Raw genomic sequence first — 109,266 nt, forward strand, 5'->3', positions numbered from 1 at the left:
TTGTCAATACTTGGGCTGATGTGATCAACCGCGCTAATTTGGGTATGGAAGTAATGCACGAGCGTAATGCTCACAACTTCCCTCTGGATTTAGCTGCTGGTGAGTCTACTCCAGTTGCTTTGGTTGCTCCTGCTATCAATGGCTAATTCTTAGCTGGAGATAACAAGAAACGCTCTCATTCCTGAGGGCGTTTTTTGTTGGGGAAAAATATTTTGACCAACTTATAGATTAAGGGTTTGAGCATTTATTTTCTAACAGAATGCCTGAAATCAATATTTTTGCTAAAAGTCTTATGCTATAACCATCTCAGATTATTTTATGCCGAAACTGACAAGAAAGCGCTAGAGTGACAGAAGAGGGATAGATTCATTTAGGTAAATAACAGTTTGCTCTTAAATGAAGGAGAATTAATTATTAAATTGAGACGAAAAATCAAAAACAAGGCTAATGCTTGGATCGTAGTTTAAATCTACAACAGCTTGGCAGCGATCGCGCAGCGGACAATCTCCACAACGTGGCTTTTTAGCCGTGCAAACAGCCGCTCCGAAATCCAATAGCGTCAAGTTCCACTTTCCCACCTCTGTATCGGGGGCGACTTGTTCTGCTGCCTTCCAGAGCAGTTGACAGCGCGATTTAACTCGGTTGCCAAGCAAACCGAAAAAGCGCTCGAAAATGCGAGCGACGTTGGTATCGAGGACGGCTTTTGGCTGTCCAAAAGCATTGGCACAGATGGAACGCGCCGTGTACAAGCCAACTCCGGGGAGTTTGAGTAATTCGGCTTCTGATTCCGGGATTTTACCAGAGTACCGTTCGACGATTATCTGCACCGATTCGCAAAGCCTTTGAGCTCGAAAGTGCAAACCCAAAGGTTGCAACAGGCAAGCAACATCTTTAACTGGCGCTACGGCTAGAATCTCCAAGGTAGGATAGCAAGAGATAAAAGTTTCGTAAACGGGACTGGCTGTTAAGGCTCCGGTTTTTTGCAGTAAGAATTCAGCAACAAAGATGGAATACGGGTCGGTGGTGCGCCGCCAAGGGAAATCCCGCAAGTTATCCAAAGCCCAAGTTTGTAACTGATGGCGGAACCAAGCAATATTTGCTGCTTCGAGATGTTCCGTTTTCTCTGAATTAGAAAGTTTGCTTGTCATAGCTGCTTATAAGCTTTAATTCAAGATAAATCGATTAAACTTCGGCCGCTGTTGTTGCAAGAGGTGCGGAGCGATTCTAGAAATTCTCGGTTTAAAGTTTCGACTTCTTTCAAGCGCTGAATGTCTTCTTTCTCTTTAGCTATTTCTCGGAGCGAAAATGGATGTTTTGATATCTCTTCAACTTGCACTTTCCACGATTTTTGTAACCAATCTTGTTCGGTAATTTCTTTTTCAATATCAAGAAATTCAAAAATTGTGTCTTTTACAACTTTTACTACTTTAATAATTGCTTTTATATTGTCCGAATCAAGACAAGCTTTTAACGTGCTTGAAATCGCCACTACCGCTAAATGGGATTCGGCGGTATACCGTGATTCAAGAACATAATCACCAGGAACGATCGCTTCTTGACAATTTGTTATTAGTAACTCGATTATCTCGACCTCAACCGCTTTACCCTGTAAAATATGCCAGACTTCATCTAGAGAGGTTCTGAGAATGGAAGGATTTCCCTGACCTTCCTCTCTTGCAAAGGCATAATAATTTGGAAGCATTCTCTCGCAAATCGAAGCTGCGAAAGCAATCCTGTGTAAAGGCGGTAATTTTTCAAGTTCTTTTTCTAGTACGTCTAAGTTGTAAAAATCTAGATTCATTTAATCCATTACGACTTTGCTATTAAATTTACCTGCTCCAACTTTCGCTCGAAAAGCAGTAATAATCGCATTAGTTTTGCTCTCCAAACCTAGATAATAATTCTTCACGGGACGATTGCAATAGTAAAGGAGCCAATTCCTCTGGCGGTAAGGCTAACAATGGTGAGATCATTGCTGCTAATTGCCCATCTAAGGAACCAAAGCGCGACGTTAGTAGATTTTCTATGAGGCGGCGTTGTCCCTCTTGCATTCCCTGCTGTTGTGCTTCTTGTTTTGCCTGTTCTAATTGTTGATCGAAAAGTGGTGATAATCGCATAATTAACTCCTGATCTTCTACATCTTTATTTACCGTAACTTGTAACTCTGCCCTTAACCGATTGAGCATAGTTAAAGCATTTTTTCGGAATGGATGCGACACTGGAAGTGATTCTATTTCCGCGATCGCCTGCTTCTGAACATTACCTTTACCCAAAATCCTCAACCATAGGGTTTCTGGAGTACAAGGTAATTGGTGAATGACAACGATCGCACTCCTGAGTTCCGGTGCCATCAAGTAAACTCCCGGCAACCACTCCGGTTCTAATATAGCACGGAATCCCGACAACACTGCGACTGATGCAGTCGGTGTAAGTATCCACAATCTCGGTAAGACTAAATCGGCAACTTCTCTGGGATTGCGAGCAGCTTCACGGTAATATTTACGTCTAACTTCTAACTCTTTTGATAGGCAATCGCAAATTTCTTGGGGCGTGACGGGATTGCGAAATGGTTCTAAAATACAGGGAGTTTTTGCTAATCTTCCTAATAATCCTAAAAGTTCGGGATTCCCTTGGTTGATAGGTGCTGGCTCAAACCAAACATCTATTTCTCTGACTTCCGCACTAATACTACGGGGCGCTTGTACTGTGCCAAAAGGACTTAGTAACTCTTCTAAGTAATCTTTAGCAAATTTGTCGTGAATAAATCGAGTCATAATAAGAAGGAAGAGGGAAGAGGGAAAATTTTTTAGTTATCGCAGTTAATATTTAACCATGATTGGACTTACGCAAAGAAACAGAAACCAAGTTTCTTTGAAGATTGTTGGTTTATTAACAAGAGATTCACGAAGAAACCCAGTTTCTCACCTCGGTTCGGAGGTTCGAGTTTCTTTTAAGATTATTAGTTAATTAACGAGAAATTTACGAAGAAACCCGGTTTATCACCTCGGTTTGCGTAAGTTAAGTCATGTTTTAAACGCTTCATCCCTAAATCAAATTTTATCCGCTTGTTACACACAAACAGTAATTTGTCAACAGCCAAAACTAATAAAATTTTTCCCTATCTTTTACCTTGCCATCGACGATCGCGTTAACCCAGCGTAGGCTTAGCCAGCACTCGAAATCGCACCTTCTCCACCATTTCCTGAAAAAATGTAACAACTTGTAAACTATAATGAGACGGAATCAACCACAGAGGGCAAAGCGAAATCATGCGAGTTGCGATCGCGGGAGCAGGTTTAGCAGGACTTTCCTGCGCCAAATATCTCACAGACTCAGGGCACACCCCCATCCTCCTAGAACGGCGGGACGTGCTCGGCGGCAAAGTAGCGGCCTGGAAAGATGCCGACGGCGACTGGTACGAAACCGGCCTCCACATCTTTTTTGGTGCCTATCCCAATATGTTGCAGCTATTCAAAGAGCTCAACATCGAAGATAGACTCCAATGGAAAGATCACACCATGATCTTTAACCAACCAGAAACCCCCGGAACCTACTCGCGTTTCGACTTTCCCGACATCCCCGCACCCTTCAACGGCGTAGTAGCCATCCTGGGCAACAACGATATGCTCACCTGGCCCGAAAAAATCCGTTTTGGCATAGGCTTAATTCCTGCCATGCTCAAGGGTCAGAACTACGTCGAGGAAATGGACAAATACTCCTTCTCTGAGTGGCTAAAACTGCAAAACGTCCCTCCCAGAGTCGAAAAAGAAGTTTTTATTGCCATGTCCAAAGCTTTAAACTTCATTGACCCCGACGAAATCTCTTCAACAGTAATTCTCACAGCCCTCAATCGCTTTCTGCAAGAAAAAAATGGCTCAAAAATGGCCTTCTTAGACGGTTCTCCCACCGAGAGATTGTGCCAGCCAATGGTAGATTACATCTGCGATCGCGGCGGCGAAATTCGGCTCAACGCCCCCATCAAAGAATTTTTACTCAACAGTGACGGAACCGTTAGCGGCTTCCTAATTCGCGGCTTAGACGGAGCCCCCGACGAAATCCTCACCGCCGATGCCTACGTTTCCGCCATGCCAGTCGATCCTCTGAAAGTCATGCTCCCAGAACCTTGGCGGCAAATGGAATACTTCAAAAAGCTCGATGGCTTAGAAGGAGTACCCGTAATCAATGTACATTTATGGTTTGACCGTAAACTTACCGACATCGATCACTTGCTATTTTCGCGATCGCCCCTACTCAGCGTCTATGCCGACATGAGCAACACCTGCCGCGAGTACGCCAACCCCAACCGCTCAATGCTGGAGTTAGTCTTAGCACCAGCCAAAGATTGGATTAACAAATCCGATGCCGAAATTGTCGGCGCGACAATGGCCGAACTCGAAAAACTCTTCCCCGACCAAATCCCCCAACCCGCAAAACTGTTAAAATCCCACGTAGTCAAAACTCCCCGCTCAGTTTACAAAGCAACCCCCGGCCGCCAAGAGTGCCGTCCCAACCAAACCACACCCATAAGTAATTTCTATCTAACGGGGGATTATACGATGCAACGTTATCTTGCGAGTATGGAAGGGGCCGTACTTTCTGGTAAGCTGACAGCGCAGGCAATAGATAGCGATCGGCGCATCGAGGTAGGCGGTCAGCCCAAACCAGTGCTGAGTGAAACTCTTGCAAGCTGATAGCTAGACCCTGAGCCTGAGAGCTGAAAAAAGAATGCTGCAACTGTCAAAATCCCAGTGCATGAGAACTCTGGCCTCTGTGGAGGACTCCTACGAACTCTGTCGTCAGATCACGGAGAAATACTCCAAAACCTTTTATTTAGGCACTCAGCTAATGCCCGAAGCCAAGCGTCGGGCAATTTGGGCTATTTATGTCTGGTGTCGCCGCACCGATGAACTCGTGGACGGGCCGGGAGCTAGCGAAACTACGCCGGAAACCCTCGACCACTGGGAAGCACATCTAGAATCTCTATTTGCCGGTCACTGTCTAGACGACTTAGACGTTGCCTTCGTAGATACCATTTCCCGCTTCCCGCAGGATATCCAGCCATTTCGGGATATGATTGCAGGTCAGCGCATGGATCTGTACCGTTCCCGTTACGCAACCTTTGAGGAACTAGAACTTTACTGTTACCGCGTCGCGGGGACGGTAGGTTTGATGTCCACTGCGGTGATGGGAGTAGAGAAAACCAAATCGGCGGCTAGCTGGAATTGGCACTGGGATGCGAGAAGTCCCTCTGAAGAAGCGATCGCCCTGGGAATTGCCAACCAACTCACCAACATCCTCCGGGATGTGGGAGAAGATGCTCGTCGCGGTCGGATTTACATCCCCTTAGAAGAGTTAGCCCTGTTTAACTATACTGAGGAGGATTTATTTAACGGTGTCGTTGACGAACGCTGGCGGGAATTAATGCGTTTTCAAATCGGCCGCGCTCGCAAGTTTTATGCTAGTGCAGAACGGGGAATCAAGGTTCTTAGTCCAGATATCCGCTGGCCTGTGTGGGCGGCAATGATGCTATACAGCCAAATTCTGGACGCGATCGAGCGCAATAATTACGATGTTTTTCAGAAACGAGCTTTCGTTTCTAAACCCCGGAAAATGCTTTGTTTGCCCCTAGCTTTTCTAAGGTCAAAGGCGCTTTAGTTAGTGACACGACGTAATTGCTAATTGCTAATTGCTAATCGCTAAACTCGTTTATATTACGGCAGAAATTGAAACAAATTGATTCAGAAACAGTAGGGCTAGCCTACGGATTTCTTGGTGTCCTAATATTTAGTCTGACACTGCCGGCAACTCGTCTGGCAGTGGCTGAAATCGATTCAACTGTTGTCGGGTTAGGGCGTGCGATAGTAGCTTCTTCATTGTTGGCAATTATTTTACTCAAAATCACTCGGCAACCTTTACTATCCCGCAAACATCTATCCATTTTATGCGTGGTAGCGGCTGGTGTGATTGTCGGATTTCCCCTACTTTCAGCTTGGGCAATGCGTTGGTTGCCAGCTTCTCATGGCGCGATCGTGCTAGGGATTTTGCCCTTAGCTACCGCTTAGCAGGAGCCTTGAGAACGGGCGCGATCGCCCAACAACCCCATTCTGGCTGTGTAGTGGTATTGGTAGTGCTATTGTTGTCTTGTTTACGGTAATCACAGGAGATGGAACTTTACAGATAGCTGACCTCGCCTTACTGGGTGCAGTTGTTGCTGCTGCTGTGGGCTATGCCGAGAGGGGGACACTTATCCCGCCAGTTGGGGGGATGGCAGGTAATCTACTGGGCATTAGTTCTGTCTGCTCCATTTTTGGTCGTGCCTGTGGCGATCGCGATCCTCCAACACGGCCTTCACGCCTCATGGTCAGCATGGTTAGGCTTTAGCTATGTCAGTGTATTTAGTATGTTTCTGGGCTTTTTTGCTTGGTATCATGGACTAGCGATCGGCGGCGTAGCACGAGTTAGTCAAATGCAGCTTTTACAGCCGTTCTTGACTATTTTTGCTTCAGCATTATTTCTACAAGAACAGATTACAATGTTTACTATCGCTATAGCTTTGCTCGTTTTGATAATGGTTGCATTGGGCAAAAAAGCTACAATTAGATCTTCTATAAAATCAATTTAGTTGATTTTTATTATGAAAAAAATTGGTGTTTTTGGTTCGGCTATAGATACCGAAGATTCTGTCAATCAAAAAGCCAGAAAAGTTGGAGAGCAAATTGCTAGAACCGGCAATTGTATTATCACAGGAGCCTGTACTGGAATTCCCCTACAGGCTGTACTGGGAGCTAAGAGTTTAGGCGGTTATTCTATGGGATTCTCCGCCACATATAGTCCAGACAATCATCTCGCAGTGATGGAAACGCCTTTAGAATTATACGATGAGATAGTTTGGATACCCCCAGATTATAAGCACAAAGATAATGCAGCCGTTTGTCGCAAATATAGAAATGTTTCATCTGTCGCAGAATCTGATGCAGCTATCTTTATTAGTGGACGTTGGGGAACTCTCAATGAGTTATCAAATGCCTATGACATGGGTAAACTAATTGGAATTTTAAGTGATACTGGAGGCATGACAGAATATATTTTAATATTAATGGAAGCCTTGAAGAAGAAAACAAGTAGTCAAGTGATATTTGATAACGATCCTGAGAATTTGGTCAATCAGATTTGTCAAAAAATGACAGAATGATTTGCAATTCGTATGCTACACTAAAATCAAGATTCCAGTCACACAGAACAAAATTGTTTGAGCTATATAAAAATATGCAAGTGCAAGGCCAACTGAACGCTAAGAAAGTATGCTCCTCAGAAGAGAACCAGTTTGATGTTGGCATTGTGGGATCTGGGATTAGTGGCAGTATCCTAGCCGCAATTCTTGCTAAGCATAATGTTCGTGTGTTGCTTATTGATGCAGATAGTCATCCGAAATTTGCAATTGGGGAATCAACCGTACCCCATACCTCAAAGATGTTAGAATTGATGGGCGATCGCTATGGCGTTCCCGAACTCAAAAATCTTGCTACCTTTCAAGATATTCGTCAAAAGGTAACATCGTCTTGTGGTATTAAACTGGGTTTTGGATTTGTCTATCACCGCCAAGAGGAAGACCAAAATCCTCAACAAGTTACTCAAACTTTAATTCCCGGACAACCGGAGAACCACTGGTATCGGCAGGATATTGATTCCTATATGTTTCATACTGCCATACGTTATGGGACAGAATGCCGACAGAAAACAAAAATTATCGACATAAATATTGACGAGCAAGGTGTTGACTTAAAAACAGAACAAGGAGAAAAATTCAGAGTTAAATATTTAGTAGATGGCAGCGGTTATCGTTCTCCCTTAGCTCAAAAGTTTGATTTACGGGAAACACCAACTCGCATGAAAACTCACTCTCGTACTGTGTTTACTCACATGGTTGGTGTAAAACCTTACGAGGACTGCGTACACCCTAAAAATGTACTCGATCAGCCTGTATCCTGGTCTCAGTGTACGCTGCATCACATCTTTGATGGTGGCTGGATGTGGGTAATTCCTTTCAACAACCATAAAGATGCTACCAACCCTTTGTGCAGCGTTGGTTTGTGCTTGGATTCCCGACGCTTTCCTAAAAATGACACACCACCTGAAGCAGAATGGAAGCAGTTTCTGACCAGGTTTCCTTCGATCGCGAAACAATTTGAAGAAGCGAAACCAGTGCGGAGTTGGACTTCCACGTCTCGCCTGCAATATTCTGTCAAAAAATGCGTGGGCGATCGCTATTGCCTGACATCTCACGCTGCTGGTTTTATCGATGCGCTTTTTTCGAGAGGACTTGCTAATACCACCGCGATTATTGATGTCCTTGCTAATAGAATTCTGCAAGCTGTTGCCGACAACGATTTTTCAACAGAACACTTCGAGTATATAGAACAGTTGCAACAGAATACTATCAATTATAACGATCAATTGGTTAACTGCTCATATATCTCGTTTAGAGACTTCGATCTTTGGAATGCTTGGTTTCGGATGTGGTATCTCGCTGTAGGTTTGGGTGGTTTGAGGTTAGGAATGATGCACAAAAAATTCATTCAAACTGGCGATTATTCAGTCCTACCTGATGCCCATGAACCATTGGGTTTATTTAATATAGATCCGAAGAATGAAGAATTTAGAAAATTATGGGATGCTGCTGTTGCTATTGTGGAATCGGTAGATATAGGAGAGACTGCACCAAAAGATGCCGCACAAAAAATTATGATTATGCTCGATAGCGCTGACTTTTTACCTCCCGCTTTGAGGTTATCTGACCCAAGTAAGCGTTATATAGATTTCAAAAATGATGACATTAATCTGCACTTTCTTTCGTGGAAAACATTTTCTACCAGTCCGGAAATGGAAGCAATCTATAGCATTTGAAATAGTAGGGAGGACTTAGGCAAGTATTATGATTAAATCAAGCTTTATGGCTCGTCAGACTTCCGTTATGGATTGATATAACCAGGATTTTGGCATTAACACACTACTTTATGTGCCATTGTCTAACTCATATTAGGGTGCATAATCAGTAGATATTTTGTCAGATTTAGAGCGATTCTCTCAGGAAATTTAGCATGACTACATCGCCGACAATAGTGGATAAAGTTCTTGGTATATCATTATTATTTAAGGAGAAAGTTAACCTGTTAATGGGCGGTTATAAAATAAGAATGGATGGAGTTGAGGCAGAGCATGGAGTTATTTATAAAGGCAATATTGAAAATCCGGAAGAGCCAATTTTATTGCGAATTAATTCCGCTTGCTACACAAGCGACATTTTTGGCTGTCAAAGATGCGACTGTAACTGGCAACTCAGGCAAGCAATTGATACGATCGAGCGCTCAGAAAATGGTTTAATTATATATCACTTTAACCACGAAGGGAGAGGTGCTGGATGGACAAATAAATTAAAAACTTATGCGCTTATGGAACAAAGAAATTATACGACGTTTGAGGCTTTTTCACATTTAGGTATTCAAGTAGACCAGCGGAGTTATTATCCGGCTATTTTGATTTTGAAGGATTTGAATATCAAAGTGGTGAACCTGATGAGCAATAATCTTGACAAAGAGAATTTTTTAATCGCCAATGGTGTTAAAGTAAATCAAAGAATACCTTTGGTTAGTCACAAAAAAGAATGGCAAAAATATTTAATATCAAAAAAAATTCAATTTGGCCATGACATTCAATGATAGATTATTTGGTGAGAGTGTTTTTTAAAAAAATCAGGCATTTTTTGACCTAAAGTAGTTGGTGTTCAATCAAGATATTCTGGAAAGTAAACTATGCAATTTAGCGATCGCCTTGTAGAAAAAATCACCCAAACGAGTAATATAGTAGTTGGCATCGATCCGAATTTTGATTTAATGCCAAAGGCTATCCTTCCAGCTAGCGGCGATTCTCAAGCTGTTACAAATGCCTTAGTTAATTTTGCAAAACTGGCGATTGATACTGCCTACAATTTGATTCCAGCAGTCAAGTTTCAATCTGCCTATTTCGAGCAATTTGGTAGTGCAGGTATAAAGGCTCTAGCTCAATCTATTGAATATGCTAGAAATCAAAAACTTTTAGTGATTATGGATGCGAAAAGAGGAGATATCGGTTCCACCTCACTTGCCTATGCTCAAGCATATTTAGAAGGAAAGACAAAATTAACAAATGGATTGACAATCGAATCGGATCTAGAAGTAGATTGTATCACGATTAATCCATTTTTAGGAGACGACAGTTTAGAGCCATTTGTAGAAACGGCTATTAAATGTAATAAAGGTTTATTCATTTTGGTGAAAACCTCAAATCCTGGTTCCCAAATGATTCAAGATCGAGTTGTGAATGGAAAAACTATTTCTTACTATTTAGCAGAATTAGTTAATCAATTAGGCAAAGATAGTATTGGCAAAAGTGGTTACAGCTCTATCGGTGCTGTGGTAGGTGCTACATTTCCCGAACAAGCAAAACAGTTAAGGGAAATTATGCCGAATGCTATCTTTTTAGTGCCGGGAGTAGGAAGCCAAGGTGGTAAAATCGAAAATACATTCATCAATTTTAATCATGATGGTCAGGGTGCGATCGTACCAATTTCTAGGGGGATAACCTATTTCTCAAACCTAGATATGTCTTTAGAAGAATATCAATTATCAATGCGAAAAAAAGTTGAGTATTTTGTTGAAATCACGAAAAAATCTGGTAACTAATGAAAGATAATTTACTTGTAATATTGGGTGTGCAAGGAGCATTAGGTTCGGCTATTTCCTGTCGCGAAGATTTGAATGCCGATATTTTTGGCATAGATTTACCACAAGCAACTTGCCTTGAAAATTTAAGTTACTATCTTGCCTGTGATTTTAGCAACCGGAGTCAAATTCGAGCAACAATAGATACACTTCCTGTTTTTAACTATAAGAAAGTTATTTTTGTTAGTTGTATTGGTAAGTTTGGTGACGAAACATTTAACTCTTCCAGTTTTGAAGAAGATAGTTTATATGAAAATATTCAAGTTAATTTGGTAGGTATTGCTCATTTTATGATTGCGGCCATTAAAAGGTGTCTAACCCAAAATATTCCCACGCGAGTAATCATAGTTGGTTCGGCGGCGGCTTATGTTGGAAGTAGAGATATCGCCTATGGAATTGCTAAAGCCGGACTCAATGGATTAGTATTAAGTTTATCGAAGTCATTGGCTAGTCAGAATTCGGTGATTATTGGAGTCAATCCAGGAATATTTGAATCTACAATGTCCCAAGGGGTGTCTTCTGAGAGACAATCTCAGGCGATCGAAACTACGCATATTAAGCGAAAAGGAAGATTAGAAGAAATTGCAAACTTCGTGACTTATGTTGCCTTTGATGCACCTGATTATCTGACAGGCTCCATATTAAATATCAATGGAGGACAGTATACTTAAGATGTTGTAACAACAGGTTTCTCCACTTTCTCTAACACCCAGAAGACAGATGTTACAATTACTAAAGCTGCCATAACTATTGCAGCGGTGTGAAAAGTCGCCTGCACTCCAAAGACTAATGCCTCAACAGGTGCATCTGTGACATCTTTAACATCAAATCCAGATAGCTTAGCTGTAGCAATCGTAAAAGTTGAAAACAAAGCGCCCAAAATTGGCACGCCACTCATATGTCCGAATGTCCGCGACAAAGACAATAATGCAGAAGTGATACCTAAGTATTCCTTTGACACTGCTCCCATCACAGCACTATTATTGGGAGCGTAGAACATTCCCATCCCTACCCCTACAGGAATCATCCGCACAATATAACCCAATGAAGTCAACTCGCTATTAAAAGTGGCGATCGCTAAATACCCAAATGCCATTAAAATCAATCCAATTAAGCTGATAATTCGCTCTCCAAATCGGTCAGACATAATTCCACAAACTGGTGAAATTAGCCCATTTAGCATAGGCTGCACCGCCATTAACAAACCCACCTGACTAGCAGGATAATGCTTCACTAATTCCAAAAAGAAAGGGATGATAAAAATCACACCTGTGAGTGCAAGATAAACTATAAAATTCATTAATAGATTAAGCGATAACTCTAGCGATTCAAAAATTTTTAGGTTGAGTAGGGGTGCTTGAATGCGAGCTTCTATCGCCAAAAAACAGGCTAAGCTGATGGCAGCCAAAGTGAATAGAATCAGCACTTTGATACTACCGAAACCTTGGTTTTGAACTAAAGTTATGCCGAGTGCAAAGCAAGATAGGCTGATTGCCATCAACAACGCGCCAATCCAATCAAAGGGTTGTGACTCTTTAGTAATAATCTCTTTGGGTACAACTCTAAGTACAATCCAACTGGCAATTACACCAATAGGTACATTCACCCAAAATATTAAAGGCCAGTCCCATAAATTAATTAATAGTCCTCCTACCGTTGGGCCGAGGGCAATTGATATGGCAAAAATTCCGGCTATAATACCGAGTGCTTGTCCCCGTTGTTTTTCAGGAAATATTTCTGTAATAATTGCCGTACCTAATGCAGCAATAAACACAGATCCTATGCCTTGAACGACTCTAAAGCCAATCAAAAAACTAACATTAGGTGCTAGTCCGCATAGCAGGGAACCCAGTGTAAACAAGAGCATTCCAGTCAGGTACAACAGCTTTTTACTGTACATATCACCCAACCTACCCACAGCTAACACGAAAACGTTGAGCATCAGTAAATAACCGATCGCTACCCATTGAATGGTAATAAAGTTAGTGTGGAATGATTCAACTAATGTTGGTAGGGCGAGGGTAACGATGTGGATATCCAAACCAAACATAAACACACCAGTCCCAATCCCGAAGAGTGCCCACCATTTTTCAGAAGCTTTTGGTTCTGAGTGGATCTGTAAAGTTTGTTTTTCCTTATTTTGCATGGCACTAAAACTAATTATTTATCAGACTTTGTGCCATTTTTTCAGTCCACTACTAACTTAAGGCTGCACAGTTTAAGGCTTGCTAACCAGAAATAGGAGATGGAAAAAGGCTGCTACCTTGAACGCTGATTCAGGAATTACTCGCGATCGCATCTACCTAAGTTTACACAGGGTGCGATGTTCTTCTGTGCTTAGTTTTAGCCGTAAAGGAGTTGGTATTTTTTAATCTCTGTCAATTAAGAACCAAGATTTTTGTGGATTTATCCCAAAAATCTTGTCCTTAATAATCCCCGTGTCTGGAGACCGGGGAGTGTCAACCCAAGTCTAGAGCTGAAGTTCTCGCGCTATCCTCTGCGATCGCAGTTTTAGGAATTAGTTTGAGCAGCCGCCAGCCTTTGCTTGAGTTCTTCCAGAGCACTAGCCCAGCGAGGATCTGGCTGTACCGAACCAGAATCGGCAGTATAGCTAGTTGCTGCACCCGCACCCCGGCGTGACTTATTATCGCCACCCCGCCGACGACCGCCGCTTTTACCACCGCCACCACCGCCACCGCCACCGGGAGACGGCGCAGAACGCTGCTGTGGAGGTTGTTGTTGCGATTGAGGCTGAGACTGGGACTGCTGCTGAGGCTGATCTTCATCACCCTTTTCACCTTTGCCCCCCTTAGACCGAGGCAATGCCTTTTCAATCTTAAGGGGATTTTCCTTGAACATAAAGCCGTTGTATTTTTCAATTACTTGATCGGCTTGTTCGTCAGTAGCTACCGTCACAAACCCAAACCCCCGACATTTGCCAGTTTTGCGATCGGTGATCACCTTAGCAGAAACCGATTCGCCTTCCTCAGCAAAAACTGCTTGCAGTTCTTGGCGTTCGAGTTCTTTAGGGAGATTGCCTACATAGAGACGAATAGACATGAAATATTCCTCCAGACTTGGACTGTAATTAGTTTGCTAGAAAATCATTACCTGAAGTCAACTGAAAGTTAACTGCAAGGCAGCATGACCCAACCGCATAACCTGCGCGTTCATCTAACCAAGGTTGACACCGCACCTCACTTTGTAAAAAAAGATGATTAACTCTTCTTACCCCTGCACTTGGAAACCAAGGCAGAGAATTTTTAACTGTAAGGTTGTTGTGTAAACTTGTGGTCATCACTTAAAAACTGAGGCTAGATATTAGTTCTGCGTTATTTGCTTCCCGTGTTGATGCAGAATTTTTATAGCCAGGACTGTAGAAATTAATTTCCAACGATTTCAAGTTCAAGTAACCCGGATTTGACACTTCCACCCCTATAAGGAGATGGAATAATTAGGAAGTTTCGCTCCTAATACCCCTAAAGCTGCTGGTTCCTGGGCGCAATCCTTTTGCCAAAAATGGCGGTCTGCTATCCTTGCCTTGCAGCAAGCTCCTCAAGCGTGACTTCCTCTCAGTCCCAGGGCAGGTTTTTAAGACTAGACTTGTCTAATTGGATTTTAGCAAAATGGGATTGACGGCTACTAAAGTAACAGCGCCTACCCTACCCCAGTCGGGGCATTGCTCGCGGTGGTCAAGATTTGTCACTACTCAGTTTAGTACGATGAGGGACACAACGACTAAATTTTTTTAGAGTAAGTAACTTCATCTCTAACCAAATGCTAAATTCAATTTTTGAACTCTGGTATCCCTTGAGCTGGGTAGGACAGCGTTCAAGTATCCTATTAAAGGTATCACAGCCTTGAGGACACAGCTACCTGTAGCCAAGATTTCAATCTTAAGTTAAAGCTAGGTAGTTTTAAGTGCTTAGCAATTTAACTCTAAATGCGAGTAGCTAAAAAAACAGCCGACAGGTGCGGCTGGCTAAACTTACTGTGTTGGGAGGTTGACAATTTGTACGTGATACCTTAATGGCTCTAACCTATAGAGGGCATACCGTAGTCTGGGTCAATCAATTTCATGTAACTAAATGTAACAGTTAATCGATAAAATTGCAACTTTTCTTTACATAATGAAGAGGATAGAGGCAGGGGAGCACAGAGGACAGGGGAGAGAGGGAGCAAGGCTGATGAGGGAGAAATAAGGAAAAGGAAATAAGGAAGGGTTAATTTCTGACTGTTTTAACTCAAAACTCAAGGCTTAGGGCGGGTACGGGGGCACCGCCCCTACAAAACCAAACTCAAAACTCATATCCCCAATCTGCCAGTATTAAAGATAATGTAGGCTCCCCAGAGAGCCGCAGCAAAGGCTAAAATCGTAGACCAGATGGGATGACCGCTATAGCTGGTTCTGCCGCCTTCAGTCCGTAAGTTTTCCAGATCGATCGCCACAGTCGGCCCTCGCCTAAGCCATCCAGTAGCAATAACTGATTTTCCGATTAAATCCGAGGGACGGGTTGGTACTGGCCACAGATTGCCAATCGGGCCGAGTATGGACAGATGGTGTAATTTCACTAAGCCAGTGGCAGTTTCCAGAATTAAATCCTGTCCCAGCCAATTGTTGATGCCGCTTCTACCGAGGAGTTTGCCTTGGAGTTGGACAGGCTGGCTATCTAGAGGTAAAGCTTCTGAGTTAGATAATATCTCTGTTATTGTTGGTTCCGCCGTTGCCGAGGGTTTAATGTCTGGAAAGAAGTAGTTGATGCGGATAAAAGTGCCGAGGCTAAAGCCAATAGGTAAGCAACCGATCAGAATGCCGCGATCGCCTTTAAGCCAATCTAGTTGCCAAATGTCGAAGAGTGAGAAAATCCACCCGATCGACCAAATCCCGACAACGATCGCTAAACTCATAGGAATGCCGAAGAAGGGAGCACCTTGTAACAGCAGTTTTGGTAATTGGTAATTGGTAATTGGTAATTGGGAATTGGTAATTGGTAAGCGAGAATTGCGCTTCTGTTCCCCTGCTTGGCCGCTCAAGAGCTCCCCTGCTGGCTTGGTTGCTAAATCTAGCTCAGTTTCTAGTTTCCAGTGCTGGGCGTAGAGGGTTAATAAGTGTAAGCGTTCTCCGATTAAAGGATGGGTATTATAGACTTCTAACCACTTGCGGTAAGGGTTGTGTATATCCCATTGTAAAAGGGTTTCCAGAGGGGCTAGTGATGCGGCAGAACCAAGTGTAACGGCTTGTTTGACACCCAAGGGTGTCAAAAATTCAAAGCCTTCGAGTAGAGGGCAAATTTGCTGCTGTTGGCGGACATCTTCAGCAATACCGATCGCCATTTTTGCGATCGCGCGAGTCAAGGCATTAGGATTACCTGTAATTTCAGCCGCGAGGCGATCGCTATAATAAACTCGTCGCCGTGATAGCCACAAAACGGGCCACCGCAGCAGCCAAAAGATGCCATAACTAGCTGACGAAATAGCGATCGCTACCCCCCGCAGAAAAGGTATTATAAATCCTCGAACAGATATAGGAATATTTGGCAACTCTTTGGCTCGATCTCCCCAATATCCAGCTTGCCAGTAGATAGTGTAGGGAATTTGAATCACTATTGTTGCCAGGGACATTACTACAAAATCCCAGTGAACGATATGCCCCAACTCGCGGGCAAAAACAACAGCAATTTCATCTTCTGAAAGTTGTTCTAACAATCCCTGACTAACTACAATTCTGGCGAATCGGGGTAAGCAACCATAAGTCATAGCGATGGGAACGCTAGTCGGCAAAACTTTTATAGTAGGTACTGGCAAGTCTCTTTTTCGGCAAAAACTTCGCAGTACCCCATTAGCTTCTTTACTATAATTAAATAAGCTGGTCATGGGTAGCGGTTGCAAGCCGTGAAACTGCTTTAATAGTGCGTCCATTAACCAGGGCGAGAAAACTAAGAGCAACCCAAATGTGAATTGTAAAAATGGGGCGGGGTTGAGATAAAAAAGCTGAATTGGCTTTAATAAAGGAATCTTTGTTAATAGATAAAAGTGAAGTAATACAGTATTGACAGTAGTTAGGAGAAATTTCACCACAGTGACAGTCACCCAAAATAGAGCGAGTCCAGTTGCTATCTGTTCCAACCAAAAACGACCAAATTTTAGGGGTTTGAGGGGTCGCCATTTCTGAGCGCGATCGCTCTTTCGCCAAGTTAATTGATAGCTACTACTTTCAGTGCTATAATTTTTTGCCAAATTGGGATTATGCTCGCGACTTTGTTCTTCCTCTGGTGAGCCTTGTAAAGTCTCCGAAGTATCGAGAAGATGGGAGTCAACTTCGGCATCGCCTTTGAGAGATATTGGCGGCGTTGTATCTGTATCATTCTGCTTAGAAAGCTTAATATTAGGGACTTGGGAAGTTGCTGATGGCGAGGAAACGACATTCTGTTTAATGACTTTACTTGGAACAGTTGGTACCGCAGTCGCATCGAAGGGGACAAATCCTGTTAAGTCAGCTTGTGGTGCTGTTTCAGAAGCAGAGGTAGTTATCGGTGGAGATGCGATCGCTGGAGATTCAAACGGAATAAAACCAGTTTCAACTGGGGATATTTCTTCTGAATCTGGCAATTCTAAAGCTAAACCCCCCGCTTCTTGCTTTTCCTCGCTCCCCTGCTCCCCCGCTCCCCCGCTCCCCTGCTCCTCCGCATCTCCCCCGCTCCCCCACTCCCCCGCCCTTCCCAACAAAAGGGCCCCACCGCTGAAAGGCTGTAGGGCGCAAGGACAGTTAAACGCTTCTTTAATTCTCGGTAAATCTACCCTGAATACGATCGCTCATTGTGACGATTTTCAGAGTGTCCATTCCAAACAGATTGCAGCGTATCAAAAAATGTAACGTAGCCTTTACAAAACTACACTTGCTATAGCTTGTTAGTAATACCTCATGCAATTTTTGTTGGCAGCTTCGCAGGCTGCTTTTTTTCTCTTATCACTATTGCATAACTTTTCAGGATTCCCATGAGAATTAATTTCTCTTCAATTAGCAATTAGCCATTAGCAATTAGCCATTAGCCATTAGCCATTAGCCATTAGCCATTAGCCCTTTTAAAAGTATAGCTTTGCTGCCCCTCCAAATCCCAATCCAATAAGAGAAACAACTGTCAAAATCCAGAAAGCCTGCCACTTTTGAAAACCGGATGTCTGAATATCGAGTCTAGCTAAAGATCCTGCGGAAAGTAGGATTAAACCGGTGGCAAAAAGGTGCAGCCATGCGACAACTACTACTGCAAAAAAAGCAGTAGTAATGATGGAAATAAAAGCCCCGACATCAGTTCTAAACCATCTAAACATTAATCTTTTTGCATGGTTTAGGGGAGCAGTTAATACCCCACATAACAGGAAGATGGCAACTACAGCTAAAAACCAAACTGCTAGGTGAGCATCAGATTTGGATAAATTCCAGCCAAAGGTGCTATAAGTAACAAAAAGTATTGCTAGAGAACTCCAAGGAAGTTTCTTCACGGCTTTTGAGTCACCAAGATTAACCTCTAAAGGTTGGTGGAAATAGCCTGAACAGGACAGGTAGGAATGCACTGTTCGCAAACGATACAGCGCGATCGCGTAAAGGTTAGTTTAAATGTTTCTTTGTCTAAGGTCAAGGCTTCTGTGGGACAAACGCCGGTACAGAGCCCACAGTGTACGCAGATGTCTTCGTCAATTAGTATTTCTCGACTGGCGAGGGATACGGTAATATTCTGCGATCGCATCCAGTCTATAGCTGCGTCCAACTGGTCGATATCTCCGGCCAACTCTAGCACGAGTTTGCCTATTTGATTTGGGGCTACCTGAGCTCGGATAATATTGGCAGCCACATTAAAATCCTTTGCCAGTCGATAGGTGACGGGCATACGGATTGAGCGTTGGGGAAAGGTCAGCGTTACCCGTTTTTTCACGCTCTATGTCCTCTATAATTCACAATTAATCTGTCTCTACTTCTGTTTTACCGCATTTCAGACTGGATCGGAACTTAATTAATATGACAATTCAGAGGTTTTTCTATTGTTTGTTGCTGAGGTACAAATTGTCCCCAAATTATGGTACACTCTTAAGGGAGAAACTTAATCAACTTAAGCAATCTCTATTACTGTTAAAAAAAGCACAATTAAAATTGCAATACTTCAATGAGTCCTAATTCACAAGAATCAACCCCTACGGCTGCAAGTCAGAAGTTGGAATCGAACACAGCAAAACGGCTGAGAAACTTATTGATTGTTTTGGCAGCGATCGCATTGGGGATTTCCCTGTTCTTGGGACTGCAAATCGAAACACCATCAAATGCTCTAACGGAGATGGCAGAAGCATCGACACCGCTAGAAGTTGCTGTCAGCAACGGTAAGCCGACTCTGGTAGAATTTTATGCCAATTGGTGTGGTAGCTGTCAGGCGATGGCAAAGGATATGAGCGAAGTTAAGGAAAAATACAGCGATCGCATAAATTTTGCGATGTTGAATGTAGATAATAACAAATGGTTGCCAGAGGTGCTCAAATACAGAGTGGATGGCATTCCCCACTTTGTATTTTTGAGCGATCGAGGAGAGGCGATCGCTCAGACTATAGGCGAAGCCCCACGCAATATAATGGAATCTAATTTAGAAGCTTTAATTGCTGGTAAAGCGTTACCCTACGCGGAAGCTACAGGTCAAGTTTCCAGTTTTAAACCACCAGTAACTCCTTCCAAAGCTAGCACAGCAGATCCGCGATCGCACGGCAGCCAAGTTCAGTAAGATTAAGTATTAATATCTCTGAAGGCAGACGGAAGACCGAAGACGGAAGAACGAAAATGCAATAACACCAGGAGTTTCAGCAATAACCTCCTAACCATCAAGGCGGTTGATAAAATTAAATAATTTAATCGGGAGTATGTAGTTGGGGTGCGATCGCTAAAACCCCACTACATCCAAAATGGTTAAGTTATTTAATCGTAGTGAAAAGTCAACAATCACTGAGGAATTTTGACAGATGGCGACTGACAAAACTGGATTAAGCATCAGCGCGATCGCAATTCGCCGCCATATCGGGACAATCATGCTCACCCTCGCGATCGCCGTCGTGGGTCTATTTTACATCACTCAACTCCCCGTCGATCTCCTCCCATCCATCACCTATCCCCGCATCGGCGTGCGCCTTGAGGCCCCCGGAATCTCCCCAGAAGTAGCAGTTGACGAAATCACCCGCCCCCTAGAACAAGGACTCTCAGCCACCGAAGGAGTCACCCAAGTCTTCTCCCGTACCCGCGAAGGCCAAGTTAGCGTCGATTTATTCTTCAAACCAGGAGGAAACATCGACCAAGCCCTCAACGACGCAACCGCCGCCGTCAACCGCATCCGCAACCAACTTCCAGATACAGTCGAAGCCCCCAGATTATTTAAAGTTGACCCCTCCCAGCAGCCAGTTTACGAATTTGGCCTCACCTCAGACTCCTTGCGGGGAGTCGATTTGCGCGTATTTGCTGACGAAGAACTCGCGCGCGAGCTCAACGTCATACCAGGCTTAGCCGCCGTTGACGTTTCCGGCGGCGTACAAGAAGAAATCCAAGTTAACCTCGACTTAAACCGCCTACAAGCCTTGGGAGTCAACGTTTCTGACGTACTCTCCACCCTACAAGACCGCAACCAAGACACCTCCGGCGGTAGACTACAACAAGAATCCGGCGAACCCTTAACGCGGACAATAGGGCGCTTTCAAAATGCCAGTGAAATCCGCGATCTTTCCTTCCAAATCGCAGGTTCTAATCCCCCCAAACGAGTTTATATCCGCGACTTTGCCGAAGTCATAGACGGTACTGAAGAAGAACGAGTTAAAGTATTTCTCAATCAGACACCCGCAGTAAAAATCAGCATTCAGAAGCAGCCAGATGCCAATACCATCACAGTTGTAGATGGTATTAAAAAGCGCCTCGAAGAGTTGAGAAAGTCGGGGGTAATTACCCCCGACATGACAATTACAACTACCCTGGATGAATCAAGATTTATCCGCGATTCTATTTCCAATGTATTGTTTTCAGGTTTAAGCGGATCTGTCTTAGCTGGTATTGCCGTGTTACTTTTCCTGGGTTCTCTACGACAGACCCTAATTATTGTCCTGGCAATTCCCCTAGCCACACTCACGGCTATTATTCTGATGGGACTGTTTCACCTGTCTATTAACATCTTCAGTTTAGGCGGTTTAGCCTTGGGTGTTGGGATTGTCGTAGACAACTCAATTGTGATGCTAGAAAATATAGTTGAGGGAGTTAATAAAAATAAAAGCAAAACAACTAACGGCAAAAGAACAAGCATACTTGATGCAGCCGAAAAAAGTAGTCAAGAACTCGAATCAGCTTTATTTGCCTCTACTGCTACCAACTTAGTTGCCGTCCTCCCATTTTTGCTAATAGGAGGCTTTATCTCCTTACTTTTCAACGAGTTAATTCTGACAATTACTTTCGCCGTAGCTGCTTCTTTAATTGTCGGTTTAACAATTGTCCCGATGATGACTTCTCGCCTATTAGCCGTGAGATTTTCCAGCGGTGTGGGCAAATTTTGGGCCTTGCGGGCATTTAATCGAGCCTTCCACAGCGCTACATTAGGCTACGGCAGATTTTTAGGAGCAATTCTGCGGTGGCGGTTAATAATAATTGTACTTGCTATTGTTATTTTGGGTTTCAGTAGTTTGCAGATGGTGGGTCAAATTCCCCAAGAAATTTTACCCAGAATTAATACTGGTCAAGCTAGATTATTTGCTCAGTTTCCAGCGGGTACAAACTTGGAAACTAACGAAAAAGTAATGAAGACTGTGGATGAACTTCTGAGCAAGCAGCCAGAAACTTTGTATACTTTAACAACAGCGGGAGGGCTACTTTTTGGTAACAATACCGTTGAAAATTTACTCAGGGGAAGCAGTACAATTACACTGAAGCCAGGAACGAACGTTGCCGATTTTGTTGAGCGCATGACTCAGGAATTAAATAAACTGAAATTAGTTGATACTCGCCTACGTTTAGCACCAGAAAACGTGCGCGGTTTAATTCTGACTAATTCTCCCGTGCGGGGTGGTGAAGTTGACTTAATTCTTCAAGGCGAAAATCCAGAAATATTGCAACAAACAGGGCGGCAAATATTAAAAACCTTTGAGGAAAAGGTTAAATTAGTCAGGTTTAGACCTGATGGCGACCCTCAACAACCGGAGGTACAAATCCGCCCTGACTGGGAAAGATTGGCGACTTACGGATTTAGTGCTAGAGAAATTGGAGAGTCAATTCAGACAGCAATTCAAGGTGCAGTTCCTACTCAGTTACAGCGGGGAAATCGGTTAATAGATGTGCGGGTACAATTCGATCGCAACTCTGTCAAATCAGTATCAGAACTAAGTTATATTCCCTTATTTGGCAGCAATAATAATGTAATTAGATTGAGTGATGTGGCGACTATCAATCTAGGTAAAGCCCCTGGGGAAGTTCAACGCCTGAATCAGCGCCAAGTTTTCTTAATTGTTGGTAATTTGAATAAGGGTGCAAGTTTAGGTGAAGCTTTACAGCAAGTAGATGCAGTGGTAAGTGAATTGAAGTTACCCCCAGGAGTACAAGTTGTACCGAGTTCGGCGGCTGAAACTAATCAGGAATTGCAATCTTCCCTAAAAATATTGGGTGGGTTAGCGGCTTTTTTAGTATTTGTAGTGATGGCCGTACAGTACAATTCTCTAGTCGATCCGTTAGTGATTATGTTAACAGTCCCGCTGTCTTTGGCTGGGGGGATTTTAGGGCTTTATGTAACTAAAACTGCGATTGGGGCGACGGTAATTGTAGGTGCGATTTTGTTGGTGGGAATCGTGGTGAATAATGCTATTCTGATGGTGGAATTGGCAAACCAAATTCGGGAAGAAGAAGGAGTTGACCGAAAAACAGCAATTGTCAGGGCCGCACCTCAACGTTTACGCCCGATTATGATGACGACAATTACCACAGTTTTAGGTTTATTTCCTTTAGCTTTGGGGATTGGCGATGGTTCGGAGTTTCTGCAACCGCTAGGGGTGGTGGTGTTTTCTGGTTTGTCTCTGGCAACGGTATTGACTCTGTTTATTATTCCCTGTTTTTATATTTTGCTGCACGACTTTTTTGGGTTATTTGCAGCGAAGAGGAAACCGCACGCGATTGCTATTCCTGTGCATAAAACAGCGAGAAAGACTACGAATTTATAGATGAATTTATAGCAATTCAGCAACGAAAGCCAAGCAGGTTATCTGCTAGCGAATCGCCAGACAACACGCTCTTTAGTGCCTTTCTAGTTACTAAATAAATAACTTTCCAAGGATATCCCATGACTTTATATACAGAGAATGCCCAACCTGAAGACGAAAACTCATCCTCATTGCTACTAGAAATGATGTATGGCTTTAAAATATCTCAGGCTCTTTTTGTAGCGGCTAAACTGGAAATTGCAGATATTCTGAGTGACGGTTCTAAGACTGCTGATGAACTTGCGAAAGCTGCTGGTCTAAATTCTCAGGGTATTTATCACCTGATGCGTATGCTAGTAAGTGTTGGTGTGTTTTCTCTGGAAGAGAATAACAAGTTTCGCTTAAATTCTTTGGGAAAACATCTGTTGACTGGTACTTCTGATTCTTTACGAGGTACGGTGATGGCAATGGGTGATGAACTATATCAAGGATGGGGTAATTTACTATACGGTATAAAAACTGGAGAAACAGCTTTTGAACATACTTTTAAGATGAGTTTTTATAGCTATTTGCAGCAGAATTCTGAGGCGGCAGTAAATTTCAATGAGTGGATGAAGGAGACGACAAGAGAGTGGCTACTTCCGGTGATTGAAGCTTATGATTTTTCAGAAGTTAAGAAACTTGTGGATGTGGGAGGAGGCATTGGAACGTTAACAGCTATTATTCTGAAGGCGAATCCGAAGATGCAAGCTATCTTGTTCGATCGCGAAGATGTTGTTGTCGATGCGAGTCCGGTTTTGGAAGTGGCGGGAGTTGCAGATAGGTGTCAAATAGTTGGAGGTAGCTTTTTTGATGCGGTTCCCTCTGGTGGCGATCTTTACTTACTCTCTCGTGTTCTTCTCAATTGGGATGATAGTCATGCTATTACAATTCTTAAAAGCTGCTATCAAGCTATGACAGCTAAAGACAGGCTGATGATTGTTGATTTTATGTTGCCTGAAGGCAAAATGTCGCCATTTATTGGTATGGGTAGTCTAACTTTGTTTGTGATCGGCGGTACTTTTATGCGAACAAAGGATGAATTTTATAATTTAGTTTCCTCCGCCGGATTTAAAGTGACGAATATGATAGAAACAAAAGGGCCAGTAAGTGTCATTGAGGCGAAACCTGCATAACTGTCAACTGTTAACAGTTAACAGTTAACAGTTGACAGTTACCAATTACCAATTACCAATTACCAAATGAAAATTGCCACTTGGAATGTTAATTCAATTCGTAGCCGTCTCGAACAGGTTTTAGAGTGGTTGCAAGCAAATCCCGTAGATGTTCTTTGCCTACAAGAAACAAAAGTTATAGACCAAGATTTTCCGCTACAGCCATTTCTCGACATCGGCTATAATTTCTACATTTCTGGTCAAAAATCCTACAATGGTGTAGCTATTTTCAGCCGCTTACCAATGACAGATATTAGCACCGGATTTGCACCCATCCTTGGCACTGATATTGTAGGGGAATTTGACGAGCAAAAACGCTTAATTACAGGTATCATTGCCGATATTCGGATTGTTAATCTATATATTCCCAACGGTTCAGAAGTTGGTAGCGAGAAATATAACTACAAACTTAATTGGCTGAAACTACTACAAGAATATCTCAAAATCATTATTGACAAATCCCCTAATTTATGTGTTTGTGGCGATTTTAATATTGCTCCCGACGATCGCGATATTCACAACCCTAAAGCCTTTAAGAATCAAATCATGGCTTCACCAGCAGAACGCCAAGCCTTACAGGAAATCGTCGCATTAGGCTTCAGCGACGCTTTTCGCATATTTACCGATGAAGGCGGCCATTTTAGCTGGTGGGACTATCGCACGGGTGGTTTCCGTCACAATAGGGGATGGCGCATTGACCACCATTATCTCAGCTTGAGTCTGTGCGATCGCGCCAAAAGCTGCACAATTGATAAAACCCCTAGACAATTAACCAAACCCAGCGACCATGCTCCCGTCATTGTCGAAATTTGAAATATGAGTTATAAAGATTTGTAACCGCTGACAACTCACAACTAATTATCATGTTTCTAATTACTGGAGCAACAGGCGGACTAGGCCGCCGAATTGTACGGCTGCTGAGAGAAAGAGAAATAGCAACGCGAGCATTTGTTCGCCTCACATCTCGCTACTCAGAACTAGAAAACCGAGGCGCTGAAATTTTCATCGGCGACCTCAAGCAAGACAAAGACATTCAAAAAGCTTGCCAAAACGTTAAATACGTCATTAGCACGCATGGTGCAGGTAGCGATGCTCAAGCAATACATTACCGTGCTAACATTGAATTAATTGACCGCGCCAAAGATGCTGGCGTTGAACACTTTGTCTTCATTTCCGTACTCGGAGTAGACCGAGGATATGAAGACTCTACAGTATTTAAAGCCAAGCGTGAAGTAGAAAAATACCTGCAAGCTAGTGGATTAAATTACACAATTTTGCGACCTGCTGGTTTTGCTTCAAATTTAATCCCCCTAGCCGAACAATTTCGGCAAACGGGAGTTTATTTATTGATAGGCGACCCCAAAAATCGCACATCCATTGTCAGTACCGACGACTTAGCAAAAATTGCCGTAGACTCCGTAAATATTCCCGAAGCTCGCAACCAAATCTTCCCAGTAGGAGGGCCTGATATTCTCACACGAGAAGACATTGCTCGTATTTTCGGGCGGCTTTTCAATCGCGAACCTGTAGTAATTAACCCACCTCTATTTGTGTTCGATGGTCTGCGGGGAGCAGTGGGTTTATTAAATCCCCAAGCTCAAAAAAGCTTAAGCACTTTGCGAGTATTGCTGGCTAACGAATTTTTCTGCACACCCGCAGAAATCGAAAGTTTAGAGTTTATTTTCAACATGAAAATGGAATCTCTAGAAAGCTATATACGGAGGTACATAGGAGTTTAATATCACCTCCCTTGATTGATTTTCCTTGAATTTCAAAGTCTGAAGGGGCGGATGCAGAGAGAATTTGGGCAGCGCAACCTAATCCACTACCGACAGAGATTTAATCTCAAAGTAGGGCGTAGTTGTCACAGGTGGAGCAGTTGGTTTCGCAATTAAATAACCTTGAACAAAAGTTGCCCCCCTTTCCCCCACCCACTGCAATTCCTCTAAAGATTCCACCCCTTCCGCCACAGTTCTAATATTCAAATGATTCGCAATTTCCAATAGTTTTTCAGTAATTAGAGCTTTGTAAGAGTCTTGATGTACGTTGCGAATCAAGTCCATATCCAACTTCACAAAATCCGGGCGTAACTGATGAATTAAATTCAAGTTAGAATATCCAGCCCCAAAATCATCAAGTGCAATTAAAAACCCTGCTTCTTGATAAAATTTCAGAATCTTAATCAAATGAGCAAGATCCGGCGGCTGTTCCGATTCTGCTACTTCAAAAACAATGTTATCGTGAGGAATCCCGGCTTCATCAATGGCACGCACAGTCATTCGCAAGCACGTAGTTGGATCGTAAACAGAAGTAGGAGAGAAATTGATAAAAATTAACTCTTTAATTCCATGATGGCTTGCTTCCCGAATCGCACAAGTCCTAGCTAAAGCGTCTAGTTGAAAAACCATACCTGCGGACTCCGCCTGAGAGAAAATGCGACCCGGAAAAATTAAATTTCCCTCCTTGTCAAAACCTCTGAGTAATGCCTCTTGTGCAAAAATTTTAGAAGTATCCGAAGTATAAACAATAGGCTGAAAATGACTGGTAATTCTCTCCGCCGCTAACAAATCCAGCAGCCAGTCCGACTGTTTGAGGCTAGTGAAGTTATGCAGTGAAGTCATGCGGGAAAAATCGCTAAATTCTGGTTTAGTATCTCCCGCTATCCACAAAACTTGCGTTTCTTTCAATTCTTTAGGCGTAAGTTTAGCTGACACTAGGGAACTAAAAGTTTCCACTCGCTCTTTTTCTAGGAATATGTATAAACATTTTTCATCTTCTAGAAATTGGGACTTAAGTCCAGCTTTTTGCAAAACAGAAAAAACCTTATTTAGTGTATGCCCTACAGGAAACCACAAGTATAATCCGCCGCTGCCTTCAATTTTGCTCGGCAGGGTTTCACAGCGAGTGCAGGAGCCAAAAACTTCGCCACTTTGATACATGAGAACTTCCTCTAAACTCAGGGTTGGTGTTAAAATCTCTTGTCAACTAGAAATTTAAACATATTAAAATCCTAGCCCATCTATCTACAGAAGTATAGTATTGGTTTATGAGAGTTGAAACTGGTCATATCATCAAAGTAACTTAAGTGAGATATAATTTATATTTTTTTAACAGTTAAAATCTGAATCGGCGCTGCTTTACATTACATTGTGATTTTTAAACGAACTCAACCTTCTAAGTATTCAACCTCTAGATAGAGTTAAAAATTATTAAATATGAGCTAAAACTTAAAAATAGTTACTATAATCGTACTATTTTACGCTAAGCAGCCTTAACTGTTTGCATAGTCTTATTGTTTTATGACTGTATAAAACCTATTTGCAATTTACTTTTAGCTTACCTTCTTGTTGAATCAAGCAAAATCTTCCGAGTTAGGTCGCCCTGTAAATTTATGACACCATCAGCCTTCTTGGGTCAATCGTGTCGAGGTCTGTGAGTAACGGATTTTTGCTAACCTGTAAATTTATGACACCATCAGCCTTCCTGGGTCAAGCGTCTTCACATGAGCGATGCCAAAGGCAGGAAACGCCTACGCAACACCGCCACAAATGCTACGAAATACCAGGATCTATGTATCATTTCCGTACTAAATCGCAGTGGCAGTTGTCAAGTATGGCGGGATTGATGTATCAATTCTTACTCCGTCAAGACGGTTCGCTAAGTTTCTTATTCTTAACTCCTAGTTTTGGCGAATTTTTTGAGCTGGATGCTTGGGAGATGGAATTGGATACAGAAACTCTGCTGGCGATGATTCACCCAGAAGACATAGATGATTTTCACAATTCTATAGCGATCGCCGCCTGTAATTTGCAATCATGGAAATGGGCGGGGAGGTTTATCTTATCTTCAGGACAGACTAAATGGATTCAGTGGGATGCTCAACCTTCCCGCCAAGCAAACGGAAATATTTTCTGGAATGGTTTGCTAGTAGATGTAACCAGTCACTACCAATTAGAATCTGAAGTTGAGCGTCTTTCTTTTTTACTAGGTTTGACTGAACGCTTACAAACTTCCACTGACTTAAATGAGATCGCCGAATTTGCTATCCAACACCTCGTTGAAACTACAAACTCTACTTATGGAGATGTCAAAGTAATTAACAGCATTGATGAAAGTTCTCATGCTTGTCCTGTTGGTAACGATCTGTCTGCTGAATTGGTTGCCGCCTACCGCAAACCCCAAGAAATAGACCAAGAAATAAACCATGACATCCTTAATAGCGAAGGGATGCTGTGGCAAGTAGTAAAAACTGGCGAACCAATATTTGTCAAAGACTATGCTAGTAATCCAAATTCTGTCGCGACATTTGGTCAACCCGAAATTAACAGGATTGGTATTTTTCCGATTTCGGCTACAGATGGGAATGTTATAGGCGTGCTAACTTTAAATTCGCACAATTTCCCGCCCATTAAAGACAGCAATCAACAAGATTTAATCCTAGCTGCTTGCCGCATTTTGGGAGTTCGTATTGAGCGGACAAAAGCTCAAGAGCGTCTGCTGAAGGCCAATAAAGAATTGGAGCTAACTTCTCAAAAGTTGACCCAAAAAGCACTGCAATTAGAGGAAGCTTTGGACGAACTTAAACAAACTCAAACTCAACTGGTTGAAACCGGAAGAATGTCTTCGCTGGGCAGTTTAGTTGCTGGTATTGCCCATGAAATCAATAATCCTGTGAGTTTCATTTACGGTAATTTACCCCACGCCTCAAAATATTTTATTGATGTCCTAACCTTGATGGAAGTTTATCAGCAAAGCTATCCCCATCCCGCCCCACGAATTGAAGAGGCAATAGAAGATATTGACTTAAATTTTATCAAGGAAGACTTGCCTAGACTGCTAGTTTCTATGCAAGCAGGAGCGGAGCGAATTCGCAACATTGTCTATTCTTTGCGGAACTTTGCCCGTCTTGATGAAGCCGACATCAAAGCGAGTGACCTTCATGAAAGTATTGATAATATTTTAATGATTTTGGATAGTCGTTTAAAAAAATACGGTTCTCGTGTTGAAATTCATGTGATTAAAGAATACGGTAAACTCCCACTTGTTGAGTGTTATGCAGGGCAACTAAATCAGGTGTTAATGTACATTATAATGAATGCTATTGATGCTTTGGAAGAAGGCAATTCAGGGAAAATAACGAAGGAAAATTTTAGTGCGCCTACAATTAGAATTAGTACGGAAGTTAGTAATAGTAATACAGTATTAATTGGGATTGCCGATAATGGCCCCGGCATACCTTTGGCATTGCAGCCGCGTTTGTTTGACCCTTTCTTTACTACGAAGTCTGTCGGCCAGGGTACGGGTTTAGGGCTATCAATTTCCCACAGCATTATCACTCAAAAACATAGGGGAAAGTTAAAGTGTATTTCTACACCAGGAGAGGGAGCGGAGTTTATAATTGAGATTCCGCTGTTGGTAGCTAAAGCTGTTTAATATTCAGTTAGCTATGGAGTGCGATCGCCACTCACAGCAATTTTAATCCTTTGCAGTATCTTCATTGGATTTATCAATATCCTCAAAATTTGACTGTTCGGCATCGCTACTTTCAGTTGTCAGAATTTCTGAAAAACCAGCCCTTTTCAGTAGATTATGGAGTAAACCTATTTTTAGAGATTTATTACCATGAATGGGAACGGAAATTCGCACACTTATCCCAGATTTGCCGTAAATGTGATGGCTACCTTGAACTCTTAATAAAATCCAGCCAGCATCTTCTAACAGTTTCGCTAACTGTTTGCCTGACATGGACTTCATACGGCAATCTCCAGAATTCTGTCTCTATCATTCATCTCCACTGATTCAATATCGACTGATAAACATCCTTCTATGGCTTCATAAAGGTTTTGAAGTAATTCCTCAAAGGTTTCTCCCTGAGTAGCACAACCAGGAATAGCAGGAACTTCGGCCCAAAATCCTCCTTCTTCTGCTTCGTGAATTATGACTTTAAGTTTCATAGGTTTTTAGTACTTGGCGGCATACTTTATAGATTAAACAAAGATCGCAAAGAATATCAGGGCTATGTTATTGTAAATAATCGGGATGACAGGATTTGAACCTGCGACCCCCTCGTCCCGAACGAGGTGCGCTACCAAGCTGCGCTACATCCCGAATTGAGTTATGTAAAAATTCTAGCACGCGCGATCGCCACAGGCCAACCCATCACGCCCAAAATCTTAGGACTAACCGCACCTACAACTAGACCAGTAAACTCAGATGCCAAACCCCATCCGTTGTATTATAATAATTTCTAACACTTCAGCACATAGAGGCAGTCGTGACAGTTAAGCCAGAGTGGTTGCGAGTCAAAGCCCCCCAGTGGGAACGAGTCGGCAATGTTAAAGAAATTCTGCGGGATTTAGCCCTCAATACCGTTTGCGAAGAAGCATCCTGTCCCAACATCGGCGAGTGCTTCAACTCTGGCACGGCTACTTTTCTAATTATGGGCCCCGCCTGTACCCGCGCCTGTCCCTATTGCGACATCGACTTCGAGAAAAAGCCCAAACCGCTTGATATAACTGAACCAGAAAGGCTGGCAGAGGCGGTATTGCGGCTCAAACTCAACCACGTTGTGATTACCTCCGTCAACCGAGATGACTTACCAGACGGTGGTGCATCGCAGTTTAGGCAGTGCATTCAAGCCGTGCGAGAGGTAATGCCGCAAACTACGATAGAAGTCTTAATCCCAGACTTGTGCGCCAATTGGCAAGCTTTAGAAGCAATTCTGGAAGCACAACCAGACGTGCTCAACCACAATACAGAAACAGTTAATCGACTTTACCGCCGAGTGCGTCCCCAAGGGAAATATGAGCGGACAATGGAATTATTGAAGCGCAGCCGGGCGATCGCGCCTTGGGTTTACACTAAATCGGGCATGATGGTGGGATTGGGGGAAACTGACGCGGAAATTCGGGAAACGATGCAGGACTTGCGATCGGTTGATTGCGATATTTTAACTATCGGGCAATATCTGCAACCCACGCAAAAACACTTAAATGTCGAAACTTTTGTACCGCCAGAACAGTTTGCCGCTTGGAGGGAGTTTGGCGAGTCCTTGGGATTTTTGCAAGTTGTGGCTTCTCCTCTCACCCGCAGTTCCTATCATGCTGAGCAAGTTAGAGCTTTGATGCAGCTTTATCCCCGCCAGAAAATTAAAAATTAAAAATTAAAAATTAAACACTTGAATTGAGACTTACGTAGCGAATGTGGGCAATTAATAAAGTTTTGTAAAGATTTAGGTGGAATTGGGGAAGTGATCGGGAACCAACATCAATGGTGATGAAGATTATCTTAGCTTCTGACGAAAGTCACCCCCTAGTAGCTGATATTTTCCCTATACTAGCTAGCAAATAGAGAAGCATAACCCTCTTTACAGACAACCTGGCTGTTCAATGCTAGAGTCGCTGGCTAATCCCGCTAATGTTCTCAAACATTGCCCGGGCCTGAAACCTAACAGATCGCAGCACGGATGTCCGCAAAGCGGGAAACGGAACTAATAGCGGTGATGCTTCGTCTTAAGACAGGGGGCATCATATTTAAACAAACCGCCGCTAAGCGCAGCATCTTGTTACCCGGAGCAACTGAGAGAATCACTATGCCACCCACCTCTTTTTACGCTGAAGCCGAATACGACGAGCAACTGCAAGGGCATTCCTTGCAACCCGACGTAGTGGAGGGCGATGCCGAACAAGCCGTGGAAGACCTCCAAGAAGATGAGATAGAGGTCTTGGATGGAGACACAGCTAAATTCAACAACACTGCCAGCCGCCGCACTACTGATTTAGTGCGCTTGTACCTTCAAGAAATCGGTCGGGTTCGTTTATTAGGTCGAGATGAAGAAGTCTCTGAAGCCCAAAAAGTCCAACGCTACATCAGGCTGCTAGAGTTGCGAAATACCGCAGCAGAGCAGGAGGAAGGGCTAATTCGTCGTTATGTTGAGTTAATTGAAGCACGCGATCGCTTGGCTGCTCAGTTGGGCCACCGCCCCTCCCTAGAACGGTGGGCTGCATTAGCAGGTGTCGCTGAGGTATCCGAATTGAAGCGGATCATGGCTGAAGGCAAGCGCCGCTGGGCTGAGTTGGCAGGTGTGACACTAGAAGCTTTAGATCAAATGATTACTGAAGGCATCCAAGCCAAGGATCACATGATCCAAGCTAACTTGCGACTGGTGGTATCTGTTGCGAAAAAGTATCAAAATCGGGGCTTAGAACTTTTAGATTTAATCCAAGAAGGTACTTTGGGCCTGGAGAGGGCAGTTGAAAAGTTCGATCCAACACGGGGCTATCGCTTCAGCACCTATGCCTACTGGTGGATTCGTCAAGGAATTACGCGAGCGATCGCAACCCAAAGCCGCACTATTCGCCTCCCCGTCCACATCACAGAAAAGCTTAACAAAATCAAGAAAGCCCAACGTAAAATCTCTCAAGAAAAAGGCCGGACGGCAAGTATTGAAGATATCGCCGCTGAGTTAGGCATGACTGCACCCCAAGTGCGAGAAGTATTACTCAGAGTTCCACGTTCTGTTTCCCTGGAAACTAAAGTAGGCAATGAGAAGGATACTGAGTTAGGAGATTTGCTCGACGATGCCGATAGCGTTTCTCCAGAAGAACTGCTGATGCGGGAGGCTTTACACCGCGACTTGCAGCAACTTCTAGCCGATTTAACCAGTCGGGAACGAGATGTGATCTTGATGCGGTTTGGTTTGGGAGATGGACATCCCTACTCTCTGGCAGAAATTGGTCGAGCTCTTGACTTGTCGCGAGAACGAGTCCGCCAAATTGAAGCTAAAGCTTTGCAAAAGTTGCGCCAGCCCAAGCGCCGCAACCGAGTACGGGACTATTTAGAGTCTTTGACTTAGTATAGCTAGGGAAGAAGGGGCTAGGGACTAGGGGCTAGGGGCTAGGGAAGAAGGGGCTAGGGACTAGGGGCTAGGGACTAGGGGAAGAAAGGGGTTAGGAAATAGAAAATAGGGTAAGAGAAGAAGAAAATTCTTGATTTCTTTTAACCTCTACCTCTCTCTTCTCTTTATTTCCCTAGTCCCTAGTCCCTAGCCCCTAGCCCCTTCTTCCCCGTTTATTGATTTTTTTTTAATTAATGCTAATAATCTAATCGCTATTGATTCTCAATAATCTTTAATACTTGAAAAAATATAGAATTCTTGTGTATGATTGTCAATAGGAAGACTTTTTTGAAAAGCTGACTATGGTACTTTACACAGCGACATCATTTAAATCCGAACTCAACGACAAAGGCTGGCGGATGACTCCTCAGCGGGAGACTATTTTGCACGTCTTTCAAAATTTGCCAAAGGGCAATCACCTGAGTGCGGAGGATCTTTACAATGTGCTACAAAATCGAGGGGAACGGATCAGTCTGTCCACTATTTACCGAACTCTGAAGTTAATGGCAAGGATGGGTTTGCTGCGAGAACTGGAACTGGCAGAAGGTCACAAACATTATGAAATAAATCAGCCTTACCCACACCACCACCATCACCTTGTCTGCGTTCAGTGTAACAAGACTATTGAGTTCACCAATGACTCGATCTTAAAAATTGGCATGAAGCAGTCTGAAAAGTCCGGTTTGCATTTGTTGGACTGTCAGTTAACAATTCATACAGTTTGTCATGAGGCGTTGCGGATGGGATGGCCATCTTTGCTTTCGAGTAATTGGTCATGTCCGAAGGCGATCGCAGATGCAGGACACACAGATATAGCTCACTTAGATACGTCACACTTAGATGAGGAATAAAACCCGCTCTTGAAATTTGGGATGAACAAGCATTGCGATCGTTAGTTAGGACTTACGCAAAAGCAATATAATTGTGTTATTGCCAATCCGATCGAGCAATTGTCACTCTTGATTTTTATTTCGATTGCGTAAGTCCTGTTATCATTTTTAACTCCAAAAAACCCAAAAGTTGTCGAACTGAGGGGGAATTTAACTGATAATTTGAATGGACAAAGTGTATTGAATATCCGACGTAACACCAGCACCTCTAAAGTTACCAGAAATAGGGGCGGCGTAGCGAGGGATGGCACTAGCAGCTAGGACAATATGGCGATCGCTAACTACCAAACCCTGTGTAGGATCGTATCCCAGCCAACCAGCACCCGGTAAATATACTTCGGCCCAAGCATGGAGATGCCGTTCTTCTTGCTCAGGAACTCCTTCCTGATAGCCGCTGACAAATCTTGCAGCTAGCCCAACAGCGCGACAAGCTTCGATAAAAATAATTGCCATATCGCGGCAGGAACCTAACTTTTGATTCCAGGTAATTCCGGCCGGAAACGGATCGCCAGTTTCCCTAACTGTCTGCTCGCAATTTTGATAAATTCGCTGGTTAAGTTCGCTGAGAAAGTTAACCGTTTGACCATTTGTTGCTTGCCAAATCTCTTGTGCTAACTCCATTATTACGGGGCTACTAATAGGTTGTAAATATGGCGCAAGCTGAGCCAGCACTGGTGCTGGATAATCTGTAATTGGCAACTGCATTGCCCAAGGCTCTACTAGGTAATTAAAGGGATTTGTACAGTGGGTTTCGACTTCAGAGGTAATTTTAATACTGAGTTGGTTTGTAGGCTGTGTAAACCACAGCTTAATAGTATTATTTCCTTCCCAATCTAGTACCTCAGAAACTCCGGCTGCTTCGGGAGTTACTTCTAAGGAAAAAGCCCGTAGGGACTGAAAACCGCAAGAGCGGGCTCGCAACCTCACTGTATGAGGCTCTAGATCAACAAATCGGCTGTAACTATAAGTAGTGATATGAACAATTTTGTAGAGCATTTAGTAGTTGTTAGTTGTTAGTTGTTAGTTGTTAGTTGTTAGTTGTTAGTTGTTAGTTGTTAGTTGTTAGTTGTTAGTTGTTAGTTGTTGGTTGTTGGTTGTGCGATCGCTCCTAGCTTTCCCAATCGGAGCGATCGCCTGAGTCATTGCTGGGGATGCTCTGAAAAGATTGCTACAGATGAGCCAATTAAACCGAGTCAGACTGCTAACCCGCAGAAAAAGATTCGAGAGTTGAGACTCCCACCCCTCAAGGGGCGATACTAGCGGCGCGGTCAATTTCTGTCAGATCGGAGGCTTTAGCTTGTTAGGCGCGATCGCCCGGTTGGTGAAGCTGATGTTTAAGGAATTGCTAGCTGCGTTTAAGTAAATTACCCAGTCCATCTCCCTCATCTCCCTTATCTCTCCTAGCACTAATCCATTGCGCTAACACAAGGGTTAAGGCGATCTGAGGGATCGCGCGATCGCCCCTTCTAACGGACAAGCCACTTTACATCGCAACCGACAACATGGGAAGAGGGAGATCGGGGATTGGGGCAATTTCCAACTCAAAACTCCAAACTCCTTTTCCTTAACCTCTTGATTATTTGTAAACATTCGTTATTATTAAATAATAAGACTGATTGGTAAATCAACTGATTTCTCTCCGTTGCCCACAGCAAAGTACCCAGAGAAGACAAGCTCGACGGTTGGTTTCAACTTTTTGCTTGCCTGAATTCAGAAATTTAGCCGTTAGTCCAGCAAATTAGCCTGAAAAAAAGGAGCTATCTGTTCAATGGAGGAAATTGAAAAGGTACTGGAAGAAATCACGGAATGGATTCGCAAGCTCATAGAAGCTCTGCTGAGCCCAGACACTCAACCAGAACCCGAACTTATTCCCATTCCAGTCAACGAACCAAAGCGTCCCAGATAACCGCAGTGGATTTGAGATTGGCAAAAGGATTCAGCTCTCTGTGACATCCCAAATCAAAAATCAGAAATAAAAATTAATTTCGCTGGAATTGTTGGAATTGTTAAATATCCTGGTGTTGCACGGCCCCAATCTCAATCTATTGGGTCAGCGAGAACCTGGAGTTTATGGCAGTGCAACTTTAGATGACATCAACCAGTTGTTAGAGGAAGAAGCGCAAGCCCTCCAGGTTAAAATTTCTATCCAGCAGTCCAATCATGAAGGCGTTTTGGTGGATGCAATTCAGTCAATGCTAGGGCAACACCAAGGTCTGCTGATTAATGCTGGAGCTTATACCCATACCAGCGTAGCAATCCGAGACGCGATCGCTGCCGTTAATGTTCCTGCGGTAGAAGTTCATCTGAGTAACATTTACCGCCGCGAGCTTTTTAGACACCATTCGTTTATTGCGGCGGTGGCGATTGGTCAAATCAGCGGTTTTGGCGCGGATAGTTACCGTTTGGGGTTACAAGCTTTGGTTCATCACTTGAAAAGAGGGGCTAGGGGCTAGGGGCTAGGGGCTAGAAAAGAAGGGAACAAGAGGGCTAACTGAAATGCGTTACTCCCTGTTAAATAAGTTTCAAGGTGTGCTACTAGGTGCAGCATTAGGGGAATTATTAGGCATTGAATACCAAAGGCAAATATTAAGTTGTAGCGATCGGAATGAAGATTTTAACCGCAGTTCAAACAAGATAAAATTGCCAAATTTCCGGCTGGGTGCGACACGAGTTGAAATAAACTCCCTCAACCGTGACTTCCAGCTTAACAATAGAGCATCTGCTAGCAGCGCTTATCTTGCTTACCTCTGGGGTAAAAGCTTGATACAGATGAGAGGTTTAGATTTAAAAGACTGGAGGGACATTTGGGTTGGAGTTTCTAACTCAGAATTTACAAAAGTTAACTCTTCACCAGACGATCCAAAGGCTGGCAGATCGGCACTAGACATATTACCGAGACAAAATTTAACTTCACCCTTAGCCCTTCACCCTTCATCTTTGATTCTTCAGCCTTCAGCAGCAGCAGTTGCTACTTTACCAGTAGCGATGTTTTTTCATGAAAATAAAGCTAAACTACGAGAAAAGCTAGAACAAGTAGCTGGGGTTTGGCAAGCACCCAGCCAAATTGAACAAGATGTAGCAGTAGGGACTTTAAGCGTAGGATACGCGATCTCGCGTGCGCTTAAAGAAAAACTCCACCCCTCCGTCTTAATTCCCGAAACCCTTACCTATCTTGGGGTAGATATGCCGTTAGCAACTTTACTGCTAAAAGTACAGATATTATTAGAGCAGAATGCTAGTTTAGAGGCAGCTCAGACTCAGCTTTGTAAAAGTGCAGTCGATGCACAGAGGCAAGAGGTAACAGAGGGAAGCTTAGAAGCCAAGTTTGTCAGTCCTTCATTTTTTCTTCCGATTGCCTTAGCTTTTTACTGCTTTCTGAGTACCCCAGAAAATTTGCGCTTAGCAGTTATCCGCGCAGCGCAGATGGGAGTAGAACCCCAGCTCACTTGCAGTTTGGTGGGGGCCCTGTCGGGAGCTTATAATGGCGCTGTCAGCATTCCTGTAGAATGGCGAGTCGCATTAGAAACAAATTCTGAAGCAGGGCGTGAGAATTCGGATCGATCGCCTTTACTTTGGGGTACGGTAAGTATAGGGGAAATTATGGAATTAGCAGCTAACCTCTTGGCTGTTTGGTCTGGAGTATACCACAGCTCGGCCTCTAGCGCATCACCACAACCTCCTGTTGTGGCAGCACCTTATGTGATTAGGCCTCATAGAGTTTAGAGTTTTTGAGATTTTAGATTCAGGAGTGAAAGAAATTCGGTGTGAATAGCGATCGCTAACTGTTTGCGCCTCACCGAGTCTAGTTTTAAGAGATAAAAAACTTAGAACTAGGCACTAATCAGTATCCAGAGTCAGGCAAAATATCTGACAGGGCTGCTAAATAACTTCGATGTAGCTTTGATATAAATGAATACGCTCCACTCTCTTGCTGCTAGCTTTATTGAGCAGCTAAACGCTGTCCGCAGGGTAAGCAAACACAGCGCTAACACACAAACGACTAATGGCGGTTTAGCACATACTGCACAAAGCCACCAGCATCTACTATCTCCCATGCCCCTCTCACCGGGGCTTGTTGAGACTGTCGCTCCTTCTAGGGTTCAAAGCTCAAAATCCTGTCCTAAAGGTAGAGCAAGATCGCCTTGGCTGCTAGTAGTAGCTGTGGTGTCTCTGACGGGGACAATGGGACATCGCTTTTACAATCAGCCGAAATTGGATGTGGGAACTAAAGCTCCCCAGACAATCAAAGCTCCAGCTAGTGCTAGTATCCCCGATCGCAAAACCACCGAAGAGCAGCGCAAAGAAGCCCGCACGGGTGCAGTACCAGTGCTAGCCATCGATTCTAGTGCCGATCGCCACATCTATCAGGAAATTCAAAAATTTCTGGTACGGGGTAACGAACTACGACAGCTCGCAGGGCCATTTCCTTTTGTCAGCATAGAAGTACTCTCTACTACTGTGCAGAGTTACTTAAGGCAGTGCCAAGAGTGGGAATGGCGAGCTGTACTCGCAGAGCTCGATGACGAAAAAATCGGGAATACAAAGTCGAGTCCAGAGCAATTCCCAGCCGCAAAGCAGATCGTCAATAAATCTGTAGAGCAAGCAGTTGCAGAACTTGAAGCTTACCGTTTGGTAGTATCGCAGGAAGATTTTAACAGACTCACAGAAAATATCTCCCAGGCTCGTAAAGGTTATTTCAACGCCTTAGAGGAACTCTCCAAGCAATCAGTTTCAGCACTGGGAGAGATCTATGATTCCTCTTTATTGGAGTTATCCGATGCAGCTTGGTTGCAAACGCAAACCGGAATTAACCGTACAGCCAGCCGGATGCTGGCTCAAGGCATTCCGCCGGGACTGCCTAAAGATATCCTAAAGGAAGCCGTCAGACAACAAGTAATGGATGTGATGCCGACGGAAACTCAACCTTTAGCGGTGAAGAGCTTAGGGGCAATTTTGCAGCCAAATCTGGTTAGGGATATAGAAGCAACCAAGCAGCTAGCCGAACTTGCCGCTCAAAAGGTCAAACCGGTGATGGCAACTGTGGAAGAGGGCGAGATTATTGTTAAAGAAGGCGAGGAAATCACCCTGTCCGATTTTGTGTTGCTAGACCACTTTAGTTTGAGCCGTCGGGAAGTAAATTGGGTAGGGTTAACGGGGTTTGTCTGCCTAGTTAGCGGCGCAATTGGAGTTGTGCTGTTGGTGGAGAGGTACTACCGTCTACGGCGCAGAGATCATTTGCTGTTGTTGCTGTTGACGCTGAGTACGCCAGTGCTGCTGACTGTGGGCATTCCTTGGACGAGTTTACCCGCGATTGGGATTCTGGCCGGTAGCTTTTACGGTTCGGCTGTAGGAGTAACAGTGGTGGGCCTGCTTTCGGCAGTATTGCCGATTGGCTTAGAAATTGACGGGATTCATTTGTTGGCAAGTGCAGCCGGCGGTTTGCTGGGTGCGCTTATGGCTGGGCGACTGCGATCGCGCGAGGAACTAGCTCTGTTAGGAGTGGGGGTAGGTGTAACTCAGGGCATGGTTTACCTGTTGTTTACTCTGATTGGAAGCGCCACTGGTGGCTCGATTTGGTATGCGTTAGTCAGTACAGTGATTTTGCAAAGTCTGGGCGGGGTGGCTTGGAGTATTATCGCTCTCGGTCTCAGTCCGTATTTAGAACATTTGTTTGATTTGATCACGCCGATTCGTTTAGCGGAATTGGCTAACCCCAACCGTCCGCTGCTCAAAAGGTTGGCTGCGGAAGCACCAGGGACGTTTCAGCACACTTTATTTGTGGCTAGCTTGGCTGAAGCTGCGGCGCGATCGCTCGGTTGCAATGTGGAACTGGTGAGGACTGGCACATTATACCACGATATCGGCAAAATGCACGATCCGCTGGGATTCTGTGAAAATCAGATGAGTGGCCCGAATAAGCACGATCAAATTAATGACCCTTGGGTGAGTGCAGATATTATTAAAAAGCACGTTACTGAAGGGTTGGCGATGGCGAAGAAATATCGATTACCCAAGGCAATTCAGGCGTTCATCCCGGAACATCAAGGGACAATGTTAATTGCTTATTTCTACCACCAAGCACAGCAAATTGTTGCCGAACAAGAAAGAATTGCTAATGGGAAGGAATATGCGAATACAAAATTAAAAGTTGCAAATCGAGTCTTGAGGGAGAAAGATTTTCGTTACGATGGGCCCATACCTCAGTCGCGAGAAACAGGAATTGTGATGTTAGCAGATTCTTGTGAGGCGGCTTTGCGATCGCTTAAAGATGCCACTCATGAGGAAGCTTTGAGCATGGTTAATAAGATGATGAGGGCTAGATGGCAAGATAATCAGTTGATTGATTCGGGGTTGACGCGGGAAGATTTAGCGGAAGTCGCGGAAATTTTTGTGCGGGTTTGGGAACAGTTTAATCATAAGCGGATTGCTTATCCGAAAGCGGTTTTAACTCCCAGATAAGCTCAGAAATAGGGAAGATAAAATATGGGAGAGATGAATATGGGCGGGGCGGGTTTATAAGATTTGTCGATACCGATAGCAAATCTCGGCGAACCCACCCCTTGTATCTATAGAATTGATAAAATCTGTAATCAAAAAAATTATGAACAACTTCTCAGATATAGTTGTATCAGCAGAAATGGAAGTTAAAATTATTTACGATCGCCCCGGCTTGACCGATCGCCTCAACTCTTGTCGGTGACAGTAGCAAATATCTAGGTGAATCGGCCCCTAGAAAGATGGTAAAATTAGGAATGCTAAAATAATATAAAAATTGTAAGGTAAGTTCACCGAAGGATTTTGTCACCGATCGATAATCTCGATCGACCTGTCCTCGTCAACCGATAAAAGTTATCAACCGTCCCCGTATCCTAATTTTTAAGACTAGCTCCAGAGGAATAGTATAATGGCATTAAAAGAGCAGCAACCACCAGAGTCAAATAAATCAGTTAATAATTCGGAGGCCAAACCTGCGGAAAGTTCCCTATGCGATGCTGCTGGACAAGTGGTAGCAGGAATCGGAGATGCGATCGCACAAGCCACATCCGAAGCCGGAAAAGCAGGCGCGATCGCCACAGAAGCAATTGGTACAGCAGCAACTACAGCAGCAAAACAAACTCAGGATTTGTTAGACTTGGCTACTGAAGAAGCGGGAAAATTGCTGGGGATGGTGGGCGATAACCCCATACTCAAACAAGTTCTCAAAGTTTTTAGGGCTGACTGGCTGCTGAGTTTAGCTGGTTCTGTGGATATCGCAAGTGCGGAGGCTGCTGTTAGAAAGTTGCAGCAGGAATATCCACAGGAAAGTCCGAGTGAGATCGCTCACCGAATTATGGTAGAGAAAGCTGTCTATGCAGGCGGAATTGGCTTAGTAAGCAGCGTTTTGCCTGGGGTGGCGGTGGCACTGCTGGCGGTGGATTTGGTGGCTACAACCCAGTTGCAGACGGAAATGCTTTATCAAATTGCCGCAGCTTATGGGATGGATTTGCATTCTCCGGCGCGGCGGGGAGAAGTTTTAGGGATTTTTGGGCTGTCGTTGGGAGGATCGCGAGCACTGAAGGCGGGTTTGGGATTGCTGCGAAATGTCCCTCTGGCAGGGATGGCGATCGGCGCGAGTACGAATGCAGTTATGCTTTATACACTAGGCTATGCAGCTTGTCGGTTTTATGAAGCCAAGGTGAATCCTTTGACATCGCCAGCGGCGGCGCAGGAGATTCAGAGGGAAAGTGAGGAATATTTAACAGTGGCGATCGCACAACAAGCAATCGTCGATCAGATTTTGGTTCATCAGATTTTAGCAAGTTATCCCGATAAGTCTTGGTCGGATATTTTGCCAGAATTGCAAGCATTAAATTTAGCCCCAACCACACTGGATGTAATTGCTGCTAATATTCAATCGCCAGTACCTTTAGAGCAGCTTTTGGATAAGCTCAATCGCGACTATGCAATGGCTTTACTGGCTAGATGCTACACAATTTCTCAGCTAGATTGCGTGGTAACGGAGCAAGAACAGAAGCTAATGGTAGCGATCGCATCTAAGTTTAATATTGACTTAAAGGCAGTCGAAGAAACTGTAAAATCTGAGTTAACCAGGAGCGATTGTGCTTAAAAATTGGTAATTGTTAACAGTTAACTGTTAACAGTTAACAGTTAACTGTTAACTGGTAATGGCTAATTGCTAATCGCTAATCGCTAATCGCTAATTGCTAATTACCAATCTCCCCTGCTCCCCCGCTCCCCCGCTCCCCCGCTCCCCCGCTCCCCCTCTTTCCCTAGCCCCTAGCCCCTAGCCCCTAGTCCCTTCTTCTCACACAAAGCCGCGATCGGCTACTATAATCAAAATGCTTCTCCCTGGTAAAACCTGTACCGCAACTAAATAGGCGATCGTCGCCAAAACTTCTGCCCTAGCCTCTAGAGGCACTAAAATCCCTCATAACTACCTCATAACTACTAGGATGGGGTTTAAAGTTATGGGATAGAGGCAAACTGTAAGAATTGTCTTCTTCTCAGGAACTTCCTCCCCGGAAAATTATTCAAAACTATAGAGCTTCTCAGCGATCCGCTCTGTTTTACCTACACCTAAGTAACCGCCATGAACACTCTACTTAACAGCCCTCAACTTAGCCTCAGCCGCATAATATCGCAATCTCTGATCGTAGGAGCCATTTCCGCAGCAGGTTTACTAACAGGAGTCGTGCCCGGTTTGTCGGGACAATCCCCAACCCTGGTTTTCGGTTCCGCCGCCCAAGCTCAAGAGATTTCCAACGAAGAGATCGCTAACTATGCCCGTGCTGTCTTAGCAATCGAACCTAGACGGCTCGAAGCCGTAAAAGAAATTAAAGGCATGGTAGGTTCAGTTCCCCCAGTTGTTTGCAACGAAACTAGAAGTATTAACAGACTCCGAGGCGACGTTCGTGGAGTAGCAGTGAATTACTGTGATTTCGCCAGAAAAATTATAGAAAGTAATAAGTTGACAGTTTCTCGCTTTAATGCAATTACTCTGAGTCAGCAAGCAGATCCAGTTCTCAAACAGAGAATTCAAGCTGAGTTACTGCGCCTTCAACAAAGCGGCAATCAATAAAATAGAGTATAGGGAACAGGGGATTCTTCTAGTTATGCCTATCCCCACCTCTATTTTTCTCTCTCTTCCCTTCTGGTTAATAAGGGTATGCAATGTTTAATTCACAAAATTATGCTTGGATGTTAACCAGTGCCAGATAATAGGCAAGTAATATGAATTAACATCAATTAGGACACTCGCTCGTGGCTCAAACCATTTAAACTTTAACAGTTAAGAATTAATAGTTAACTGCATAATAGTTAACTGCATAGCATTTTTGCTTGTTGAATCCATTCTTGGGCTTGTTCCACAGAGGGACACAAATCCCGCCGCTGCATTGTCGCCACATAAAACCGTAAAATTTGTTGGTGCAGCCTGTGAATGGGAATTTCCGCCAACTGCTTCGCAGAGGCGACACCAGCGTGAAGCAAAAGCCCGCAATATTGACACCCAACACTCGGAATCCGAGCCAGATCGGCTAGAGCCACCCATTTGTTAAGATGTTGAACGTGAATTTGCAACTGATTTGCCAAGGCCAATCGGCGATCGCTAGTTGTAGCTTTTTTGAGCAATTGTCCAGTAGTGGCAATACCGCACTCTTGCAGTAGAGATTCATTCTGATGGCTCAATCCTGGCAATTGTGCGATCGGCCAGTCAGTAGTTTGGAGGGGAGTGCGGCGAGATTTTTGAGAAGTTCCCATAGATTTTTATGATTTATAGCAGTAAGGAAGAAGGAAGAAGGTAATAAAAGACAATGGTTTCAGCAGTTTGGTATAAAATAGTCAGGGTAAAAGACCCTGACTTATTAACTACATTTTATCATGGAAATTTCCAACAACTACGATTTCCTAGCAACGGCACTCCGCCAGCGTCGGCAAAAACTAGCCACTTTAATTAATTTTCCTATAATTCTCTGGTCAGGTCGCAGTATTTCGCGTAATTATCCAGCGAATACCTTCCCATTTCGGGCTAGCAGTCACTTCCTCTACTTTGCAGGTTTACCTTTAGAAAATGCCGCCATTCGTCTAGAATCTGGGAAATTAGAACTGTTTATAGATAACGCACATCCAAGTAACGCGCTCTGGCATGGAGAAATGCCGAAAAGAGAAGAAATTGCCGAGAAAATAGGTGCTGATGCTGCTTTTCCAATGGCAAATTTGGAGTCCCGTACAGCGGGTGCTGCTACTATCCCCGTGCAGGATTATCGTACCCTATTAAAACAGTCTCAAACTCTTAATCGCCCTCTTCCTTCAGCGAAATCACCAGAAGGAATTGACTTAGAATTAACCAAGGCAATTATATCTCTGCGCCTCACCCATGATGCAGCAGCTTTAGGAGAATTACGTCAAGCTAGTGCTGTTACTGTAAAAGCTCATAAAGCCGGGATGGTGGCAACAGCAAGCGCTAAAACGGAAGCGGCGATTCGTGCGGCAATGGAAGGTCATATTATCGCAGAAAATATGACTTTTGCCTATCCGAGTATTGTAACTGTGCGAGGAGAAGTTTTGCATAACGAACAGTATCATCACCCGGTACAAACTGGAGACTTACTGTTAGCAGATGTGGGTGCAGAGACAGCAATGGGATGGGCGGGTGACGTGACGCGCACTTGGCCTGTTTCTGGTAAATTTTCACCGACTCAGCGAGATATTTATGATGTAGTATTGGCAGCTCACGATGCTTGTATTGCTAAGATAGTCCCTGGGGTAGAATATCGAGATATTCATCTTTTAGCTGCTCAGGTTATTGCTGAAGGATTGGTAGATTTAGGCATTTTGCAAGGGAAGCCTGATGATTTAGTAGAAATGGATGCTCACGCACTCTTTTTCGTGCATGGAATTGGGCATTTAATCGGTTTAGATGTTCACGATATGGAAGATTTTGGAGATTTGGCTGGCTATGAGGAAGGAAGAGTAAGGAGTAGCCGTTTTGGGTTAGGCTATCTGCGTCTCCATCGCACTTTACGCCCTGGGATGCTAGTATCAATTGAACCTGGATTTTATCAAGTTCCGGGAATTTTGAATAAGTTGGAAAATCGCTCAAAATATAAGGATGTCGTGAATTGGGATAAGCTGAATAAGTTTGCTGATGTCCGGGGAATTCGGATTGAAGATGATGTGTTAGTGACAGAAGCAGGAACAGAAGTATTAACAGCTAACTTACCTACTCATGCAGATGAGATTGAGCAGTTGGTAAAAGGATAGTTATAGGTCATTAAGCCCTAAATTATTCTAAGAGCCAAGCAAATAACTCCCCCACAGTCAAGCTCACTTCACTGGCAAATGAGGGTACAATTAATTGTTCTTGTGGTTCATCAAATACTATCGGTTGTTGATTGGGAAGAAAAACAAATACTGTTTGCTCGCTAGGATCTATTAACCAACCTAATTGCGTTCCGTGATTCAGACAATGCAAAATATTTTTTGTTACTTTAGTTTGACTTTGATCGGGGGATAGGATTTCAATTGTCCAATCAGGAGCAATATTAAACACATTGGCGACACCGCCATTCTCTTTGCGCGGAATTCTATCCCACAGAAATACAGAGACATCGGGAACTGTTGATCGGCCGCCAAATGTACACCGCAGTTCTGTATATGCTCGTCCAATCCGTTTAGGTTTAAGAACTGCATTTATAACAGGAGGAAGTTCAGTCTGAATTGTGCTGTGTTCACCTTGAGGCATTGGCTTTTGGATAATTTGACCGTCAATGTATTCGCTGGCAGGTTTTGTTTCTGGCAGCTTCAGAAACTCATCTAATGTTAAGGGTTTAGCTGGTGCTTGTACCATTTTATTACATCTCCACAATTTTTATGTTTATATTTTATCTTTTTCAGGTGGGCATTGCCCACCTATATAACTGCTTTCTCAATCATTCTAATAACCAACCAAATAATTCCCCCACAGTCAGGATAAATTCACTAGCAAATGAGGGGACTATTAATTGTTGCTGTGGCTCATCAAATACTATCGGGTGTTGATTGGGAAGAAAAACAAATACTGTTTGCTCATTGGGATCTATTAACCAACCCAATTGCGTTCCGTGATTCAAACAATGCAGAATATTTTTTGTTACTTTAGTCTGACTTTGATCGGGCGATAGGATTTCAATTGTCCAATCAGGAGCCAGCTTAAACACATTAGCAACTTGGCCATTTTCATCGCGGGGAATTCTATCCCAAAGAAATACAGAGACATCAGGAACTGTTGAGCGCCCCCCAAAGGTACACCGCAGTTCTGGATATGCGCGTGCAATTTTATCTGGCTTTACTACTGCATTAATTGTGATAATTAATTCAGCTTGAACTGTACTGTGTTTTCCTTGAGGCATTGGCTTTTGGATAATTTGACCGTCAATGTATTCGCTAGCCGGTTTGGTTTCTGGTAGCTTCAGAAACTCATCTAATGTTAAGGGTTTAGCTGGTGCTTGTACCATTTTATTGCATCTCCACAATTTTTATGTTTATATTTTATCTTTTTCAGGTGGGCATTGCCCACCTTACAAGACTACTTCAGACCTTCAACTAATAGATTGCGAGCGCTTTCTAAAGCTTCTTTTAATTTACTCGCATCTCGTCCTCCAGCTTGAGCCAAATTAGGTCGGCCGCCGCCGCCACCGCCGCAAATTTTAGCAATTTGCCCGATAAACTTGCCAGCTTGCAAACCTTTTTTATTGACATCAGCACTAAAAGCTGCTACTAAACTCACCTTATCTGCTTCGGGAACAGAAGCCAAAACTACAGCAGCATTACCTAATTTTTGCTGCAACCTTTCAGCAGCAGTTTTCAGTGCTTCTGTATCCACATCTCCCAATTCAGCAATGATAATTTTGAACTCGCCAACTGACTCAGCACTGCTCAATAATTGGTCAGATTTAGCAATCGCCAGTTCCGATTTCAACGCTTCCAATTCTTTTTGATTGGCTTTCAATTCATTCTGTAAATTAGTGATGCGGTTCGGCAATTCTTCAGGTTTAGCTTTAAAGCGATCGCCTAAATCTCTAACAACCTTATCCCGCACGTTCAGATAGTCTAAAACAGCTTGTCCCGACACGGCCTCAATGCGGCGAATACCAGAGGATATACCCGTTTCTGACACGATCTTAAACAACCCAATTTCTGCCGTATTGCTAACGTGAGTTCCCCCGCACAATTCCATCGAAACGCCGGGAAAATCAATCACCCGCACCACATCGCCGTACTTCTCGCCAAACATGGCAACTGCACCTTTTTTCTTTGCTTCGGCAATCGGCATTTGAGCAATTTCAGCCAGGTGAGCTTCAGCAATCCAACTATTAATCAGATCTTCAATTTTTTGCAACTCTTCCGCAGTTATGGAACGGGGACAATTGAAGTCAAAACGCAGGCGATCGAAATCTACTAGCGAACCCGCTTGAGAAATAGAATTGTCAACAATTTGCTTTAAAGCTGCTTGCAACAAGTGAGTTGCACTATGGTTTGCTTGAACGCGACGGCGGCGGCTATTATCAACTTGTGCAGTCATGCTATCACCCACCCTCAGAGTACCGCGTTCGATGCGACCAAAATGCACAAAGAAATCAGATTCCTTCTTAACATCTTCAATTTTTACCAAAATTGAATCGCCCGATAAATCGCCGCGATCGCCGATTTGTCCGCCTGATTCCGCATAGAAAGGTGTTTGGTTCAAAATAACTTGTATTTCGCTTTCTTCGCTAGCTTCCTCAACAGATTTCCCATTCACTAAGATAACTTTAACTTGAACGTTACTAGACAATTGTTTGTAACCAACAAACTCAGTTGCGTGAATATTTTCAGCCAACTTATCTAGAGAACCTTGCACGGTCAGATCGATAGTTTCGTGAGCATCTTTGCCGCGATTTCTTTGCTCCTCCATCGCCTGCTCGAAACCTTCAACATCAACAGTAAGACCCTGTTCTTCTGCAATCTCCTGAGTTAATTCTAAGGGGAAACCGTAGGTATCGTAAAGAGTAAAAGCATCTTGCCCGTCAATTTGATTTTTACCTTGCTGCTGTAACCGATCGATGATTTCTGCCAACAACTTTTCGCCACGTTCCAAAGTTCTGAGGAAGTTCGCTTCTTCTCTTTCTAATTCAGCCTGAATAGCTGCCGATCGCTGTCTAACATTTGGATAGGCATCTTCGCAAAGTGCGATCGCAGTTTCTGCAACTTTAGTGATAAATCCTCCCTCAATTCCAATCAGCCGTCCGTGACGTACCGCACGCCGAATTAACCGCCGCAGGACGTAGCCACGACCAATATTTGAAGCCCGGATTTCGTCAGCAATCATATTAACTACTGCGCGAATATGATCGCCAATTACTTTTAGAGAAATTTTTGTGTTTTCATCAGCTTGACTGTAGTCAATTCTAGCTATTTCAGCAGCAGTTTTGACGATCGGAAAAATCAGGTCTGTTTCGTAGTTGTTAGGTACTTTTTGGAGGACTTGCGCCATCCGTTCCAGTCCCATGCCGGTGTCAATATTTTGATTTTGCAGAGGAGTAAGATTGCCTGCGGCATCTCTGTTATACTGCATGAATACCAGGTTGTAGATTTCGATAAATCTGGTATCATCTTCGAGGTCAATATCGTCACCTTTTTCGGGGTGAAAATCATAGTAAATTTCCGAACAGGGGCCGCAGGGGCCCGTTGGGCCGGATACCCAGAAATTATCCTCTTCTCCCATACGCTGAATGCGTTGAGGAGGAATACCTATTTCTTTTGCCCAGAGGTCAAATGCTTCGTCATCTTCCCGAAATACGCTGATAACTAAATTTTCTGGAGGTAAACCGAAGACTTCGGTACATAATTCCCAGGCCCAAGCGATCGCTTGTTTCTTGAAATAGTCTCCAAAGCTGAAATTTCCTAACATCTCGAAAAAAGTATGGTGTCTGGCCGTGCGGCCGACGTTTTCGATATCGTTAGTACGGATACACTTTTGGGATGTTGTTGCGCGAGGAGACTGTGGCGATCGCTGTCCCAAAAAAATTGGCTTAAATGGCAACATTCCCGCGATCGTTAGCAACACAGTTGGATCTTCGGGTACTAAAGATGCACTCGGCAAGATTTTATGTCCCCGCTGGGCATAAAAGTCTAGGAATTTTTGCCGAATTTCGCTACCAGACAGAAATTGAGGAGAGGAAGGCATGACAGAAAGGATAAACTATGTAAAGATGTAACATTAGTAAAACTTACATCTATTTTGACATTTATATCGTTAGAATGAGTTATGTAAAGAACTGTCAATTTCAATCAATTCCGCTTGCCTCTCCCAGAAAGTAATGCTAACTTAACAATAGACACCAAGAAACAAGGCACCAAGGAGGCAAAAATAGTTAAGCGGTATTGTAGGCGAGGTGTCTCCGGTCTAGATGCCAGTAACAGCCGAAATTAACCAAGCATAGAGAGTAGTGGCAACGCTCGCTTAAATAGAAGAGTAAAGCCAAACCAGAGTCTAGGAAGACGTGACTATGCTGGAAGCCTAAGAGTAAAGCTGTAGCAATTGTAAACCTTAGTTGTTGATTGTTGACCCTCGCAAAGTTATCTCGTTTGTTAAAAAATCTAAATTTCGCCACTGGCGAACTTGCGATATCGATCGCATCCTACGGGTCTTGTCAATAGCGACAGGGCCCTAAAATTTAGGAATAAAAAATTAAGAATTGCTAATGGCTAATGGCTAATGGCTAATTGAGGAAAAATTCTCCCAGTCTCCCCTTCTTCCTTCTTCCTTCTTCCCTAGCCCCTAGCCCCTAGCCCCTAGCCCCTTCTTCAAATATGTGTGAAAATCCCGGTGAAAAAAGTGAGCTTTTGCACAGCGATACCGTAGAATTACAGCAGGCGGAATCAGCATTAAAACAAGCTTGGGACGAATTAGAAGACCAGCTCGAACAAACGATTGCAAAACTGGAAAAAGAGCGGACAGCGGCAGCAAAGGAACTCAGTAATAGCTTCACTTCATTTAAGAACCAACGCCACCGGGTAGAATCACTATTGAAACGCGCTGATTCCCAATTAGAATTTCATCTAGAAAATCTACCTCTCGCCGTTTTAGAATGGGATCGCCAAAGTTTAAAGCGCTGGTCGTCTCAGGCAGAAAAAATCTTTGGCTGGAAAGCAGAAGAAATCATAGGTCAAGACTGGCACCACTGGCGGTTCATCTTTGACGAAGATTTTGAAGCGGTTCACAATGTATGCGATCGTTTACTAGAAGGTAGCGAAAAACACAACGTCACTTATAACCGTAACTATACCAAAGATGGTTCCGTAATTTACTGCGAATGGTATAACTCTGTTTTGTTTGATGAAGAGGGAAAAGTAAAGTCAATTCTCTCTTTTGCCAGAGATGTAACTGACCGCAAACAAATAGAGGAAAAACTGCACCAGCACCAGCAAGAATTCACGACACTGGTTGAGAATTCCCCTGATATTACAGCGCGATTTGACAAACAACTCCGCCACCTTTACGTCAATAAAGCGGTTGAATTGGCAAATGGAATGCCAGCTTCTACATTCATTGGTAAAACCAACCGAGAACTCGGTATGCCAGAAACTACTTGCGATCTATGGGATGAAACTTTACAAAAGGTTTTCTCCACAGGTCAACAACAAACGATTCAATTTGAGTTTTCTACTCCTACGGGTAAAAAATATTATGATTGCCGAGCAGTACCAGAATTTGCTCAAGACAATTCTGTAGAATCAGTTTTAGCAATTGTTCGCGATATTAGCGCACTTAAGCAAGTCGAAGAACAACTGCGGGAGAGCGAAGCACGATTTCAAATCGCCCTCAAAAATTCCCCCATTGTAGTTTTCAATCAAGACACCGATCTCCGTTATACTTGGATTTATAATCCCACTTTTGGATTTTCTCCAGATTCGATAATCGGTAAAAAAGATAGCGATTTGATTAGTCAGGCCGATGCTGAAAATTTAACAAATATTAAACGCAGAGTGCTTGAAACTGGTATCGGAAGGCGAGAAGAAGTTCAGATGATAGTCGCAGGAGAAGCTTATTTTTATAATCTGACTGTAGAACCTCTGCACGACTCGAATGGCGCTGTAGTTGGTATTACCTGCACTACTACAGATATTAGCGATCGCAAACGGCAAGAAGCACAACTTAAAGAACTCAACGAAACTTTAGAATCTCAAGTTGCCCAGCGTACCGCTGAATTAGAAACTTTCCTTAACGCTCTACCAGACTATATTTTTGTGGTCGATCGCGAAAATATGCAATTGCCTTTTGTTAATAACACTATTGCTAAGGCTAGCGGTTTTGAAAGTAGATATCAAATGCAAGGAAAAACTATTTTTGAGTGTTATCCGCCAGAGTTATCATCAATATTTGCTCAGCAGAATCGGCAAGTATTTGAATCTGGAAAGATGCTACATTGGCAGGAAACTATTACTTTACCCATTGGCACTATCCACTTCGATACTTTTAAAATTCCGCTGAAGAAGCCTAATGGTGAAGTTTACGCTTTAATCGGTACTTCTCGTGATATTACTGAATTAATTGAGACGAAAGAAGCTTTATCAAAACGTACCCAGGAATTAGAAATTGCCAATAAAGAATTAGAAGCATTTTCTTACTCAGTTTCTCACGACCTTCGCGCCCCTTTGCGGCATATTTCAGGCTTTGGAAATGCTTTGAGAAAACAACTAGAACTGACTGGTGCTCTCAGCGATCCTAACACTCTTCGCTATTTGGAATTAATTCAGAATAGCAGCCAGAAAATGGGGCTTTTGATTGACGGAATGCTTACTCTATCGCGCTTAGGACGACGAGAATTAAGGCAAGTTCCTGTTAATTTTAAGCAATTGGCTGAAATTGCTTTCAATTTGGCTTCGCCTCAAATAACAGATGAAGATGGTTTGATAGAATTTGAAATTAGAGAAATGCCTACGGCGATCGCAGATGAAACTTTGCTGCAACAGGTATTTACCAACCTGATCGCTAATGCTGTCAAATTCAGCCGCGATCGCAATCCTGCTAGAATTACTGTAGGTTGTTTATCAGACGGAACAGTTTTTGTCAAGGATAACGGTGTCGGATTCGATATGAAGTATGCAAATCAATTGTTTGGAACCTTCCAGCGACTTCACTCTCAGCAAGGTTTTGAAGGGACAGGCATTGGTTTAGCGATCGCACAGCGAATAATTCACCGTCACGGTGGCAGGATTTGGGCTCACAGTGCGCCTGGTCAAGGAGCAACTTTTTACTTTAAACTGTTATAACTAGGGGCTAGGGGCTAGGGGCTAGGGGCTAGGGAAGAAGGGAAGAAGAGAAGAAGGGAAGAAGGAAGGGGGAGAGGGAGACTGAGAGAATTTTTCCCCAATTATCAATTATCAATTATCAATTAACAACTAACAACTAACAACTAACAACTAACAACTAACAACTAACAACTAACAATTACCAATTACCAATTACCAATTACCAATTACCAATTACCAATGTTTCAGGAATCTCAAACCCAGCCCCAACAACTGAAACAGCTACAGCACTTACCTCTGCACTTGTTGATTGTAGAAGACGTGGCGGAAGATGCAGAACTGATGGTACTCGCCTTAGAATCAGCAGGTGTAAATTTTACCTGGAATCGAGTTGCAACAGCCACAGATTGCGAAGATTTACTTACAAATACCACTTACGACGCTGTTCTGTCAGATTATCGCCTACCTGGTTTTAATGGGTTGGAGGTGTTGAAATTAGTGCAGCAATCAGGACAAGAAATTCCTTTGATTCTGGTAACGGGGAGTTTGGGGGAAGAAGCAGCAGTTGAGTGTATTAAAGCGGGAATGACAGACTTTGTCTTAAAAGATAGACTATTTCGCTTGCCCACAGTTTTAGAAAGAGCCCTGGGAGAATTTAAACTGCGTCGCCAACAGCAACAAGCGATCGCCTTGGTGCAGCGTCAAGCCAAACGAGAAGCAATCATTAATAAAATAGTACAGGCGATGCGGAGCACTCTTGCTCTGGACGAAGTAATGCAAATAACAGTAGATCAGTTACAAACAGCATTACAAACAACGCGCTGCCTTATTTGTCAAGTAGAAATAAGTAATCAAACAAGAGCTTGTTATGTAAGCATGAGCGCTACTAACAGAGAAAACATCATCGGAGTTCAATGCGGATTCTCCACATTACACTACCAAACTCTCAGTCAGGGGGAAACCGTCATTGCTTCGGAATTTGATAACCTCCCACCTCAAATACAAGAATTACTGAGGATATTTGAAGTACGTTCCCTAGCAATGATACCCCTGCTATACCGCGACTCATTTTTAGGAGTAATTTCCCTGCATCAATGCGATCGCCCTAGAGAGTGGAGTTCAGAAGAAATATCCTTAGTAAAAGTAATTGCCGATCAGTGCGCGATCGCCATCCACCAAACCGAACTCTATCAAAAAGCCCAAGCCGAACTTGCAGAGCGCAAACGAGCAGAAGAAACTGTACTGCTGATCCAGCAACAATTTGCCGCAATAGCAACCAACATTCCCGGCTCCGTCTACCGCATCGCCATCGATCCTGACGGTAAGATGTCACTACTTTACATCAGCCCAGGCGTGCAGGAAATTACAGGCATTTCCCCAGCAGAAGCAATAGCCCGCCCAGAGAGCTTAATAGAAATCATCCATCCCGATGACAAAGCCATGTTCGACACCTCCCTACAAACTTCGATCGAGACACTTCAACCTTGCCATCGGGAATACCGAGTCATCTCAACCTCCGGTCAGGTAAAGTGGGTGCAAGATAGCGGTCATTTTTCCAAAGACAGCAACGGCAATGTAATCGTAGACGGAGTAGCTCTAGATATCAGCGATGCCTACGGCGAGCTTAGCTTACGCAAACAGGCAGAAGAAGCACTCCGTCAAAGAGAACAGCGATTTCGCTCCTTAATTGAAAACGCTACCGACATCACCGTAATTCTGAACGCTAGCGGCAAATATGATTACATTAGCCCTTCAGTCAAACGAATTTTAGGCTACACACCCCAAATCGCGATCGGTCGCAACGCCCTCAGCCTAGCTCATCCAGACGACAAAGCCGCGATCGCACAAACTCTCAGCAAAGCAATTCAAAACCCAGGCATCAGCCAATCACCCATAGAGTACCGAGTTCGTCACCGCACCGGTTCCTGGTGCGTATTAGAAGCCGTAGCCACCAACTTACTGCACGACCCAGCCGTAAACGGGATCGTGATTAACTGTCACGACATCACAGCCCGCAAATTAGCCGAACAACAACTGCTGCACGACGCTTTTCACGACGGACTTACAGGTTTAGCCAACCGCGCCCTATTTAGCGAACGCTTAGATCATGCCTTCGCCATAGCCAAACGGCGTAAAGACTATTTGTTTGCCGTACTGTTTCTAGATCTGGATCGATTTAAAGTAGTCAACGACAGTTTAGGTCACGCCATAGGCGATCGCCTACTAATCGCGATTGCCCGCCGCCTCGAAAAATCTCTCCACCCCGGAGACACAGTTGCCCGCCTCGGCGGAGACGAATTTGTAATCTTGCTCGAAGACATCGACAGCCTAAGTAGTGCCACCAATCTAGCCAACCTACTGCACCAAGAACTCACATCCCCATTTACTCTAGACGGACACGAAGTATTCATCACCGTCAGCATCGGCATCGCCCTGAGTTCCCCCGAATGTGAAGACGCAGCCAACCTCTTGCGCGACGCAGACACAGCCATGTATCGCGCCAAGGAACAAGGGCGCGCCCGTCACGAAATCTTCAACACCTCCATGCACGCCCACGCCCTGCGGCTATTGCAGATAGAAAACGACTTGCGAAAGGCGATCGAAGCAATTAAAAAAGAACAGTATATAAACAGCACAGCCCCAAAACTTCAAAACTCCGCAGCAACCGAGAGCAACGAGCAGAATATCATCCTCTCTCAATTACCAATTACCAATCACCACCAACCAATTACCATCCCTCAATTTTTGATCCACTACCAGCCGATAGTATCCCTCTTAACCGGCAAAATTACAGGTTTCGAGGCACTTGTCCGGTTGCAACACCCAGAACGCGGCTTAGTTTCTCCCGCAGAATTTATCCCAGTCGCAGAAGAAACCGGACTAATTATACCCATCGGCCAGTGGGTGCTACGAGAGTCCTGCCGCCAGATTCGCCAATGGCAGCAGCAATTTCCTCACCGCCTCTCCTTAACAGTCAGCGTCAATCTCTCCGTTAAACAGTTTTCCCAACCCGATTTAATCGCACAAATCGATCGCATTCTCCGAGAAACTGACCTAGATGGCCGGAGTTTAAAACTAGAAATTACAGAAAGCGTGCTGATGGAAAATTCTAAATCCGTCACCGCCCTCCTTAAAGAGCTCAAAGCTAGAAATATTCACTTGTGCATCGATGACTTCGGCACAGGTTATTCTTCCTTAAGTTATCTACACCGCTTCCCCACTGATACTCTAAAGATTGACCGCTCCTTTGTCAGCAGAATGGGTGTGGAAAGCAACATCAACCAGGGAAGCATCGATCCCACAGAAATTGTCCGCTCCATAGTCACCTTAGCCCACAATCTAGGCATGGAGGTGGTAGCCGAAGGAGTAGAAAAGGCTTCCCAACTCGCTCTACTCAGAGCCTTAAAGTGCGATGGTGGGCAGGGATACTTTTTTTCTAGACCAGTGGACAGTTGGGCAGCAGCAGCTTTGATAGCGAAAGATGAAGGGGATTTTGAAAGAAGGGGCTAAGGAAGAAGGGGCTAGGGACTAGGGGCTAGGGGCTAGGGGAAGAAGGGGCTAGGGACTAGGGGCTAGGGGCTAGGGTAAGAGAGAAGAGGGAAAAGCTTGACGAAGTAAGGGATTATGAACCAGATGTAAGAGTTGGAGTTGCCCTAACCGCCAAGACCATTAGGACATTCTAAATCGATCGAAACCTTCGGCTGAGCGATCGCATGGAAGCCCTTACTATTATTCCCATCTCCCCATCTTCCCCTCTTCCTCATCTCCCCCATCTTCCCCTAGCCCCTAGCCCCTAGCCCCTCTTTAGTAATTTTGTATCTTAGTTAGCAACATCTGACATCCGCATTTGATTGTATACCGTATATCCACCCATCATTCGTCACCTTTAAATTAAATGATAGAAGCGAATACCGATCTCGCCGTAGAGGAAATTCCGACCACAGAAAATTCTGTCAGACCATCAGAGCTACTCTATGGTTTAACAGACAAACCGCCTGTTGGAGAAGCAATTTTCGTGGCATTTCAGCACGTTCTGGCTGCTTTCGTGGGCATTATTACTCCGCCATTAATTATTTGCACCAGTTTGGGATTAGATGCCGCGAATACAAGCTATTTGATCAGTATGTCGCTGTTTGCGTCTGGGATCTGTACATTTATTCAATGTAAGAAAATTGGACCTATAGGATCGGGATTGTTGAGCCTTCAGGGTACGAGCTTCGCTTTTCTAGGGCCGATTTTAGGCGTTGGCACTGTGGCATTGCAGGGAGGTAAAACACCTGAGCAGGCGCTAGCATTAATTTTTGGCGTTTGCTTCTTTGGCTCTTTTGTCGAAATCATTCTCAGTCGATTTCTGCATTTGATGGATAAAATCATCACGCCAGTTGTCTCTGGTACGGTGGTAATGATTATTGGGCTGGGCTTAATCAAGACTGGAATTACCAGTTTGGCTGGTGGAGCGGCTGCATTAGCAAAAAATGATGGTTCATTTGGAAGTTGGCAGAACCTCGCTCTCGGAGGTACGGTACTTCTGTTAGTTGTGGTACTCACCCTATCAAGAAATCGATATCTGCGGATGGGGGCGATCGCGATCGGACTTGGGGTTGGCTATATCATCTCGCTGTTTCTGGGCATTGTCGATTTTAGTTCTTTAAGCAAGCTGCCCGCCTTTAGCTTACCAATTCCGTTTCGCTATGGTATGAGCTTCGACTTTGCTGCCTTCGTCCCATTTATCCTGTTGTATGTGCTGACAGCGATTGAAACGGTTGGAGACTTAACTGCTACCTCTGCTGTTTCTAAGGAACCCGTTAAGGGTGCGCTTTACATCCGGCGCATTAAGGGTGGAGTGCTCGGTGATGGAGTCAACTCGCTGATTGCTGCTGTGCTAAATACCTTCCCAAACACAACCTTTAGCCAAAATAATGGTGTGATTCAAATGACAGGAGTTGGTAGTCGTTATGTCGGCTTCTTTGTCGCTGGGATTTTTGCTATTCTAGGCTTGCTCCCGATTGTGGGCGGTGTGTTTCAAGCGATTCCCCAGCCTGTCTTGGGTGGTGCGACACTGGTGATGTTCGGCTCGATCGCTGTTGCTGGGTTGGGAATTGTTGCTTCGGCAGGATTAGATCGGCGATCGATGATTATCGTGGCTGTTTCTCTCGGCTTAGGCTTAGGGGTGGTATTCATGCCTCAGATTTTTGCTAATAAGCCACCACTATTTAACAACCTTTTTGGTTCTGCTATTTCCACTGGGGGGTTGACTGCGATGCTTCTCAGTTGGCTGTTACCTAACAATGAGAGTTTGGTTTCTCCTGAGACAGATCCATCGGTCTAACGGTTATACTTTCTAATGGTTATACTTTGGGTAGATCGTCTCCCAAAGTTTGTCCTTAAGAATCGCCGTGTCTATGCCTACGGCAGGCTAGGCCAAAAGACGGGGAGTGTCAAACCAAGGGTAAGAGAATTTCAAATTCAGTGCCGATACCAAGTTGCGATCGCATCCTGAATCTTCCACCATGCTTAGCCGTGACAATTTGATAGCTCACGGCTAGACTTGTCTCTTTCTCAGCGCGTTTTTCTGTAGAAAAGGATTGTAGAATTCTCTGCTGTTTCCCTGAAGACATCCCCGGCCCATTGTCAGCAATACGAATAGAAACCCACCGCAGTAATGGTCTTTCGGCATCCACAGGCGGCTCTGGGGAACAAACTTCTGTAGTAATTTCAATTCTGGGTTTATGAGCTGGGTCTTTGAACACTACACCTCTAAATTCTTTCGCTAATTCCTGACTAACAGCTTCATTAATCAAGGCGTTGATGGCATTAGTCAAAATATTCATGAACACTTGGTTTAGCTGTCCTGCATAACAAGGCACTGGTGGTAAGTATCCATAATTTTTTACTACTTCTATTTCTCCTGTTAGTCGGCTCTTTAATAGCAAAACAATCCCGTCAATGACCGCGTGCAAGTCAGCGGGTTTGGGATGTACTTCATCTATGTGGCAAAAGTTTTGCAAACTTGTTGCTAATTTAGTCAGGCGTTCGGCTCCCGATCTAATACTACCAATGGTTCGCGGCAAATCTTTTTGTAAAAAATCAAATTCTATTTCTTGTTTTAGCTGGGAAATTTCTTCGGGAATCTCTGGCCAAAGGGCTTCGTAAGCAGATAGCAATTCTATTAAATTCTCGCTGTAACCTGTGACGTAAGTTAAGTTACCCCAAATAAAACCAACTGGATCTAAAATTGCGTGTGCTACGCCATCTACTAAACGCCCCAAGCTTGCCATTTTCTCACTTTGAATCATTTGAGCTTGGGCGCGTTCGTATCGCACTTGAGTTTCGATACCTCGAATTTGCCAATAGGCGATATTTAAAGCATGAACGTCTAATAATCGGTAAGATTTGGATTCCGACTGTACAGTGATGATTGGTTCTCCCTGTAATTCTGGCGATCGCCTAAAAGCCTGCTGTGCTGCAATTAAAATGGTTGTACTCTCTGGCAGAACTAGCATCTCCGTGCGAGCATAGCTGTAGAGGACTTTCAAGGGCAAGTTTAAAAACAACTCTAGTGCCTGGGGTTTGAGCAGGTACTCTAGCAGTCGCCGCCGCGACATCATCCCCACAAATTCTCCCTCTTCTGTCAAGATGACTCCAGGTAGAAGAGGATATTTTTCAAATATCTCAGTAACAGTTACTCCCAGACAGGTTGATAGTACCTGAAAATGGTAGAGGGGTAAATCCCGGAGGGTGGACTCCAGAGAGAGGTCTTGGTTGCTCGCTTCGGATAGGGATGGCCCAGACGATTTTGAATCTAATTTATTTCCCACAAACATTCTGGCTTGGCGCGAAAGCAGACGCTTCAAGGATTGGGCAGATAGAATTTGCTACCAACTTAGCGTATCATTTCAGTTCTTTTTTAGATGTTGGATTTTCAATTTGGGATTAAGCCCAATTTTGTTAAAGCTTTGGTAAGGGCGAAGCTCAAACTACTGGTAGCAAGATTTCAAATTCTGTGCCTTTACCTGGTTGCGATCGCAAATTCAGTCTACCCCTGTGTTTTTCCGTGACAATTTGATGGCTAATTGCCAGTCCCAAACCGCTGCCTTTGCCCATAGGTTTCGTGGTAAAAAAGTTATCAAATATGCGCTCCTGAATCTCTAGGGGAATGCCGGGCCCGTTGTCGCTAATCCGAATTGCTGCCCAGCTAGCACTCTCAATCTCTAAGGTTTCTGTAATAATCTCGATCTTAGGCTGCCAATTTTCGCTGCATTCTGCCTTTAATTCTTGCTCAGATGCGTGTTCTGCTAGAGCGTCGAGGGCGTTGACAAGCAAGTTCATAAATACTTGGCTCAATTGACCTGAGTAACAGTTAATCGGGGGCAGAAACCCGTACTCTTTCACCACTTTTACCGCATTTCTGAGGCGGCTTTTCAGGATCAGAAGTGTGGTATCGATACATTCATGAATGTTAGCTTCTCGGCGTTTTGTTTCGTCCATGTGAGAGAAGTTGTGCAGTCCATTGACAACTTTAAGAAGTTGCTCTGAACCAATTTGGATTCCTTCTAAAGTTAAAGGCAAGTCTTCTTTTAACCATTCAAATTCTATCTCTTCTTTAACTGTCTCTATTTTTGCAGGTGGCTCGGCTATTTCTTCTTCGTAAGCTGATAACAACTGCATCAAACTCTCAAAATAGGAAATTAAAAAGCTTAAGTTGCCCCAAATACAGTTAAGCGGATTCCTGATTTCGTGAGCCACGCCAGCTACCATCCGCCCTAAATTCGCCATTTTTTCAGTTTGGATAATTTTAGCTTGAGTTTGTTTCTGGAGCAGCAGACTTGTCAATTCGTGAATTTTTGACTGAGCGACAAGTAATTGGTGTATGTCTAAAATTCTGTAGTTCTGAGGCGCGATTTCAACCACAATCGGATCGTAAAGTAAGTCCGCTACTCTCTGCAATGATTGCTGTGTTGCTTCCACAATTAAGGTATTGCCGGGAAGAATTAAAATATCGTGACTCGAAAAGCGGTATAAAATCTCAATTGGTCGCTTGAAAAACATTTCTATCCCGTAGCGGCGGCTGATTTTTTCAAAAAAGAACCGACGGGAAATCATGCCTGCAAAATGACTCTGTTCAGTTAAAATAACTCCTGGGAGCAGGGGATGTGCTTCAAACGCTTGAGCAAGTTCTTTTGCTGACTGAGTAAATTCTATCTGAAAGTCGTAGAGCGGCAAGTCTTGGAGGGTTGATTCTAAAGATAGGTTCCGAGTACCAACTTCTGGTATCGGTAAAACTAATAATTCAGAGCCCAACTCATCCAACGCCCTCATAAATATACCTCCCTTAAGTTTTGTCTTGAGATCTGCAAGTTAGTAACTCACAATTTTTACTTGTCAATAAAATTTAAGCTGGTCTTAGCTAAAGAATTGTTATTTTTATATGCAGGTTTGACTAGCAACACATCGAAGAGTGGGTAAATAGGTTCTTTTACCCATGATATTTTGATGCTATTTCCTGAAAATATATCTGAAGATGGTTGACAGTTTGAGTATAGCCTTATTATACTGTTTTGAGTTGATTATTTTTTAATTTTCCTCCCCAAACAGCTTTTTATGGTTCTACCTCTGGCCATAAATGTTCCAACTGCCGCCGCCATGCTGCTAGAGTTTGTTCGCGGGATTCTGACCCCTGCTGCATCTCACCCATCAACCCCTCTGCATAGAAACGCTCTAAAGTTTGAAGAGTAGTTTGGATAGACTGTCCTTGACCCTTAGCGGCCTGAATAATTTGACGGATGCGGCTTTCAATCAACTCATTCCAAAACTCTGCCACTCCTTGCTGATGTAGAGAGAGCAATTGTGTGGCGGCAGAAGAAAAATCAGCAATAGTAAGACTCTGGCAATTGTGCTGAAAAACTCCCCACAAGACATTTTGGTGGATGGCATAGCGAGTTTCTAGGGTGCGATCGAAGTTAGCTTCGAGTAGTTGTTCAAGAAAAGGTTGAGCTTCAGCAACAGAAACAATTGGTATTAAGATCCGCAGCCAACTTCCATCGTCTGATAGTAAGACTAACAGCCGAAAATTAGCAGTTTCTACTTGCCAAGAATTTAAGCCTATAGCTTCTACGGCTGCACCAAATAATTCTTTAAGAGTATTGGCAATTTCTTCACAGGTCATATTAATTTGGTAATTGGTAATGGCTAATTGCTAATGGCTAATGGCTAATTGCTAATGGCTAATTGCTAATGGCTAATGGCTAATTGCTAATTGCTAATGGCTAATGGCTAATCACCCATCTCCCCCGCCCTCTTTCCCTAGCCCCTAGCCCCTAGCCCCTAGCCCCTCTTCTATGTATTTTTGTCAAAAAACCCGGTTTCTTTGGTTGGGTGGTAAGTCCTGTAATTGCTAATTGAGGAGAATGGGGGATTTACCTCCTCATCCTCCCCCTCTTTCCCTAGCCCCTAGTCCCTTCTTCTATAATTGGTAATGGTATTTTCCAATTAACCGTTAACTGTTAACCGTTAACCGTTAACAATTCCGTCAAATCAAAAGTATAATTCTCAATAACAGGATTAGCTAAGAGTTGGTCGCAAATACGGTCGAGTTCAAGGCGGGCTGCGGCTTCATCGACACAAGAAAGTGTCATTTCAATATACTTGCCGATCCGAATGCGCTCAACATTGTCATAGCCCATGTGTTCCAAACCAGACTGTACAGCAGTACCAGCAGGGTCTAAAACCGAGGGGCGGAGGGTGATATAAATTCGAGCCTGATATTTCTGAGTCACAGCAATGTCTGATGTCAAGTCTGACTGAAAGTTAACAATACTCATATTATCCGCCAGGTTAGCCATTCGCGATCCGCGATCGCCTAAAATCACGCGATGCTCTTTCCCGAACTGAGCTAGCCTAGAAACAAGGAAAGATTTGAATCAAGCATATCAATAAGACTGACCATGAGAACCCACCACACCCGCAGTCAGGAGCGTATTTTAAATCTGCTCAAGACCCTCAACCGCTCAATTTCAGCTCAAGATATATACTTAGAACTGCGTAACAGCGACCAAAGCATGGGTTTAGCGACAGTTTACCGTTCCCTGGATGTCTTAAAGCGCGAGGGAATTATTCAGGTGCGGACATTGGGGAGCGGGGAGTCCTTGTATAGCGTGGTACAAGAAGACCAACACCACCTAACTTGTCTGGAATGCGGGGACTCGATTCCCATTAACGAATGTCCCGTCCACGAATTGGAACGCCAGTTACAAAAGTTGCACTCATTCAAGATTTATTACCATACGCTGGAGTTTTTCGGACTGTGCAATCGCTGTGCTCTGACTCAAGAATCTTAAGTGTAGGCTACAGTCTGTTTAGGCTAATGGCTAATGGCTAATGGCTAATTGCTAATTGCTAATTGCTACCAGCCTCCTAGTCTCCTACTCTCCCTATCTCACCGATCGCGCCTAAAATAAAAAAGAGATTCATATAACTAAAAACGCGATCGTGAGCGATTCTACCCTAGAACAGATATTGAAACTGGCAACTGTGCGAGCAGAGGCCGCTGAAGTTTACTACTTATCCAGCCAAGACACCCCGATCGAATTTGAAAATAATCGCCTCAAATCCCTGCAAACCAAAGCCCTGCAAGGCGTTGCACTGCGGCTAATTTATAAGGGGAAACTGGGTTTTGCTAGTTCCACAGACTTGACGCGCTTAGAAGACTTGGTAGACGCGGCCATCCAAACCGCTGAAATCGGAGATCCCGCAGAGTTTGAACTCGCTGATAACTTCCAGATGACGGCCCCAGAAACCACCTACACGCCGCCGTCAACTCAAGAATTAGTGGAAGTTGGCAAGGGACTAATCGAACAAGTTCACGCCTACAATCCAGATATTCTCGTAGATGTGGGGTTTCACGTCCGCAGCGGTCGAGTTAAAATTGCCACAACGCGAAATGTCTATGCCGAAAGGTCTAGCCAAATACTCAGCGGTAGTATTTCCGGCAATTTAGTCAGGGGAGAAGATTTTCTCCAAGCTTACGGCTATGATGTAGCACGCGATCGCCCCTTAGACACCGATAGTATCCTCCAAACTCTCCTGCAAAAATATCGCTGGGCTGAAAATCAAGCCACCATTACCAGCGGTTCCTATCCAGTCTTGTTTACCCCCAGAGCCGCCGCTAGCACCATAGCCAGCTTATTTGATACCATCCTTTCAGGTCAAGTAGTCGTCCAGAAAGCCTCTCCCTTAGTTGACAAAGTAGGTGAAACCCTATTTGACAAACGCTTTACCCTATTTGAAGACCCCACCATCGGGCCTTCCGCCTGTCCCTTTGACGACGAAGGGACTCCCACCAGCCGCAAAGTCTTAATTGACCAAGGTACAGTCATGGGATTTTATTGGGATCGTCGCTGGGCTGCCCGTGCAGGTGTACAATCTACAGGCAACGGTTTCCGAGGTGGACTGTCTCGCCCTGGCCCCGATTTAGTCAACCTCTGCATTGCCCCTGGAAATACGCCGACAAGCGAATTAATTGCCAGCATGGAAGAAGGGCTAATAGTAGATCAGGTTTTGGGTGCTGGTCAATCTAATGAGTTAGCAGGCGAGTTTTCTGTTAACTTGGATTTAGGCTACAAGGTCGAAAAAGGTCAAATTGTCGGTCGCGTGAAGAATACAATGGTGGCAGGCAGTATTTTTGAAGCCTTTAAAAATTTGGCAGATTTAGGGAGTGAACCGGAATGGGTTGGAGGTGGGGCTTATTTACCGAGTATGCTGTTTCAACAGTTAGGTGTAGCCTCTAGACAAAATTAAGATGGAAAGTTGCTATAAGACTCGTAACGCTGCCCTCTGGGCGGTTGAATTACCGCCCAGAGGGCGGCGTTACAAGGTAATTTTACTTATAGCAACTGTCAAGGTGGTAAGGACATTCTGCGTTTCTAAAAGCCTTGATTTTAAGTAGAAGGAAGAAGGAAGAAGGAAGAAGGAAGAAGGAAGAATGTTTATACAGTCAACTTTTTAGCCATCCCGATCTTATTTTTAATTAGGTGGATTTACTTATTCCCTTATTCCCTTCTTCCCTTCTTCCCCTAACCCCTAGCCCCTAACCCCTAGCCCCTTCTTCTCCTAGCCCCTAGCAATCAAAAAGCAAGTTAAAAAGTAAAAAGGGAAAATGGAAGTATGAAAGAGCAAAAAAATCGTGATGAAACAGGGAAAAGAAAAAAGCCTATTCTCTTTCTTTTGCCTTTTGCATTTTGCATTTTAACAATGCTTGGCGGTTGCGTGAATTACGATGTGGGAGTTAACTTCGACAGTCAAACTCACGGGGAGATAGTGCAGCACATCAAACTGGGAGAAAGACTGACTAGCTTTAGCAGCGAGACAGTCCGGGAATGGTTAGATAGTATAGACCGCCGCGTGCGATCGCTACAAGGGAGAACTAAGCGGCTGTCTGATAGCGAAGTTGCTGTCAGGATTTCTTTTAATAATGGGGATGAATTAGAGGAAAAATTCAACCAATTTTTTAATCCTGTTGAGGATCAAAACAATAACGATCGGGTGGCTAACTCTCTTGAGACAGATTTGCCTAAGTTTGGATGCCACATCAAGGTCGATCAAAATAACTTCGTTTTGTTCCTGAGAAATCGCCTGACTTTGGAATTAGATTTGCGTTCGCTTTCCCTGCTTTCTAGTAGTGGGAATGTGCTAGTTAGCCCCGGTCAACTTTTAGGATTAGAATTTAGTTTGAGAACTCCTTGGGGAGCAAAAAGTATTGAGGCTGCTGCCAATGGTATTACTCCCAGTATAGAAGCAGGAAATCAGTTAACTTGGAAGTTAAAGCCTGGTGAAATCAACTATTTGGAGGCGATTTTCTGGCTGCCAAGTCCTGTAGGAATTGGTACTGTTATTATTGCCTTATTAGTTTTGGCTGGCAGCTATCTAAAATATAAGCTTTTACCAGCAATAGGAATAGGAAAACGGCAACCAGCCTCAGAATTAAAGGTTTAAGGCAGTAAGGAAAGCTAGCTGTTTGCACTTAAGCTCAATTAACAGGACTGAAGTGCTACAAGCTATAGCAACCGCCAAGGCGGTTTAAGAGGAGCTAGGGGCTAGGGAAGACGGAAGAAGGGTTTAGAATCAGGGTTTTAAATTCAGAATGTCCTAACTGCCTTGGCAACTGGTATACCTAAAATAGGACTTAGACCTTATTGGCATAGCTGAAACTTTTGATTCTATTCCCTTCTTCCTCTATTCCTTAGCGTTCAGTCTTTTAGGTTCTACTTATTACTAATTAAAAAAATGCGGATTCTCAACTTTTTCTTCATCTTCTTAATTTGCTTAGCTCTGGTTATTTTTAGTCTAGAAAATACGGAGCCTACAACCATTCAAATAATCCAAGGTGTCGAATTTCAAGCCCCGCTGTGTGTAGAGCTAATTATCGCTACGGGATTGGGGGCTGTTCTAGCATTGATTTTCAGTTTGTGGTCGAGGATGCAGCGGATGCTCGGAACTCGCGAGGAGAGTCGCCAAATTCGCCAAAAAGAGCAACGTATTCAGCAATTAGAGCAAGATATTGAACGCTATAAGGTAGAACTAGAACAAAAACTGCCCTTGCTCCCAGAAAGCAAATCTCTAAGTTCTACTGCTGAATTAAACGATCTAGAGAAAGCGAAGGCTGTTGGTAATTGAAAGGGGATGGAAAAAAGCTAGAGCCGCTATAATTAATCAATTGTATAGCAACCCATCGCCTGATTCTTGCGGTTGTAACTTGCTGAAACTATTGATTTAATTGTAGTTTCCTTCTCCTAGTTCGCTAACTTCTTTCTGGCAGTAAGTCCGATTAAACTACAGGCGCAGCCAAGGCTATGAGCGTTTCCACAGCCCAAAATGGGTTTGCAACGATTTCCGAGGGTATTGCACTTTTAATTGAGTTAGCAGAAAAGGGAGAAATCGACCCTTGGGATGTGCAAGTCATTGAAGTGATCGATCGCTGCTTGAGTAAACTGGCTCCTGCTTGCGAGCCGGGTACTGAGAGTGATTTTGCTGACTTATCTCAATCCGGGCAGGCATTTTTGTATGCCTCGATGTTGGTACTGCTGAAGGCAGAAAGTCTGGTTTTGTCGGAATCTCCCCCGGAATTGCCAGAAGATGGCGAGTTGTTAGAGTCGGAAGAATTAGCGGGGGGGCGGCAGTTACCGCAAAACTTAGAAAGGCAGTTACGTCGGCGTGCGGTATCTCAGTTACCTAGAAAACGCCCCGTTACTCTCCAAGAGCTGATCGAGCAGTTACAGTTGATGCAGGCAGCAATTGAAGAAACGCCCCTTCCTGCCCGTCCTCGCCGTACTAGCTCTAAGGTGCGGGCTCAGGCTGCTCGTGCGATCGCGGAACTGGCGCACCAGGAAAATCTTGTGGAAACTGCTACGGAATTAGAGCGATTTTTGGCAGAACATGGCCCGGTGGTGGGGGGGGAGTGGCTGGATATAGAACAACTGCTAGAGTTATGGCAGCAGGAGAATTTACACTCTTGTGCGGCCCCAGAATTTGCCGCTAGTACCGATGCTCATTCGTCGCCCCAGGGCGATCGCGTGGGGATTTTTTGGGCGCTGTTGCTGCTATCGGCTCAGTCCAAAGTAGAGTTACTTCAAGAGGAATTTTACCAAGACCTCAAGATTCGACCGATTTGAACTGATATTTTTAGCCGCAATTGGTATTCACAAATCGATAAATCCAGCTAAATTGGGAAAATGATTGATACCCTGGTACGATGTCGCCTAAAAGCGAGTTGGTGTCTGGTGCGATCGCAGCCTAGCAGCAGGGCGCGATCGTTAGGATTAAATGCTTGCACTGGTATCAATTGAGTGAGGGTTGAGGAAGTTAAAGATGAAAGCCATGATTCTGGCAGCCGGAAAGGGTACCCGCGTGCGACCCATTACTTACACGATTCCAAAACCCTTGATTCCCATCCTGCAAAAGCCAGTGATGGAATTTTTGGTGGAATTGCTGCGACAGCACGGGTTTGACGAAATTATGGTCAACGTTTCCCACTTAGCAAATGAAATTGAAAACTATTTTCGAGACGGTCAAAAATTTGGGGTACAAATTGCCTATTCTTTTGAAGGGCGGATTGTAGAAGGAGAGTTAATTGGGGAAGCTTTGGGCTCAGCAGGGGGAATGAAGCGTATCCAAGACTTTTCACCTTTTTTTGATGATACTTTTGTGGTTCTTTGTGGCGATGCTTTGATTGATTTGGACTTGACACAGGCTGTTAAGTGGCATCGAGAAAAGGGGGCGATCGCAACTGTAGTGATGAAATCTGTCCCCCGTCAAGAGGTTTCTAGCTACGGCGTTGTCGTTACTGACGAATCCGGCAGGATTAAAGCCTTTCAAGAAAAACCCTCCGTAGAAGAAGCTCTGAGTACCGATATCAATACTGGTATTTACATTTTTGAACCGGAAGTTTTCAATTACATCCCTTCCGGTATTGAGTATGACATCGGCTCGGAACTATTCCCTCACTTGGTGGAAATTGGCGCACCTTTTTATGGGATTTCAATGGATTTTCAGTGGGTGGATATTGGTAAAGTCCCCGACTATTGGCGGGCAATTCGCAGCGTACTTACAGGAGAAGTTAAAAATGTTTCGGTTCCCGGAAAAGAAGTTTTTCCTGGGATCTATGCTGGCTTAAATGTAGCGGTGAATTGGGACAAAGTTGATATTACGGGGCCTGTTTATATCGGTGGTATGACTAAAATTGAAGATGGGGCAAAAATTGTTGGCCCAACGATGATTGGCCCTAATTGTTGGGTGTGTAGCGGTGCAACTGTGGAAAATAGCGTGATTTTTGAATACTCCCGTTTGGGGCCGGGGGTGCGTTTGGTAGATAAGTTAGTATTTGGTCGCTATTGTGTGGATAAAATTGGGGCTGCGATCGATGTCCAGGCTGCGGCTCTTGATTGGCTAATTACTGATGCTCGTCAGGTTTTACCTTCTCAGCCTCGAGAGGAAAGGCAAGCGATCGATGATATTCTTCGTAATTCTGATTAATTGTTAACTGTTAACTGTTAACTGTTAACTGCTAATGGCTAATTGCTAATTGCTGACGGTAGGATGGGTGGAGCGTCGTCAGTGAAACCCATCTAATAAAAATGGAAATTAACTAGGACTTACGCATTCAGGACTTACGCACCCAACCAAAGAAACCGGGTTTTTTGACTCAAATACTTCGTTCTGCCTTCTACCTCCTGCCTCCTGCGTGACGCAGATGCTCTCAAAAACCCGGTTTCTGGTAAGACTTGCGTAAGTCCTAATAAAATCCAGAAACCGCAAGGCGAAAGCTTTTTTTCTGACAGTAACATAGGGATAATTAACCCCTCTTACCACCCGCCAACATCCTCAAACGGCGCACATCCAACAAAGTAATCCTAGAACCATCAATTACCATCAAACCTTCCTGACTCAACTTAGCAAAAACCCGCGATAAAGTCTCAGGAATAGTACCCAAAAAAGCCGCCAATTGCGCCTTAGTCATATCCAACTCCACCACCGCACCCGATACAAACTGTGAATCCCCATATAAGTACAATAAATAAGCCGCCAACCTCCCCGGAACTTCCTTCAAAGAAAGGTCTTCAATAAGCTGAGCAAACCGTCGCAAATGCCGCGCAAAAAGTGCTAACATATTAATCCCAATACTTGGATATTCCTCAAGCAAACTCAAAAAAGCAGTCCGAGGGAAAAATAATAACTCAGTCACCTCCAAAGCTATCGCAGAAGCAGGAAAACATTCCCCATCAAAAGCCGGCACCTCAGCAAAATGTTCTCCAGGCCCAAACAAATGCAAAATTTGTTCTTTCCCCTCAGCAGAAACTTTGAACAGCTTAACTCTACCAGACTTCACAGCAAAAAAACCTGTCCCTGGTTCCCCTTCAGAAAAAATTAACTGATTTTTAGTATAAGTACCTGCGATTGCAATCTCAACGATAGCATCTAACTGCTCATCAGCTAAACCCCGCCACAGCCGAATATTTTCTATAAACTCCCTAATTTCAACTCCCATAATTCCCATAAATTTTTAAGTATTGACTTAAGTCAAGGTAATTATCTCATCTCCCACCCTACAGTAAACACAGGTAGAGAAAACTAACAGGAGAACAAGCTTATGTTTTGCGAACAATGCGAACAAACCGCCAGCGGACAAGGATGCCATCAATGGGGGGCTTGCGGTAAAAGTCCAGAAGTCAACGCCACACAAGACTTATTAATTCACTGTTTGCGAGGACTCGCGCCCGTAGTAATTCAAGCTCGTAAACTAGGTATTCCTACTCGTGAAGCTGATGTTTTTATCTGCGAAACTTTATTCGCCACCATGACTAATGTTAATTTTAGCACTAAAAGTTTTGCTGAATATATTCACCACGCCATCGAACTGCGAGAAAACTTAAAAACCCAAGTTAAGCAAATAGTTACCACTCCCATAGAATGGTCTGACCTTGCTAAGTTTACGCCTAACTTTGAGGAGAATTTAGTACAACAAGGTCAAGAAGTATCCTATCAATTCATCAGTCAAGCAGGCGGCGATGTCGATATATTTTCCCTTAAGCTTACCGTACTTTACGGTATCAAAGGCTTAGCCGCCTACGCCTTCCACGCCCTAGAATTAGGTCAAGAAGACAATAATCTTTACGCATTTTGTAGCGAAGCATTAGTCGCCCTCGATAACCCAAAACTTACTTTAAATGACTGGGTAAATCTGGCATTAAAAGTGGGAGAAGTCAACTTTCGGGCGATGGAACTCCTCGATAGCGGCCATACAGAAACATACGGTCATCCCGTGCCCACAGTTGTGCCTCTAAACCCCAAAAAAGGCAAATGTATTCTAGTCTCCGGTCACGATATCCAACAACTCGCCGCCGTCCTCGAACAAACCAAAAATACAGGCATTAACATCTATACTCACGGGGAATTATTACCAGCACACGGCTACCCAGAATTAAAGCAAAAATATCCCCATTTCTACGGTCATTATGGCACTGCTTGGCAAAATCAAACCAAAGATTTCGCTAAATTTCCCGGCGCAATTATCCTCACAACTAATTGCCTCATGCCACCCCATGATAATTACCAACAGAAATTATTTACTCTTGGCCCCGTAAATTGGCCCGGTGTCATTCACTTATCAGCACAAGAAATCATCGCTGACTTTAGCCCAGCAATTGAAAAAGCTTTAGAATTACCCGGATTTACCCAAGATGAAGAACCCCGCGAAGTAATGACAGGTTTTGCCCGGAAGGCGGTGTTAAATTTGGCTGGTGATGTGATTGAATTAGTTAAGCAGGGAAAAATTCAGCACTTTTTTCTAGTAGGAGGATGCGACGGTGCGAAACCAGACCGCAATTACTACACAGAATTTGTGGAAAAAGTACCTAAAGATTGTATTGTCTTAACTCTTGCCTGTGGTAAGTTCCGCTTTTTCGATCAAAAATTGGGATTCATCGGTGAAATTCCTCGCTTAATGGATGTAGGTCAATGTAATGATGCTTATTCCGCCATTCAAATTGCATTAGGTTTAGCTAATGCCTTGGATATGGGAGTGAATGAGTTACCGTTATCAATGATTCTTTCTTGGTACGAACAAAAAGCGGTTGCAGTTTTACTAACCCTGCTTTATTTAGGGATTCAAGATATCCGTTTAGGGCCAACTTTACCAGCCTTTATCTCCCCAAATGTGTTTAAGTTGCTGTCAGAAAAGTATAATTTGAAAGCGATTACAACACCTGATGAAGATTTAGCTGCTTGTCTGGCTTAACTGTCTTGTTTCCGAAAGAAACCACATTTATAGACTACCCTCAGCCTTATCCCTACATCTCTCTAACCCTCCCCTAATAGGGGCGGGCTGTTCCATTGCTGCCCCAAAATTTGTTTTGCCTCTCCCCCAACCCCTCGACTGCAAGGAGAGGGGAGAATAATTCTTAACTATTAATTCTCTTTGAGTTTAATAGTATTAATTACTCCCCCTTCCCTTGCAGGGAAGGGGACTAGGGGGTTATGTCTTTCAATAGAGGGAAAAAAAGGATCTTAAAGAAAATGGTGCAAAAAGTGAGGTACACTGAAGAGTTGCGTGTTTAATATGCGGCTTGCAAAAAATCCACAGCCCGCGCAGGTGGACTTCAATAGTCTAGTCGCGATTTCAATCGCCCAGATATTCTTGCAAGCAATCTAATAGTTGTACCCTAATGGGTGGAGATAAAAACTTTGGGAATAGAGTTACGCAGCTACGTATTTCTAGACAGCTTACAGCCGCAACACGCGGCTTATATTGGCACTGTAGCCGCCGGGTTTTTACCATTACCAGGAGATGCGTCGCTGTGGATAGAAATATCACCAGGGATTGAAATTAATAAGATTACAGATATCGCTCTGAAATCTGCTTCCGTGCGCCCTGGAGTACAAGTTGTAGAAAGGCTTTATGGTCTTTTAGAGGTTCATTCTAGCCGCCAAGGAGAAACGCGGGCCGCTGGTAAGGCAATTTTGGAGGCTTTGGGAGTTCGGAGGGAGGAATGTATTAAACCGCGAGTAATTTCTAGCCAAATTATCCGCAATATTGATGCTCACCAAACACAATTAATCAACCGCACGCGGCGGGGACAATTGCTATTAGCAGGGCAAACGCTTTATGTATTTGAAGTAGAACCGGCTGCTTATGCGGCATTAGCTGCAAATGAGGCAGAAAAGGCGGCTTCAATTAATATATTAGAAGTTCAGGCTGTCGGCAGTTTCGGAAGACTTTATTTAGGGGGAGAAGAACGGGATATTTTGGCTGGTTCTAGTGCAGCGCGAGTTGCTATTGAAAGCGTAGCTGGTCGCGATAGTTCTGGTTTTGGGCGGAATGAATAGGTTGATTTTAAACTTTTAATTGTGGAGTTGGGATTTAATTTATTATGGCAAATACAGAGCATTTAGCACTGCTAAAACAGGGTGTCAATCGATGGATTGATTGGCGAAATCGCAACGGGAATATAGAACCAGATTTGAGCGAATCCAACCTCAGAGAGTTTAATTTAAAAGGCATTGATTTTGTTGGAGTAAACCTTTTTAGGGCGAATTTAAGCAATGTAAAATTAATGGGTGCTAACCTGAAAGATGCGAACCTGAGTCTAGCGAACCTTTCATTTGCAGAATTAATTGATGCTAGTTTAATTGCAGCTAATTTGACAGGTGCTAACCTCCAATTAACTGACCTCGGAGGAGCAGATTTGAACGCTGCCAATTTAATCGGTGCTGACATGAGCGGTGCTAATTTGAGAGGAGCAGATTTGGGTGAGGCTAATTTAACTGGAACGGTAATGATGAAGGTTTACTTGATAGGAGCTAACCTTAGTAATGCCAATCTTACTCAAGCTAATCTCTATGAAGCTGAACTGGTAGACGCACACCTTTATCGGGCGAATTTATATAAAGCTAATTTGAGTGGCGCTCACTTAAATGGAGCTTATCTTTTCCGAGCTAATCTGAGTTTTGCTGACTTGAGCGGGACGGATTTTAGATGGACAAATTTGAGTAAAGTTGACTTCACAGGCGCTAATTTGATGGGGGCTAATCTCAGAGGTGCTAATATGGCGGGAGTGAATCTAAATGATGTTAACTTGCAAGGCGCAACTATGCCGGATGGCACAATTCACGACTAGCAATTTTGAATTTTGGATTCCCTAAATACCAAGAGATGAGCGAGGGTAATTTACGCAGTAAATTCTTTGAATATAACGCGATTGCGTCCATCGTTTTTGGCTTCTTGGATTGCTGTATCTGCTGCTCTAAGTAGTTCTCCTGGTAATACATTAATGTCAGGAATAGTCGTGCTTACACCCAAACTAAGTGTAACAAACTTGGATAATACAAACCTAGACAAGTTAGGAGATTCATTAAAAATTTGCAAAGCGTTGACTTCTGAGCGTATTTTTTCAGCAATCTCAATTGCATTAGTTGCATCAGTATTAGGTAAAATTATCCAGAATTCGTCTCCTCCGCATCTTGCTGTTACTGATATATCAACGAAACTGCTAGCAGTATCTCGAATGTTTTTAGCAATCTGACATATACAATCATCGCCGATGCTGTGTCCATAATGATCGTTATAGGTTTTGAGGCAGTCAATATCACAATAAATCATAGATATTGGCTTTTGTTCTAGTGCTAGGTGTTGCCACTGTTCCTCAAGATATTTCTCGAATTGTTTCCTGTTCGTTATCTGAGTTAGAGGATCTATACCTTGATTTTTGTCGTCATTCATTGTCATTTCTCCTGTTAACTTTAAAAAAGTTGGGTGGTTAATTTAAGAAGGAACTGTCAAAGATGCACCGTTATCTGAAGCTTTTAACTTAAGTAAAAAAGGCACAGCTTTTTCTACCCAATTTTGCACAGATGTATAACTCGCAGCCTCTTCACCGAAACAAATTTCCAGCATTTCAGTGTGAATAATGCCAGGATTTAGGGGAATTGCTGCCATGCCTTCGGGCAATTCTTGAGCTAATGAGCGAGTAAGTCCTTCAATTGCCCATTTAGAAGCACAATAAGGGGCAACTTCTGGGGAAGTAGAGCGTCCCCAACCAGAACTAAAGTTGACAATAATGCCACTTTTTACTAAGAGCATAGCTGGGATAAAGTAGCGAATTACGTTAGCTACACCTTTAATATTCACATCAATCAAGTTGGAGAATTCCTCATTGCTTACCCGCCAAAGAGGTGTTAGGGGATTGATAATTGCTGCATTGTTAATTAGCAAATCGGGAGGCGGACAAGTTGCTAGCAATTGTTCGGCCCAAGATTTTACTTGAGATTCATTCGCGACATCTACGCAAGTGAAATGGTGAGGCAAACCATATTTTTCCTTGAGTTTTTCTACTGCTTCTGGAGAACGAGCGCACCCGCAAACAGTGTTACCTAATTCGATAAACTTTTCTGTCATGGCAAGACCAAGACCCCGACTTACACCCGTAATTACGATTATTTTTGTCATAATAAGTATTTGCTATTTTGAGATTTAGTTATAGAATACAGAATAGTAAGTAACTTGACCAGCAATTATGTCACGCTGTCCTCTGGGCAGTAAGGATACCGCCAAGATGGCGGCGTTACAAAGTGGTGCATAATTCTTATTGACAAATATACTAAAGGTGCAAAACATGGATGTTAAAGCAGCAGTCGCTTTCAGTGCAGGCAAACCACTGAGTATAGAAACTGTACAGCTTGAAGGGCCAAAAGAGGGCGAGGTGCTGGTGGAAATCAAGGCTACGGGAGTTTGCCACACTGACGCTTACACGCTTTCTGGTAACGATCCTGAAGGTTTATTTCCGGCTATTTTAGGCCATGAGGGAGCGGGAATTGTTGCAGAAATTGGGCCAGGTGTTACGAGCGTGAAAGTTGGCGATCGCGTCATTCCTCTCTACACTCCAGAATGCCGTAATTGTGAATACTGTCTTAGCAGAAAAACGAATCTTTGTCAAGCAATTCGCTCTACTCAAGGGCGCGGTCTGATGCCCGATGGTAGTAGTAGATTTTCAATTGACGGAGAAATGATTCATCACTACATGGGAACATCTACCTTTGCTAATTATACTGTATTGCCAGAAATTGCGGTAGCAAAAATTAGAGAAGATGCCCCTTTTGATAAAGTTTGTTTAATTGGTTGTGGCGTTACAACTGGTGTCGGTGCTGTTATTAATACCGCGAAAGTAGAACCAGGAGCGAATGTTATAGTTTTCGGTTTAGGCGGCGTGGGTTTGAATGTCATTCAAGGCGCTCGGATGGTGGGTGCGAACATGATTATAGGCGTAGATATCAATCCCGCTAAGCGAGAGCTAGCCGAGAAATTCGGGATGACGCACTATGTAAACCCTAAAGAAATTAAAGGTGATTTAGTCCCTTACTTAGTTGATTTAACTAAAGGCGGAGCCGACTATACTTTTGAATGTATCGGCAATATTAATGTCATGCGCCAAGCTTTAGAATGCTGTCATAAAGGTTGGGGAGTAAGTGTAATTGTTGGGGTGGCGGGAGCTGGTCAAGAAATTAGTACGCGACCGTTTCAGTTAGTAACTGGGCGGGTGTGGAAGGGGACGGCTTTTGGTGGTGCGAGGGGTCGGACTGACGTTCCTAAAATTGTTGATTGGTACATGGATGGTAAAATTAATATTGATGATTTAATTACTCAGGTGATGCCAGTGGAGCGGATTAATGAAGCTTTTGATTTGATGCACAAAGGTCAGTCAATTCGCACTATTATTACGTTTTGATCGATATCTTCTGACTCCTGATTTCTAATTTCTGATTTCTAACTTACATCAATCATTGGTATTATGTCTGACTCTCCTACATTGCAGAAAGAATATGCAAGTTTTGGCGGCAAAGTTGGTTTTTATAGCCATCATTCTCACAGTTGTAACAGTGAGATGAAGTTTGCAATTTATCAGCCACCGCAGGCTAAATCTCAGTCTGTACCAGTTCTCTATTTCCTATCTGGTTTAACCTGCACTGAAGAAAATTTTATGCTCAAAGCAGGGGCGCAACAATTTGCAGCTAAATATGGGTTAATACTGGTTGTTCCTGATACTAGCCCTCGCAATACTGGCATACCTGGCGAGGATGAAAGCTGGGATTTAGGTAGCGGTGCAGGTTTTTATGTTGATGCAACTGTGGAACCTTGGAAAGCGCACTATCAAATGTATAGTTATGTGGTTGAGGAGTTGCCTAATTTAATAGCAGAACATTTTCCAGTAATAGCTGAAAAACAGGGAATTTTTGGTCATTCTATGGGGGGTCATGGGGCGTTAATTTGTGCTTTAAAAAATCCCGAACGCTTCCTTTCTGTTTCAGCTTTTGCACCAATTGCTGCACCAACTCTTTCGGCTTGGGGTCAAAATATTTTCACTAATTATCTGGGCGATAATCAAGAGAAGTGGCAGGAGTATGATGCTAGCAAATTGATCCTAAAAGTACAGTATGGTCGCCCTATTCTGATTGACTGTGGTACGGCAGATCAATTTATAATTGATGGGCAATTGTTGCCAGATGTGTTTAGCGATGCTTGTGAAAAAGTGGGACAACCGCTAACTCTGCGGATGCAAGAAGGTTACGATCATAGCTATTATTTTATTGCAACTTTTATTGAAGATCATATTCGGCATCATGCGGCTGTTTTGTGGGGTGAAGTGTAAAAAAAGACTTAACCCTTCGGCAGCCTTCGCTAGGAGGAAAGGGGGAGAAAGAAAGAAAAGAAATTTCCCTTTTCCCTAGTAGGGGAAGGAGGTAGGGAGAGAGGTCTTTTTGGATAAACCCGATCATCGGCTCTCTCTTACAGGAGTTACGCACCCAACCAAAGAAACCGGGTTTTTCGACGAAAATACATTGTTGTTACCAACAGATTCTCTCAAAAACCCGGTTTCTGGAGCCATGAGCGTAAGTCCTATCTTATACTATTCTTGAGCTAGTTCTCCCGATAATTTAATTTTGTCTTGCCGCCGTTTCTTAGCATAAAGTTGAATGGTGGCTACCATCGCGATAATCAATCCCGCAACGGCAAAAACAGTAGCATTTACTGGCAAACTTCCCTTAAACACAGCTAACAAAACAATCAATACTAAAAGAATTGTTGGCGCTTCATTCAAAGCTCTAAATTGCTGACCAGTCCATTTACACTCATTAGCGGCTAATTTTTTTCTGAGTCGGCCGCAGTAAAAATGATAAGCTATTAAAAGCGCGACTAAAAGCAGTTTAAAATGTAGCCAACTATCTTTCAAAACATCAGGTTCAGTGGAAATCAGACCAATCGCCATTACCACTGTCACCGTCATTCCCGGCATGGTAATCAAGTGATAAAGACGTTTCTCCATAATCTCATACTGTTTTTTGAGAATTGTCTGGGCCGGTTCGGGTTCTTGATTAGCTTCAGCGTGGTAGACAAACAGCCGTACCAGATAAAACAGGCCTGCAAACCAAACGACAATGCCGATTAAGTGAAATGCCTTAAACCATAAATAAGCCATGATTTGTCTCCATAAAAAATAGTATTATCTCATATCTTGTCAATCAAAAACAAAAAACCCGTCTGCTGACGGGTATGGCTAAAGGAGTACGAGTTAGAAATTGCGCTGCATCTACCGTTTTTCGGAGGCAGGTTTAGTGGAACCTTGTTGTTGTTGGTGCTTGTCTTTTGAAGAACGCTGTCCGTCTGTGTTGATATCTAAACAGTAGGGGGAATTAATTTGATATTGATTAATGATTGTGAAACTTTAATGAGATGGTCACTGTTTTGGATAGGGTTTAACCTATTTCGGGCATTTGGGGGTGTGCGAGCATGGACGGTTGATGAATTGGTCTGGTGCGATCGCGTTTTAGGGTTTGGGTTTTTGTGGGAGTTTCAGTTTGGGTTTCGGTTTTACTTGTGTTGGTGTAGCCCCTCGCTGTAGGGCTAAATTAACTGGCTTTTCTATTTCGTTAGGGGGGGCGATCGCTTTTTTTTGAGGTTTTGATACTGTTTTTGAAGATGAAGTGCTATCCGTAGGAAAGCGAGGTTTATCCTCAACTTTTCTAATATCCAAGGGCGTAGGTAGCACTTTTCTATTCTTAAATTCCTCAAGTTTCATATAATTAGGTGCTTCTGAAGGTGAATCGCACCGTAACATCGCTAACAACATCTCAATTCGTGGTATTTGTCTCAGATGCTCGAGCAGTTGTCTGTTGTGTTTGTCTGGATAATCATTTTCGCTAATGCGATCGAGGACATACTTTTCAAATTCACTGATACAGTACTTTTCAAATTCACTGATACAGTTTGTTTCTGATTGAGTAACTTCATCTTGCTCTTTGTCATCTTGTGACCATCCATCACCATTAAATAATTGACTGTACCGTGCGGTGCGATCGCTCAAATGCAATTCATAGTCAATCTTCACCGCACCCATCCCCAACGGTTTACCCATACCCAAGGAAAAACAATATTTTTCTCCTTGTTTACCTGTTTGGAGAATTTCTGATTTATCGCTGCTGAGACTCAACACCCACAGCAGCGCACCCAGTTCAACGTTACTGAGATTTTCAAAGTAGATAGTAAAAGTAAACTCAATTTCTGGATCGAGCGGTTTAATTAAGCTAGTTTGAGTATCTGAGTTTTCGGGAACTTCAATTTTACAGGGTTTGTGCCAGTACAGTTTATGTCCTCGAATAACAGTTTCTCCTGCTTCTGTATCAGTTGGAGGCTGACTAGCATAGTGTTTTAACTTGTTCTGGCGAGCTTCAGTTTCATTAGGTTGAACCAGATAATGCTGAAATGTAGTAGGTTTTGGGCTAGAAAGCAGGATTTGTTCAGGATTTTTATCTAGACTTGGTTTTACTTTTTCCTCTTGATTGGGATTAAGTGTACCATCACTAATGAATACTCGACCCGCACCAGTTTTTACTCTCGGTTCTTTACCATTGACATAGCCGAAAATAGCTTCAGCAATATCTGTACGCGAAGCATCTCTCAATTTAGGAGGTACAAATTTTAATGGAGAATGCTCGTATGGTAAACGGAACATCTGCGCTCGTCCAAAAAAGCGAACAGCCTCTCCATCATCATTGAGTAAGAAAAACACAGGTTCTCCATCTCGAAGATATCCATCCTGCTGGCGACAAGCACGAGACGGCTTATCTTTAGAATAGGCATCCTTCTGCCACTTGGTTATTTGGTCATCATCTTGAAAACGCCTGACCATTTCCTCAGTCACTGAATACTCTTTTAACTTTTCATCTAAAAAAACAAACTCTAGATGCTTATGCTGCATATCTCCCGTTATTACAAGCGTTCCCTTCTGTAATTCTGGTGCAGGAGTAAAACTAGCAGAGTGAACTTCACGAAAGCGTAAGTAAAGATCGGGATGGCGCTGTCTGCCATTACTATTGATTTGCTGAGGGAAAAAGTAATCTTGTTCCGAAGAGTCAATGTCTACATAGATAATTTGATACTGGTATGTCCAGCTTGGCGCTTTTCCAGGCCCAGAGCCTTGATAGAGTGGTTTAGTTGGAAGATTAGGCTGATTAGGGAGGTTAGGAATAACTCTTTTAGTAGGATGTCTATCAATTCGTCCATAGCCACATTCTTCAATAACGTAATAATTCCCATGCTTGCGTAAAAAACCTGCATGAGCTTTAGCTCTGTGACAATCTGCTCTAGAGTGAGATGAATTTTGTACTTTCCCAAGATCATCGACAAAGTTAGCATGATAAATATCTTTTAAAGCCGGATCGCCAAGTGAACGATAGAATAGTTTATTTTCAGTTACGCGATCGATTTTACTAAAACTCACAATTTCAACTAGAGTTCTTAACATTCCTCGTATGCTGCTACCAGGGATAAGTAATTGCTGAGTTGCTGGATTAATAAAAAAATTAGATCTTTTATTCTTTATCTCTTCTGATAATTCTTTAAAAGCTTTTTCACTATGTTCTGCAAAATCCTCTGGGTTCCAACCACAACGAGTGTAAAGTTTAGATTTCGTTGTTAAAGTGCATTCAATCCTGCCAGTATGCCGATCTAAATGGTAGCGATCGCCATCAGGTAAAGCTTCTGCTTCAACAACCTTTTCTGGTAATTCCACAAAGTTGTAGGGCGCTCTGGCTCTACGTTGCGGATCGGTAATATTATCAATATGCTTAGGACTCATTTATTGCTCCTCCCAGTATTTTTTAGATAGTACATCTGTTTCAGTATCAAATTGCCATGTATCAGGAAACTCAGTTTGCTTATACTCAAATCGAACACTCTCTAAAGCATTAGCACAAACTTTAGCTAATATTTCTACTAGATAAGGTTTGAGACTAGGGGATTCTTCTAATAAATCTCGAATTTGTCGCCGTTGTTCGATAATCGTTAATTCCCATCCATTAAAATTTTCAGGACTATTGACATACATTCGCTTAAGAATATGAGTCAGCAGTACCGTCAATCTATTTTTTAATTCCCGGCGATCGCTTCTTCCCAAACTCTCTACCTCCTCAATCAAATTATCAAAATCAAGATTATCTATATCTCGCCTTCTGAGTTTAGCCGCCGTATCTTCACACCACGCCACAAAATCTTGTTCATAAAGAGTATCAGTTTTTGGTATCACTTTAGTCATTTTCTTCCTCCTTCGTTGTTAAATCAACAAGACGACTCAAATAAATTCTTGCCACTCCACTATCATCATAATCAATATAATGACGAACTTGTAAACGAATCGGACGATGTAGGTTATTTTTGTCTTGGCTAAAGGAAATATTCATTAAAGGAACACCATGTTTCAAACCTTGTGAACCATCTGACACTAATGTAAAACCGTTCTTCTCTTCTTCCTTTTGCGTTCCCCAAAGGATTTGAGATTCATCAGGTTCTAAACAACGTTCTGGGTTATTATCATCTTTGATTAGACGTGCTTTCCAGTTGTCTTGCCCAATTTTCCAAAGCATCACCTCAGCATTTTTACTAAATACACGGCATTGCTGGAGTGTGCAAAGACGCAACTTAGCCAACTGGGGAAATACATCTCCAGAATTGACTAAGTTGTTATTGTCAAAATGTCCCCAAATAACACCATCATCAGCATGAGCTAGAAGATATTTTAATTGATAATATCTAGCTTTTTGTTCTAACCATTTTCCTAAATCAGAAATATATTGAGCATCTTCAATGGATTCGCAATGGGGTTTAGTCATTTTTATTCACCTCCTATTTAGTGTATTTAACTAACTTTTTAACATGATTTTCTAAGTCTTGGCGATCGCTACCTGTAATCTCTAAAGAGTTTTTACTTAAGTCATGTTGAGCAATTTTCCATGACTTTTGCTCTTTTGTCCACATTAAGGTTGCTTCTTTTCCTTGTAACCTTCCTCTACCGACGCTACTAGAACCTCCTACTGGTAAATCTTGTGTCCACAAATCTTTAAGTAGTAGTAACAGTAAGCCTATTTCGTGTTGTTCAGGGTTTCGTAGTTCTATTTCTAACTGTAGGTTTTCATCACCCTTGCCAAAAATAGGTTGTTCTTGAAATAAAGCACCGTGATAAGCACCGCCAGTAAAGCGATCGATCGCAATCCGAGTTTGTACTAAGTCAGTGGTATCCTTGATAACACTTTCATGGACAATTAGACGACTTGCTTTAGCTTCCTTAGTTTTGTCCTCACTAAAATCTGGCCCAAATATTTCATCTATAATTGTTGTGGGTTTTTCCAGAGTATTGACAATCCGTTCGGCTCGATGGCGTAAAACTCCTGCTAAACTTGTACCAGATAATACAGATTCATCTTTACCATAACGTTTTGATTTTAAATGAACCACATCAGGTGCGCGTCCTGTTGCAGCTTGACCTGAGCGAATAAGTAAGGGACTGGCGAGGGTAAATGTGGCGTTGATGGTAAAGCGATCGCGCTTATCCTCTTTCTCATCTAATACTACACCCAAAGCATCAGCGATTTTGTTGGTAATCACAGGTAGCTTGTTGGTACATTCGCGATCGAATAGTAACCATGCCATGCGATCGCCTGAATCTTCCAGATTAAAGCTCCAAACCTGCCACTCTTTGACATGACAGCGACCAAAACCCCGCCGTTTTTTCATGCCAAGGCTGATTTCACCACTTTTTAAATCCTTTTGATCTTCAGAACAATTCTGATCTTGTTTCCGTTCTAAGCCTTGGAGTGCGATCGCCAAAGATTTAAGCAATGTAGCTTTGTTTTTATATCGGTATGCTAACCATTTAAATAAAAATGTATGGAAACTACTGGTTTTTAGTAACGGCCTTTCTCTACCAATAACCTTAATTAGTGTAATTTCTCTATCTTCTTTCTCAATCAACAATTCCAAACTCAGAGAAAATTTTGTACCCGCTTGCAGTAACTCTAAGTCATACTTAGCTCTAGCTTCAGGATCGACAGTACGAGTAATGCTATTGATTTTTACTCCATCTCGTAATTCTATTTTGGGAACCTGACTACTAATTGAATCATTGATAATCAGAGGACTTTGATCGCCATCGTCATCTTCAGATATTCCCCCGAATAGAGAAGTAGAGAGGCTGTTATTTTGTTCATCTTGCCTATAGCCATGTTCATGCTCATGCACATAATTTCTCAATGCACCCGCAACAGATGTACCCGTGAGTAGAGCATGAGAACTAATACTGTCTCGTACTAACATCATATCAGTGGGGCCATCTGGATCACCATTTCCTAAACAGGTGGGAGTATCTAGTATCAAAGTTCCTCGAATAATAATTCTTTCTATAATATGGCGTTGATTTCTTTTCAATCGTTCGTTACTCATTAGGTTTCTCCTTAGTTGCATTTTTAGCGATCGCCATGATGAGCCGTAGGGTGTATTCTAGTGCTAATTCATCAATTAAAATTGCTGGCTCATTAGCGACCGCAAAAGGTTCTAAATAACTCTCAATCCAACTTTTAGGATGGTTTAACCAATCTTTTATTTTCTGGTTTAATATCTGACCATCTACTTTTGTGCGCTCGTACTTAGTACGAGCATTTGAGGGAAGATTGTCTAAAAGAAGATCGAGAGGTTGACGAGAATTAATATCTAGAGATTGTCTAGTTACGATTATCAACCGAGATAACTGACTATTAGTTATACGATTCGGGTTCAGCTTAAAATATTCTACTCGATCAAGAAGTAATCCCTCTAACTTTTTGCATAATATTCGTTCCGCCATCTGGCGTGCTAAAATATGAGACTCTTCAACTTTCAGTAGAGGTTGATTTCGTGGGTAATATTTCTTAGATTCTGGTTTCTTGGCTGTAAATTGATTGTTTGCCACACGCCAATTAATTGTTACTCGACCAAACCCTTCTACTCTTCTTTCCCCAATACCTGTTGTTTCTAATTGGCGAATTTGCTCGGCGGTAACTAACACACCTTCATAAACAAATACGCTACCTGCTTTCACAGCTATTACTTGGGGTAAAGGTAGTCCCCATTTTCGGTTAAAGCCACCAACAAACACACTATCCATGTAGGTTTTATATTTATTCAGTAAAGGTTCCAATTCTTCAGATTTTTTTTCTAAAAACTCTGCGATCAACTGAGTTGGTGAAAGAGCAGCATATTGTCCCCAATCATCACGAATAATCAGATCGCTAAGAAGGGTAATTATGAGATTTTCGCTAGTTCTGTTTTCAGATGAGTTTCTTATTTCACTCCAATTACCATTAATTTGAACGTCAGTAATCTTGACATGACCATAACCAGCACTTCTAGATCCACCCAGCCAAATATCAGAAATATTTAGCAATTCTTGAATTGTTTTTTCGTCAACTTCCTCATACACAATAACTCCTTGAAAAGTTTGTCCTACATCTATAGCATCGTACCGGAATATCTCACCATCTCTTTCTTCTATAACTTGCCGAGTTGCAGGATCTAATTTATCTGAAGCTGAACGACCTTTACGACGATCGCGTAAATTATGAATGTTTATCCGGCGATCCACACTGTATAACCTAATATTTTTTCCATCTTCTACCCAAAACGGTTCGTTTAGAGATTTAGGAGATTGTAAATCATCATTATCTTTAGACACGCTCCAGTCATATACATCTATTTTGTCTTTTGTGTCTTTGAATTCATTGCCTTTTTCTTTACGCCAAGACAGTAAAGTAGGCAGCGATCGCCAACCTTCCTGACTGTTAGGATAAGCGTTTAAATAACGAGTATTCCCATCAAAAAATAAACGCCTAGAAGTTTCATCAGCCAAAATATCTATACGTTGTTTTCCAGGTAGCTTCAAATACCGACCAATCAACGCACCTCGAATCATGCTGCCTGGAATGTAAGGATAGGATACATCACTGTTTGGATCGCCTTGAAAAGAAGTGGCAAGTAGAGGTTGTTCTGTTTTCAATAAAAAAGTAATTACTTTCATTCCTCGCACCTTAAAGTGTTCCAAAATACTGAACAAAATCCTTAGTAATATTTTGATCGTCAGGGTTTAATAACTGACCCTCGATGTGTCCCAGTCCTCGATTTCTGTTACTTCCCAATCGTCGGAGTGCTAAGGTTCCAACAGATAACAAAGTTAAAGCATCTCGACCTGGTTGTACTTCAAAACTTAAGTTTGCCGTAAATTCTAATTCGCGCAACACTACACGAGCAGAACGTAACGTTGTTTCATCGGCTACTCCAGTTTTTGAATCGATCGCAGTTTGGCGACGAATAGTTGTCAGAGATTCCAGAATATCAACCCGCATTAATTTGTTGTCCAGTCGCTTTAATTGGTATGCCACTGCTTGCCGCAAATCCTCTGGTAAACAAGCATCGCCAACTTGCATTTGAGAACTTGTTTCAAGGGTACTTCCAGGTTTACCAAATAGCTTGCAAGCGACTGATTCCCAATCTCTACAGACGTTATGAGGAGATAACACAGCAATTAAATTATCGCATTCCTCACTCAGCAATCCTTTTAAAGTTCGTCCTCGAAGATAAGGGAATCCAGAGGAATCATGTTCAACTTCTTGATCGACTAAACCTGCTACACCATCGCCTCGTCCAAAAGTTGTATCACTCAGCAGCTTGATTTTCAGCTTGTAAACAATCATCTGACACTCCTTTATTTAATGGGAAATAAAAATCCATTGCTTCAATTGCATCAAAATATCCGCAATGTTCTTCTGTCCAACCAGTTTCTCTTAAAACAATTTCATCACCGCCTTTCATCAAAGGTAAGCGATCAATCCGATAAGCTTTCAGAAAGTGCTTAGTTGCTGGCTGGCCTTCTCGCAACTTTTCTCTAAGAGCAAGAATTTTGTTTTTTCGCTCTTTCCATTCTTGGCATTCTTTCTCATCTCTGTTACTGTTGAAACATTCAACAGTATTGATAAAGTTAGACCAATTACGCCACTCATTTTCTTCTTCTTGAAGCAGAACCGGACGCATTGTTAATTCCCCTGTAGAAACTTGATATTCTCGTTGGCGAATATCTCCAATTGTTCCAAATAGACCACTTGCGGCAATATGCCAATCAATTCCTGAAAACTCTTTTGCCCATTGTTGCTTTTGTTCTCTAACAAATTCTTTAGTATTGTTACACAAAGCCTCGCTCAAAGAATAAGCTCTTGCAAACGGGTAGTGAGATTTAACAATACAAACTCCTGCACAAGCTCTCATCTGTTTACCATCAGCTAATAGTGGTTTTTGCAATGCTTGTAAATAGATTGTTGCTAATGCTAGTCCTAGCCTACCATCGCAAACAAAAGTAACATCATCACCACCATAAACAAGGGGGCGAAATGGTAAGTAATGTTTTCCATCTTGAGTAAAGATAGAAAATCTTCCCATGACTTTACCATCTGAATGTATTGAGTTAATAAGAACATTCACAACTTTTTTAACTGCTGCCAAACTTGCTTTGTTAACAGAGTTAGAAAGTCCGCGCATTCGGTTCACATAATCGGAGTTGTCGCGACTATCCTTGCCATACTCTTTGAAACGCTCTCCCATGCCATTTCCATCAGCATGAATCACTGCATAATAGCTGCTTTCACCTCTGGAACGACCTAAATGATCCATGCGGTAGGGAAATTGATAATCTGTCTGGTGTAAAACATCTGCAAATCTTTTTTTGAGAGCTTGATTAGCAGGTTCACCATGTTTTGATGAAACGACTTTCAATTTTGCTTCAGTTTCTCTAGAAACCAGACAGATATCTTCCCGATCAATGTCTTTAATATACCCTTCATTAGTATTAACAGCAGGTAACTGAGTCGAGTTACAAAGTGCTGTAACTCCTAAACCTAGTAAAGGTGCTGATGGGATTCTGGCTCTTTTTTGCTTCTCTAATTCTTCAATGTGAAGTTTTTCGACCTTTTCGTACAAACAATCATTATCCCAATTAAACTCACAATGAGCCACAACAATATTTAGCCCTGGTGCGTGTTCTAGAATTTGCATACTTAACTTACGAGTAAAGTCTTTAGCAATATCTATAGACTTGAACAACAACATGGCATTACCACCACCCGCATAGACTAATTCTGCATTTAATCCACTATTTTTTATGGGTTCTTGTTGTCTATTTTTAGGTACTCCTAATTCTTCGAGCTTTTTCTTTACCCAGTCATCTGTACTGGGATCTAAATCTCCTGTTGCTTGACTAATAAGATAGGAAGCCCCAATATTTTCTCGCAAGCGATTAGTATTGAAGATATAAGATTGAATCCCCGTAGTATCAAGGATTGTCACTACATACTCACTCATGCTTTAGCCTCCTGTTCTATACCATCAACCCAAGCTAAAATTTCATCACCGATATTTGCTAAATCCTTGCGCCCAAAAACTTTAACTTTTGGATCGCGGGTTCCAAATCTAGCTAGTTCATCTTCAATCTCCTGCGGAGCATCGTAACAGCAGACTAAAGCAACTCGTGCTTCATCACCGCCTAACTCTTTAGCCCGCAAAGAAGCCTCAAATAGCTTTTCTTTACAGTCTGCTTTCTTGCTTTTGGCAGTGCAGGATATCGCAAATAGTTGATAGCGCTTAATAAAGGCGACATCAAATTCAAATTTTGCATCCGCTGCTTTATTATTCGTATTCATCTTGTTTTTATCTTCAACTATATTGAAAGACATTTGAATATCTTCTTTACGAACACCAATGTCATCAGAGATCATCTGAATTTTCTTCAAAGCATAACTTTCTAGCCAAGTACCGTTGAGCCATGTATGGAATTCCTTAAAATCACTAAACCCCTCTGCTTTGGCTTTATCTTTAAGTGATTTATTTGTAGGTAAATCTAAACATTCACCTAAAAGATTACCAACGGCTGGAAATAAAATTTGTAAGTCTGCAATCGGAGTTAGCTTGTTGCACCACTCTTTCCACTTCTTCTCCGAGTCTTGATTTTCGTGAAGTTTAGCAATTTCTACTGCTAAATCTTGTAAGTAGGGTTTAAGACGAGGGGGAAAGTTTGTGAGCAAATATTTACCATGCAAGGTAAAAAGCTCTTCAAGAGAAATTTGGAGCGGCACATCATAAGCAACAGGTTTTTGGTTGCCTTGATTAATCCACATTTTCAGTCGTCGTGGATCGAGATAGCTAAAAATAGCGTCAGGTTTTAGCTCCTGAATTGCTCGATAAGCGTGAACTGCCATTGCTTTAGTTCCGCCTGTGTAGTTTAAACCAACCTTGCCTTCTTTCGCTGACTCCTCAACCCGCTTCTTAATAATGTCGTAAATTTCTTGGGCATCAGATTCATTATTGCTGAGATCGACAGGCTGGCATTTTATATCAAGCTTATGCAGTCCATCTTCTCCTTGTAAGCGATCTTTTTGAAATATTGTGTTCTTGGTAAATACTAGATAGGCTGTACCACCTTCTTTAAGTAACGTTCGAGCTGCGAGATAATTCGGCAAAGGATTCTCCCCAATTAGTAAAAATAGATGATCGACTTGATGATCTTCCCAATCTAACAGATTGTTACTGTTCATAGATTCCTCCAACTTTAGTAAATTATAACAATTACTCAGACTACAGAAAGCGATCGCGCCCCCTCACCCCCCATCACTCAACCCCACCAAAACCCTTGCCAAAACCTCCACCATCGCACGCTGCGAAACATCCTCCCCTCGCTCCAAATAATGAACGCTCCCCCTCAGTATAGGAGACTCACATTCGATCGCATCAAACTTCCCATGATAATCACTATGAATAATCGCAATAACTTTCAAATTTAGCTCCCCATAAAACCCTTCCCACTCCCCAACTTTAGCCCTATCCCCCGCTAAAATAACCGCATGAGTTGCATATTGCATAATCAAACGATTCTTTCCATCAATCCTTCCCCCAACATCAATTAGAGTTAAAGGTAAACTCGCATTCTTCACATCTAAAGCCTTATTTTCAGCAAAAGCCCAAGTTAATTTAGTTTTATATTCCCTCTTTAACCGTGCAGCTAAATCGGGGTTATTCCGAACTGCTTCCGTATACCAAGAACCCTCACCATCGGGACAAGCAGTGATAAAATAAGGATAAGGTGCTTTTCCTACTCGATGTATAGCCATAATAGCCTGTTTCAACCCCTCCCTCAAACAAGACTTACCAGAATGAGGCGGCCCACAAAGCACAACTTTCATAACAGCAAATCTCACCTTAATTAATCAATCAAATCACCAACCTTGTAAGCTGGATTATGAGTAATACAGATTACGTATTTGCCAATTTTCGGATCGAAAACACTAATCGCTCCATAAATATGAGCCACCTTATGAGTCAAGACACAAGCAACAGGTAACGAGGCTGGGCCATTGATTTTCAGCAACACTCCCCCCTTCAATTCTCCCGTCTCCGTCATTTCCTCTAACCTCGCCGCCACATCCCTCACAATCTGGTCATTTTGCGCCGGTTCCCCAAAGTTTACTTTCATTACATCGCCTTCCAGCTCAATCTTGTAAGTAGTCATAAGTACCTCCTTTTCCACAATAAACCCATCATACACCCTACCTGGAAGCCTCTATTTCCAACTAAGGTTAAACTGAAATTAAATTTTTCCCTTAGCACTAATGTCAGACATCCTATTTCGCACGCAGCCCCACATTCCCCTACTGCAATGGTTGGCACGGGGGTCACTCAAACAAAACCTATTGCGGGCCATTCGTCTCTGGGTATGGCTTTCTACCCTCTATGGCGATCGCGCAACCTCCCTTGACCTCGATCGCCCCTTTACCTATTACAACTGGCGCGATGCCTTTTTTACTCCCAGCCATCCCAAAGGCGAAGCCATTCCCCACCTACACGATCGCCATTGTCCCTGTGCAAAAACTACCGCCGACTGGTTGTTTAATAACCAGCTTTCAGCAACTCAGTGGCGACAAGCCTTATTAGCCCACGATTCCGTACCTGACTTAGATCGAATATTATCCAAGCGATTGTTTGGTGTAACCCGGCGATCGCTTCAAGGAGATTTAGAAATCTTAACCGAATTAGGGTGGCTGGAATATCGACAGCAGCGCTATCATCGCGTCTCCCAATTTCCCCAATATCCAGAAGCAAACCATCAGGATTTAACACCCACAAAAAGTAGTCAATATCCCTTAAACTTCCTGCATCCAGAACTAGCAATTATTGCCCAAAACTCCAGAGAAATACGCGGTGTACAGCGATTTTTCTTGCACGTTGATTATGTGATTCCCAAACAAACTATCGATTTAGTCGAAGATTGGCAATATCAATTGTGTGAACTATGGGAAACTGACCCCATTCCCCCAATTCAATTACTTTATAACAGTGCCAGAATGGGGCAAACAGTTGAATGTATTGTTTATCCTGTTTGTATCTACTACGTACAACGCGCCGTTTATCTATGCGCCTTTGGACAAACACCTACCCAACAAGGCGAATGGTACAACTATCGACTAGATCGCATTGCCAAAATGCAAAGATTGGATTGGAACAATCCTCATCTTCCTGATTGCTTGCGTCAAGCTTACCCAGAAAAATTACCACAATCAGATGAAATCGAAGAGAAAATCGCCGAAGCTTGGGGTTTCGATTTCTACCTCGAACCCAAATTGATGCTATTACGATTCGATGGCGACTTTAACGATCGCTACATTCAAGGAACCTTTCGCCATGAAACCTTTCAACCTATAGGCTATCAACAAGCTATGGAATTGATTCAAAAACAAACTCCCAACCCAAAGCATTACCAGGAGTTATTAACAGTTCTTGGATCGCGATCGCCTGATGATGCTTACTATCGCGTTTATTACCGTGAGGGCGATACCAATGTTGGACTACGCTTGCGCTCTTGGCGACCCAAAGGCGAAGTGATTTTTCCTTGGGAACTGCGACATAGTTTGGCTCAAGAAGTAGCAGAAGAAGCTCGATTATACCTTAATTAATTGCACCATGAAATCAACGATGCTCACAGAAAACTTTGAATTAGCCTTAGTGTATGCCACTCGCTTACACGCCAAACAAGTTCGCAAAGTCGATGGCACGCCTTATATTGCCCACCTGCTTTCAGTAGCAGCGTTAATATTAGAAGCTGGAGGTAATGAAACAGAAGCCATCGCTGGCTTATTACATGACAGCTTGGAAGACCAAGGCGGCCCTCAAACTCAAGCAGAAATTAGTCAACAATTTGGTGTAGAAGTTCTGGAAATTATCAAAGGATGTACTGAATCAGAAGAACTTCCCAAGCCCCCTTGGATGGAACGCAAACAGCGCTATCTGGATCAATTACAAAATGCTTCACCATCCGTGCGATTAGTTTCTCTGGCAGATAAACTGCATAATGCTCGTTCTCTTTTGGCTTCCTTACATCAACATGGTGAGGAAGTCTGGGCTTATTTTCCCGTAGGAAAAGAGTCGAGTTTATGGTTTTATCAAGCGCTGCTACCCATTTATCGAACCACAAATCATAACTGGATGGTGCAGGAATTTGAGCGAGTATTATTCGAGTTGCAGAGCATTAGCTCGATTAACTAATACAGTGGCTCAAAATCATGTAACAGTAAGTAAGTAGAAGGAAGAAGGAAGAAAAATTTAGTTATCTAGGAGAGAAGGAAGAAAAATTTAGTTATCTAGGAGAGAAGTAAAAATGTTTATACAGTCAGCTTTTTAGCCATCCTTATCTTATGTTTAATTAGGTGAATTTACTTAATGGGACATAAATATAAATGTAGGGTGGGCGATCGCCAGGAAGATTAGCCCCATCGAGCCAACCAATGCGATCGCTACACTTACAAGCAAAGCACACTCCTTCTTTAGAAAGACGCAATCATGCGGCTGCCTTCTTAGCATTATAAAAAAGTTGACAGGCCGCAGTCCGAGCTGACTATCTAGAGCCTAAATATAAGCAAGCCTGGACAAGCGAGTGTACTCACTTAGGAGTTTAAATAGTTGTGGACAATTCGTTAACTCGACCCTTAGCGGTCGTAACAGGTGCTTCCAATGGCATCGGTTACGAACTCGCCAAACAGTTCGCCCAAAATAATTTCGATCTCTTAGTCACAGCTACCGGAGCCAGCATCAAGGAAGCAGCTCTTGCCTTTGAGCAACTCGGTGCCAAAGTTTTGACCGTAGAGGCAGACCTCGCTACCTATGACGGTGTGGAGACGCTCTACAGCAAAATTAAGGAAACAAACCGACCTGTAGAGGCGATCGCGCTCAATGCAGGTGTCGGTGTCGGGGGCGAGTTTATCAAAACCGACCTCAAGGACGAACTCAATCTCATTAACCTTAACGTTGTGTCCTCAGTCCATCTTGCCAAAAGGGTAGTCAAGGATATGGTCGAACGAGGTAATGGCAAAATCCTTTTTACTTCATCCATTGCCGCCCTTATGCCGGGCCCCTTCGAGGCAGTCTACGCGGCATCCAAGGCATTTCTGCACTCATTCTCAGAGGCGTTGCGAAACGAGTTGAAGGATACAGGTGTCAGCGTCACCGCGCTCATGCCAGGGCCGACTGATACCAACTTCTTCCACCGTGCGGATATGGACAGCACTAAGGCAGGTGCGGGCAAGAAGGACGATCCCGCAGAGGTTGCCAAGCAGGGTTTTCAGGCCTTGATGGCAGGCAAGGACGATATCATCGCGGGTTCGCTCAAGACCAAGATACAGGGGAATGTAAGTAAAGTCTTGCCCGATACCGTCAATGCCGAACAGCACCGCCAGCTTACTGAACCAGGTTCTGCTAACAAGTAATTTGCGCTCGATGACAGCAAGTGGCTGATTTATAGCTAGGGAAGAAGGGAAGAGAATCAAGGGTGGAAGCCATCAGCGAGTTTCCTAACTAGCAAGAAGGTTGCTATATCCCAACAACAAAGCCATCTGACACAGCTCGGCATTGGAGGCAAACTTACAAAGAAATGATTCCTGCCGAAGTAATTTAGTGCAAAACATTTATGCAAATTCATCATCTCAATTGTGGCTGTATGTGCCCCATTGGTGGGGCGCTTTTCGATGGCTTCAGTCGCAGCTTGAACGCTCACCTCGTCTGCCACTGTCTGCTCGTGGAAACCGATCGCGGACTTGTTTTAATTGATACCGGCTTCGGTTTACGCGATATCCAGTCCCCTTACTCCCGGCTCAGCCCGTTTTTCGTCCACTTTAATAACATCCAGTTCGATCGCAAATACACAGCGATTCATCAAATTGAGCAGCTCGGATTTGCGGCAAGCGATGTGCGCCATATTGTGCTAACTCACCTCGATTTCGATCATGCCGGTGGTCTAGAGGATTTCCCAGAAGCAACGGTACACATTATGCAGGCTGAAATGGATGCCGCCCAAGACCGGCACGGTTTGATCGCTAAAGGGCGGTATCGTCCGGGGCAATGGGATGAAGTCAAACACTGGAAATACTATTCAGCCAAGGGCGAACCTTGGTTTGGGTTTGAAGCTGTCCGCGATCTCGACGGATTGCCGCCGGAGATTCTCCTAATTCCGCTAGCCGGGCACACGCGAGGTCATGCAGGCGTGGCGATCGAGACCCAGGAGGGTTGGCTGCTGCACGCTGGGGACGCTTATTTCTATCGGCATGAGATGAATGCTAACCGACGCTGCACGCCAGGACTGCGGGCTTACCAGTGGATGATGGAAGTCGATCGCCAGGCTCGGCTTTTCAATCAAGACCGGCTGCAAGCATTATCGGTGCAGCGGAGTAAAGATGTGAGCCTGTTTTGCAGTCACGACGCTATTGAGTTGAAAGCATTCGCCGATCGCTCTCATAGCTCTGGAAACTAGAAATTTCTTCTCCTGTGTTTTGGTCAGTGATGCTGATGGTGCGATCGCCCCTCGGCGTGTCTCCGGCTTTTTTCTCCGCTACACTGCTTGGCTCTCCTTCTAAATTTCAAGGCAAAGGCATTGATATAACAAAGGTATTCTATGAAGATCCTTAAACTCCTACTATTTCTTACAGCCGTCGGTTTTCTCGGCACTGCTGTTTATGCCCAGTCTCAACCCGCCCAGATCGATCTGACAACCCTGCCCAAAGAGCAAACCCTGGGCGATATCGAACCTGTCGCCATCTTTAACGGCCCCATGCCTACAGGTGTTACTGTTTCCCAAAGCGGACGCATATTTGTGAACTTTCCCAAATGGGGCGATCGCGTAGATTACACTGTTGCCGAAGTCAGAAATGGTCAAACTGTTGCCTATCCGAATGCGGAAATGAATCGCCCCAACCCAAGCGACCCCTCAAAGTCGCTGCTTTCGGTTCAAAGTGTGGTAGTTGACCCGCGCGATCGCTTATGGATTTTAGATACTGGCAGCGTCAACTTTGCACCGGCTCCGCCTGGTGGAGCAAAATTGATCGGAGTCGATCTCAAGCAAAACCAGATTTTCAAAACCATTGTCTTTCCGCAAAATGTGGCATTGCCAACAACTTACCTGAACGATGTTCGCTTCGATCTGCGTCGAGGTAAGGCGGGAATGGCCTTCATCACTGACTCGTCCGATAAGGGGCCCAATGGAATTATTGTGGTTGACTTGGATTCGGGCAGAAGTTGGCGGCGGTTGAACGACCATCCTTCCACGAAAGCAGTCCCCAATTTTCTCCCCAGTGTGGAAGGGATGCCGATTATGAATCGCCAACCGGGTCAACCACCCAGTTCCATCAAGATAGGTGCCGACGGGATTGCAATTAGTGCTGATGGGAAGCAATTGTTCTACTGCCCGCTTGCCGGACGACGGCTCTACAGCGTGAGTGTCGATGCACTAGCGGATGAGCGGTTGTCTGACCAAGAGGTGGCAAAGACTGTGGTCGATCGCGGCGAGAAGGGAGGAGCTGCCGATGGCTTGGAGTCGGATGCTCAAAACCGCATTTACCTGACGAACTACGAACAGAATGCGATACAGCGTCGTTTGCCAGACGGCACGATCGAACGGCTGGTGCATGACCCGCGAGTGCTATGGCCTGACACCCTTTCAGTGGCGCAGGATGGTTATCTTTATTTCACGGCAAATCAACTCCATCGCCAAGCCAGGTATCACAACGGTCAGGATTTGCGGCAGAAACCCTACAGCCTGTTTCGAGTTCGGATTAACGCTCAACCTGTAGCACTGCGGTGAACTACCGTTTCACACTCAGAAGGTGAAGTCAAGCGTTTGCATTCCTGGCGATCGCGATCGTCTCTTCTCGGACTTACGCACGGACAACATCATTCTGTCATGGCGATCGTAGGGAAGCAATCTCAAACCTAGATTCTTGGTACTTCCTAAGTCCCGTCCTATAGTTTTTTGAAGGAGACATTTATGGGTATCAGCAGACGCGAGTTGTTAAAAGTGACATCGGCTTCAAGTTTAGTCGCAGCAGCGCTAGCAGCTTCAGAAGGGTTTTTCAAACCCGTGTTAGCTGAAGCTCAATCGGCTCCAGTAGACGCTCAAAATGAAGTTGCTCAAGATCCCAAAAGCAGAGAAATGAGTTACAGGACGCTAGGACGCACCGGAGAACGAGTATCTGCAATTGGCTTAGGAGGACACCATATCGGACGCATTCGAGAGGAGCAAGAAAGTATCAAGCTCATTCGCAGTGCGATCGATCGCGGCATCAACTTCATGGACAACTCCTGGGATTATCACAACGGACGCAGCCACCGATGGATGGGGCAAGCGCTCAAGGATGGCTATCGGCAAAAGGTGTTTCTGATGACAAAGATCGATGGTCGCACCAAGGGCGCTGCCATGATGCAGATAGACGAGTCACTTAAGGCATTGCAGACTGATTACATCGATCTGATGCAGCATCACGAAGTGATTAGGATGGAAGACCCCGATCGCATCTTTGCTTCTGGTGGGGCAATGGAAGCTGTGGTGGAAGCGCAGAAGGCGGGTAAGATTCGTTATATCGGCTTTACAGGACACAAAGACCCTTTGGTTCACCTGCGAATGCTGGAACTCGCCACTCAAAATAATTTCCATTTTGACGCGGTACAGATGCCGCTGAATGTGATGGATGGTCATTTTAGAAGTTTTGAGCAACAAGTTTTACCAGTGTTGGTGAAGAACCAAATCGGTGTCTTGGGGATGAAATCAATGGGCGATTCCTACGTACTGAGAAGCAATACAGTCACCCCCATTGAATGTCTTCACTATGCGATGAATTTGCCTACTTCGGTTGTGATTACTGGCATTGATAGTATGCAGCTTCTCGATCAAGCATTTGAGGCAGTTCGCACCTTTAAGCCAATGGATCGGGCACAAGTTACGGCGCTGCTGGATCGCACTCGTGAGGCGGCGACTAAAGGGCAATACGAACTTTATAAGACCAGTAACCAATTTGATAGTACAGCAATGAACCCATCGTGGCTGGGGTAATTGGTAATTGGTAATTGCTAATTAGACGTAAAAGAATTAATTACTATATAGCGATTATATTTTAGCCGATCGCTATTTTTTAGCGATCGCATACTGAATTTTTTATTTAACTAAAGTAAGAGAGTTTTTACTAACCTTTTATCAAAATTAACCTGACATCTGGCTAGCGGGTGAATTATTCTGGAAGCTAGTCAAGTTCACTTCGAGGAGAAAATAGATGAAAGTTACCTGGATGACTCGTTTAATGCGAATTTCCCTAGCAGCTCTACTATTCACCGCTGCATCTCTACCAGCCACACTCGCACCCGCCGCCAGCGAACCAGCACAGAGACAAGCTCAAGCCGGTCAGAAAAAGCGCCTCGTAGTCATGGACTTTGAGTATGGCACCAGCAATAGCTATTACAGCTCTTACAGAGGCGTAGGAGCAGCCAAAGGCATTAGCGAAATGCTGATTAACGAACTTGTCAACAATGGCACTTACACCGTAGTCGATCGCAGCAAACTAGAGCAAGTTCTCAGACAGAAAAACAGGGTAGCATCAGTCGATGCAGCTACAGCAGCAGAAATCGGTAAGGAACTAGGTGTAGATGCGGTACTAATCGGTACTATTACTCGATTTAACGTCGATAAGCAGTCAGGAGGTGGCGGCGGTTTTATGGGAATAGGCGGGAGTTCTTCTAAAACCAAAGCCAATGTCCAGATTGACGCGCGGCTGATTAGCACTACTACTGGCGACATCCTGGCTACTGCTAAAGGCATAGGAGAAGCAGATCAAAGCGAAAGTAGCGTTTCTGTAAGAGGTATTAGCGGTAACTCTTCTAGTGGTAGTAACGAGGACGATCTTTTGAGTACCGCAGTTCAAAAAGCAGTAGCACAAATGGTAATTAAATTGTCTGAAGTTTCTACTAAAATTCCTTAAGGATTAAGTAGAAGATAGAAGGCAGAAGAGAACACAGTTAACAGTTAATATTTAACTTAGGACTTAGGCTCATGGTTCCAGAAACCGGGTTTTTGAGAGCATCTGTTGGTAAAAATGCAGTATTTTCCTAAAAAACCCGGTTCCTTTGGTTGGGTGCGTAAGTCTTGATAACTGTTAACTAATTACATTTTTGCACTAAGTTAGGGTCAAGATTGGGGTCAATCTTATTAAAGATTGCCTCTTCTTCTTTAATCCATCCTGTTTCTCCCGGTTTTAGTTTCGAGGCTTCAGGTTCAAAAGTTGCTTTGATTGTCGGGGAAGCCGTAGGAGTGGCTGCTGAGGGAGAGGGTTTGCTCTGATTTTTAGTAACTTTTGCTAAATCTTTAGGAGTATTCAGCTTAATTTGACTTGAGTTAACTTGGTCAGGAAGAGAACAAACTTTTACCTCCAGCCAAGTTCCCTGTTCATTAAATTCTGTGTTGATAACTTCCAAAATACTGCCCGGTGGAACTGTACCTTTAACCTCAGATTGATCTAATTCGGTACTCAAAATTAAGCGCTCGTTCTTAATTCCCGGATCTGGTTTAAATTCAATCACATCTCCAGCTTTAAATAAGGAGACAACAGCAGTAGGAACTGGAGTTGCAGGGGATGGGCTAACAGGATCTATAATAGGATTCTCAGCAGAACTTCCCTGAAACCAACGATTGGTAACTTCACTAAAATCTGGGTTAAAAAAGTAAGCTAAAGGCAGTCCCCCCAATACTAAGAGCAATAAAATACCTAGTAAATAAGGTAGTGGGCTTTGATTTTTAGGACGGGGGAAAAACTGGGTTTTTAAGGACGAATTGCCTCCGGCATTTTGGATGCTAAAGTTGGGGACGGCATCATCATCTTCATCCGGGACATAAACGGGAACGTCCAAGGGGGCGATGGATAATTCTGTTAGGGTACTGCCCTCTTCTTTTGGTCTTACTTGACAGTAGATCAGAGCGATCGTGACATTATCGTGCCCATTTCTGGTATTAGCTATTTCAATTAATCGGTCTTTGACCTTGGCGACATTAGTAGTGCCATCTAGAATGGGGAGAATTTCATTTTCCCAGCATTCATCAATCCGCTCTTTATCGCTTAAACCGTCCGAACATAGTAGAAAAATGCAGTCTTCGTCTACAGGAAAGCGCTGTACTGTGGGGTGGAGAGTTGCTGAGGAGGTGATGCCTAAAGCTTGGACGAGGGCTCCGGCGGCTACTTGTTGTAAGGCATCTCGATAAAGAGCGTAACCGAGCCGGACTTCGCGGCAGGCGACATCATCATCTAGAGTAACTTGGCGGCAACTGCTGCGGGTAATCCAGTAGGCTCTGCTATCTCCGACGTGGGCGATGTAGAGTTCGTGGGCGTGGGCTAGACCCATGACAACGGTGGTGCCCATGCGCTGGCGGAGTTGTCGGTGTTCGCTGTCGTTGCGCCCGGAGATGGCATCATTAGCGGCGCAGGCAGAGCGTTCTAATTTAGCGGTTAGGGATTGGGGGTCGCAATTGGCGGGGTGCAGCAGCATAAGCTGTACGCGATCGCGAAGTGTGGTAACGGCAAGTTCGGAGGCGACTTCCCCTCCGTCTTGTCCGCCAATACCGTCGCAGACGATCGCGCAGGCTTCTGAGCCGGGAGATACTTTGATGGCTGTACCATTGGGGGGGTAGCAAGCGTCTTCGTTGTGGGAGCGGGTGGGGCCGGTGTCCGTGCCGGTGGCGATGTAAATTGTCCGCTCGAGCGATCGCCCGCATAAGGCTAGGGCTTTATCTAACTGACCGATTAGTTGTTCGGCTGTTCGCACTTGACCGGCGGTCATTTGCTGGCACAGTTGTCGTAAAAAACTGGCGATCGTGGGGTGGGCGCTTCCCACCCATTGCTGCCATAATTGGCCCAACTGAGAAAAGTTGGGGGCTTTTTGATCGGGCTGTAATTCTAATAACCGTAGTAAGGGCCCTTCTACTCGCAGCAGTTGGGGGGTGACTAGGGTAGTAGCGACTGCTTGAGAGCTGCACGGTTGCCAGAGTTGAGCGATTTGCCATAGCCAAGACAATTGGCGCATGGCTGTGGCGTTTTTCCAGGCGATCGCTAATTCTGGCATTAAGCCTTCGCCGGTGGTCGATAGCGGGCCATTTTCTAATAGCCAGATGTCGCTGCCGAGTTTGGTAGTCGTGCGGGGGATTACGCCGTACACTTCGGGTACGTGGAGGCGATGGGGAAATAGCCTCAGATAGGGTGTGATAAAGCCCGGAATGTCTTCGGGCATTTCGGGATATTGTTCGGATTGAGTATCGAGCAGAATTCGGTCGCCCTTGAATAGGTAGCGACCAGCTATCAGCTCTCCAGGCCGACAGGCTTTTATCCCTTCACCGATAGCCCACAAGTAATGTTTTGGCACAGCGTACTGCATAGGGGTTCCTCACGCCTCTCAGCCTAGTGCTGATCTGAACTATTTTAGCCAATTCTGGTCTTTTAATTCCTTGCTATCTCTATTTTGGCGATCGCGCTGTCGATCTGGCAGAAGGAATCAGGAAGAGCGATAATTTGGGAGCGCATCTAGAGAATATACGGCAATGATATGATTTAAGGGGGAAAGCGACACGGAGAATCATTACTCTCCGAGCAGGGATTGAAACAAAACTCAATAAAACGAAACAGGCATTGACAAAGGTAGATTATGCCCATTCCCGATTCGAGCCCCTCACCAAAAAAGTCACCCGATCCCAAATTTCTCCCCAGTCTAGAGGTCGATGAGTTGCTGGCTACGCTTGAGCATTCTCATGGTTTGTATTACAAAATGATGAATCTTGAGGTTTGGGCGATCGTCGAAACTCTCGATCAGTTTTTCCCTGGTTCTTGGGGGCACTTTATGACTAACCGTAAAGTGGCGATGAAGCAGTTTTTGCAGCGCCAGCAAGCTAAAAATGCTGAGGGAAAAGAGGAAGGGAGTAGCGATTTGAGCGATTTAAGCGAGGGGGAGGAAGGTTTAGCGGATGCGATCGATAACTTTGTTCCCCCGCCCTTAGATGAAGACGGGGGGGCGACATCTTCTATTCCTTTTCCTTCTTAAATTTGCTAGACGCTAATCTGAGAGTCAACTTGGGGGAGCCCCATACTGTAGTTGAGGACGCGGCTATTAAGGTTGTAGCTGATTTGGCCTTGCTGAAGAAGCGATCGCACGAGGTGTTCTAACTCTGAACCAATGCGGCGGAGGTTATATTCTGTTAAGTCTTCGCCGTTATAACTTTCTACGAGCTCGTCAAATTTGCGGTAAACCTGGTTGAGGGTTTCAGTAGTCCAGTTTAGCTCGTTATCTGGATCGATATCGATAGTCAGAGAGTCTTGGCTGGGTACGAATTCGTTGTTTTCGAGGGTGGCGGTGTAGATGCGGATATGCCGGGTGGTGGATTTGAGCAGCATGGTTCTCGGAGTAAAGAAAGCTTCAGAGTTTATAATAGCTGAGAATTGCGATCGGAGGACAAGGTGGAAGGTAAAAGATTTATTCACTCGCTGCGACTGCAAAATTTCCTTTCTTATGGTAATGAGGGGGAAATAAATGGTAAAGGAGATTCGGATTTATATCGAAGGCTGTGGGGATAGTAAGAATACAAAAGGATTGCTTCGACAAGGATTTAGCAGTTTTTTTAACCCAATAGGACTTACGCTTATGGCTTCAGAAACCGGGTTTTTGAGAGAATCTGTGGATAAGGGCGAAGTATTTTCGTAAAAAACCCGGTTTCTTTGGTTGGGTGCGTAAGTTCTACCCAATTAAAGAGATTGTACCCAGTAAAAAAATTGTTAGAATCAAGCTTGAAAGATATTATTTGCGAAATATTTCTTAACATGAGAGCGATCGCCAAGAGGCATCTGTTTGGTCATAAATAAGTTATTCTCTATAGAACCTATTTGACATCTAAGAGGCCAGCCTCTTAATCATCAGCCTAATAAAACAAAGATTAACTTTGTTCATTCTTCCTCACCTGTCGATTCTTCTTTAGCAAATTCACCCCATCTAACATCCTGTAGAATTGCGCCATCGAAAACTTTACCCTCAAGTTTAGCTCCCAGCAAGAGCGCACCTGTTAAATCAGCTCCAGAGAAGTTAGCTTCCACTAAGTTGCTACCAGTTAAAACTACACGCATGAGTTGGGCATTAGAAAGATTGGCTTTAGTCAGATTAATGCTCATCATAAAACAACCTTCAAAATCTGCTCCTGCTAGGTTAGCATCTGATAAGTTAGTATCGGAGAGATCCGCTCCCCGAAAATCACATAACTCCAGATTAGCACCTCTTAAGTCAGCAAAATACAACCTCACTTCTTTAAAATCCGCGCCAGCGAAGTTGATGCCAGCAAGGGGAGCACCTCTCAAATCCCAGTCGGCTTCTTCAATGTAAGGCAACTCCGAGAGAAAGTGTGCCCAAGGCTGTCTCGACTGCAACGCTGTAATTACATTGGCAAGCATAGCTTGGCATTTTTCAGATTGCCATCTACTTGTCACTTTTATTCTATGTTCTTCTATTTCCTCATATATATCTTTGGTTTCCTTGGACATAAATTCCTCCTTTTACTAAGACTATTTACTAAATGAGCGGGTGACGGACTGATAAATTCTAGGGATTGCGTCCAATACTTATTAAAAAACTTTTTAATTTACTCAATTCGTCTTGAACCTGTTTATATCTTTTGTTTAAAACCTCATTTACTCTAGAAGTTATGTCAGGAGGTTGGTTTCGGATTTTCCTTTCAAGTTGTTGGCGGACATTTTGTAGGCCTCAATAAGCGTATTCGAGTTCTCCAATATGGTTAAAAGGAGTTCCACGATCCGCTCTAAATATCAAAACTTTTCGTAAGGCGAGCTTGTAACTGTTTACGATAATCATCTAAGCTGTTGGAGCGACATGACATAGGATGAACTTCTATCATTCCTCTCCAAGAGTTTATTCCTTGGTCGTCCAGTAACATCTGAGGTTTAGGCAAGAATGCCTCAAAGATGTCTAAGATTCCAAGCTCCCTTGCAGTATTCTTGGCATACTCGGCTCCGCCCGAACTCCAGCAATAGAGTTTAGCCCCCTCTTTTTTAAGTTCTTTGATATGTTCTATCGTCGCAGTGATTGGTATTCTTTTACTGCCATAACTGCGGACTAATGTGTCATCTATATCAACATAAATATAAAATTGTTGCGGTTTGGGTGAGTTGCTACTTTGCATTGTAAAATAAAAAGTATTTTTCCTCTGGGATTCTACCATTTGCCGCTAACATGAAGACGGAGGCATCAATATCATAGTTTTGTCCTGTTTGATTCACTTGCCAACCCAAAGCGATCGCAACTTTATTGAAATCAGGAACTTCTTTAGAAAGGTTAAATCTGTCGCCCTTAGTTAATTCATAAGTCATTTTTTCTCTCCTGCAATGATTGATAGTTTTGATTTTTCTCAGTGTTTACTTTTCCACATAATACTTTTCAACAAAACTCCGCAATCCTGATTTATATCCTTGTCCTACGGCCTGAAACCTCCAGTCTCCACTCTTTTTATATAAGCGTCCAAATTCTAAGGCTGTCTCGACTGTAAAATTCTCTTTTAATTCGTAGCGAGTTAATTCAACTTTTGTCTGACTATCATAGAGACTGATAAAAGCATTAGAAATTTTGCTAAAGTTCATACCTACTGACTCGGCATCGTGGATAGTAACAATGAGTACAATCTGTTCAATCGCCGCATCCATTTTGGATAAATCAACTCCGTAAAGGGTATTGATGTATCCTTTTCTAGGTGAATAGTTATCGGTGGCTGATTGTCTCACAGAACCGTCAAGAGATTTAGTATTATTGTAAAATACTAAATAGTCTTCGTGAGGGATTCTGCCATCTGTTCCTAGCATAAATGCTGAAGCGTCAATTTCACAGTTCTTACCTGCTAGATTGGCTTGCCAACCCAAGGCGATCGCTAATTTTTTCAAATTCGGCACTTCTTGAGAAAGATTGAATCTGCCACCTTTAATTAATTGTACGGTCATGGGCTTTTGTTCCTTCCTACGATTTAAGAAAGCTGCTATTTTTGCTAAACGGTTAGTAGTGCTATTGCCTTTACAGAGTTGGGTTGCGTTTTTCAACTCAACTTTAATGATATCTTTAAATGAGACGTAACATCTGTAGGACTTACGCAAAACTATTCGTAACGCCGCCTTCTAGGCGGTAAAGAAACCGCCTAGAAGGCGGCGTTACTAAAGTGTGTGCGGGGCAAAACGCACGGGGATATTAGTTTCTTGTTGAATCTGAGTTGCGATCGCTTCTAATTCGCTATAACTGATACATTTAAGAATTTGCACGGGGTAAGGACGATCCTCAGCAGTGTGATTTCCTCTCCCATCTAATTGCCGAGTTAAAGGTTTTGGTCGGGTGGGCGTATTGAGTTGAATTTCCGCAGGCGCTAAGGATTTCATTAAACGGATATATTCTGTTTTCGTAGCTGCATCCCAGGGTGATAAAACCATTGTTTGAATACCGAACTCTCCATTATATTGTTGCCGAAATTGTTGCAAACCGGTCTGAATACTTTGTAAGTCAATTCCTGGGACGGGACGATTGATGCGCTGGAGGCGATCGCTACTAACTGCATCTAATTTTACCGATACTTTGTCGGCTAAAGCTAGTTCGGAACGCACTTGTGGGTCAGTCAGTAAGGTTCCATTCGTCAATACTGCGATCGCGCGGTGGGTGCATTTTTTGACAGATGCAATAATTTCGCCTAAATTCAAAGCTTGCGTCGGTTCCCCACTACCGCTGAGGGTGATGCTATCTACATCCCAAGGCGCGAAGGATTGTAAATCTTCTAAGATTTGGTTGGTAGGGATAAAAATGGCGCGATCGCTGATTTTAACTTCTATCTCTCCCAGTTGACAGTAAACGCAGTTAAAGGAACAGGTAGAAACTTGGCCGATGGGGTCAATACCTAGCGATCGCCCGTATCGCCAAGACTTGACTGGGCCGTAAACTGAGGAAAATTTAGATGTTGTAGTTGATGACATAGCTGTTATCCAATTGGAATTTTAAAATATAAAGACTTTTTCAATTATACCACTTATGTTAACTCGCCAACAGATTGCTTTTTATCTCGAAGATGTTGAAACTCCCGCTGGGAGGGCTGTTAGTTTAATTATTACGGGGCTAATTCTGCTATCTTCAGCCATTTTTGTAGCGGAAACTTACCCTCTTTCTGAACCAGTTAGGATTGAACTTGAAGCTCTTGATATTGCTATTTTAATCATTTTTGCTTTTGAGTATTTAGTCCGTTTTTGGTGTGCGGATGAAAAGTTAAAGTTTGTTTTTAAATTTTTCTCTTTAATTGACTTACTGGCTATTTTACCATTTTTTCTAGGTATAGTCAATATCAGCTTTCTCCGTATCTTTCGGTGGTTTCGGATTTTGCGGCTTCTCCGATTTTTTGAATTCAAAATTTCTATCTTCCGCATCAGCAGCGACGACGGGGTAATTTTTGCCAGGATTTTATTTACGCTGTTTACGATTATCTTTGTGTACTCTGGTTTGATTTATCAAGTTGAACATCCCGTTAATGCTGAGAAGTTTAATACTTTCTTGGATGCGGTTTATTTTTCAGTGGTGACAATGACAACTGTGGGATTTGGGGATGTTACTCCGATTTCGGAGACAGGAAGATTCTTAACTGTTTTGATGATTTTGAACGGTATTGCTCTCATTCCTTGGCAATTGGGAGATTTAATTAAGCAATTTGTGAAAACTGCTAATCAGGTAGAAACTGTGTGTAATGGTTGTGGATTGTCCGTACATGATAAGGATGCTAGATTTTGTAAGAATTGTGGGACTAAGTTGGATAAGGGCTAATTGCTAATTGCTAATTGCTAATTGCTAATTGCTAATTGCTAATTGCTAATTGCTAATTGTAATTGAAAAATGTTATCATATTAAGTAATCGGACATAAATAAACGCTATAAACTGTAAGGTGGGCGCTCGCCTCAACCATCTTCTACTATGAGTTACAGGCTTGAGGCGGCGAGCGCCCACCCTACGTTTAATTATGTACGACTACTTAAATCTGGTGGTATAAACATAATTACAGAACAGTTAACAGTTAACAGTTAACAGTTAACAGTTAACAATTGAGAGTAAAGATGTCGGAGATATTAACAACAGGTCAGACGATCGCGGCGATCGCGACAGCAATTGTGCCACAACAGGGTAGTGTGGGTATTGTCCGGGTTTCTGGTGACGAGGCGATCGCGATCGCGCACACCCTGTTTCACGCGCCAGGAAATCAAATTTGGGAATCTCACCGCATTCTCTACGGCTACATCCGTCACCCCCAGTCTCAGCAATTGGTCGATGAAGCCCTATTGTTAATTATGAAGGCTCCGCGCTCTTATACCCGCGAAGATGTGGTCGAATTCCACTGTCACGGGGGAATTATGGCCGTACAACAGGTTTTGCAGTTGTGTTTGGAGTCGGGGGCGAGGTTGGCGCAAGCGGGAGAGTTTACGCTGCGGGCGTTTTTGAATGGGCGACTGGATTTGAGTCAGGCGGAAAGCGTGGCGGATTTGGTGGGGGCGCGATCGCCTGCTGCGGCTCAGGCTGCTTTAGCTGGTTTACAAGGGAAATTGGCTACACCCATCCGCGAGTTGAGGGCGACTTGTCTGGATGTGTTGGCGGAAATTGAGGCGCGGATTGATTTTGAGGAAGATTTACCGCCGCTGGATGAGGGTGCGATCGCGTTACAAATTCAGCATATTTTGGCAGAATTGTCAAGGATTTTGGCGACGGCTGACTCTGGGGAATTGCTGCGATCTGGTTTAAAAGTGGCGATCGTGGGGCGGCCAAATGTGGGTAAGTCGAGTTTGCTGAATGCTTGGAGTCGGTGCGATCGCGCCATTGTAACTGACTTACCAGGGACAACGCGGGATGTCGTGGAATCGCAGTTAGTGGTGGGTGGAATCCCGATACAGGTGTTGGATACGGCGGGAATTAGGGAGACAGAGGATCGGGTTGAGAAAATTGGGGTAGCGCGATCGCGTCAGGCGGCTGAGTCTGCCGATTTAGTGTTGTTAGCGATCGATGCCGCAGCGGGCTGGACAGAGGGCGATCGGGAAATTTACCAACAGGTAAAACATCGCCCGGTAATTTTGATCGTTAATAAAGTTGATTTAGTCTCGGAAAAAGACTTAGAAATACTTCAATCAAAAATCGAAAATCCCCAAGCAAAAGTTCTAGCCGCAGCCGCTTATAATCAGGGAATCGAAGATTTAGAACAAGCAATTTTAACTGCTGTTAATGCGGGAGATTTACAAGCTGGAAATTTAGACTTAGCGATTAATCAAAGGCAAGCAGCAGCGTTAACTAGGGCAAAAATTTCTCTGGAACAATGCGCGGATACAATTAACAACCAATTACCCTTGGATTTTTGGACAATAGATTTGCGGGGGGCGATTCAAGCTTTGGGAGAAATCACCGGAGAAGGAGTGACAGAATCAGTTTTAGATCGGATTTTTAGTAGATTTTGCATTGGTAAATAGATTGATTAAGTTTACATCTTAGTCCGCGCAGGCGGACTTTGTTTGTGTAGCCGCGATTTCAATCGCCGCGATATTTTAGTTTTCTCGTATACCATTTTCCCTAAATTCTAATTGTGTTAGGATTAGGCAAAATAAATTAGAATTGCCATGCCAACATTTATCTATCATATTACCCATATCAATAATCTGGAATCCATTGTTAAAGCCGGTGGATTATTAGCTTGCAACGCTATGTATGAAGCCAACGCCGAGTACACTAATATTGCCTACGATGGTATCCAAGATCGCCGTGCCAGAACTTCCGTACCTTGCAGTGTAGGTGGAGTATTACATGATTATGTTCCATTCTATTTTGCCCCCCGTTCCCCCATGCTCTGTGCTATTAACAACAAGGGAAAAGTAAAAGGCTATAGCGAAGGTCAAACTCCTATAATTTACCTAGTTTCTGAAGTAGAAAAAATTGCCGATAGTAATTTACATTTTGCCTTTACAGATGGTCATGCAGTTATGACTTTTACCGATTTTTTTGATAACCTAGAATATCTGGATGAGGCTATTGATTGGGAAGTTATGGAATCCCGATATTGGTTTGATACTGATGAAGATAATGATAGAAAACGCAAGCGTCAAGCTGAGTTTTTAGTTTACAAATTCTTCCCTTGGCAGTTAGTAACAGAAATCGGAGTTAAAAACTACCAAATTAAGACAGAAGTAGATAAAATCTTAGAAAAGAATACCACACATCAGCCACCAGTCAAGACTCGCACAGCTTGGTATTATTAAATAGTAAAGATATATATCATTTACAATTCCAGATTCACCCAATTTGTTATTCTTGAATAAGATAAACAGCAAATATTATGATAGAACTCACGCAAGGCAACCTCTTAGACGCAGATGCAGAAGCCCTCGTTAATACGGTTAATTGTGTTGGCATTATGGGCAAAGGAATTGCTTTACAATTTAAACAAGCATTTCCCGAAAACTTCCGCCAATACGCACAAGCTTGCCGTAGTAGTAAAGTGCAGCCAGGACAAATGTTTATAGTCTCTACTGGCAACTTATTTAATCCGCGTTACATTATTAATTTCCCGACAAAACGCCATTGGAAAGGCAATTCACGGATAGAAGATATAGAGATTGGACTTAAAGCACTGATCGCAGAAATTAAGCGATTAAATATTAAGTCTATTGCTATTCCGCCCTTGGGTTGTGGAAACGGTGGTTTATCTTGGACACAGGTAAAACCCTTAATTGAATCAGCTTTTATTTACTTGCCAAATGTAAAAGTTTTGCTGTTTGCACCACAGAATACTCCTGAAGTTGATAGAATGCGGGTAGCTACAGAAAACCCCAAAATGACTCGCGCCCGTGCCTTGTATATTCGCTTGCTAGAATTATATCGGCTTCCTGGTTATCGGTTAACAATGCTAGAAATTCAAAAATTAGCATATTTTCTTCAAGTTGCAGGAGAATCGCTAAAGTTGCAATATACGAGGGACAAATACGGCCCTTATGCTAATAATCTCCATCATGTCTTTCAAACATTAGAAGGACATTATATCAGAGGTTATGGAGATCGAAGCCAAGAGGCGCAAGTTTATGTATTACCAGAAGGGAAAAAAGCGGCAGAAACCTTTTTAGAAAATAACCCTGATGCTAATGCTAGATTAGAGCGTGTTAGTAGGTTAATTGAAGGCTTTGAAACTCCTTATGGCATGGAATTATTAGCAACAGTTCACTGGGTTACTCAGGAAGATCAGGAAGCAGTAGAAGATGTGGAGAAAGCGATCTCTCTTGTAAAAGAATGGAGTATTCGTAAGCGCGATCTCTTTAAACCTCAACATATCCGCAAAGCATGGCAGCGTCTTCGTGAGGAAAACTGGTTATTTCATATCAAGTTCGATTAAATAGTTGAGGATTGAGAACACAAGTATTTAATTAGGTAAAACCACTTATTACATGGATCGAGAAACTAAAAGTTCTATCTCACTAGGATGAGTAAAAAGTTTTTGTAGGCGATCGCTGAAATAATAAACCTCATATTCAGGTGCGAGTTCCTTTTGCAATTGTAACCACAAATTCACACCTTCTCGGTCAAAAGCTTCAGCTTCCTCTGGACTAGAAAAATCAGAATCAGGCGGATAATCCTGATTTAAAGTTGCATCGTATGCTTTCACCCATTTGGATAGCCGATTAATTGTATCTTGACTTATTGGTAGCGTTATAGGATCTATATCGCCAATATTATCTGCATCTTCACCCCACAAAGGATCGCAGCCATAATCAGCCATTAACCTAATTTTTTTAACCATAATTACCTTACCTCCTTTTAATTGTTATCTAAGTCTACTTCTGGGGTTCGCACCGACAATATATCCGTTATCAGATACCGTTATAGCCATATACTTAAATTCCCCCTTAAAAACAAATTTATAAATTTGCCTGGGTGTCTCACTCAGTTTTCCTTGAGTACCCACAACTTCCCCTTCTATTATGGCAGTCATCACGGCATCAGGAATTTCATCAATATCAATCCCTATCTCAGCAAACTGAGCAGCTTTACTCAAAATGTGTTGCATTCCAGATTTAATATTTCCTAATTCCAAAAAAACGATTTTGCCATCAGATCTCTTAGCAATTCTAACGATATTTTCAGGTGTGTGTTTGATACCTGCTTGAGTGAGTTCGGCAATGAGAGCTGCTTTTTCAGAATCAGCAGTATTGGCTGGATTTGTCAATTGGTTTGTAAAGTATTGATGGGCGTTCTAGAATAGAAATAATTATATTCCAGATTGCGCCAGCGAATGAAATTTACGTCAAATTCACCCCCTACGATCGCAAAAATTGTTTCACAGTTCCTACAAGTTCTCGCGGCCCGAAAGGTTTAGCAATGTAAGCATCTGCTCCTTGTTTAATACCCCAATAACGATCGAACTCTTCCCCCTTAACCGAGCAAAATACTATGGGTATATTCTGCGTTAGAGGATTATTTTTGAGTCGGCGGCAAACCTCAAATCCATTCATTCCCGGCATCACAATGTCTAAAATTATTAAATCTGGGCAATTTACCTCTATTTTCTCGATTGCCTCAACTCCATCGCTTGCCTCAATCACATTGATGCCGCTACCTTTGAGAAGGTTTGAGATCATCTCCCGATGCGAGTGTTGATCGTCTACAACTATAACTGTCTTCATAAAATTTTAAATCGATAACCCTGTTAAAAATCTAAGAGAG

98 protein-coding genes, 1 tRNA gene and 2 pseudogenes are annotated in these 109,266 nt (G+C 43.4%); 53 read left to right on the top strand and 48 right to left on the bottom strand.

Features of this window, described 5'->3' with window-relative positions:
• A pseudogene (locus OSCI_RS29230) lies at positions 1-146 on the top strand (photosystem II q(b) protein); the annotation flags it as partial.
• A gap of 261 nt (positions 147-407) precedes the next feature.
• Here OSCI_RS29230 and OSCI_RS23390 read toward each other — a convergent pair.
• The 3 genes from OSCI_RS23390 to OSCI_RS23400 form a co-directional block, all read right to left on the bottom strand.
• Complete coding sequence (locus tag OSCI_RS23390; RefSeq protein ID WP_007357649.1) at positions 408-1,148, bottom strand: base excision DNA repair protein; 741 nt, start codon at positions 1,146-1,148, stop codon at positions 408-410.
• A 20-nt stretch (positions 1,149-1,168) separates the two neighbouring features.
• Complete coding sequence (locus tag OSCI_RS23395) at positions 1,169-1,801, bottom strand: DUF416 family protein (RefSeq protein ID WP_007357650.1); 633 nt, start codon at positions 1,799-1,801, stop codon at positions 1,169-1,171.
• A gap of 70 nt (positions 1,802-1,871) precedes the next feature.
• Complete coding sequence (locus OSCI_RS23400) at positions 1,872-2,774, bottom strand: hypothetical protein (protein WP_007357651.1); 903 nt, start codon at positions 2,772-2,774, stop codon at positions 1,872-1,874.
• A gap of 495 nt (positions 2,775-3,269) precedes the next feature.
• Between OSCI_RS23400 and pds the strand changes: the two genes are divergently transcribed.
• The 9 genes from pds (at position 3,270) to OSCI_RS23440 (ending at position 11,428) form a co-directional block, all read left to right on the top strand.
• Positions 3,270-4,691 carry a 15-cis-phytoene desaturase gene (pds, locus tag OSCI_RS23405; RefSeq protein WP_007357652.1) on the top strand — a complete coding sequence of 474 codons (1,422 nt, stop codon included), beginning with the start codon at positions 3,270-3,272 and terminating at the stop codon, positions 4,689-4,691.
• Between the two features lie 34 nt (positions 4,692-4,725).
• On the top strand, positions 4,726-5,655 hold the full coding sequence (gene crtB / locus OSCI_RS23410; RefSeq protein WP_007357653.1) for a 15-cis-phytoene synthase CrtB: 930 nt from the start codon (positions 4,726-4,728) through the stop codon (positions 5,653-5,655).
• A gap of 68 nt (positions 5,656-5,723) precedes the next feature.
• Positions 5,724-6,062 (top strand): EamA family transporter, encoded by a 339-nt coding sequence (locus tag OSCI_RS31135; RefSeq protein WP_007357654.1) that lies wholly within the window; start codon positions 5,724-5,726, stop codon positions 6,060-6,062.
• A 137-nt stretch (positions 6,063-6,199) separates the two neighbouring features.
• The gene (locus tag OSCI_RS31140) at positions 6,200-6,622 is read left to right on the top strand and encodes a DMT family transporter (protein ID WP_007357656.1); all 423 of its coding nucleotides are present in this window, start codon (positions 6,200-6,202) and stop codon (positions 6,620-6,622) included.
• A gap of 12 nt (positions 6,623-6,634) precedes the next feature.
• Entirely contained in the window at positions 6,635-7,192 is a 558-nt protein-coding gene (locus OSCI_RS23420) for a hypothetical protein (protein WP_007357657.1), read from the top strand.
• A 74-nt stretch (positions 7,193-7,266) separates the two neighbouring features.
• On the top strand, positions 7,267-8,904 hold the full coding sequence (locus OSCI_RS23425; protein WP_007357658.1) for an NAD(P)/FAD-dependent oxidoreductase: 1,638 nt from the start codon (positions 7,267-7,269) through the stop codon (positions 8,902-8,904).
• Positions 8,905-9,098: 194 nt separating this feature from the next.
• Positions 9,099-9,716, top strand: coding sequence for a putative GTP cyclohydrolase II (locus OSCI_RS23430; RefSeq protein ID WP_007357659.1), 618 nt, complete (start codon positions 9,099-9,101; stop codon positions 9,714-9,716).
• Positions 9,717-9,809: 93 nt separating this feature from the next.
• Positions 9,810-10,718 (top strand): orotidine-5'-phosphate decarboxylase, encoded by a 909-nt coding sequence (pyrF, locus tag OSCI_RS23435; protein WP_007357660.1) that lies wholly within the window; start codon positions 9,810-9,812, stop codon positions 10,716-10,718.
• On the top strand, positions 10,718-11,428 hold the full coding sequence (locus OSCI_RS23440) for an SDR family NAD(P)-dependent oxidoreductase (RefSeq protein WP_007357661.1): 711 nt from the start codon (positions 10,718-10,720) through the stop codon (positions 11,426-11,428). Before pyrF ends, OSCI_RS23440 begins: the two co-directional genes overlap by 1 nt.
• On the opposite strand, the gene OSCI_RS23445 is transcribed toward OSCI_RS23440, so the two are convergent.
• From OSCI_RS23445 to OSCI_RS23465, 5 genes are all read right to left on the bottom strand, one after another.
• On the bottom strand, positions 11,425-12,903 hold the full coding sequence (locus tag OSCI_RS23445; protein WP_007357662.1) for an MFS transporter: 1,479 nt from the start codon (positions 12,901-12,903) through the stop codon (positions 11,425-11,427). The genes OSCI_RS23440 and OSCI_RS23445 overlap by 4 nt on opposite strands.
• A gap of 365 nt (positions 12,904-13,268) precedes the next feature.
• Positions 13,269-13,817, bottom strand: a complete 549-nt coding sequence (locus OSCI_RS23450; RefSeq protein WP_007357663.1) for an RNA recognition motif domain-containing protein — start codon at positions 13,815-13,817, stop codon at positions 13,269-13,271.
• A gap of 1,245 nt (positions 13,818-15,062) precedes the next feature.
• Positions 15,063-17,483, bottom strand: a complete 2,421-nt coding sequence (locus OSCI_RS23455; RefSeq protein ID WP_234708814.1) for a M48 family metallopeptidase — start codon at positions 17,481-17,483, stop codon at positions 15,063-15,065.
• Between the two features lie 357 nt (positions 17,484-17,840).
• Positions 17,841-18,257: a hypothetical protein gene (locus tag OSCI_RS23460; protein WP_019487305.1), complete on the bottom strand. Its 417-nt coding sequence runs from the start codon at positions 18,255-18,257 to the stop codon at positions 17,841-17,843.
• A 26-nt stretch (positions 18,258-18,283) separates the two neighbouring features.
• Positions 18,284-18,688, bottom strand: a complete 405-nt coding sequence (locus OSCI_RS23465) for an NIL domain-containing protein (protein ID WP_007357668.1) — start codon at positions 18,686-18,688, stop codon at positions 18,284-18,286.
• 228 nt (positions 18,689-18,916) lie between these two features.
• Between OSCI_RS23465 and OSCI_RS23470 the strand changes: the two genes are divergently transcribed.
• From OSCI_RS23470 to OSCI_RS23490, 5 genes are all read left to right on the top strand, one after another.
• Positions 18,917-19,519 carry a thioredoxin family protein gene (locus tag OSCI_RS23470; protein ID WP_007357669.1) on the top strand — a complete coding sequence of 201 codons (603 nt, stop codon included), beginning with the start codon at positions 18,917-18,919 and terminating at the stop codon, positions 19,517-19,519.
• Positions 19,520-19,754: 235 nt separating this feature from the next.
• Complete coding sequence (locus OSCI_RS23475; RefSeq protein ID WP_007357670.1) at positions 19,755-22,970, top strand: efflux RND transporter permease subunit; 3,216 nt, start codon at positions 19,755-19,757, stop codon at positions 22,968-22,970.
• A gap of 119 nt (positions 22,971-23,089) precedes the next feature.
• Positions 23,090-24,124 (top strand): methyltransferase, encoded by a 1,035-nt coding sequence (locus OSCI_RS23480; RefSeq protein ID WP_007357671.1) that lies wholly within the window; start codon positions 23,090-23,092, stop codon positions 24,122-24,124.
• 66 nt (positions 24,125-24,190) lie between these two features.
• The gene (gene xth / locus OSCI_RS23485; RefSeq protein ID WP_007357672.1) at positions 24,191-24,976 is read left to right on the top strand and encodes an exodeoxyribonuclease III; all 786 of its coding nucleotides are present in this window, start codon (positions 24,191-24,193) and stop codon (positions 24,974-24,976) included.
• 50 nt (positions 24,977-25,026) lie between these two features.
• A complete protein-coding gene (locus OSCI_RS23490) occupies positions 25,027-25,902 on the top strand; it encodes an SDR family oxidoreductase (RefSeq protein ID WP_007357673.1) in 876 nt (291 codons plus the stop codon).
• A 78-nt stretch (positions 25,903-25,980) separates the two neighbouring features.
• On the opposite strand, the gene OSCI_RS23495 is transcribed toward OSCI_RS23490, so the two are convergent.
• Positions 25,981-27,102 (bottom strand): EAL domain-containing protein, encoded by a 1,122-nt coding sequence (locus OSCI_RS23495; RefSeq protein ID WP_007357674.1) that lies wholly within the window; start codon positions 27,100-27,102, stop codon positions 25,981-25,983.
• 526 nt (positions 27,103-27,628) lie between these two features.
• On the opposite strand from OSCI_RS23495, the gene OSCI_RS23500 reads away from it, so the two are divergent.
• Entirely contained in the window at positions 27,629-29,596 is a 1,968-nt protein-coding gene (locus OSCI_RS23500) for a GAF domain-containing sensor histidine kinase (RefSeq protein ID WP_234708815.1), read from the top strand.
• 42 nt (positions 29,597-29,638) lie between these two features.
• Here the strand turns inward: OSCI_RS23500 and OSCI_RS23505 are convergent, their stop codons facing one another.
• The 3 genes from OSCI_RS23505 to OSCI_RS23515 form a co-directional block, all read right to left on the bottom strand.
• A complete protein-coding gene (locus OSCI_RS23505; RefSeq protein ID WP_007357676.1) occupies positions 29,639-29,917 on the bottom strand; it encodes a type II toxin-antitoxin system HicA family toxin in 279 nt (92 codons plus the stop codon).
• Positions 29,914-30,117, bottom strand: coding sequence for a type II toxin-antitoxin system HicB family antitoxin (locus tag OSCI_RS23510; RefSeq protein ID WP_007357677.1), 204 nt, complete (start codon positions 30,115-30,117; stop codon positions 29,914-29,916). Before OSCI_RS23510 ends, OSCI_RS23505 begins: the two co-directional genes overlap by 4 nt.
• Before the next feature lie 80 nt (positions 30,118-30,197).
• Positions 30,198-30,271, bottom strand: a tRNA-Pro gene (locus tag OSCI_RS23515).
• A gap of 166 nt (positions 30,272-30,437) precedes the next feature.
• Between OSCI_RS23515 and lipA the strand changes: the two genes are divergently transcribed.
• The 3 genes from lipA (at position 30,438) to OSCI_RS23530 (ending at position 33,910) form a co-directional block, all read left to right on the top strand.
• Positions 30,438-31,322, top strand: a complete 885-nt coding sequence (lipA, locus tag OSCI_RS23520) for a lipoyl synthase (protein WP_007357679.1) — start codon at positions 30,438-30,440, stop codon at positions 31,320-31,322.
• Positions 31,323-31,754: 432 nt separating this feature from the next.
• A complete protein-coding gene (gene sigC, locus OSCI_RS23525) occupies positions 31,755-33,017 on the top strand; it encodes an RNA polymerase sigma factor SigC (RefSeq protein WP_026103731.1) in 1,263 nt (420 codons plus the stop codon).
• A 344-nt stretch (positions 33,018-33,361) separates the two neighbouring features.
• On the top strand, positions 33,362-33,910 hold the full coding sequence (locus OSCI_RS23530) for a transcriptional repressor (protein WP_007357681.1): 549 nt from the start codon (positions 33,362-33,364) through the stop codon (positions 33,908-33,910).
• Between the two features lie 189 nt (positions 33,911-34,099).
• Here OSCI_RS23530 and OSCI_RS23535 read toward each other — a convergent pair whose 3' ends face one another.
• Entirely contained in the window at positions 34,100-34,945 is an 846-nt protein-coding gene (locus OSCI_RS23535) for a transglutaminase family protein (protein ID WP_007357682.1), read from the bottom strand.
• 66 nt (positions 34,946-35,011) lie between these two features.
• Entirely contained in the window at positions 35,012-35,221 is a 210-nt protein-coding gene (locus OSCI_RS30925) for a hypothetical protein (RefSeq protein WP_168371099.1), read from the bottom strand.
• A gap of 496 nt (positions 35,222-35,717) precedes the next feature.
• Here OSCI_RS30925 and OSCI_RS30930 point away from each other — a divergent pair, with 496 nt between their 5' ends.
• The 6 genes from OSCI_RS30930 to OSCI_RS23560 all read left to right on the top strand — a co-directional run bounded on the left by OSCI_RS30930 (position 35,718) and on the right by OSCI_RS23560 (position 43,028).
• On the top strand, positions 35,718-35,855 hold the full coding sequence (locus OSCI_RS30930) for a hypothetical protein (RefSeq protein ID WP_007357683.1): 138 nt from the start codon (positions 35,718-35,720) through the stop codon (positions 35,853-35,855).
• 97 nt (positions 35,856-35,952) lie between these two features.
• On the top strand, positions 35,953-36,402 hold the full coding sequence (gene aroQ, locus OSCI_RS23540) for a type II 3-dehydroquinate dehydratase (RefSeq protein ID WP_234708816.1): 450 nt from the start codon (positions 35,953-35,955) through the stop codon (positions 36,400-36,402).
• A 43-nt stretch (positions 36,403-36,445) separates the two neighbouring features.
• Positions 36,446-37,672 (top strand): ADP-ribosylglycohydrolase family protein, encoded by a 1,227-nt coding sequence (locus OSCI_RS23545; RefSeq protein ID WP_007357685.1) that lies wholly within the window; start codon positions 36,446-36,448, stop codon positions 37,670-37,672.
• 186 nt (positions 37,673-37,858) lie between these two features.
• Positions 37,859-40,408, top strand: a complete 2,550-nt coding sequence (locus OSCI_RS23550; protein WP_007357686.1) for an HD family phosphohydrolase — start codon at positions 37,859-37,861, stop codon at positions 40,406-40,408.
• Positions 40,409-40,853: 445 nt separating this feature from the next.
• On the top strand, positions 40,854-42,056 hold the full coding sequence (locus tag OSCI_RS23555) for a hypothetical protein (RefSeq protein ID WP_007357688.1): 1,203 nt from the start codon (positions 40,854-40,856) through the stop codon (positions 42,054-42,056).
• 483 nt (positions 42,057-42,539) lie between these two features.
• Positions 42,540-43,028, top strand: a complete 489-nt coding sequence (locus tag OSCI_RS23560; RefSeq protein ID WP_007357689.1) for a DUF4168 domain-containing protein — start codon at positions 42,540-42,542, stop codon at positions 43,026-43,028.
• 239 nt (positions 43,029-43,267) lie between these two features.
• On the opposite strand, the gene OSCI_RS23565 is transcribed toward OSCI_RS23560, so the two are convergent.
• Positions 43,268-43,708 carry a DUF4332 domain-containing protein gene (locus OSCI_RS23565; RefSeq protein WP_007357690.1) on the bottom strand — a complete coding sequence of 147 codons (441 nt, stop codon included), beginning with the start codon at positions 43,706-43,708 and terminating at the stop codon, positions 43,268-43,270.
• 120 nt (positions 43,709-43,828) lie between these two features.
• Between OSCI_RS23565 and OSCI_RS23570 the strand changes: the two genes are divergently transcribed.
• Positions 43,829-45,211 carry an aminopeptidase P family protein gene (locus tag OSCI_RS23570; protein WP_007357691.1) on the top strand — a complete coding sequence of 461 codons (1,383 nt, stop codon included), beginning with the start codon at positions 43,829-43,831 and terminating at the stop codon, positions 45,209-45,211.
• 22 nt (positions 45,212-45,233) lie between these two features.
• Here the strand turns inward: OSCI_RS23570 and OSCI_RS23575 are convergent, their stop codons facing one another.
• From OSCI_RS23575 to alaS, 3 genes are all read right to left on the bottom strand, one after another.
• Entirely contained in the window at positions 45,234-45,797 is a 564-nt protein-coding gene (locus OSCI_RS23575) for a Uma2 family endonuclease (protein ID WP_007357692.1), read from the bottom strand.
• A gap of 82 nt (positions 45,798-45,879) precedes the next feature.
• The gene (locus tag OSCI_RS23580; protein ID WP_007357693.1) at positions 45,880-46,443 is read right to left on the bottom strand and encodes a Uma2 family endonuclease; all 564 of its coding nucleotides are present in this window, start codon (positions 46,441-46,443) and stop codon (positions 45,880-45,882) included.
• 71 nt (positions 46,444-46,514) lie between these two features.
• Positions 46,515-49,154 carry an alanine--tRNA ligase gene (alaS, locus tag OSCI_RS23585; protein ID WP_007357694.1) on the bottom strand — a complete coding sequence of 880 codons (2,640 nt, stop codon included), beginning with the start codon at positions 49,152-49,154 and terminating at the stop codon, positions 46,515-46,517.
• Positions 49,155-49,780: 626 nt separating this feature from the next.
• Here alaS and OSCI_RS23590 point away from each other — a divergent pair.
• The 3 genes from OSCI_RS23590 to OSCI_RS23600 all read left to right on the top strand — a co-directional run bounded on the left by OSCI_RS23590 (position 49,781) and on the right by OSCI_RS23600 (position 57,551).
• Entirely contained in the window at positions 49,781-52,243 is a 2,463-nt protein-coding gene (locus OSCI_RS23590; RefSeq protein ID WP_007357696.1) for a PAS domain-containing sensor histidine kinase, read from the top strand.
• A 219-nt stretch (positions 52,244-52,462) separates the two neighbouring features.
• Entirely contained in the window at positions 52,463-55,732 is a 3,270-nt protein-coding gene (locus OSCI_RS23595; protein ID WP_007357697.1) for an EAL domain-containing protein, read from the top strand.
• Between the two features lie 385 nt (positions 55,733-56,117).
• Positions 56,118-57,551 (top strand): uracil-xanthine permease family protein, encoded by a 1,434-nt coding sequence (locus OSCI_RS23600; protein ID WP_007357698.1) that lies wholly within the window; start codon positions 56,118-56,120, stop codon positions 57,549-57,551.
• A 109-nt stretch (positions 57,552-57,660) separates the two neighbouring features.
• Here OSCI_RS23600 and OSCI_RS23605 read toward each other — a convergent pair whose 3' ends face one another.
• The 4 genes from OSCI_RS23605 to purS all read right to left on the bottom strand — a co-directional run bounded on the left by OSCI_RS23605 (position 57,661) and on the right by purS (position 62,043).
• The gene (locus tag OSCI_RS23605) at positions 57,661-59,046 is read right to left on the bottom strand and encodes a sensor histidine kinase (RefSeq protein WP_007357699.1); all 1,386 of its coding nucleotides are present in this window, start codon (positions 59,044-59,046) and stop codon (positions 57,661-57,663) included.
• A 148-nt stretch (positions 59,047-59,194) separates the two neighbouring features.
• Positions 59,195-60,541 (bottom strand): sensor histidine kinase, encoded by a 1,347-nt coding sequence (locus OSCI_RS23610; RefSeq protein WP_007357700.1) that lies wholly within the window; start codon positions 60,539-60,541, stop codon positions 59,195-59,197.
• 280 nt (positions 60,542-60,821) lie between these two features.
• Positions 60,822-61,388 (bottom strand): hypothetical protein, encoded by a 567-nt coding sequence (locus OSCI_RS23615; RefSeq protein ID WP_007357701.1) that lies wholly within the window; start codon positions 61,386-61,388, stop codon positions 60,822-60,824.
• 337 nt (positions 61,389-61,725) lie between these two features.
• Positions 61,726-62,043, bottom strand: a complete 318-nt coding sequence (gene purS, locus OSCI_RS23620; protein WP_202796253.1) for a phosphoribosylformylglycinamidine synthase subunit PurS — start codon at positions 62,041-62,043, stop codon at positions 61,726-61,728.
• Between the two features lie 123 nt (positions 62,044-62,166).
• On the opposite strand from purS, the gene OSCI_RS23625 reads away from it, so the two are divergent.
• From OSCI_RS23625 to OSCI_RS23650, 6 genes are all read left to right on the top strand, one after another.
• The gene (locus tag OSCI_RS23625; RefSeq protein ID WP_007357703.1) at positions 62,167-62,559 is read left to right on the top strand and encodes a Fur family transcriptional regulator; all 393 of its coding nucleotides are present in this window, start codon (positions 62,167-62,169) and stop codon (positions 62,557-62,559) included.
• Between the two features lie 151 nt (positions 62,560-62,710).
• On the top strand, positions 62,711-64,018 hold the full coding sequence (locus OSCI_RS23630; protein WP_007357704.1) for a TldD/PmbA family protein: 1,308 nt from the start codon (positions 62,711-62,713) through the stop codon (positions 64,016-64,018).
• Between the two features lie 366 nt (positions 64,019-64,384).
• Positions 64,385-65,212, top strand: coding sequence for a DUF3153 domain-containing protein (locus OSCI_RS23635; RefSeq protein ID WP_007357705.1), 828 nt, complete (start codon positions 64,385-64,387; stop codon positions 65,210-65,212).
• 291 nt (positions 65,213-65,503) lie between these two features.
• Positions 65,504-65,893 carry a LapA family protein gene (locus tag OSCI_RS23640; protein ID WP_007357706.1) on the top strand — a complete coding sequence of 130 codons (390 nt, stop codon included), beginning with the start codon at positions 65,504-65,506 and terminating at the stop codon, positions 65,891-65,893.
• A 176-nt stretch (positions 65,894-66,069) separates the two neighbouring features.
• Positions 66,070-66,888 (top strand): segregation/condensation protein A, encoded by an 819-nt coding sequence (locus tag OSCI_RS23645; RefSeq protein ID WP_007357707.1) that lies wholly within the window; start codon positions 66,070-66,072, stop codon positions 66,886-66,888.
• A gap of 196 nt (positions 66,889-67,084) precedes the next feature.
• Entirely contained in the window at positions 67,085-68,248 is a 1,164-nt protein-coding gene (locus OSCI_RS23650; RefSeq protein ID WP_007357709.1) for a sugar phosphate nucleotidyltransferase, read from the top strand.
• 319 nt (positions 68,249-68,567) lie between these two features.
• On the opposite strand, the gene OSCI_RS23655 is transcribed toward OSCI_RS23650, so the two are convergent.
• Positions 68,568-69,269 (bottom strand): Crp/Fnr family transcriptional regulator, encoded by a 702-nt coding sequence (locus tag OSCI_RS23655; RefSeq protein ID WP_007357710.1) that lies wholly within the window; start codon positions 69,267-69,269, stop codon positions 68,568-68,570.
• Positions 69,270-69,362: 93 nt separating this feature from the next.
• On the opposite strand from OSCI_RS23655, the gene hcp reads away from it, so the two are divergent.
• The 3 genes from hcp (at position 69,363) to OSCI_RS23670 (ending at position 72,888) form a co-directional block, all read left to right on the top strand.
• A complete protein-coding gene (gene hcp, locus OSCI_RS23660; protein WP_007357711.1) occupies positions 69,363-71,009 on the top strand; it encodes a hydroxylamine reductase in 1,647 nt (548 codons plus the stop codon).
• Between the two features lie 446 nt (positions 71,010-71,455).
• Complete coding sequence (locus OSCI_RS23665; RefSeq protein ID WP_007357712.1) at positions 71,456-72,097, top strand: hypothetical protein; 642 nt, start codon at positions 71,456-71,458, stop codon at positions 72,095-72,097.
• 44 nt (positions 72,098-72,141) lie between these two features.
• Complete coding sequence (locus OSCI_RS23670; protein ID WP_007357713.1) at positions 72,142-72,888, top strand: pentapeptide repeat-containing protein; 747 nt, start codon at positions 72,142-72,144, stop codon at positions 72,886-72,888.
• A gap of 50 nt (positions 72,889-72,938) precedes the next feature.
• Here the strand turns inward: OSCI_RS23670 and OSCI_RS23675 are convergent, their stop codons facing one another.
• Positions 72,939-73,490 (bottom strand): diguanylate cyclase, encoded by a 552-nt coding sequence (locus OSCI_RS23675; RefSeq protein ID WP_007357714.1) that lies wholly within the window; start codon positions 73,488-73,490, stop codon positions 72,939-72,941.
• Between the two features lie 42 nt (positions 73,491-73,532).
• On the bottom strand, positions 73,533-74,216 hold the full coding sequence (locus OSCI_RS23680; RefSeq protein WP_007357715.1) for an SDR family oxidoreductase: 684 nt from the start codon (positions 74,214-74,216) through the stop codon (positions 73,533-73,535).
• Positions 74,217-74,382: 166 nt separating this feature from the next.
• Here OSCI_RS23680 and OSCI_RS23685 point away from each other — a divergent pair, with 166 nt between their 5' ends.
• Together OSCI_RS23685 and fghA are read left to right on the top strand one after the other, a co-directional pair.
• A complete protein-coding gene (locus OSCI_RS23685; protein ID WP_007357716.1) occupies positions 74,383-75,492 on the top strand; it encodes an S-(hydroxymethyl)glutathione dehydrogenase/class III alcohol dehydrogenase in 1,110 nt (369 codons plus the stop codon).
• Between the two features lie 63 nt (positions 75,493-75,555).
• Positions 75,556-76,413, top strand: a complete 858-nt coding sequence (gene fghA / locus OSCI_RS23690; RefSeq protein ID WP_007357717.1) for an S-formylglutathione hydrolase — start codon at positions 75,556-75,558, stop codon at positions 76,411-76,413.
• A 258-nt stretch (positions 76,414-76,671) separates the two neighbouring features.
• On the opposite strand, the gene hemJ is transcribed toward fghA, so the two are convergent.
• The 11 genes from hemJ to OSCI_RS23745 form a co-directional block, all read right to left on the bottom strand.
• A complete protein-coding gene (hemJ, locus tag OSCI_RS23695) occupies positions 76,672-77,241 on the bottom strand; it encodes a protoporphyrinogen oxidase HemJ (RefSeq protein ID WP_007357719.1) in 570 nt (189 codons plus the stop codon).
• Between the two features lie 348 nt (positions 77,242-77,589).
• Positions 77,590-79,899, bottom strand: coding sequence for a TIGR03986 family type III CRISPR-associated RAMP protein (locus OSCI_RS23700; protein ID WP_007357720.1), 2,310 nt, complete (start codon positions 79,897-79,899; stop codon positions 77,590-77,592).
• Positions 79,900-80,355 (bottom strand): DUF29 domain-containing protein, encoded by a 456-nt coding sequence (locus tag OSCI_RS23705; protein ID WP_007357721.1) that lies wholly within the window; start codon positions 80,353-80,355, stop codon positions 79,900-79,902.
• Complete coding sequence (gene csx19, locus OSCI_RS23710; protein ID WP_007357722.1) at positions 80,348-80,929, bottom strand: type III-D CRISPR-associated protein Csx19; 582 nt, start codon at positions 80,927-80,929, stop codon at positions 80,348-80,350. The genes OSCI_RS23705 and csx19 overlap by 8 nt, the downstream gene beginning before the upstream one ends.
• 13 nt (positions 80,930-80,942) lie before the next feature.
• Complete coding sequence (locus tag OSCI_RS23715) at positions 80,943-82,535, bottom strand: RAMP superfamily CRISPR-associated protein (protein ID WP_019487260.1); 1,593 nt, start codon at positions 82,533-82,535, stop codon at positions 80,943-80,945.
• Entirely contained in the window at positions 82,528-84,144 is a 1,617-nt protein-coding gene (locus tag OSCI_RS23720; protein WP_007357724.1) for an RAMP superfamily CRISPR-associated protein, read from the bottom strand. The genes OSCI_RS23715 and OSCI_RS23720 overlap by 8 nt, the downstream gene beginning before the upstream one ends.
• A gap of 10 nt (positions 84,145-84,154) precedes the next feature.
• Complete coding sequence (locus tag OSCI_RS23725; RefSeq protein WP_020699932.1) at positions 84,155-84,817, bottom strand: RAMP superfamily CRISPR-associated protein; 663 nt, start codon at positions 84,815-84,817, stop codon at positions 84,155-84,157.
• Positions 84,780-86,474, bottom strand: a complete 1,695-nt coding sequence (locus OSCI_RS23730) for a Cas10/Cmr2 second palm domain-containing protein (protein ID WP_007357726.1) — start codon at positions 86,472-86,474, stop codon at positions 84,780-84,782. Before OSCI_RS23730 ends, OSCI_RS23725 begins: the two co-directional genes overlap by 38 nt.
• On the bottom strand, positions 86,471-87,703 hold the full coding sequence (locus tag OSCI_RS23735) for a Card1-like endonuclease domain-containing protein (RefSeq protein ID WP_007357727.1): 1,233 nt from the start codon (positions 87,701-87,703) through the stop codon (positions 86,471-86,473). Before OSCI_RS23735 ends, OSCI_RS23730 begins: the two co-directional genes overlap by 4 nt.
• A gap of 63 nt (positions 87,704-87,766) precedes the next feature.
• Positions 87,767-88,348, bottom strand: a complete 582-nt coding sequence (locus OSCI_RS23740; protein WP_007357728.1) for a hypothetical protein — start codon at positions 88,346-88,348, stop codon at positions 87,767-87,769.
• A 20-nt stretch (positions 88,349-88,368) separates the two neighbouring features.
• Positions 88,369-88,674 (bottom strand): CRISPR-associated protein Csx3, encoded by a 306-nt coding sequence (locus OSCI_RS23745; RefSeq protein WP_007357729.1) that lies wholly within the window; start codon positions 88,672-88,674, stop codon positions 88,369-88,371.
• 100 nt (positions 88,675-88,774) lie between these two features.
• Between OSCI_RS23745 and OSCI_RS23750 the strand changes: the two genes are divergently transcribed.
• Together OSCI_RS23750 and OSCI_RS23755 are read left to right on the top strand one after the other, a co-directional pair.
• Positions 88,775-90,115, top strand: a complete 1,341-nt coding sequence (locus tag OSCI_RS23750) for a TIGR03985 family CRISPR-associated protein (RefSeq protein ID WP_007357730.1) — start codon at positions 88,775-88,777, stop codon at positions 90,113-90,115.
• Between the two features lie 7 nt (positions 90,116-90,122).
• Positions 90,123-90,704 carry an HD domain-containing protein gene (locus OSCI_RS23755; protein ID WP_007357731.1) on the top strand — a complete coding sequence of 194 codons (582 nt, stop codon included), beginning with the start codon at positions 90,123-90,125 and terminating at the stop codon, positions 90,702-90,704.
• Positions 90,705-90,861: 157 nt separating this feature from the next.
• On the opposite strand, the gene OSCI_RS32125 is transcribed toward OSCI_RS23755, so the two are convergent.
• Positions 90,862-90,996, bottom strand: coding sequence for a hypothetical protein (locus OSCI_RS32125; RefSeq protein ID WP_267880127.1), 135 nt, complete (start codon positions 90,994-90,996; stop codon positions 90,862-90,864).
• Positions 90,997-91,120: 124 nt separating this feature from the next.
• On the opposite strand from OSCI_RS32125, the gene OSCI_RS23760 reads away from it, so the two are divergent.
• From OSCI_RS23760 to OSCI_RS23780, 6 genes are all read left to right on the top strand, one after another.
• Positions 91,121-91,921: an SDR family NAD(P)-dependent oxidoreductase gene (locus OSCI_RS23760; RefSeq protein WP_007357732.1), complete on the top strand. Its 801-nt coding sequence runs from the start codon at positions 91,121-91,123 to the stop codon at positions 91,919-91,921.
• Positions 91,922-92,151: 230 nt separating this feature from the next.
• The gene (locus OSCI_RS23765) at positions 92,152-92,961 is read left to right on the top strand and encodes an MBL fold metallo-hydrolase (protein ID WP_019487262.1); all 810 of its coding nucleotides are present in this window, start codon (positions 92,152-92,154) and stop codon (positions 92,959-92,961) included.
• A 14-nt stretch (positions 92,962-92,975) separates the two neighbouring features.
• Entirely contained in the window at positions 92,976-93,116 is a 141-nt protein-coding gene (locus tag OSCI_RS30340) for a hypothetical protein (RefSeq protein ID WP_155523393.1), read from the top strand.
• Positions 93,103-94,287: an L-dopachrome tautomerase-related protein gene (locus OSCI_RS23770; protein WP_007357735.1), complete on the top strand. Its 1,185-nt coding sequence runs from the start codon at positions 93,103-93,105 to the stop codon at positions 94,285-94,287. Before OSCI_RS30340 ends, OSCI_RS23770 begins: the two co-directional genes overlap by 14 nt.
• Before the next feature lie 183 nt (positions 94,288-94,470).
• Entirely contained in the window at positions 94,471-95,532 is a 1,062-nt protein-coding gene (locus tag OSCI_RS23775; RefSeq protein WP_007357736.1) for an aldo/keto reductase, read from the top strand.
• 217 nt (positions 95,533-95,749) lie between these two features.
• Complete coding sequence (locus tag OSCI_RS23780) at positions 95,750-96,451, top strand: CsgG/HfaB family protein (RefSeq protein WP_007357737.1); 702 nt, start codon at positions 95,750-95,752, stop codon at positions 96,449-96,451.
• A gap of 178 nt (positions 96,452-96,629) precedes the next feature.
• Here the strand turns inward: OSCI_RS23780 and OSCI_RS23785 are convergent, their stop codons facing one another.
• Positions 96,630-98,891, bottom strand: a complete 2,262-nt coding sequence (locus OSCI_RS23785; RefSeq protein ID WP_007357738.1) for a PP2C family protein-serine/threonine phosphatase — start codon at positions 98,889-98,891, stop codon at positions 96,630-96,632.
• A gap of 267 nt (positions 98,892-99,158) precedes the next feature.
• On the opposite strand from OSCI_RS23785, the gene OSCI_RS23790 reads away from it, so the two are divergent.
• The gene (locus OSCI_RS23790; protein ID WP_007357739.1) at positions 99,159-99,551 is read left to right on the top strand and encodes a hypothetical protein; all 393 of its coding nucleotides are present in this window, start codon (positions 99,159-99,161) and stop codon (positions 99,549-99,551) included.
• 5 nt (positions 99,552-99,556) lie between these two features.
• Here OSCI_RS23790 and OSCI_RS23795 read toward each other — a convergent pair whose 3' ends face one another.
• The 7 genes and pseudogenes from OSCI_RS23795 to OSCI_RS23820 all read right to left on the bottom strand — a co-directional run bounded on the left by OSCI_RS23795 (position 99,557) and on the right by OSCI_RS23820 (position 103,510).
• Positions 99,557-99,901: an NAD(P)H-quinone oxidoreductase subunit M gene (locus OSCI_RS23795; RefSeq protein WP_007357740.1), complete on the bottom strand. Its 345-nt coding sequence runs from the start codon at positions 99,899-99,901 to the stop codon at positions 99,557-99,559.
• 546 nt (positions 99,902-100,447) lie between these two features.
• Entirely contained in the window at positions 100,448-101,035 is a 588-nt protein-coding gene (locus OSCI_RS23800) for a pentapeptide repeat-containing protein (protein ID WP_007357741.1), read from the bottom strand.
• A gap of 58 nt (positions 101,036-101,093) precedes the next feature.
• Positions 101,094-101,243, bottom strand: a pseudogene (locus OSCI_RS32515) (hypothetical protein); the annotation flags it as partial.
• 67 nt (positions 101,244-101,310) lie between these two features.
• Positions 101,311-101,691: a hypothetical protein gene (locus OSCI_RS23805; protein ID WP_007357742.1), complete on the bottom strand. Its 381-nt coding sequence runs from the start codon at positions 101,689-101,691 to the stop codon at positions 101,311-101,313.
• The gene (locus OSCI_RS23810) at positions 101,681-101,878 is read right to left on the bottom strand and encodes a TerD family protein (protein ID WP_007357743.1); all 198 of its coding nucleotides are present in this window, start codon (positions 101,876-101,878) and stop codon (positions 101,681-101,683) included. Before OSCI_RS23810 ends, OSCI_RS23805 begins: the two co-directional genes overlap by 11 nt.
• A 45-nt stretch (positions 101,879-101,923) precedes the next feature.
• A complete protein-coding gene (locus OSCI_RS23815; protein ID WP_007357744.1) occupies positions 101,924-102,499 on the bottom strand; it encodes a TerD family protein in 576 nt (191 codons plus the stop codon).
• A 207-nt stretch (positions 102,500-102,706) separates the two neighbouring features.
• Complete coding sequence (locus OSCI_RS23820) at positions 102,707-103,510, bottom strand: radical SAM protein (RefSeq protein WP_007357745.1); 804 nt, start codon at positions 103,508-103,510, stop codon at positions 102,707-102,709.
• Positions 103,511-103,565: 55 nt separating this feature from the next.
• Between OSCI_RS23820 and OSCI_RS23825 the strand changes: the two genes are divergently transcribed.
• From OSCI_RS23825 to darG, 4 genes are all read left to right on the top strand, one after another.
• On the top strand, positions 103,566-104,345 hold the full coding sequence (locus OSCI_RS23825; protein ID WP_007357746.1) for an ion transporter: 780 nt from the start codon (positions 103,566-103,568) through the stop codon (positions 104,343-104,345).
• Between the two features lie 288 nt (positions 104,346-104,633).
• Positions 104,634-106,028: a tRNA uridine-5-carboxymethylaminomethyl(34) synthesis GTPase MnmE gene (gene mnmE, locus OSCI_RS23830; protein WP_007357747.1), complete on the top strand. Its 1,395-nt coding sequence runs from the start codon at positions 104,634-104,636 to the stop codon at positions 106,026-106,028.
• Between the two features lie 147 nt (positions 106,029-106,175).
• Positions 106,176-106,811, top strand: coding sequence for a type II toxin-antitoxin system toxin DNA ADP-ribosyl transferase DarT (darT, locus tag OSCI_RS23835; protein ID WP_007357748.1), 636 nt, complete (start codon positions 106,176-106,178; stop codon positions 106,809-106,811).
• Positions 106,812-106,888: 77 nt separating this feature from the next.
• Complete coding sequence (gene darG / locus OSCI_RS23840; RefSeq protein ID WP_007357749.1) at positions 106,889-107,938, top strand: type II toxin-antitoxin system antitoxin DNA ADP-ribosyl glycohydrolase DarG; 1,050 nt, start codon at positions 106,889-106,891, stop codon at positions 107,936-107,938.
• A gap of 48 nt (positions 107,939-107,986) precedes the next feature.
• Here the strand turns inward: darG and OSCI_RS23845 are convergent, their stop codons facing one another.
• The 3 genes from OSCI_RS23845 to OSCI_RS23855 all read right to left on the bottom strand — a co-directional run bounded on the left by OSCI_RS23845 (position 107,987) and on the right by OSCI_RS23855 (position 109,226).
• Positions 107,987-108,343, bottom strand: coding sequence for a hypothetical protein (locus OSCI_RS23845; RefSeq protein WP_007357750.1), 357 nt, complete (start codon positions 108,341-108,343; stop codon positions 107,987-107,989).
• 24 nt (positions 108,344-108,367) lie between these two features.
• Positions 108,368-108,769 (bottom strand): hypothetical protein, encoded by a 402-nt coding sequence (locus OSCI_RS23850; RefSeq protein ID WP_007357751.1) that lies wholly within the window; start codon positions 108,767-108,769, stop codon positions 108,368-108,370.
• 91 nt (positions 108,770-108,860) lie between these two features.
• On the bottom strand, positions 108,861-109,226 hold the full coding sequence (locus OSCI_RS23855; RefSeq protein WP_007357752.1) for a response regulator transcription factor: 366 nt from the start codon (positions 109,224-109,226) through the stop codon (positions 108,861-108,863).
• Positions 109,227-109,266 lie beyond the last annotated feature (40 nt).

It is taken from the genome of Kamptonema sp. PCC 6506 (assembly GCF_000180455.1).
Lineage (GTDB): Bacteria > Cyanobacteriota > Cyanobacteriia > Cyanobacteriales > Microcoleaceae > Kamptonema > Kamptonema formosum.

Coding starts and splice junctions, on each gene's coding strand:
- OSCI_RS23655 (WP_007357710.1), bottom strand. CDS start 69,269: ATGGGAATTATGGGAGTTGAAATTAGGGAGTTTATAGAAAATATTCGG.
- OSCI_RS23555 (WP_007357688.1), top strand. CDS start 40,854: ATGGCATTAAAAGAGCAGCAACCACCAGAGTCAAATAAATCAGTTAAT.
- OSCI_RS23505 (WP_007357676.1), bottom strand. CDS start 29,917: ATGAAGTCCATGTCAGGCAAACAGTTAGCGAAACTGTTAGAAGATGCT.
- OSCI_RS23495 (WP_007357674.1), bottom strand. CDS start 27,102: ATGTATCAAAGTGGCGAAGTTTTTGGCTCCTGCACTCGCTGTGAAACC.
- OSCI_RS23440 (WP_007357661.1), top strand. CDS start 10,718: ATGAAAGATAATTTACTTGTAATATTGGGTGTGCAAGGAGCATTAGGT.
- OSCI_RS23845 (WP_007357750.1), bottom strand. CDS start 108,343: ATGGTTAAAAAAATTAGGTTAATGGCTGATTATGGCTGCGATCCTTTG.
- OSCI_RS23400 (WP_007357651.1), bottom strand. CDS start 2,774: ATGACTCGATTTATTCACGACAAATTTGCTAAAGATTACTTAGAAGAG.
- OSCI_RS23675 (WP_007357714.1), bottom strand. CDS start 73,490: ATGAATGACGACAAAAATCAAGGTATAGATCCTCTAACTCAGATAACG.
- OSCI_RS23750 (WP_007357730.1), top strand. CDS start 88,775: ATGTCAGACATCCTATTTCGCACGCAGCCCCACATTCCCCTACTGCAA.
- OSCI_RS23625 (WP_007357703.1), top strand. CDS start 62,167: ATGAGAACCCACCACACCCGCAGTCAGGAGCGTATTTTAAATCTGCTC.
- OSCI_RS23535 (WP_007357682.1), bottom strand. CDS start 34,945: ATGCTCTACAAAATTGTTCATATCACTACTTATAGTTACAGCCGATTT.
- xth (WP_007357672.1), top strand. CDS start 24,191: ATGAAAATTGCCACTTGGAATGTTAATTCAATTCGTAGCCGTCTCGAA.
- OSCI_RS23480 (WP_007357671.1), top strand. CDS start 23,090: ATGACTTTATATACAGAGAATGCCCAACCTGAAGACGAAAACTCATCC.
- OSCI_RS23530 (WP_007357681.1), top strand. CDS start 33,362: ATGGTACTTTACACAGCGACATCATTTAAATCCGAACTCAACGACAAA.
- hemJ (WP_007357719.1), bottom strand. CDS start 77,241: ATGGCTTATTTATGGTTTAAGGCATTTCACTTAATCGGCATTGTCGTT.
- OSCI_RS23450 (WP_007357663.1), bottom strand. CDS start 13,817: ATGTCTATTCGTCTCTATGTAGGCAATCTCCCTAAAGAACTCGAACGC.
- OSCI_RS23770 (WP_007357735.1), top strand. CDS start 93,103: ATGAAGATCCTTAAACTCCTACTATTTCTTACAGCCGTCGGTTTTCTC.
- OSCI_RS23570 (WP_007357691.1), top strand. CDS start 43,829: ATGGAAATTTCCAACAACTACGATTTCCTAGCAACGGCACTCCGCCAG.
- OSCI_RS23780 (WP_007357737.1), top strand. CDS start 95,750: ATGAAAGTTACCTGGATGACTCGTTTAATGCGAATTTCCCTAGCAGCT.
- hcp (WP_007357711.1), top strand. CDS start 69,363: ATGTTTTGCGAACAATGCGAACAAACCGCCAGCGGACAAGGATGCCAT.
- OSCI_RS23560 (WP_007357689.1), top strand. CDS start 42,540: ATGAACACTCTACTTAACAGCCCTCAACTTAGCCTCAGCCGCATAATA.
- OSCI_RS23795 (WP_007357740.1), bottom strand. CDS start 99,901: ATGCTGCTCAAATCCACCACCCGGCATATCCGCATCTACACCGCCACC.
- crtB (WP_007357653.1), top strand. CDS start 4,726: ATGCTGCAACTGTCAAAATCCCAGTGCATGAGAACTCTGGCCTCTGTG.
- OSCI_RS23730 (WP_007357726.1), bottom strand. CDS start 86,474: ATGAGTGAGTATGTAGTGACAATCCTTGATACTACGGGGATTCAATCT.
- OSCI_RS23745 (WP_007357729.1), bottom strand. CDS start 88,674: ATGACTACTTACAAGATTGAGCTGGAAGGCGATGTAATGAAAGTAAAC.
- OSCI_RS23700 (WP_007357720.1), bottom strand. CDS start 79,899: ATGAGTCCTAAGCATATTGATAATATTACCGATCCGCAACGTAGAGCC.
- OSCI_RS23740 (WP_007357728.1), bottom strand. CDS start 88,348: ATGAAAGTTGTGCTTTGTGGGCCGCCTCATTCTGGTAAGTCTTGTTTG.
- OSCI_RS23430 (WP_007357659.1), top strand. CDS start 9,099: ATGACTACATCGCCGACAATAGTGGATAAAGTTCTTGGTATATCATTA.
- OSCI_RS23810 (WP_007357743.1), bottom strand. CDS start 101,878: ATGACTTATGAATTAACTAAGGGCGACAGATTTAACCTTTCTAAAGAA.
- pyrF (WP_007357660.1), top strand. CDS start 9,810: ATGCAATTTAGCGATCGCCTTGTAGAAAAAATCACCCAAACGAGTAAT.
- fghA (WP_007357717.1), top strand. CDS start 75,556: ATGTCTGACTCTCCTACATTGCAGAAAGAATATGCAAGTTTTGGCGGC.
- OSCI_RS23800 (WP_007357741.1), bottom strand. CDS start 101,035: ATGTCCAAGGAAACCAAAGATATATATGAGGAAATAGAAGAACATAGA.
- OSCI_RS23545 (WP_007357685.1), top strand. CDS start 36,446: ATGCGTTACTCCCTGTTAAATAAGTTTCAAGGTGTGCTACTAGGTGCA.
- OSCI_RS23635 (WP_007357705.1), top strand. CDS start 64,385: ATGAAAGAGCAAAAAAATCGTGATGAAACAGGGAAAAGAAAAAAGCCT.
- OSCI_RS23550 (WP_007357686.1), top strand. CDS start 37,859: ATGAATACGCTCCACTCTCTTGCTGCTAGCTTTATTGAGCAGCTAAAC.
- OSCI_RS23600 (WP_007357698.1), top strand. CDS start 56,118: ATGATAGAAGCGAATACCGATCTCGCCGTAGAGGAAATTCCGACCACA.
- OSCI_RS23670 (WP_007357713.1), top strand. CDS start 72,142: ATGGCAAATACAGAGCATTTAGCACTGCTAAAACAGGGTGTCAATCGA.
- OSCI_RS23735 (WP_007357727.1), bottom strand. CDS start 87,703: ATGAACAGTAACAATCTGTTAGATTGGGAAGATCATCAAGTCGATCAT.
- OSCI_RS23390 (WP_007357649.1), bottom strand. CDS start 1,148: ATGACAAGCAAACTTTCTAATTCAGAGAAAACGGAACATCTCGAAGCA.
- OSCI_RS23510 (WP_007357677.1), bottom strand. CDS start 30,117: ATGAAACTTAAAGTCATAATTCACGAAGCAGAAGAAGGAGGATTTTGG.
- OSCI_RS23445 (WP_007357662.1), bottom strand. CDS start 12,903: ATGCAAAATAAGGAAAAACAAACTTTACAGATCCACTCAGAACCAAAA.
- mnmE (WP_007357747.1), top strand. CDS start 104,634: ATGTCGGAGATATTAACAACAGGTCAGACGATCGCGGCGATCGCGACA.
- purS (WP_202796253.1), bottom strand. CDS start 62,043: ATGAGTATTGTTAACTTTCAGTCAGACTTGACATCAGACATTGCTGTG.
- OSCI_RS23640 (WP_007357706.1), top strand. CDS start 65,504: ATGCGGATTCTCAACTTTTTCTTCATCTTCTTAATTTGCTTAGCTCTG.
- OSCI_RS23705 (WP_007357721.1), bottom strand. CDS start 80,355: ATGACTAAAGTGATACCAAAAACTGATACTCTTTATGAACAAGATTTT.
- pds (WP_007357652.1), top strand. CDS start 3,270: ATGCGAGTTGCGATCGCGGGAGCAGGTTTAGCAGGACTTTCCTGCGCC.
- OSCI_RS23470 (WP_007357669.1), top strand. CDS start 18,917: ATGAGTCCTAATTCACAAGAATCAACCCCTACGGCTGCAAGTCAGAAG.
- OSCI_RS23715 (WP_019487260.1), bottom strand. CDS start 82,535: ATGAGTAACGAACGATTGAAAAGAAATCAACGCCATATTATAGAAAGA.
- OSCI_RS23420 (WP_007357657.1), top strand. CDS start 6,635: ATGAAAAAAATTGGTGTTTTTGGTTCGGCTATAGATACCGAAGATTCT.
- OSCI_RS23680 (WP_007357715.1), bottom strand. CDS start 74,216: ATGACAAAAATAATCGTAATTACGGGTGTAAGTCGGGGTCTTGGTCTT.
- OSCI_RS23575 (WP_007357692.1), bottom strand. CDS start 45,797: ATGGTACAAGCACCAGCTAAACCCTTAACATTAGATGAGTTTCTGAAG.
- OSCI_RS23790 (WP_007357739.1), top strand. CDS start 99,159: ATGCCCATTCCCGATTCGAGCCCCTCACCAAAAAAGTCACCCGATCCC.
- OSCI_RS23775 (WP_007357736.1), top strand. CDS start 94,471: ATGGGTATCAGCAGACGCGAGTTGTTAAAAGTGACATCGGCTTCAAGT.
- csx19 (WP_007357722.1), bottom strand. CDS start 80,929: ATGACTAAACCCCATTGCGAATCCATTGAAGATGCTCAATATATTTCT.
- OSCI_RS23725 (WP_020699932.1), bottom strand. CDS start 84,817: ATGATTGTTTACAAGCTGAAAATCAAGCTGCTGAGTGATACAACTTTT.
- OSCI_RS23650 (WP_007357709.1), top strand. CDS start 67,085: ATGAAAGCCATGATTCTGGCAGCCGGAAAGGGTACCCGCGTGCGACCC.
- darT (WP_007357748.1), top strand. CDS start 106,176: ATGCCAACATTTATCTATCATATTACCCATATCAATAATCTGGAATCC.
- OSCI_RS23820 (WP_007357745.1), bottom strand. CDS start 103,510: ATGTCATCAACTACAACATCTAAATTTTCCTCAGTTTACGGCCCAGTC.
- darG (WP_007357749.1), top strand. CDS start 106,889: ATGATAGAACTCACGCAAGGCAACCTCTTAGACGCAGATGCAGAAGCC.
- OSCI_RS23720 (WP_007357724.1), bottom strand. CDS start 84,144: ATGAAAGTAATTACTTTTTTATTGAAAACAGAACAACCTCTACTTGCC.
- OSCI_RS23855 (WP_007357752.1), bottom strand. CDS start 109,226: ATGAAGACAGTTATAGTTGTAGACGATCAACACTCGCATCGGGAGATG.
- OSCI_RS23805 (WP_007357742.1), bottom strand. CDS start 101,691: ATGCAAAGTAGCAACTCACCCAAACCGCAACAATTTTATATTTATGTT.
- OSCI_RS23610 (WP_007357700.1), bottom strand. CDS start 60,541: ATGAGGGCGTTGGATGAGTTGGGCTCTGAATTATTAGTTTTACCGATA.
- OSCI_RS23590 (WP_007357696.1), top strand. CDS start 49,781: ATGTGTGAAAATCCCGGTGAAAAAAGTGAGCTTTTGCACAGCGATACC.
- OSCI_RS23815 (WP_007357744.1), bottom strand. CDS start 102,499: ATGACCGTACAATTAATTAAAGGTGGCAGATTCAATCTTTCTCAAGAA.
- OSCI_RS23565 (WP_007357690.1), bottom strand. CDS start 43,708: ATGGGAACTTCTCAAAAATCTCGCCGCACTCCCCTCCAAACTACTGAC.
- OSCI_RS23615 (WP_007357701.1), bottom strand. CDS start 61,388: ATGACCTGTGAAGAAATTGCCAATACTCTTAAAGAATTATTTGGTGCA.
- OSCI_RS23580 (WP_007357693.1), bottom strand. CDS start 46,443: ATGGTACAAGCACCAGCTAAACCCTTAACATTAGATGAGTTTCTGAAG.
- OSCI_RS23490 (WP_007357673.1), top strand. CDS start 25,027: ATGTTTCTAATTACTGGAGCAACAGGCGGACTAGGCCGCCGAATTGTA.
- OSCI_RS23475 (WP_007357670.1), top strand. CDS start 19,755: ATGGCGACTGACAAAACTGGATTAAGCATCAGCGCGATCGCAATTCGC.
- OSCI_RS23645 (WP_007357707.1), top strand. CDS start 66,070: ATGAGCGTTTCCACAGCCCAAAATGGGTTTGCAACGATTTCCGAGGGT.
- alaS (WP_007357694.1), bottom strand. CDS start 49,154: ATGCCTTCCTCTCCTCAATTTCTGTCTGGTAGCGAAATTCGGCAAAAA.
- OSCI_RS23765 (WP_019487262.1), top strand. CDS start 92,152: ATGTGCCCCATTGGTGGGGCGCTTTTCGATGGCTTCAGTCGCAGCTTG.
- OSCI_RS23395 (WP_007357650.1), bottom strand. CDS start 1,801: ATGAATCTAGATTTTTACAACTTAGACGTACTAGAAAAAGAACTTGAA.
- OSCI_RS23605 (WP_007357699.1), bottom strand. CDS start 59,046: ATGTTTGTGGGAAATAAATTAGATTCAAAATCGTCTGGGCCATCCCTA.
- OSCI_RS23425 (WP_007357658.1), top strand. CDS start 7,267: ATGCAAGTGCAAGGCCAACTGAACGCTAAGAAAGTATGCTCCTCAGAA.
- OSCI_RS23755 (WP_007357731.1), top strand. CDS start 90,123: ATGAAATCAACGATGCTCACAGAAAACTTTGAATTAGCCTTAGTGTAT.
- OSCI_RS23785 (WP_007357738.1), bottom strand. CDS start 98,891: ATGCAGTACGCTGTGCCAAAACATTACTTGTGGGCTATCGGTGAAGGG.
- sigC (WP_026103731.1), top strand. CDS start 31,755: ATGCCACCCACCTCTTTTTACGCTGAAGCCGAATACGACGAGCAACTG.
- OSCI_RS30930 (WP_007357683.1), top strand. CDS start 35,718: ATGGAGGAAATTGAAAAGGTACTGGAAGAAATCACGGAATGGATTCGC.
- OSCI_RS23825 (WP_007357746.1), top strand. CDS start 103,566: ATGTTAACTCGCCAACAGATTGCTTTTTATCTCGAAGATGTTGAAACT.
- OSCI_RS23685 (WP_007357716.1), top strand. CDS start 74,383: ATGGATGTTAAAGCAGCAGTCGCTTTCAGTGCAGGCAAACCACTGAGT.
- OSCI_RS23500 (WP_234708815.1), top strand. CDS start 27,629: ATGACACCATCAGCCTTCCTGGGTCAAGCGTCTTCACATGAGCGATGC.
- OSCI_RS23595 (WP_007357697.1), top strand. CDS start 52,463: ATGTTTCAGGAATCTCAAACCCAGCCCCAACAACTGAAACAGCTACAG.